This window comes from Streptomyces sp. NPDC048392 (assembly GCF_043200575.1).
Lineage (GTDB): Bacteria > Actinomycetota > Actinomycetes > Streptomycetales > Streptomycetaceae > Streptomyces.
Genome location: NZ_JBICYB010000017.1, coordinates 52,632 through 157,393, shown reverse-complemented (window position 1 = coordinate 157,393; position 104,762 = coordinate 52,632). Strand labels below are relative to the sequence as shown.

Below are 104,762 nucleotides of genomic sequence, written 5' to 3'. Positions count from 1 at the left end.
CGGCGCCCGCTTCAAGAACGGTCACCTCGTCGAACGCCCCGAAGTCACCGCAGCCTGAACAACCCCACTGATCCACAACTCTTGACAATTACTCGTCGCCCGACTTCGCCGCCCCTGTGGAACGGGTGTGGCAGATGTGGTCCGACCCCCGGCAGCTGGAGCGCTGGTGGGGACCGCCGTCCTACCCCGCGACGGTCGAGGAGCACGACCTGACACCGGGCGGGGACGTCACGTACTTCATGACCGGCTCGGAAGGCGAGAAGTTCCGCGGCTGGTGGCGGGTCGCCACGGTCGACGCGCCGCGGTCACTGGAGTTCACCGACGGGTTCGCCGACGAGGACGGGGTGCCGAACGCCGCCATGCCGACGACCGCGAACCGGGTGACGCTCACCGGGCGCGACGGCGGCACCCGCATGGAGCTGCGGTCGGTCTTCGACACCCGGGAGCAGATGGAGCAGCTCATGACGATGGGCATGGAGGAGGGCATGCGCCAGGCGGCCGGCCAGATCGACGGTCTGCTCGCCGCAGGCTGAGCCGTCCTCCCGGCCTCCTCAGCGCCGCGTCCGGGCCCTCGCGAGGCCGCCCGGACGCGGCGCGGGCCCGGCCTGGCAGGTCGGGCACCAGTACGTGGGGCGCTCGCGGGAGCCGTCGCCCTGGTCGGCCACCCGGACCGGCGTGCCGCAGCGCAGGCAGGGGCGGGGCGCCCGGCCGTACACGAACAGGTCCGGGCCGCGCAGGCCCGTCGTACGGCGGACCGGGCGGTCGCGGTTCGCCTCCAGGAGCCTCTTCGCGAGCGCGGGCAGGTGCGCGGCCCGGTCGGCGGGCAGCTCACCGACCGGGAGCCAGGGGGTGACGCCGAGCAGGAAGCAGATCTCGCTCTTGTAGACGTTGCCGACACCGGCGAGATTGCGCTGGTCCAGGAGAGCCTCGCCGAGGGGGCGCGCCGGGGCCGCGCGCAGGTTGTCGAGGGCCCGCCCCGGGTCCCAGTCGGAGGCGAGCAGGTCGGGGCCGAGATGACCGACGGCTCGCTGCTCGTCGGCGGTGCGCAGGATCTCCAGCACGGGGAGGCGGTAGCCGACGGCCGTGCGGTCGGCGGTGCCGAGGATGACCCTGATCTGGTGCGCGGGGCCGCCGCTCCAGCGCTGACCGGAAGCGAAGATCTTCCAGGAGCCGTCCATCCGCAGGTGCGAGTGGACCGTCAGGCCGCCCTCCACGCGCGTGAGGAGGTGCTTGCCGCGCGGGGTGACGTCCAGGACCGTGCGTCCGGTGAGATCGGCCGTGGCGTACCGGGGGACGCGGAAGTCGCTGCGGGTCAGCACCTTGCCCGCGAGGGCGTCGTGCAGCCGTCGCGCCGCCTGCCAGACCGTGTCACCTTCGGGCATGGCTCAAGGGTGACAGGGTCACGCCCTGATGCGCAGACCGCGCGGGGTGGCGATGAACCCCGCCTCCTCCAGGAGGGGGCCATGGGGGGAGGTCAGGGCCGCCGCGCCGTTGATCCGCTCCACCGTGACCGTGCCGAGGGAACCGGCCCGGGCGGCCTCCGCGAGTGCCTGCGTGGCGGCTCGCAGTCGCGGGTCGTCGGCGGGCGGAGTGCCGGGGTCGGAGGGCCAGACCAGGAGTGTCTTGCCGCCGCGTTCCATGTAGAGCGCCGGTTCGCCCTCGACGAGCACCACCAGGGAGCCCGCCTTGCGGCCGGGTTTGTGCGTGGCCCCGGTCGGCGGCTCGGGCCAGCCGAGGGCCGCGCCGTACGCGTTCGCGGGATCGGCGGCTGCCAGGACGACGGCCCGCGGTCCGACGGCCGCGCGGCCGCGACGGCCGGGGAATCCGGTGTCGTACGGGCCGCGCGGGCCCCCGAAGCCGCTGTGCGCGCCGCCCCCGCGCGGACCGCCGGCGCCCGGTTCGGCATGGTCGCGTGGGGAGATGTAGTCGCCCCGGGAGAGGGAACGGCCCAGGCGGTCGGGATCGGCGAAGACGTCGTCGAAGGGCGCCGGGCCGCCGGGGCCTCCGGGGTCGTGGGGGAAATCGCCGAAGGGGTCGGGGGCGATGGGCCCCCCTGGGCCGCTGGACGCGAAGTCGTCGAAGGGAGCCCAGGTGGCCGGTCCGGCGCCGCCAGGCGCGGGGCGGGCCTGCGAGCCGCCGCCGGTGAACTCCTCCTGCCCCGGCGGGCCCTCACCGCGCTCACGGGCGTTCGCCACCGCGCGCAACCGGTCCACGGCCCCCTCCATGGCGAACTGCGCCGCGCCCAGCCCCTCCACGACATAGCCGCGCCGGGCCTGACCGCTCTCCTCGAACGCGGCCAGGATCCGGTACACCGCCGAGAAGCCGCCCTCGACGCCCTCCGCCGCGACGGCGCCGCGCGTCACCACGCCGTGCCGGTCGAGGAGCGTGCGGGCCAGGGTGTGGGCGCGCACCGTGCCGTCCGTCTCGCGGCCCGGGAGCAGCGACCAGCGGCCCGCGACCGTCGGCGGGCCGGTGCGGGACGCCGGCCGGGCGGCGGCCGTCAGCGAGCCGTACCGCCCGCGGGGTACCGCGCGCTTGGCCCGGTGGGCGGTGGAACCCGCGGTACGCCCGGAGCCCAGCAGGGAGCGCAGGGGCGCCAGCGTGTCGTTCGTCAGCCGTCCCGACCAGGCCAGGTCCCACAGGGCGTCGGCCAGCTGCGGATCGGTGGCCTCCGGGTGCGTGGTGGCGCGGACCCGGTCGGCGATCTGCCGGAAGAACAGGCCGTAGCCGCCCGAAAGCGTGCCCAGGACGGACTCGTGCAGGGCGGTCGTCTCCAGAGGATGCGGGGGCGGCAGAAGCAGCGGGGCCGCGTCCGCCGGATAGAGGGAGACCCAGCCGTCCTTGCCGGGAAGCGAACCCGCTCCGGCCCACACCACCTCACCGGCGGCCGTCAGCTCGTCCAGCATCGCGGGGGTGTAGTTCGCCACCCGGGAGGGCAGGACCAGCTTCTCCAGGGCGGACGCCGGCACGGAGGCGCCCTGCAGCTGCTCGACCGCGCGGGCCAGCCCGTCGACGCCGCGCACGGTGTGCCCCTTGCCGATGTGCTGCCACTGGGGGAGGAACTGACCGAGCGCGGCCGGTGCCACCGGCTCCAGCTCGTGCCGCAGCGCGGCCAGGGAACGGCGGCGCAGCCTGCGCAGCACGGTCGCGTCGCACCACTCCTGGCCGATGCCGGCCGGATGGAACTCGCCCTGCACGACCCGCCCCGTACCGGCGAGCCGCCGCAGGGCGCCCTCGGTGACCGCGACACCCAGACCGAAGCGGGCAGCCGCGGTGACCGACGTGAAGGGGCCGTGGGTGCGGGCGTGGCGGGCGAGGAGGTCGCCGAGCGGGTCCTTGACCGGCTCGGTGAAGGCCTCGGGCACACCGACGGGCAGCGCCGTGCCCAGCGCGTCACGCAGCCGGCCCGCGTCCTCGATGGCCGCCCAGTGGTCGGCGCCGGCGATGCGCACCCCGATCGCGCGGCGGGCGGCGGACAGCTCCTGGGCCCACTGCGGCTCGGCGCCCCGCTCGGCCAGCTCCGCCTCCGTCAGGGGACCGAGCATCCGCAGCAGGTCCGCGACGCCCTCCGGATCCTTGACGCGGCGGTCCTCGGTGAGCCACTGCAGCTCGCGCTCCAGCTCGGTGAGCACCTCGGCGTCGAGCAGCTCGCGCAGCTCCGCCTGGCCGAGCAGCTCGGCCAGCAGTCGCGAGTCCAGCGACAGGGCGGCGGCCCGGCGCTCGGCGAGCGGCGAGTCGCCCTCGTAGAGGAACTGGGCGACGTATCCGAAGAGCAGCGAGCGGGCGAACGGGGACGGCTCCGGGGTGGTGACCTCGACCAGGCGCACCTTGCGGGCCTCCAGGTCGCCTATCAGCTCGACCAGGCCCGGCACGTCGAAGACGTCCTGGAGGCACTCGCGGACCGCCTCCAGGACGATCGGGAACGAGCCGTACTCGCTCGCCACCTCCAGCAGCTGGGCGGCGCGCTGGCGCTGCTGCCACAGAGGGGTGCGCTTTCCCGGGCTGCGGCGCGGCAGCAGCAGCGCGCGGGCGGCGCACTCGCGGAAGCGGGAGGCGAACAGGGCGGAGCCGCCCACCTGCTCGGTGACGACCCGGTCGACCTCGCCCTTGTCGAAAACGACGTCGGCCGCGCCGACGGGCGCCTGCTCGGCGTCGTACTCGAGGCCCGGCTTCGCGGGGTCCTGGTCGAGGAAGTCCGCGCCCATCAGGTCGGCGTCCGGCAGGCGCAGCACGATGCCGTCGTCGGCGTGCATGACCTGGGCGTCCATGCCGTAGCGCTCGGACAGGCGGGCGCCGAGGGCCAGGGCCCAGGGGGCGTGGACCTGTGCCCCGAAGGGGGAGTGGACGACGACCCGCCAGTCGCCCAGCTCGTCCCGGAAGCGCTCGACGACGATGGTGCGGTCGTCGGGGACGTGGCCGCAGGCCTCGCGCTGCTCGTCGAGGTATGCCATGACGTTGTCCGCGGCCCAGGCGTCCAGGCCCGCGGTGACCAGGCGCAGCCGGGCGTCCTCCTTGGAGAGGGACCCGACCTCGCGCAGGAAGGCGCCCAGCGCGCGGCCCAGCTCCAGCGGGCGGCCCAGCTGGTCGCCCTTCCAGAACGGCAGCCTCCCCGGCACCCCCGGCGCGGGGGAGACCAGGACCCGGTCGCGCGTGATGTCCTCGATCCGCCAGGAGCTGGTGCCGAGCGTGAAGACGTCACCCACCCGGGACTCGTACACCATCTCCTCGTCCAGCTCGCCGACCCGGCCGCCACCCTTCTTCGGATCGGCGCCGGCGAGGAACACCCCGAAGAGCCCGCGGTCGGGAATCGTCCCCCCGGACGTGACGGCGAGCCGCTGCGCGCCAGGGCGGCCGGTGACGGTGCCGGCGACGCGGTCCCACACCACGCGCGGGCGCAGCTCGGCGAAGGCGTCGGAGGGGTAGCGGCCCGCGAGCATGTCCAGGACGGCGGTGAAGGCCGACTCCGGCAGCGAGGCGAAGGGCGCGGCGCGGCGGACGGTGGCCAGGAGGTCGTCGACCTGCCAGGTGTCCAGCGCGGTCATCGCCACGAGCTGCTGGGCCAGCACGTCCAGTGGGTTGGCGGGGATCCTGAGGGCCTCGATGGCGCCGCTGCGCATCCGCTCGGTGACCACGGCCGACTGCACCAGGTCGCCGCGGTACTTGGGGAAGATTACGCCCGTGGAGACCGCGCCGACCTGATGGCCCGCGCGGCCGACGCGCTGGAGGCCGGAAGCGACGGAGGGCGGGGACTCGACCTGGACGACCAGGTCGACGGCGCCCATGTCGATGCCCAGCTCCAGGCTGGAGGTGGCCACCACGGCGGGCAGCCGGCCCGCCTTGAGGTCCTCCTCGACGAGGGCGCGCTGCTCCTTGGAGACCGATCCGTGATGGGCGCGGGCGATCACGGGCGGAGCGCCCTGGGCGGCTCCCGAGCCGCCCATCAGCTCGGCGGGGGAGTGGTGCTCGTCCAGGGGCTCTCCGGTGGCGCGTTCGTACGCGATCTCGTTGAGCCGGTTGCACAGGCGCTCGGCAAGCCGCCGGGAGTTCGCGAAGACGATCGTGGAGCGGTGCGACTGGACCAGGTCGGTGATCCGCTCCTCGACGTGCGGCCAGATCGACGGGCGCTCCGCGCCCTCGTTGCCGTCCGCGACCGGGGAGCCGCCCAGCTCGCCGAGGTCCTCCACCGGGACGACGACGGACAGGTCGAACTCCTTGCCCGACTCCGGCTGGACGATCTCCACCCTGCCGCGCGGCGCGAGGAACCGGGCGACCTCGTCCACCGGGCGGACCGTCGCCGACAGTCCGATGCGGCGGGCCGGCTTCGGCAGCAGCTCGTCCAGCCGCTCCAGGGTGAGCGCGAGATGCGCGCCGCGCTTGGTGCCCGCGACCGCGTGCACCTCGTCCAGGATCACCGTCTCGATGCCGGTCAGCGCGTCGCGCGTGGCCGACGTCAGCATCAGGAAGAGGGACTCCGGGGTGGTGATCAGGATGTCCGGCGGGCGGGTGGACAGAGCGCGGCGCTCGGCGGCCGGGGTGTCGCCCGAGCGGATGCCGACCTTGACCTCGGGCTCGGGCAGGCCGAGACGTACGGATTCCTGGCGGATGCCGGTCAGCGGACTGCGGAGATTGCGCTCGACGTCGACGGCCAGGGCCTTGAGCGGGGAGACGTACAGGACGCGGCAGCGCTTCCTGGGGTCCGCCGGCGGGGGTGCCGAGGCCAGCTGGTCCAGTGCGGCGAGGAAGGCGGCCAGCGTCTTGCCGGAGCCGGTGGGGGCGACCACCAGCACGTCCGAGCCCTGCTTGATGGCCTGCCAGGCGCCCGCCTGGGCGGAGGTGGGCGCGGAGAAGGCCCCCGTGAACCAGCCGCGGGTCGCGGGGGAGAAGCCGTCCAGGGCTCGGGGTGCGGAGCTGACCATGGATCCATCGTGCACCCGGCCACTGACAATCGGCGCCCGAGCCGGACGCGGCTGCCGGGTGTGCCGGGTGGCTGGGCGGTCGGGCGAGGGACGGCCGGGCGAGGGGACGGCCGGGCGACGGGGCGACGGGTCGTGCTCGGCCGGACGAGGCGGACCGGTCCGGGCCGTCGCCGGAGGCGGGGTGCGGGTGACGGAGAATGGGGGCATGGCGGGATCGGGCGAGCGGGCACGGCACTGGCGGTTCGAGGAGCTGCCCGACGTGGACCTGCTGCGCGCCCAGTACATACGGAAGACCTTCGTACGCCACACGCACGAGCACTTCGTCATCGCCGCCATCGCCGACGGCGTGGAGGTCTTCCACCACGGCGGGAGCGACCAGTACGCCGGGGCGGGCTCGCTCGCCCTGGTCAACCCGGACACCCCGCACACGGGACGGGCCGGAGTGCCCGAGGGGTGGCGGTACGGAGCCGTCTACCCGGCGCCCGAGCTGGTGGCGGGGATCGCGGCGGAGACGACGAGGCTGCGCGGGACGGCGGGGTTCGTCCGGCCCGTGCTCGACGATCCGTACACCGTCGAGCTGGTGCACCGCGTGCTGCGCGCCGCCGACGACGGGAACGCGCTCGCCGCCGACACCCTGCTGCGTGTGGCCGTGACCCGGCTGCTGCGGCTGAACGGCGGCCCCCTGCCTCGGCGCCAGGTGCGGACGGCCGGAGCACGGACGGCGGCACGCGCGCGTGCCGTGCTGGAGGAGCGGATGGCCGACCCGCCGAGCCTGGAGCGGCTCGCCGGGGAGTTCGGAAGCAGTCCTTTCGCGCTGCTGCGGGCGTTCCGGGACGCCTACGGGATGCCGCCCCACACCTGGCTGACGGACGCCCGGGTGCGCCGGGCGCGGCGGCTGCTGGACACCGGGACGCCCCCCGCCGAGGCCGCCGTCGCCGTGGGGTTCACCGACCAGCCCCACCTGAACCGGCACTTCGCACGGATCGTGGGTGTGCCGCCCGGTGCCTACCAGCGGGAGCGCAAGAACGTACAAGACACGCGGCGGAGGCTGCTCCTACCGTTCGAGGCGTGACAGAACAGACAGCCCTTCCCGATGCTCCCGACGTGGACATCGCCGAGGGCAAGCCGGACGCCGCCGTCGTACGGGACGCCCTCGGGGTCGGAGTCGCCGTCGGACTGTCCGGGTTCGCCTTCGGGGTGACCTCGGCCGGCAGCGGTCTCACACTGGCCCAGACCTGCGCGCTCAGCCTCCTGGTGTTCACCGGGGCGTCCCAGTTCGCGCTCGTCGGTGCGCTCGCGGCCGGCGGCAACCCGCTCACCGCGGCGGCGGGGGCCTTCTTCCTGGGCGTACGCAACGCCTTCTACGGGCTGCGGCTGTCGCAGTTGCTGGCCCTCCCGCGCGCGGTGCGGCCGTTCGCCGCGCAGTGGGTCATCGACGAGACCACGGCCGTGGCCCTCGCGCAGCCCACCCGGCGTGCCGTCCGGATCGGCTTCACCGTCACCGGACTCACTCTGTATCTCCTGTGGAACCTCACCACACTGCTCGGCGCGCTGGGCGCGGAAGCCATCGGGGACACCGACGCCTGGGGTCTCGACGCGGCGGGTCCCGCGGTCTTCCTCGCGCTGCTCGCACCGATGCTGAAGACCACCACCGAGCGGGCGGCGGGCGCCCTGGCCGTCCTCCTGGGGCTCGGTCTCCTGCCCGTACTGCCCGCCGGCGTGCCCGTCCTGGTGGCCGCGCTGGCGGCACCCCTCGTCCTGTGGGCGCGCGGACACCGCGCGGGCGGTGCCGAGGACGGCGCGGGCCGTGGGGCCGCCGAGGGGGAGGAAGGGCGATGAGCGTATGGATCGCGATCGGCGTGACCGCGGTGGGCTGCTACGCGGTCAAGCTCCTCGGGCTGCTGGTGCCCGCGGGCGCCCTGGAAACGCTTCTGGTCCGGCGGCTCGCCGCCCTGCTCCCCGTCGCCCTCCTCGCGGCGCTCACCGCACAGCAGACCTTCGCCGACGGACAGGCGCTCGTGCTGGACGCGCGGGCCGCGGGCGTCGCCGCGGCCGCCGTCGCGCTGCTGCTGCGCGCGCCGTTCCTGCTCGTCGTCGCGGCGGCCGTGGTGGTCACCGCGGGCGTACGGGCCCTGGGCGGCTGAGCCGGGTCAGCCCAGGCAGTGGCCGTACGCCCGAAGCGTGCGCAGGGCCTCGATGGTCACCCGGGGGCGAACCTCCAGTACCGGGGCGGGTGCCCAGCGACGCCGGTGAACGGGCCAGCCGCCGTCGTCCTCCTGCTCCGCCGCGAGGAAGTCGAGGGAGCGGGCCATCTCGTCGTCCGTGAACCACGCGCGCGCGAGCGAGCGCGGGTTCCTCGCGTACTGGTGCGGGAAGTGGTGCTCGCCCGGGGCGTAGCCGGGGGAGACCGGGTACGCGTCGGCATCGTCCGGGTCCAGCACGGCGAGGCGCTGCTCGCGCACCAGGCGGCCCAGCCGGTCGGCGGCGGCCCGCGCGCGCGGGCGGTCGGGAGCGGCGTCCAGGAAGGCCACGGCGGCCTCGACCTCGTAGGGGTGCGAGGTGCCCAGCGACTCGGCCGCCTGCCAGCAGAAGTCCGTGGCGCGGAACAGCCAGGCGTGCCAGACCTCGTTGCGGTGCAGCAGGCCGACCACCGGACCGGTGGCGAGCAGCTCGCCCGGAGGGTCGTCCACGACCGGCACGAAGGGCGCGGCCGGATACCCGCGCCGGCTCGGACGGATCGCCGGCAGGGCACCGTCCCGGGTGGACACGGAGGTCAGGTAGCGGCACACCCGCTCGATTCGCTGTCCGCCGCAGCGCCCGACGGCGTCCAGGACGCGCAGGGCACGCGCGGTGTGCAGCGGCTGACTGACCGGGCCGCGCAGATCGGGCTCCAGCGCGTGGCCGTACCCGCCGTCCTCGTTGCGGTAGGCGTCCAGCGCGGTCTCCACCGGGCCGGGGTCCCCGCCGCGGAAGTGGTAGGCGAAGAGACGCTGCTCCAGAACGCGCGCGGTGAGCCAGACGAAGTGCTCCGCGCGCGCGAGCGGTGAGCCCGGCGCGGGCGTGCGCGGGGGCGGGGGCTGGGGCGGGGGGAGTGCGGAAGCTCCGGTTTCGGCCATGGCACAGACCGTAGGCCGGAATGCGCTCCCCGTACGCCGAGCGGCTCAGGGCCCACTCTCAGGGGCGGGATACTGGTGACATGCGGTTGACGGTCTTCTGGGAGCGGATGACGGATCACTTCGGTCCGGGCTATGCCGACACCTTCGCGCGCGATCACGTGATGACGGAGCTGGGCGGGCGTACGGTGCACGAGGCGCTGGACGCCGGCTGGGACGCCAAGGACGTGTGGCGGGTGGTCTGCACCGTCATGAACGTGCCGCGGGAACAGCGGTGACGGTTCACGAAGACCGCGGGACGGGATTTTCCTGTCGGTGGCGTGCGCGAGACTTGGTCCGTGGCATCCACTGACGAGACCGGGCAGGCCGCCCGGCACGCATCCCCGGCCGGCACCCCGCCGCCCGCCGGCCCCCCGGCCGACGGCGCCGCCGGTCCCGGCGCCCGCATGCCGAGGTGGCTGCCGCGCGCCATGGTGCTGGCCCTCGCGCTCGTCGCCGCCTTCCAGCTGGGCAGCTGGGCCTTCCACCAGCTCACCGGGCTGCTGATCAACGTCCTCATCGCGTTCTTCCTGGCCCTGGCCATCGAACCCGCGGTGAGCTGGATGGCCGGGCGCGGCCTGCGCCGGGGGTTCGCCACCTTCCTCGTCTTCCTCGCCGTGCTGATCGCCGCCGCGGGGTTCGTCACGCTGCTCGGTTCCATGCTCGCGGGTCAGATCGTCAAGATGGTCGAGGACTTCCCGGACTATCTCGACTCCGTCATCAACTGGGTCAACGGCCACTTCCACACCGAGCTGAGGCGGGTCGACATCCAGGAGGGCCTGCTCCGCTCCGACTGGCTGCGCACTTACGTGCAGAACAGCGCGACGGGTGTCCTGGACGTGTCGGCCCAGGTCCTCGGCGGCCTCTTCCAACTGCTGACGGTCCTGCTGTTCTCGTTCTACTTCGCCGCCGACGGCCCCCGGCTGCGGCGCGGACTCTGCTCCGTCCTGCCGCCCACCCGCCAGGCCGAGGTCCTGCGCGCGTGGGAGATCGCCGTGGACAAGACCGGCGGTTACCTGTACTCACGCGGGTTGATGGCGCTGGCCTCCGGCATCGCGCACTACGTCCTCCTGGAGATCCTGGAGGTGCCCTACGCCCCCGCGCTCGCCGTGTGGGTGGGCCTGGTGTCGCAGTTCATCCCCACCATCGGCACCTATCTCGCGGGCGCCCTGCCCATGCTGATCGCCTTCACGGTCAACCCCTGGTACGCGCTGTGGGTGCTGATCTTCGTGGTGATCTACCAGCAGTTCGAGAACTACGTGCTGCAGCCCAAGCTGACGTCCAAGACCGTGGACATCCATCCCGCGGTCGCCTTCGGCTCCGTCGTCGCGGGCACCGCCCTGCTGGGGGCCGTCGGCGCGCTGATCGCCATCCCGGCGATCGCCACGCTGCAGGCGTTCCTCGGGGCGTATGTCAAGCGTTACGACGTCACGGACGATCCGCGCGTCCACGGCCGCCGGACCCCCCGGGCAGGACCCGGGACATCCACGCGTCTGCGCAGACTGTGGGCCCACCGTCCGGAGCAGGGACGCCCGGGGACGCAGGGGGCCGGGGACAGCGGCTCCTGAAGGGGTGAGCGGCGCGGCGCGCCGCAGCGGCCGGACATCCGGGTGGGCCGGACGCCCAGGCACGAGGGGGAGCAGGGTCAGCCCTGCGGCTCCTGCGGCGTGGCGTCGGCCTCCCGCAGGTTGCGGTCCTTGAACTCGGTGCGGGTCTCCGTGCGGTGACCGTGGGCGACGTAGTCCCGCACCACCGCCTCGACCGCGTCCTGGGGCGAGCCGATACCGGCCAGCACCATCACCTCCACCACCAGTTCGGCGTCGAGACTGATACTGATCTTGGCCACGGTGCCCCTCTCCTCGCGTCGCACCCGCATCCAACCACCTGACCGCCGGCCCGGCGGACGTACTCTCGGAAGTGCCGCGTGGTGCGCTTGACACAAAAATCGAACATCCGTTCTTATGGAGGCTCCGGCGGGGCTCGTGGCGGGTGATTCGAGTGGGTCTGGGTGGAGAAGTGCCCGAGTTATCCACAGGCCGGACCCGCAGCAGGGCCCATTGTCAGTGGCAGGCATTAGCGTCTTTGACGTGAAGCGATCGAATCAAGCAAACCGGGTGGAACCCATGGCAGGAACCGACCGCGAGAAGGCCCTCGACGCCGCGCTCGCACAGATTGAACGGCAGTTCGGCAAGGGCGCGGTCATGCGCATGGGTGACCGGACCAACGAGCCCATCGAGGTCATCCCGACCGGGTCGACCGCGCTCGACGTGGCCCTTGGCGTCGGAGGCATCCCGCGTGGCCGTGTCGTGGAGGTCTACGGCCCCGAGTCCTCGGGCAAGACGACCCTGACCCTGCACGCCGTGGCGAACGCGCAGAAGGCGGGCGGCCAGGTCGCGTTCGTGGACGCCGAGCACGCCCTCGACCCCGAGTACGCGAAGAAGCTCGGGGTCGACATCGACAACCTGATCCTGTCCCAGCCGGACAACGGCGAGCAGGCTCTGGAGATCGTGGACATGCTGGTCCGCTCCGGCGCCCTCGACCTCATCGTCATCGACTCCGTCGCCGCGCTCGTTCCCCGCGCGGAGATCGAGGGCGAGATGGGCGACAGCCACGTCGGCCTCCAGGCCCGCCTGATGAGCCAGGCCCTGCGAAAGATCACCAGCGCGCTGAACCAGTCCAAGACCACCGCGATCTTCATCAACCAGCTCCGCGAGAAGATCGGCGTGATGTTCGGCTCCCCGGAGACCACGACCGGTGGCCGTGCGCTGAAGTTCTACGCCTCGGTGCGGCTCGACATCCGGCGCATCGAGACGCTGAAGGACGGCACGGACGCGGTCGGCAACCGCACCCGCGTCAAGGTCGTCAAGAACAAGGTCGCGCCGCCCTTCAAGCAGGCCGAGTTCGACATTCTCTACGGCCATGGCATCAGCCGCGAGGGCGGCCTGATCGACATGGGCGTGGAGAACGGCTTCGTCCGCAAGGCCGGCGCCTGGTACACGTACGAGGGCGACCAGCTCGGCCAGGGCAAGGAGAACGCGCGCAACTTCCTGAAGGACAACCCCGACCTGGCCAACGAGATCGAGAAGAAGATCAAGGAGAAGCTGGGCGTCGGCGTGCGTCCCGAGGAGCCGGCCGCCGAGCCGGCTGCGGAGACCTCCGACGCCACGGCCGGCGCCGTACCGGCGGTGCCCGCTCCCACGACCGCCAAGGCCGCCAAGTCCAAGGCCGCGGCAGCCAAGAGCTGACCCGTGACACGACGAACCGACTGGGCCGAGTACACGGGCGGCCCCACCGGGACGGGCGACGACGACGCGTACGGGGCGGCTGCGGCCCCGTACGAGACGGCCCCGTACGGGACGGATCCCTACGGGACGGACTCGTCCGGCATGGGTTTCCGCGACGGCGACGAGGCGCGCCGAGGTGACGGCGAGGCGCGCCGCCGAGGGGGACGGGGCCGTGGAGCGGGGGGCCCGCGCGGGCGCCGTCGGCGCGAGCGGACGGAGCCGTCCGCCGAGGACGGAGGTGCCACTTCCTCGTCGAGGGCCGAGAAGGGGGAGCCTCCGCGGGACCCGGTCGAGCAGGCACGGGCGATCTGCCTGCGTCTGCTCACCGGGACCCCGCGCACCCGCAGACAGCTGGCCGACGCCCTGCGCAAGCGGGAGATCCCCGACGAGGCCGCCGAGGAGGTGCTGTCCAGGTTCGAGGAGGTCGGCCTGATCAACGACAGCGCCTTCGCCGAGGCCTGGGTGGACTCCCGGCACCACGGCCGCGGGCTGGCGAAGCGCGCCCTCGCCAGAGAGCTGCGGACCAAGGGCGTCGACGCCACGCTCATCGACGCGGCGGTGTCCCGACTGGACTCCGAGCAGGAGGAGGAGACCGCACGCGATCTGGTCGCCCGGAAGCTGCGCGCCACCCGGGGCCTCGACCGCGACAAGAGGCTGCGCCGCCTCGCGGGCATGCTGGCCCGCAAGGGCTATCCCGAGGGCATGGCCCTGCGGGTGGTCCGCCAGGCGCTGGAGGAAGAGGGCGAGGAGACGGAGTACCTCGGCGACGAGGGCTTCTGAACCCACGTCCGACCCGGCACGATCCGGAGCCGCGCCCATATGACTGAGGGACGGCGCCCCGACCGGCGCACAGGCGCGACACCGCGCCCTCCCGGGCAGGCGGAGACCGCGCGGGATCACCTTGCCTCCGGAAGGACGAACGCCCTCCGTACTCGGCGTTACCGCCTGCGCCGCCACTTCACCGCACGCCGCGACCGCGTGCGTACGCCGCCCGCGGGGATGTCGGCGCGATCGACCGCCGACCAGTTCAGGACCGTGACGGTCAACGGCCCCGATGAGGCCTCGCCGCACTGAAGGACGGATGCTTCTCCGCGACGGTGTCCGACTCGGCCGGAAACACCGGCGGACTGGCCGTCCGCTACACATCGCCCCGCCGCTCCGGCGGAAAGGCGCAGGAGATCGACCACACGCCGATCCGCCTGCCACCAAAGGCAACGCGGACACGGCACCGCCGTACTGCCCCTGTGCTGCCCCGCCGACTACCGGGCCCGGCCGGCCACCGGCAGACCCGCCGCCCGCCAGGCCTGGAAGCCACCGATCAGATCGGTGGCCCGGCGCAGCCCCAGACGGTGCAGGGACTCCGCCGCCAGGCTGGAGGCGTAGCCCTCGTCGCACACCACCACGACCCGGACGTCATGGCCCGTGGCCTCGGGGAGACGGTGGCTGCCCTGCGGATCCAGGCGCCATTCCAACTCGTTGCGCTCGACGACCAGGGCGCCGGGGATCACGCCGTCCCGCTCACGCAGGGCGGCGTACCGGATGTCGACCAGCAGCGCCGTGCCGGCCTCGGCAGCGTCGTACGCCTCGTCCGGCGCGACCCGCCGGTATCCGCCCCGTACCCGTTCCAGCAGGGCGTCGATTCCGGTCGGTTCGCTCACTGCCAGTCCCGCGGGCGCTCGACCTGCTCCAGGCACGAGGTCTGTCCGCTGCGGCTGTAGCGGCGGATCTGCGGCAGCGGCGGGTAGTAGGCGTGCACGGACACGGCGTGGTGGTCGGGCGACTCGTTGAGGACCTCATGCACGTGGTGCCGGCCGAAGGCGCGTCCCTTTCCGGCGGTGAGCCGGTGTTCCCGGTCCACGCCGTCGCTGAGTTCCAGGGTCTTCCAGCCGTCGGTGGGCAGACGGGCGGCGAGCGCGTTCTCCTTGAGTTCGCCCGCGGCGGTCACGAAGGCGCCCACGGAGCCGGCGTGGTCGTGCCAGCCGGTACCCGTGCCGGGCGGCCAGCCGATCAGCCAGGCCTCGCTGCCGCCCGGTCCGGCCAGGCGCACCCAGGTGCGGCCCTCGGGGTCGAGCGGCAGGGAGGCGATCAGTTCGGCGTCGGCCGACGCACGCCGTACGAAGTCGAGGAGTTCGGCCTGCGTCGGAGCGGCCGGGGAAACAGGAGCGGGGGAAAGGGAGGGAAAGGACACCGGTACCGTCCTGGTGGGTTTCGCGGAAGCGCGCGGAGCACGTCGAGAACGGCGCGCGGGGGGAGGCGAATTCAGCAGGACGGACGACACACGCAGCCCGCATAGCGGACGAGGTCCATATGGGCCCTCCGCCACAGGCGCACACAGGTGTCGGTCATGGTCCGGAGCAGACCACGAGGGTGCGGGCCGGTCAACTCGGCGTCACCTTGCGGACGGTGAGCACCGACGTGAGCCGCCGGCGGCCCGGAGCCACGGGCGGCCGTGCGGTCGCGGAGCCCCGCTCAACGGGATCCGGCTGTCGCTCCCGCCTCCTGCTCGGCCTTCTTCGCCGCAGCCGCAGCCGCAGCCGCAGCCGCCCCGCCCAGCACCGCATCGGCGGCCGCGTACAGGTCGGCCGGGCGGACCCCGTTCAGCGCCGTGACCAGGTGGCCGTCGGGCCGCACGAGCAGAACCGTGTGCGCCGCGGCGCCCGGATAGCTCTCGGCGACCAGCAGCTCGGCGTGGTGGGGCAGCGCCGTCACCGCCGCCGCCAGCCGGGGCATGATCCCGGCCGTGACCCAGTGCTTGCGGTCCCACACCCCCGTACCGGGCGCGATCAGCACCACCAGCAGCGCCCCGCGCCCGAGCCGGTCGCGCAGCCGCACGAAGGTGCCGTCCTCCGCCGTGACCCGCACGTCGGTGACGGGTGACCCGGGCGGTGTGGCGACGGGCACTTCACCGGCGAGGTTCTCGGGCGCGAGGGGGGAGCCGGCGTACGTCCCCGGCGCGCCCAGGGTCCCGCGCCCCAGGTGGCCGTCCGCCAGCAGCGCGTCGCTGCCCCGGGCCGCGCCGGGGACGTAGGAACGCAGCCCGCCGCCACCGCGCAGCAACGGGAGCAGCTGGTCGGCGGCGCGCAACCGTGCGGCGATCGCCGTCCGCCGCTCCTCCTGGTAGCTGTCGAGCAACGCCTCCCGGGGCCCGTGGTGCCAGGCCAGGGCCAGTTTCCAGGCGAGGTTGTCGGCGTCGAGCAGTCCCTCTTCCAGTCCCTGGGTGCCCAGCGCACCCAGCAGGTGCGCGGCGTCCCCGGCGAGGAGCACGCGTCCCACCCGCCAGCGGCGGGCGAGGCGGTGGTGGACCGTGTGGACGCCGGTGTCGAGCAGTTCGTACGTCGGGGTCGCGCCGCCGGCCCACCCGGTGAGGGTCTCGCGGACCCGGTTCACCAGCAGTTCGGGCGTGACCAGGTCCTTGCCGGGCGGCAGCAGCCAGTCCAGTCGCCACACGCCGTCCGGCAGCGGGCGGCCGACGATCTCGCCGCCCGACGGCCCGGTCGTCCGCCACGGCGGCATCCGGTGGAGCAACGCCGCCTCCTCCCAGGGGAGTTCGGTGCGCAGCGTGGCGACGGCGTATCGTTCCACCGCCGTACGGCCGGGGAAGCGGATGTCCTGGAGCTTGCGGACCGTGGAGCGGGGGCCGTCGCAGCCGACCAGGTAACTGCCGCGCCACCAGGTGCCGGCGGGGCCGCGGGTGTGAGCCGTGACGCCCGACCTCTCCTGCTCGATGCCGTCCAGACGGCTGTCCACCGCCACCTTGACGAGCCGCTCACCGGCGAGGGCACCGCGCAGGGCACCGGTCAGCTCGTGCTGGGCGAGGTGCAGGGGCGCCGGGTCGGCCTCGCCGAATTCGACCTCGCGCATCACCTGCCTGCGCCGCATCGACCGCCATCCGGCCCAACGCGTACCCAGCTCGGCGAGCGGTGCGCCGGTCAGCCGATCAAGAAGCGCTACGGCGTTCTCGCGCAGAACGACGGTGCGCGCGGGACGCGGTTCGTCCTTGCCCGGCCCCTCGTCGAGGACGACGCAGGGCACCTCCTGCCGTGCCAGCGCCAGGGCGAGCGTGAGCCCGACGGGCCCCGCTCCGGCGATGATCACCGGGTCCACGGTGCGGCGCCCCCTGCCCGTGGCGGTGTCCCGGGGGACGCAGGTGAACAGGACGTTTGAGCAGGGTGCACGGTCACAGAACGTATGCAACCTATTGCCGCTGCTTGCGTCAAGCGACGGAGGCCGTGGCGATCATGTCACGGCCTCCGTTGATGGTCATACGAGGTGACCGAGTGTCAGGCGTTACCGCCACCGGCGCCGGTGGCCGCCGTTCCGGCCATGTTGGCGTCGTCCGCGTCGAGCACCGTACCGGTCGACTTCTTGGCGCGCCGCAGCCGGCGTTCCAGCCAGCCGGCGAAGCTCGTCAGGCTGAAGTTGAGCGCGATGAAGATGACGGCCACCACCGTGAAGCTGGCGATGGTGTTGGCACCGTAGTACGCGCTCATCGTGTTGGCGGAGGCGAGCAGCTCCGGGAAGGTGAGGACCGCTCCGCCGAGGGCGGTGTCCTTCACGATGACCACGAGCTGGCTGACGATCGCCGGCAGCATCGTGGTGACCGCCTGCGGCAGCAGGATCAGCCGCATGACCTGGCCCTTGCGCAGCCCGACCGCCATCGCGCCCTCGGCCTGGCCCCTGGGCAGCGCCAGGATGCCGGCCCGGACGATCTCCGCGAGGACAGAGGCGTTGTACAGGACCAGGCCGGTGACAACCGCGTACAGCGGCCGGTCGTCCGAGCTGACGTCGGTGTACTGGGAGAAGAGGGCGAGACCGAAGATCATCAGGACCAGCACGGGGATGGACCGGAAGAACTCGACCACGATCGCGGCCGGGACCCGGACCCAGGTGTGGTCCGACAGCCGGGCGATCCCGAGCGCGGCGCCGAGCGGCAGCGCGATGACCACCGCGAGGACAGCGGCCTTCAGGGTGTTCTGCAGGCCCGGCCAGATGTACGTCGACCAGGGCTCGCTGCTGGTGAAGAACATCTCCCACTTGAGCCACTCGAGCTGGCCCTTGTCGGAGAGTGTGCTGACGACCCACCACAGCAGAGCCGCGAGGGCGACGAAGAAGACGATGGTGAACAGGACGTTGCGCCGTTTGGCTCGGGGGCCCTGGGCGTCGTAGAGAAGGGAACTCATCGCTTCACCGCCACCTTCTTGCCCACCCAGCCGAGGAACAGCCCCGTCGGCAAGGTGAGCACCACGAACACGAGAGCGATGATCGCGGAGATCAGCAGGAGCTGGGCCTCGTTCTCGATCATCTCCTTCATCAGCAGTGCCGTCTCGGTGACACCGATGGCGGCCGCCACCGTGGTGTTCTTGATGAGTGCGATGAGCACGTTCGCGAGGGGCACCACCGAGGAACGGAACGCCTGGGGCAGCACCACGTGTCGCAGCACCTGGCCGAAACTGAGGCCGATGGCCCTGGCCGCCTCCGCCTGACCGACCGGGACGGTGTTGATGCCGGACCGCAGCGCTTCGCACACGAAGGCCGAGGTGTAGAGGATCAGGGCGAGGACGGCGAGCCGGAAGTTGATCGTCTCGAAGTCGCCTTCGGCGCCGAGCGTGATCCGCAGGGTCTGGAACAGACCCAGCGACGCGAACAGGATGATCACGGTCAGCGGGATGTTCCGCACGATGTTCACGTACGCGGTTCCGAAACCGCGCATCAACGGCACCGGGCCGACCCGCATGGCGGCCAGTATGGTGCCCCAGATCAGGGAGCCGACGGCCGAGAGCACAGCGAGCTGCACTGTCGTCCAGAAGGCTCCCAGCAGGTCGTACTTGTCAAGAAAGTCGAACACGATCTCCCGCGCTTCCGCGTGTAGGAACGCCCGCCCCGGTGCGCCGCCCCTGCCGGACGGCGGCGCACCCTGTCAGGCCCGGCCTCAGCTCTTGACGTCGCCGATCTTCGGCGCCGGCTCGTTCTTGTACTCGGCCGGGCCGAAGTTGTCCTTCACGGCCTTGTCCCAGGCGCCGTCGGCGACCATGGCCTCGAGCGCGTCGTTGATCTTGGCCTTGAGGTCGCTGCCCTTCTTGACCCCGATGCCGTAGTTCTCGTTGGTCATCTTGAAGCCGCCGAGCTTGAACTTGCCCTTGAACTGCGACTGGGAGGCGTAACCGGCGAGGATCGAGTCGTCCGTGGTCAGCGCGTCGATGGCGCCGTTCTGCAGACCGGTGAGGCAGGCCGAGTACGTCGGGTAGTTCTGGAGCTGGGCCTTGGGGGCCAGCTTCTTCTTGACGTTCTGGGCCGAGGTCGAACCCGTGACCGAGCAGAGCTTCGCGTCGTTCAGGTCGTCCGGCGACTTGATCTTGTCGTCGTCGGAGCGCAGCAGCACGTCCTGGTGGGCGAGCAGGTAGGGGCCGGCGAAGTCGACCTTCTCCGAGCGCTCGGGGGTGATCGAGTATGTGGCGGCGATGAAGTCGACGTCACCGCGCTGCAGCATGGTCTCGCGGTCGGCGCTCTTCGACTCCTTCCACTCGATCTGGTCCTCGGTGTAGCCGAGCTTCTTGGCGACGTACGTGGCGACGTCCACGTCGAAGCCCTCGTAGCCGTCCGGGGTCTTCTGGCCGAGGCCGGGCTGGTCGAACTTGATGCCGACGGTGACCTTCTTGTCGTCACCGGAGGAGCCGCCGTCCTTGTCGTCGCCGCCGCACGCGGTGGCGGCCAGGGCGAGGGCGAGCACGGTGGCCGAGGCGGCGGAAACCTTGCGAAGCTTCATGGTGGACATCCTTTGGCTGTGATCGGACGATCAGATGCGGGAGACGGGCGGGCCGGGGCGCCGACGCGGGACGTCGGAGGAGCTCCGGCGGAGTCTCAGTGGTGCAGGATCTTCGACAGGAAGTCCTTGGCGCGGTCACTGCGCGGATTGCTGAAGAACTGGTCCGGCGTGGCCTCTTCGACGATGCGGCCGTCCGCCATGAACACCACGCGGTTGGCCGCCGACCGGGCGAAGCCCATCTCGTGCGTGACGACGACCATGGTCATGCCCTCGCGGGCGAGCTGCTTCATGACCTCCAGCACCTCGTTGATCATCTCGGGGTCGAGCGCCGACGTCGGCTCGTCGAAGAGCATGACCTTCGGGTCCATGGCCAGCGCCCGCGCGATGGCGACGCGCTGCTGCTGACCACCGGAGAGCTGTGCGGGGTACTTGTCCGCCTGGGCGCTCACGCCGACGCGGTCGAGCAGGGCGCGGGCCTTCTCCTCGGCCTTCCTGGCGTCGGCCTTGCGGACCTTCACCTGGCCCAGGGTCACGTTCTCGAGCACCGTCTTGTGCGCGAAGAGGTTGAAGGACTGGAAGACCATGCCGACGTCGGCCCGCAGCTTGGCCAGTTCCCTGCCCTCGGCGGGGAGCGGCCTGCCGTCGATCGTGATGGAGCCGTCGTCGATGGTCTCCAGGCGGTTGATGGTGCGGCACAGGGTGGACTTGCCGGACCCGGAGGGTCCGATGACCACGACGACCTCGCCGCGGGTGATCGTCAGGTCGATGTCCTGGAGCACGTGCAACGCGCCGAAGTGCTTGTTGACACTCTTCAGGACGACCAGTTCGCCGGTCGCAGCCTTGTCTTCCTTGGCCACCGATACTTCGGTCATCGCTCTCGGGCTCCGTCCTCCTGGGTTTCGGAGGACAGTAGTGACCCTTGACGACGTGCGTCTCTACATCTGAGGGGAATCTGAGCATCACGATCCGATAGCAATCGGACACGAGTCGTAGCACTGGTGAGCAGGGCGCATATCGGCCGGATAACTTCGAGCGGCCGCGACCGGAAGCCTCTTGACGCCGTCCCCCTCCATCGGCGTCACTGCACAGGACGCACGCGCGCGTGCCCGACTTTCCACCCGTACCGACTTCTACCCGTCCCGAGCGTACGGCCGATGAACCGAAGGGAGCCCGGATGAGACTGCTGCTCGTCGAGGACGACAACCACGTGGCCGCCGCCCTGTCCGCGATCCTGGCACGGCACGGCTTCGACGTCACCCACGCGCGCAGCGGCGAGGAGGCGCTCCAGGCGCTCGTCCCCGAGGTCGACGGCTTCGGCGTCGTCCTGCTCGACCTGGGCCTGCCCGACCAGGACGGCTACGAGGTCTGCGGCAAGATCCGCAAGCGCACCGGCACCCCGGTCATCATGGTCACCGCGCGCTCCGACGTCCGCTCCCGCATCCACGGCCTGAACCTCGGCGCCGACGACTACGTGGTCAAGCCGTACGACACCGGGGAACTGCTCGCCCGGATCCACGCCGTCAGCCGGCGCACGGCGCACGAGGACGCCACCGGGAGCACCGAGACCGTGGTGCGCCTCGGCGCGGTGCGCATCGAGCTGCCGACACGCCAGGTGAGCGTGGACGGTTCGGTCGTCCAGCTGACACGCAAGGAGTTCGATCTGCTCGCCCTGCTCGCCCAGCGCCCCGGCGTGGTCTTCCGCCGCGAGCAGATCATCAGCGAGGTCTGGCGGACCAGCTGGGAGGGGACCGGGCGCACCCTGGAGGTGCACGTCGCCTCCCTGCGCTCCAAGCTGCACATGCCCGCGCTGATCGAGACCGTCCGCGGCGTCGGCTACCGCCTCGTCGCGCCCACCGCCTAGCGGGGCCGGGTGAGCACACGCCTGCTCCCGCTGCTCATCGTCCTGATGGCGGCCGTACTCCTCGCGCTCGGCGTGCCCCTCGGCATCAGCGTCGCCCGGGCGGAACAGCAGAAGGTCGTCATCGACCGCATAGACGACACGGCGCGCTTCGCCGCGCTCGCCCAGTTCGTCACCGAGGACGTGCCGGGCGGCTCACGGCAGACGGACACGGACGAGCGCCTGAAGACGCTGCAGACCGAGCTGACCAGCTACTACGAGGTCTACGGCATCAAGGCGGGCGTCTTCTACCGCAATCACATCCCGATGGCCAACGCGCCGACCACCTGGTTCCTGCCGCAGACCGGCGAGGTCCGCGACTCCTTCGACGAGGCGCTGCTCAGCCGCCGCAGCCACGACCCGCGGCAGGTGTGGCCCTGGCAGGACGGCCGCCTCGTGGTGGCCTCGCCGGTCATCCGGGACGGTGACGTGGTCGCGGTCGTGGTCACGGAGTCGCCCACCGATTCGATGAGATCGAACACCGTGCGCGGCTGGCTGCTCATCGGCGCCGGGGAGTTCGCCGCCATGCTGCTCGCCGTCGGTGCCGCGCTGCGGCTGACCGGCTGGGTGCTCAAGCCGGTGCGGGTGCTCGACGCGACCACCCACGACATCGCCACCGGGCGGCTCAAGTCCCGGGTCGCGCCGTCCGGCGGGCCGCCGGAGCTCAGACGCCTGGCCCGGTCGTTCAACGAGATGGCGGACCACGTGGAGGACGTGCTGGAGCAGCAGCGGGCCTTCGTCGCCGACGCCTCGCACCAGCTGCGCAACCCGCTCGCCGCGCTTCTGCTGCGCATCGAGCTGCTCGCCCTGGAGCTGCCCGAGGGCAACGAGGAGATCGCCTCCGTCCAGACCGAGGGAAAACGCCTGGCCCGGGTCCTGGACGACCTGCTCGACCTGGCTCTGGCCGAACACAGCCAGGCCGACCTGGAGGTCACCGACATCGGCGCGCTGACCGCCGAGCGGGTGGCGGCCTGGTCTCCGACGGCCGACGCCAAGGGCGTACGCCTGCTGGGGGAGTGCCCGCCGACCACGGGCTGGGCCGACCCGGTGGCCCTGTCGAGCGCCCTGGACGCGGTCATCGACAACGCGGTGAAGTTCACGCCGCGCGGCGAGACGGTCCGCGTCGAGGTCGCCTCCACCGGAAACGTCACCACCGTCGTCGTCACGGACAACGGTCCAGGGCTGACCGACGGGGAACTCGCACGCGTGGGCGACCGTTTCTGGCGCAGCGGCCGGCACCAGAACATCAAGGGCTCCGGCCTGGGCCTGTCCATCTGCCGGGCGCTGCTCGCGGCGGGCGACGGCTCGATCTCCTTCGGCCGTCACGAGCCGCACGGGCTGGAGGTGACGGTCACGGTGCCCAGGACCGCCCCGGCGCGCAAGGAGCCGGAGCGGTCCTACGGCTTGACCGACCGGTAGTAGCGCCGGGCGCCCTCGTGCAGCTCCAACGGGTCGGTGTAGATCGCGGTGCGCAGATCGACCAGCTGTGCGGAGTGCACGTGCGCGCCGATGCCGTCGCGGCTGTCGAGCACGGTCCGGGTCAGCCACTCGGTGAGCCGCGGATCGACGTCCGCGCGGGTCACCAGCAGGTTGGACACCGCCATGGTGGGCACCACCGCGCCGTTCTGGACCGTGGGGTAGGCCGACTCCGGCATGTTGGTGGTGCGGTAGTAGCGGGTCGCGCCGCCGGACTCGTGCAGCTTGGTGACGAGGTCGTCGCCGATCGGCACGAACCGGAAGGCGGAGCTCTCCGCGATCTGCTTGAGGCCGTCCGTGGGCACCCCGCCCGACCAGAAGAACGCGTCGAGTTCGTCGCCCAGCCGCCCGGGACCGGTGTCGATCCCGTCGGCCCGGGGGGTGATGTCCGTCTCCGGGTCGATGCCCACGGCCCTCAGCAGCCGGGTGGCGATCAGCCGGACACCCGAGTTGGGCAGCCCTATGGCCACCCGCTTGCCCCGCAGGTCGGCGACCGACTGGATGTCCGAGTCGCTGGGCACGACGAGCTGCACGTAGTCGTCGTAGAGGCGGGTGACTCCGCGCAGCCCCTCGGCCCCCGGGCTGCCCGCCAGCTTGTACGTCTCGACCGCGTCGGCCGCGGCGATCGTGAAGTCGGCCTTGCCGGACGCCACCCGCTCGACGTTCTCCTGCGAGCCCGCGCTGGTCATCAGCCGCACGTTCAGCCCCGGCATGTCCTTGCGCAGCTCGGTGCGCAGCAGCTCGCCGTACTTCTGGTAGACCCCCGCACGGGTGCCCGTGCTGAACGTGACGGTCCCGCTCGGCGGCTTCTCGCCCAGCGGCAGCAGCCACCACAGCAGCAGCCCGAGCGCGACGGCGGCGGCGACCGAGCCCTGGACGGCCCGGCGCCCGCCGATACGGGAGAGCAGCGTGGACATGTGGCCGATCCTGCCAGCCCGCACCCGCACTGACCAGGGCCGGGCTCACACGACGACGCACGGCGCGAAGGCGTGGACGTGAGTGGGCCGACCCGGCCCGAGCGCGGTCCCGCTGTCAGTGGCGCTCGCCGGAGTCGTCGGCATGAGCCACACCTCGCCCGCCCGGAGCGGGACGCCGCCCGCCCGGGGCAGCACCTCGCCCGCCGACCTGGCCCGAGCCTTCCACCCCGGGCTGGACGCCCGCGGCACTCCCGCCGAGTTCGCGCCGCCCCGGCTTGCGGACAGCGGCCGGATGCTCGCCGCTGATGCCGCTGATGCCGCTGATGCCGCTGATGCCGCTGACGCCGCTGACGCCGCCGACGCCGCCGACGCCGCCGAGGTGGCGGTGGTGGCGGGCCCGTTCGACGGGCTCGCGCACGCACTGGCCGACGTGGACTACGTCACGTACGGCACGGGCCCCGTGCACGGCATCGGCCCGGACGCGGTGATCGCCGAGGGCGACCGCTCCCACACGACCGAGCTGAGGCCCCCACGGCCGCGTCAGCCGCGGCGCCGGCGGCAAGGTCCTCGAGGGCGACCACCACGAGGCACCGGACGTGTACGGCGTACTGCGCCGGCCGGGGTGGACGCCGGAGGCCCGCGAGGTGCCGGACGTGCCGGGGGCCCGCGCGAGGTGCCGGACGTGCCGGGGGCCCGCGCGAGGTGCCGGACGTGCCGGAGGCCCGCGCGAGGTGCCGGACGTGTCGGAGGCGCCGGGCACCTGACCCGTCGTACGACGACCCCGGCACCCGCGCACCGGGGTCGTGCCGGCCGCCGGTAGCACCTTTCCGGCCCGCGAGGGTCAGTCGCCCACCGACGCCTCCGCCCCTCTCGTCGTCCGGAGCGCCTCCTCCGGGGGCCCGCCGGGGCGGTCGGGGTTGCCGCGGCGCCGGAGAAGGCGCATTGCCAGCGGCTCGGTGAAGCGGGCGGTGAGGGGGCCGAGGACGACCAGGATGAGGACGTACGCCGTGGCCAGCGGGCCGAGGGACGGCTCGATGCCGGCCGAGACCGCGAGGCCCGCGATGACGATCGAGAACTCGCCGCGTGCCACCAGCGCGCCCCCCGCCCGCCAGCGGCCCTTGACGGAGATCCCGGCCCGCCGCGCCGCCCAGTACCCGGTGGCGATCTTCGTCACGGCGGTCAGCAGGGCCAGTGCAAGAGCGGGCAGCAGGACCGGCGGAATGCTGGCCGGATCCGTGTGCAGTCCGAAGAAGACGAAGAAGACCGCCGCGAACAGGTCGCGCAGCGGGCTCAGCAGCGTGTGCGCGCCCTCCGCGACCTCCCCGGACAACGCGATGCCCACCAGGAAGGCGCCCACCGCGGCCGACACCTGGAGCTGCTGCGCGACACCCGCGACCAGGATCGTCAGGCCCAGCACCACGAGCAGCAGCTTCTCCGGATCGTCGCTGGAGACGAACCGCGAGATGACCCGGCCGTAGCGCAACGCGACGAACAGCACCAGGCCCGCCGCGGCCAGCGCGACCGCCAGCGTGATGCTCCCCGTCAGCAGGCCGGCGCCGGCGACCAGAGCCGTGACGATCGGCAGGTACACCGCCATCGCCAGGTCCTCCAGGACCAGCACGCTCAGGATCACCGGTGTCTCGCGATTGCCGACCCGGCCCAGATCGCCGAGCACCTTGGCGATGACACCGGACGACGAGATCCACGTCACGCCGGCGAGGACCACGGCGGCCACCGGACCCCAGCCCATCAGCAGCGCGGCCACCGCGCCCGGCACGGCGTTGAGCGCGCAGTCGACGAGACCGGCCGGGTAGTGGGACTTGAGGTTGGTGACCAGGTCGCTGGCCGTGTACTCCAGACCCAGCATGAGCAGCAGGAGGATGACACCGATCTCGGCGCCGATCGCGACGAACTCCTCGCTCGCGCCGAGCGGGAGCAGTCCGCCCTCGCCGAAGGCCAGACCGGCCAGCAGGTACAGCGGGATGGGGGACAGCCGGTACCGTCCGGCGAACCGCCCGAGCAGCCCGAGCCCCAGGATGATGGAACCGAACTCGATCAGCAGAACCGCGGAGTGCACCGGCTCACTCCTGCCCGAGTATCGCCGCGGCGGCGTCGACGCCCTCACGGGTGCCGATGACGATCAAGGTGTCACCACCCACGAGCCGGAAGTCCGGCGCCGGCGACGGAATCGCCTCGGCACGCCGCAGCACGGCCACGATCGAGGCGCCGGTGTCGGTCCGCAGCCGGGTGTCGCCCAGCAGCCGCCCGTTCCAGCGGGAGGCGGCGGCGACCTCCACCCGCTCGGCGACCAGCCCGAGATCGGTGGTGTAGAGCAGGCTCGCGCTGTGGTGGGAAGGCTTCAGCGCGTCGATCAGCGCGCCCGCCTCGGGGCCGGTCAGCCGCAGCGAGTGGGCACAGGAGTCGGGGTCGTCGGACCGGTACACGTTCACCGTGCGGGCGCCGTCGCGGTGTGCCACCACCGACAGGTGGCGGTGTTCGCGGCTCACCAGGTCGTACTGGACCCCGATACCCGGGAGCGGCGTCGCCCTCAGGCGTGGAGCTGACACGAGCTCTCCCCTCATTCGTCCTGCGTCTCTCGCCACGCTTCCCGCACGTCAGTGACGTGCTCGCGGCCTCCCCATGCTGCCATCCGCACGTACGGTGGCGATATGGGTGTCGTGACGGACACACGCGGCCGGCGGCGGGCGGCGAAGCCGGCCGCGGGGTCGAGCGCGCGGGCCGGAAGGAGCGGAACGGGCAACGTGTCGCTGTTCTGGCGGATCTTCTCGCTCAACGCCGCCGGTCTGGTCGTCGCCACCGCACTGCTGCTGGGACCGGTCACCGTGTCGTCGACGCCCGTCCTGGCCGGGGAGGCGCTGGTTCCGCTCGCCGGTACAGGGCGCCCCGAGCCCATGGTCCGACGGTGCGTGTGCCGCCGGGCCCCGATGCGTGCGGCACCGCCCGAGTGGCCGGATGGCGGGCGCGGCGGCCGGGCCGCCCGCGCGCCGAGGCCGCACCGCCCGCACTGCCCGCACTGCCCGCACCGCCGGTAGCCGGGCGGTCCGGGCGCCGCGGGGAAGGCGACCGGAGCGGGCCGAGCGGGCCGAGCGGGCAGCCGGGCGGCGAGAACAGCGGGGCAGGGCGGCCAGGGGAGCGCAGCCACGGGTCCCGGGCGCGCAGCACCCGCGTAGGGCCCCGGGACAGGGCGCAGGACACTTGTCGCCTGCGGGGGAGCGTTCCCGTACACGACGTTGAGCCTGACGGCGCACCGTCAATGTGCGGGCGGCGTTCGCAGCGATCGTGACCGCCTACCCTTGTTGCCATGAGCAGCATCGACCGGAGCCAGTCAGCGGGCGGCACGCGCACCTATGAAGTACGCACCTACGGGTGCCAGATGAACGTCCACGACTCCGAGCGATTGTCCGGCCTGCTGGAGGACGCGGGTTACGTCCGCGCTCCCGAGGGTGCCGACGACGACGCGGACGTCGTCGTCCTCAACACCTGCGCCGTACGGGAGAACGCCGACAACAAGCTGTACGGCAACCTCGGCCACCTCGCCCCGAAGAAGGCGAGCCGGCCCGGGATGCAGATCGCCGTCGGCGGCTGCCTGGCGCAGAAGGACCGCGACACCATCGTCAAGCGGGCACCCTGGGTGGACGTCGTCTTCGGCACGCACAACATCGGCAAGCTCCCGGTGCTGCTGGAGCGCGCCCGCGTGCAGGAGGAGGCGCAGGTCGAGATCGCCGAGTCCCTGGAGGCGTTCCCGTCCACGCTGCCGACCCGGCGCGAGAGCGCGTACGCGGCCTGGGTCTCCATCTCCGTCGGCTGCAACAACACGTGCACCTTCTGCATCGTCCCCGCGCTGCGCGGCAAGGAGAAGGACCGCCGCCCCGGCGACATCCTCGCCGAGGTCGAGGCCCTGGTCGCCGAGGGCGTCAGTGAGATCACCCTCCTCGGCCAGAACGTCAACGCGTACGGCTCCGACATCGGCGACCGCGAGGCGTTCAGCAAGCTGCTGCGTGCATGCGGGAGCATCGAGGGTCTGGAGCGCGTCCGTTTCACCTCCCCCCACCCGCGCGACTTCACCGACGACGTCATCGCCGCCATGGCCGAGACGCCGAACGCCATGCCGCAGCTGCACATGCCGCTTCAGTCCGGCTCCGACCCGGTGCTCAAGGCGATGCGGCGTTCGTACCGCCAGGAGCGCTACCTCGGGATCATCGAGAAGGTGCGGGCCGCCATCCCGCACGCGGCGATCACCACCGACATCATCGTGGGCTTCCCCGGCGAGACCGAGGAGGACTTCGAGCAGACCCTGCACGTGGTCCGCGAGGCCCGGTTCGCCCAGGCCTTCACCTTCCAGTACTCCAAGCGGCCCGGCACCCCGGCCGCCGAGATGGAGGACCAGATCCCCAAGGCGGTCGTCCAGGAGCGCTACGAGCGGCTCGTCGCCCTCCAGGAGGAGATCTCCTGGGAGGAGAACAAGAAGCAGGTCGGCCGCACCCTGGAGCTGATGGTCGCCGAGGGCGAGGGCCGCAAGGACGGCGCCACCCACCGCCTCTCCGGCCGTGCCCCCGACAACCGCCTCGTGCACTTCACCAAGCCCGACGAGGAGGTCCGCCCCGGCGACGTGGTGACGGTCGGGATCACCTATGCCGCGCCGCACCACCTCCTCGCCGAGGGCGATGTGCTCGGAGTGCGCCGCACGCGCGCGGGCGACGCCTGGGAGAAGCGCAACACGGCCGAGCAGGCCAAGCCGGCGGGCGTGCTGCTGGGGCTGCCGAAGATCGGCGTTCCCGAGCCCCGGCCGGCCGTGGCGAGCGGCTGCGGCTGCGACTGACCCCGAAGGTGCCGCCGCGGGCGGTGGTGCGGGGCTACGCTGCCGATCATGCTTGTCGCCGCCGCCGTCTGCCCCTGCCCGCCGCTCCTCGTGCCGGAGGTCGCCGCGGGAGCCGCGCCCGAGCTCGACGCGGCGCGCACCGCGTGCGCGGACGCGCTGGGTGTGCTCGCCGCGTCCCGGCCCGACCGGCTGGTGGTCGTCGGACCCGCGGACTCCGCCGGTCCCGAGGCGTACGCCCAGGGTGCGCGGGGCTCCTTTCGCGGCTTCGGCGTCGACCTGGACGTGCGCCTGGGCGACGACAGCGGCGCGGCGGGCGGAGCCGGTCTGCCGTACGGGCTCGCCGTGGGCGCCTGGCTGCTCGACCGGACCGGGTGGGCCGATGCTCCCGTCGACGGCGTCGGTGTGGGCGAGGCGCTGCCCGCGGAGAGCTGTGCCGCCGTCGGCCGGGGCATCGCCGCGCGGGCCGGGCGGACGGCGCTGCTGGTGCTGGGCGACGCCAGCGCGTGCCGCACGCTCAAGGCGCCGGGTTACCTCGACGAGCGGGCGGCGCCCTTCGACGCGGCGGCGGGACGTGCCCTGGGCGCGGCGGACGTGGCCGCCCTGGCCGCGCTGGACGTCGCACTGGCCCGGGAGCTCAAGGTGTCGGGCCGGGCACCGTGGCAGGTCCTGGGGGGCGCGGCCGAGGGCACGGGCCTCGCCGGGGCGCTGCTGTACGAGGGCGCGCCCTACGGGGTGGGATACGTCGCGGCCACCTGGTCGTAGCCGCTCGGACGGATGCCGTCGCGCCCCCGGCGGTCACGGAGCCGATCGACCGATCCGGCTCCGTGACCGTCCACGGGCGCGCCCCCGACCCGGGCGCCCGGGCGCGAGCGCCGGGCGCCGAGGCGGCGGTGCGGGGTTCAGGAGGCAGGCGGCGGTCCGGCCGGAGGGGGGCCGCCCGGCGTGCTGCCCGGAGCGCCCCCCGGCGTGCCACCGCCTCCGTCCTTTCCGCCGTCGTCCTGGTGAGCCAGGCGGTCCATGGCGCCCTTGGCCTTGCCCGTACCCGTCTGGATCCGGTCGCTGTACTTGCCCTTGGTCCTCTCGTCGACGGTCCGCGCCACCTTGTCGAGACCGCGATCGACCTTGTCACCGTGCTGCTGCGCGAGGTCGGAGACCTTGCCCTTCGCCGGTTCGAGTCTGGCCTTCAAGTTGTCCAGGAGACCCATGGTTCGCCTTCCCTCGCGGGGCAGTCAGGTGCGGGCGCCCTTGTCGGCCTCGTCGTCGACGGCCTCCCCGGCGGACTGCTGCTTGGGGATGTCGACGCTCTCCGAGTCGCCGGCTTTGCCGGCCCCGGTGGCTTCGTCGGCCTCCGCCGTGTTCCGAGGACCGGTGTCAGCCGCCTCCGCGGCCTCGGCGGTGTCCGTCTCCGCCGCTGGCAAGGTGTCCGGGGTGTCGGCCCGCGTCTCGGCGGCCGACGTTTCCTCGGTGTTCCTCGACCTCCGAAAGAGCCGTGCAAAAACGCCCATATCAACTCCATACGTTACTCGTGCGGGCGAAATCCCGCGGCGTCCGGTGCGTCCGTTTGCGTGGCCGGGGCCATGACCCGGTGGTCCGGGGGAGCGGGAACCTCGCAACGGGCAACGACCCTGGCGGCGGACCGTCACTTAACTCGTTCGAGGGCGAGGTGAGAGGTTTGCGAGACTGGTGCGGTGAGCAGCACACCCCCCGCCCCCCGTGTCATCGCCGTAGTCGGACCCACCGCGGCCGGAAAGTCCGATCTGGGCGTTTTCCTGGCCGAGCGGCTCGGCGGCGAGGTCGTCAACGCCGACTCCATGCAGCTCTACCGTGGGATGGACATCGGCACCGCGAAGCTGACGTCCGAGGAACGCGGTGGCGTTCCGCACCATCTTCTGGACATCTGGGACGTGACGGTCACGGCGTCCGTCGCCGAGTACCAGCGGCTGGCGCGGAGACGGATCGACGCGCTGCTCGCCGGGGGACGCTGGCCGGTCCTCGTCGGCGGTTCCGGCCTCTACGTCCGTGGGGCCGTCGACAACCTGGAGTTCCCCGGCACCGACCCCGAGGTCAGGGCCCGGCTGGAGGAGGAGCTCGAACTGCGCGGCTCGGGCGCGCTGCACGCCCGCCTGTCCGCCGCCGACCCGGAGGCGGGGCGGGCCATTCTGCCCGGCAACGGGCGCCGGATCGTCCGGGCCCTCGAAGTGATCGAGATCACCGGCAGGCCCTTCACCGCCAACCTCCCCGGCCACGACTCCGTCTACGACACCGTGCAGATCGGTGTGGACGTGGCGCGCCCCGAGCTGGACGAGCGCATCGCCCTGCGCGTCGACCGGATGTGGGAGGCCGGGCTGGTCGACGAGGTGCGGGCACTGGAGGCGCGGGGGTTGCGCGAGGGGCGTACGGCTTCGCGTGCGCTCGGCTACCAGCAGGTCCTCGCGGCGCTCGCCGGCGAGTGCACGCTGGACGAGGCGCGCGCCGAGACCGTCCGTGCCACCAAGCGCTTCGCGCGCCGTCAGGATTCATGGTTCAGGCGCGACCCGCGGGTGCACTGGTTGAGTGGGGGTGCGGCGGATCGCACGGAACTTCCCCCGCTCGCCCTGTCGTTGGTCGAACGACCGGTTACAGCCTGATCACGTGATGGCATCGGGACGCCCCGGCCGTCATCCGGGGCTTCGGCGGCGTGCCATCATCGAGCTTCGATCGACCGAGTGAGTCCTAGTTGGGAGGGCGCGTGGCGATGGAGGCCGGCCCTCGCGACACCGCACCGAGCACCGAGCACGGCACCGCCGACCACGGCGGACCCGAGCCGGACGGAGCCGCCCTGAGCCCCGACGGCCCCGACGAGACGCCCCGGGGTGTCGCCGCCGACGGTCCCGAGCCCGACGAGATGTACGGGGACGAGGTCGAGGTCGAGCTGCGCCCCCAGCGCCGGCTGCGGATCTGGCAGCTCGCACCCATCGTGTGCCTGGCCGCGCTCGGTTCCCTGATGTTCGCCTTCCCGCTCGCTTTCGACTTCGGCGACAGCGGCGCCGTGATCGCGATGCTGGGACTGCTGATCTGCTCCTGTGCGGCAGGCTGGGGCATGACGGCCGCCCGGCGGGTCGGTTACACGTGGCCTGGCCTGCCGCAGCGCGGGTCGGGGCGCCGTGCCGACTGGCGGATGATCCTCGTGTACGTCCTGGCGGTCGCCGCGATCGTCGCCCTGGCCGTGTGGCGTGTCGCCCGCCTGCGGGGGTGACGCGGGCTCCGCCCCGGGCCCGGTGTCCCCGCCTCCGCTTCCTCGTCGCACGTCCCGCTGATCCTGGCCCCTCGGCAACACGCCGGGCCCACCCCGTACGATCGAGGAATGAGCACGCGGATCGCCTTCCTCAAGGGCCACGGCACCGAGAACGATTTCGTGATCGTTCCGGACCCGGAGAACGCCCTCGACCTGGCCCCCGCCGCCGTCGCCGCCCTGTGTGACCGCCGCGCGGGCGTCGGCGGTGACGGACTGCTGCACGTGGTGCGGTCCGCGGCTCACCCCGAGGCCGGGGACATGGCCGGCGAGGCGGAGTGGTTCATGGACTACCGCAACGGCGACGGCTCGGTCGCGGAGATGTGCGGCAACGGCGTGCGGGTCTTCGCGCGCTACCTTCAGCGCGCGGGGCACGCCGCCGAGGGTGATCTCGCCATCGCCACGCGCGGGGGCGTGAAGCGCGTCCACATCGCCAAGGCCGTGTCCGACAGCGGCTCCGCCGCGGGCGACGTCACCGTCGGCATGGGCCGCGCACGGCTCCCGGAGGGCGACGTCGTGGTGAGTGTGGGTGCGCGCAGCTGGCCCGCGCGGAACGTGAACATGGGAAATCCGCACGCGGTCGCCTTCGTCGCCGACCTCGCCCACGCCGGTGACCTGTACGCTCCGCCGCCCTTCGAGCCCGCCGACGCCTATCCGGACGGGGTCAACGTCGAGTTCGTGGTCGACCGGGGCCCGCGCCACGTCGCGATGCGCGTCCACGAACGCGGCTCCGGGGAGACCCGCTCCTGCGGCACCGGCGCGTGTGCCGTCGCCGTCGCCACCGCCCGCCGGGACGGCACCGACCCTGCGCTCACCGGCACCCCGGCGACGTACACCGTCGACGTGCCCGGCGGCACCCTGGTGATCACCGAGCATCCCGACGGCGAGATCGGGATGACGGGACCCGCCGTGATCGTCGCGGAGGGCGAGTTCGACTCCGCGTGGCTGGAGGGGGTACTCGCCTGAACCACGACCCGGTGACCACGATCGCGGTGAACCACAGCCCGGTCCATGACACTCAGTGCGAAAACGTAAACCCTCGGACCATCGCTCGAATGGGTGATCCGTTTCACGCTCGGCGAGAGGCGGTCGGCCGCACGTGATGGGCTCGATAGCATCAAGCACCGGCCCGGACGGGGGACCGACACCATCCCCTGAGCCGTGTCCGCCCTGGGATTCCCCGTCCGCCGGTCCGCGCAGCCGGAGGTGCCCATGAATGCGGAGGCCGTGAACCCAGCGAGCCCGGGCCCCGTGCCGCCCGCGGCCACCGGCGCCGTCACGCCGGCGCCCCGCAGGAAGGCCCGCCCCCGGATCGACCTGCGCCGGCTGGGCCGCGCCGCCCTGCTCGGCTCCGCCACCCGCAGCCGGGGCCTGCCCGACGCCATCGGCCATGTCGTGGAGGCCCACCGCGCCCACCACCCCGACGCCGACCTCGACCCGCTGCGCCGCGCCTATGTCCTGGCCGAGTCCTCGCACCGCGGCCAGATGCGCAAAAGCGGCGAGCCGTACATCACCCACCCCCTCGCCGTCACCCTGATCCTCGCCGAACTCGGCGCGGAGACCACCACCCTGACCGCCTCGCTCCTCCACGACACCGTCGAGGACACCGAGGTGACGCTCGACCAGGTCGGCGAGCAGTTCGGTGCCGAGGTCCGCTACCTCGTCGACGGCGTCACCAAGCTGGAGAAGGTCGACTACGGCGCCGCCGCCGAGCCCGAGACCTTCCGCAAGATGCTTCTCGCCACCGGCAACGACGTCCGCGTGATGTCGATCAAACTCGCCGACCGGCTCCACAACATGCGCACCCTCGGCGTCATGCGCCGCGAGAAACAGGAACGCATCGCCAAGGTCACCCGGGACGTACTCATCCCGCTCGCCGAGCGGCTGGGCGTCCAGGCGCTCAAGTCCGAGCTGGAGGACCTCGTCTTCCAGGTCACGCACCCCGAGGAGTACGAGCACACGCGGGAGCTGGTCAACGAGAACGCCGCCCGCGCGGACGACCCGCTCGCCGCGGTCGCCGACGAGGTGCGCGGGGTGCTGCGCGAGGCCGACATCCAGGCCGAGGTCCTCATCCGGCCCCGCCACTTCGTCTCCGTGCACCGCGTCTCCCGCAAGCGCGGCGCGCTCCGCGGCGCGGACTTCGGCCGCCTCCTGGTGCTCGTGCAGGAGGACGCCGACTGCTACGCGGTCCTCGGTGAACTGCACACCTGCATGACGCCCGTCGTCTCGGAGTTCAAGGACTTCATCGCCGTCCCCAAGTTCAACCTGTACCAGTCACTGCACACCGCGGTGGCCCGCGCGGAGGACGGCCAGGTCGTCGAGGTCCTCATCCGCACCCACCAGATGCACGAGGTCGCCGAGGCCGGCGTGGTCGCGCTCGGCAACCCCTACGCCCCGCCGTCGGAGGAGCAGAGCGCGGGCGACGGCGAGCGCGCCGACCCGACCAGGCCCGGCTGGCTCTCCCGGCTGCTCGACTGGCAGCGCGGCGCACCCGACCCCGACACCTTCTGGTCCACCCTCCGCGAGGACCTCGCCCAGGACCGCGAGATCACCGTCTTCCGCCCCGACGGCGGCACCCTCGGCCTCCCCGAGGGCGCCACCTGCGTCGACGCCGCGTACGCACAGTACGGCGAGGACGCGCGCGCGACGATCGGCGCCCGGGTCAACGGCCGCCTGGCGACCATGAGCACGGTGCTGCGGGACGGCGACACCGTCCAGCTCCTGATGGGCCAGGACCCGGCTTCCGAGCCCTCCAGGGAGTGGCTGGAGCACGCCCGCACGCCCGTCGCGCGGATCGCCATTCAGCGGCGGCTCGCCGCCCAGCCCGAGCCGGTGCCCGAAGCGGCGGAGACGGCTCGCGGGCCCGCCGCGCCCGGCTCCCCCTCCCGGCCCCACGCCCCGCGTCCGGCCACCGGCGCTCCCGCCGCCCGTCCCGCCTCCGCCGACGTCCTCGCCGACGCACCGGACGCGACCGTGCGGCTGGCGGGCTGCTGCACCCCCGTGCCCCCGGACGAGATCACCGGCTTCGCCGTGCGCGGGGGAGTGGTGACCGTCCACCGCGCGGAGTGCCCGGTGGTGGGCCGCATGAAGGGCGCCGGACGCGCGGCGGTCGGTGTGCGCTGGGGGGAGAGCACCGAATGCCGGGTGACCCTGCTCGCCGAATCGTTCGGCCGCCCACATCTCCTGGCCGATCTCACCGAGGCCATGGCCCTCGAAGGCGCCGAAATCGTCTCCGCGACCGTCGACCCTCCGGACCGGCAGCGGGTCCGGCACAGCTACACCGTCGTCCTCCCGGACGCCGCCCGGCTGCCCGCCCTCATGCGCGCCATGCGCGACGTGGCCGGCGTGTACGACGTCAGCCGGGCACAGGCGCAGCCGACCGGCGCCTGACCCGGGAGGCCGTACCCCGCACCGCACGGCACAGCCGTCCGGGAGGGCTGCCCGCAGCGCCGTGCGGAAAGAGCCGCGCCGCGGAGACGGGGCAGGGCCCGGCAGAGGTACCCGTTCGGGTGCTCCGGGCGCGCGCCGTCGCCGTCACGCACGCACGCGCTGATAGCCGTGGGGGATGTCGCACACCCCTCACCCCCCGACTCCGCGGTCCCGCGCACGCTCCCGGCGCCGGCTCAGGGCCGCGGCGCTGCTCGCCTCGGCCGTCTCCGTCTGCCTGGTCGCCGCGAGCGCCCCGCCGGCCCCACTGGGTGTCGGCGACCGGCTCTTCCCGCACCTGGGCAATCCCGGCTACGACGTGGCGGCGTACCACCTCTCCTTCACCTACTCCGGCAGCAACAGCGAGCCGCTGAAGGCCGTCACCACCATCGACGCCCGGACGACGGCCGACCTGGACCGGATCAACCTCGACTTCGCCCACGGACAGGTCGACTCCGTCGAGGTCGACGGCGACCCCGCCGACTTCGCCACAGCCGGCGAGGACCTCGTCGTCACGCCCGAGGACGCGCTCGACGAGGGCGAGTGGACCCGGATCACCGTGCGGCACAGCAGCGACCCCGTGTATCCCGAGGACCGCCAGGGCGGCTGGGTGCGCACCGCCGACGGCCTCGCCATGGCCAACCAGGCCGACGTCGCCCACCTGGTGTTCCCCTGCAACGACCACCCCTCCGACAAGGCGCGGTTCACCTTCCGCGTCACCGCCCCCGACGGGCTCACCGCCGTCGCGAACGGTCTCCCGGCGGGCGTGGACCGGACCGGCGGGTCGACCACCTGGACCTACCGGACCCGGCATCCCATGGCCACCGAGCTGGCCCAGGTGTCCATCGGCCGCTCCACGGTGCTGCACCGCGCCGGTCCGCACGGGCTGCCCGTCCGGGACGTCGTGCCGACGAAGCACCGGGCGGCGCTCGAACCGTGGCTGCGCAAGACGCCCGACCAGATCGCGTGGCTGGAGCGGAAGGTCGGGCGCTACCCCTTCGAGACGTACGGCCTACTCATGGCCGACGCGACCACCGGCTTCGAACTCGAGACCCAGACGCTCTCCCTCTTCGAGCGGGAGCTGTTCACCGAGCCCGCCTACCCCGAGTGGTACGTCGAGTCGATCATGGTCCACGAACTGGCCCACCAGTGGTTCGGCGACAGCGTCAGCCCGGGCACCTGGTCCGACCTGTGGCTCAACGAGGGCCACGCCACGTGGTACGAGGCGCTGTACGCGGAGGAGACCGCGGACAAGCCCATGGCGGCGCGTATGAAGGCCGCCTACGGCGCCTCCGACCGCTGGCGCACGGCGGGCGGACCGCCCGCCGCCCCCAAGCCGCCGAAGAACGGCAGCAAGACCGGGATCTTCCGCGCCAACGTCTACGACGGCGCCGCGCTCGTGCTCTACGCCCTGCGCCAGGAGATCGGCGGCCCCGCCTTCGACAGCGTCGAGCGTGCCTGGGTCGCCCGGCACCAGGACGGCACGGCGACGACGGCCGACTTCGTCCGGCTCGCCTCCGAGGTCTCCGGCCGTGACCTGGGCGACTTCTTCCAGGCCTGGCTGTACGGCGCGAAGACCCCGCCGATGCCCGGCCGTCCGGACTGGAAACCGACCGCCGCAGACAAGGCGCCCGCCAAGGCGTTGCGGAAGGCCCACGGGGAATAAGCCCATGACGAGACGGCTCGTGCCGTGCGACCATCTTCGGGACGGCGCGGTACGGGCCGGGGGAATCTCCCCGGCGGCTCGCACGTTGTACACCATGTCGCGGCGGTGCGCCGTGTCGACCTTTCCCCACTGCGTAAGGATCCAATGACCTCCTCTTCTTCCCCCTCCCAGGACACCAAGCGTCTCGCGCAGACCTATCCCGAGGGCCTCCGGGCCGATGCCCTGATGGAAGAGGACGTCGCCTGGAGCCAAGAGACCGGCCGCCAGTGGGACGGCGAGCAGTTCGACCGCTCCGACCGCGCGGCCCTGCGCCGGGTGGCGGGCCTCTCCACCGAACTCGAGGACGTCACCGAGGTCGAGTACCGCCAGCTCCGTCTGGAGCGGGTCGTCCTCGTCGGGGTGTGGACCTCGGGCACCGTGCAGGACGCGGAGAACTCCCTCGCCGAGCTGGCAGCCCTCGCGGAGACCGCGGGCGCGCTCGTGCTCGACGGCGTCGTCCAGCGCCGCGACAAGCCCGACGCAGCCACCTACATCGGCTCCGGCAAGGCCGAGGAACTGCGGGAGGTCGTCCTCGACACGGGCGCGGACACCGTCATCTGCGACGGGGAGCTCAGCCCGGGTCAGCTGATCCACCTCGAGGACGTCGTCAAGGTCAAGGTCATCGACCGCACGGCCCTGATCCTGGACATCTTCGCCCAGCACGCCAAGTCCCGGGAGGGCAAGGCACAGGTCGCGCTCGCGCAGATGCAGTACATGCTGCCGAGGCTGCGCGGCTGGGGCCAGTCGCTGTCCCGGCAGATGGGCGGCGGCAAGGGCGGCGGCCTCGCCACCCGCGGTCCCGGTGAGACCAAGATCGAGACGGACCGGCGCCGGATCCGCGAGAAGATGGCGAAGATGCGCCGGGAGATCGCGGAGATGAAGACCGGCCGCGAGATCAAGCGCCAGGAGCGCAAGCGCCACAAGGTGCCCTCCGTCGCCATCGCGGGTTACACCAACGCCGGAAAGTCCTCGCTGCTCAACCGCCTCACCGGCGCGGGCGTACTGGTGGAGAACGCGCTGTTCGCCACCCTCGACCCGACCGTGCGCCGGGCGGAGACGCCGAGCGGCCGTCTGTACACCCTGGCGGACACCGTCGGCTTTGTCCGGCACCTGCCGCACCACCTGGTCGAGGCGTTCCGCTCCACGATGGAGGAGGTCGGCGAGTCCGACCTGATCCTGCACGTGGTCGACGGATCGCACCCCGTCCCGGAGGAGCAGCTGGCCGCCGTGCGCGAGGTGATCAGGGACGTCGGCGCCACCGGCGTACCCGAGATCGTCGTGATCAACAAGGCCGACATGGCCGATCCGCTGGTGCTCCAGCGGCTGCTGCGGGTCGAGAAGCGGTCCATCGCTGTCTCGGCGCGCACCGGCCGGAACATCGACCAGCTGCTCGCGCTGATCGACGACGAGCTGCCGCGCCCCTCGGTCGAGATCGAGGCGCTCGTGCCGTACACCCACGGCAAGCTGGTCGCCCGCGCCCATGACGAGGGCGAGGTGATCTCCGAGGAGCACACCCCGGAGGGCACCCTGATCAAGGTGCGGGTGCACGAGGAACTGGCGGCGGAACTCACGCCGTACGTACCTGCGCCGCTCGCCTGAGGCACGCGCAGCCGCACGACGACGACCGAGGGCCCGCCCCGCAGGCATGGGGCCCCGGCCCCCGTCGCAACGTGTGAACGTCATGGAACGAGCGGTGGGGTGTGCCGGCCTCGGCCCGGCGCACCCCACCGTCCTGCTGGTCCGCGCCGCGGGCTCAGCCCCGTCGCTTCGGCCCTGTTGTTGTCCCGGTGGCCGTCGCCCCAGTGCGGAGCCCGGCGCGCGCTCACTGGCCGGTGAACTTGCCGCTCACCGCGTCGAACACGCCCTTGGCCTCCTCGCCGAGGCGCGGACCGGCCAGCCAGCCCGCCGTCACCGGACCGATCGAGGTGTTGGACACCAGCGCGGGCTTGCCGTCGGAACCGGCGGCGATCCAGCCACCGCCGGACGAACCGCCGGTCATGGTGCAGCCGACGCGGTACATCGTCGGGTCGGAGGCGTTGATCGACAGCCGTCCGGGCTTGTCCTGGCACTGATACAGCTTCTGACCGTCGTACGGCGGCGCGGCCGGGTAGCCGATCGCCTTCATGCTTCCGACCTCCGGCACGGCCGGCGCGTCGAAGTCGACCGGCAGGGCCGAGCCGACCGTCTCCTCCAGCGACTTGCCGCCGCTGCCCTTCTCCGGCGTCACATGGATCACGGCGAAGTCGTACGAGGCGCCGTCACCGCCGGTCGCACCGCCCTGCTCGATCCACTGGTCCGAGGTCTGAGCCCAGTCGCCCCACCACACACCGTAGGGAGCGAGCTCCTCCTTGGTGGCGTTCTGCAGTTCCTCGGCCGACATGTCCGCGTCGTTGTACGAGGGGACGAAGGCGATGTTGCGGTACCAGCCGCCGCTCCTGCCCGCGTGCACGCAGTGTCCGGCCGTCCACACGAGGTTGGACTCGCCGGGGTGGGCCGGGTCCTTCACGACCGTCGCCGAGCAGACCATGGAGCCCTTGGGGGAGTCGAAGAGGAGCTTGCCCGCCGTGGCGGCGTTGTCGTGGTACTTGGCCGCGACGGCCGCTGCCTCGACGGGGGCGGGTTCCGGGTCGGTGACGCCCTGGTCACCGGAGATGTCGTTGTCGTCGACCTCCTGGTCCGGTTCCTCGGCGTCCCGCATCCGGTCCGGGTCCCACAGGCCCTCGATGATCGGGTTGACGAAGTCCTGCGCCTCGCGCAGCCAGTCGTCCTTGTCCCAGTTCTTCCAGGCGCCGTTCTTCCAGTCGTCGACGTCGATCCCGCGTTCCCTGAGCTTCTCCTTGATGTGGTCCGGGATCCGGATCCCGCCGTTGCCGTCGTCGACGGCGGACGCGGAGGCGTCGGCGGCCGCCTCGGGGTCGCCGTCCTCGCACGCCGTGGCGGTGAGCGCGAGCGCCGAGACGAGCGCCACGGCGGCGGCCGCGGAGGAGGTTCCGCGCCGCCCGCGCCGGTACCCGCGCGTGGTGAACGACGGCCGTATGGATCGCATGGTGTTGACTCCCCCTGCTGTGAAAGTACGTGGTGCCGAGGCCGAGCCGTCGAGCGGCGGTGACCTGGAACGGCATCACACACTATTCGTTGGCTGTGGGGGACTCCCGACGGAACGGCAACGGTTCGGACACAGCCCTCTGACCTGGCCCGCTTCCTCTGACGGTCCGTGAACCCGGGCCGCGGTGCCGGCTCGGACCGAGAAGTCCCCGTCCCGACGCGGATCTTCGGGCAGGCCGTAACTCCGTGAACGGTCCGCGGTTGGTAGCGGTGGGGGGCCTGCTGTCCGGACGCGGTCCCCCGTGCCGGGAGCGACCCGACACGTCACGTCCCGTCCGGACAGCGGGAGGTCGACAAGCCGTGGCGGAAACCGCGTACGGGGGACGTGCGTCCGGAGGCGGGAACGCCGGGCCGGTGGGGGCGAGGGGACCCGCGGGCGGGGCGTCCACGCCGGCGTGCGCCGCGAAGGAGGGCGCTTCGAGGTTCCAGCCGGCGCGTGAACCGGCGGCACGCACCTATGCGCGCGCCCTCCCGGTCGTACCGGTCCGGGCCAGAGGGCTCACCATCGAGGGCGCCGACGGCCGCCGCTACCTGGACTGCGTCTCCGGCTCGGGCACCCTGGTTCTGGGACACAACCATCCCGTGGTGCTGGAGGCGATCCGCAGGGTCCTCGACTCGGGCGCCCCCTTGCATGTCACGGACCTCACGACGCCGGTCGAGGACGCCTTCGTCACCGAACTGCTGCGCACCCTGCCGCCCGGACTCGCCCACCACGCGCGCGTGCGGTTCTGCGGCCCGACCGGCACGGACCCGGTCGACACCGCCGTCGCGCTGGTCCGCGCCGCCACCGGACGGACCCGGGTGATCGCCGCCGCCGACGCCCACCCGTCGGTACTCGACGACCGCGAGCCGGGACAGGCGCCGCCCGCCGGGCTGATCCTGGAAGCGGTCCGGAGCGCGGCCGGCGTGCTGCCGACGCCGGACGCCCGGGTACGGCGACTGCGTGCCCTCACGACCGAGCGGGCCGTCCTCCTCGTCGCCGACGAGACCGAGACGGGCGTCGGACGGACCGGTGCCTACTGGGCGTTCGAGCACAGCGGAGTCACGCCCGACGTCCTGGTGCTCTCCAAGGCGATCGGCGGCAGCCTGCCGCTGGCCGCGGTGGTCCACCGCGACGGCCTGGACGGCCTGGACGATCCGCACGCCGGGGAGCCCGGGGCCGGCGCCTTCCGCGGCAACCAGCTCGCCCTGGCCGCGGGCGCGGCCACCCTCGCCCACGTGCGCGAACACCGCCTCGCCGCACACGCCGCCGCACTGGGTCACCGGATGCTGACCCGACTGCGCTCCCTGGCCGAGGAGTTCGCGTGCGTCGGCGAGGTACGCGGGCGGGGCTTGATGGCCGGCATCGAACTGGTGGCACCGGACGGCACGTCCGACACACCTGCCCGCGGTGCCCGCCCCGGCACCTCCGCCGGACTCGCCGCGGCCGTCCGGCGGGAGTGTCTGCGCCGCGGGCTGATCGTGGACACCACGGGCCCGCGCGCCAACGTCGTACGCCTGCTGCCGCCGCTGATCGTCACCGAGGAGCAGATGTCGGCGGTCCTTGACCGGCTCGCCGACGCCGTGCAGGCGGTGGACCGCCGACCCGCCGACCCGGCCGCGTCACCGGGGGAGCGCATCCCGCGTTGAGACCCACCGCCCGGACACAGCACACGTCAGGAGGACCCGCGTTGCACACCGGCACCGCACCCGAACCGGCACCCGCGACCGTTTCCGCACCCGGAGCACCGGCCGTTCCGGCGCCTGCCGTGCCCGGGGCGCCGGCCGTTCCGGCGCCTGCCGCGGCCCCCGCCTCCTCGCAGGTGCCCGCCGTCGCGTCGACTGCCGCGCGCCCGGCTGCGCCGGGGGCTGTCCCCTCCGCGGATGCCGCGCACGTCCGGGCCACGGCGTCCCACGCCGTCCCGGATCCCCCGCGCCACCTCGATCCGTACGCCGCCGCCCAGGCCGCGGCCACGGAGAACCTGATCCGCTGCTGGGTCCGCGAGACCGACGTGCCCGCCCCCGACGACGGCGTTCTCCACATGCCGCTCCCGGCCGGGGGTACGGCCTTGATCGTTCCCGTGCGCTACTGGTCCCCGACCGGTCGGCACGGCTTCGGGCCCCCGCGCCTGGCCGGCGCGCCCACCGGCGCACCGCCCGTGGACGCGGTCACGCTCGCCGCGCTGCTCGCGCGGGAGACGGCCGCCTCCCCGGGACCCGACGGCCCCGACCTCGTCGCGCGCGTCGCCGACTCCGTCCGCCGCACAGCCGTATTCCTCCGGGAGCGCGGGGAACGTCCCGAGGACGCGTCCGGCGGTTGCCGCGAGGTCACCGGAGCCCGCGGCGGGCCCGACCTGTTTCTCGCCGCCGAACAGGCGCTTCTCCTCGGGCACCCGCTGCATCCCACCCCGAAGAGCCGTGAGGGCCTCACCGAGGCGGAGGCACGCCGGTACTCACCTGAACTGCGCGGCTCCTTCCCCTTGCACTGGATGGCAGTCGACCCCTCCGTGCTCGCCACCGACTCGGCCTGGACCGAGCGCGGCCGCCCGGTCACCGCACCCCGGCTCGCCGCACGTCTGGCCGGAGACGGGCCCGTACCGCCGGACGGGTTCGCGCTCCTGCCCCTGCACCCCTGGCAGTTCCGCGCCGTAGTGCACCGCCCGCGGACCGCGGCACTGCTGGACGCGGGGCTGCTCAGGGACCTCGGTGCCCGGGGCACGCCCTGGCATGCCACGTCCTCCCTGCGGACCGTCCACCGCACCGGCGCCCCCGCCATGCTCAAGCTCTCGCTCGCCCTGCACATCACCAACTCCCGACGGGAGAACCTCCGCAAGGAACTCCACCGCGGAGTCGAGGTCCACCGTCTGCTGCGCCGCGGACTGTCCCGTCAGTGGCAGGCCGCCCACCCGGACTTCGACATCGTCCGCGACCCGGCCTGGCTCGCCGTCGACGGACCGGACGGCAGGCCGGTACGCGGGCTCGACGTCGTCATCCGCCACAACCCCTTCCGGCCCTCGGACGACGTCTCCTGCGTGGCAGGTCTCGTCGCGCCGTGGCCGCGGGCCCGGCAGTCCGCGCGCCGGTACACGCGGGCGGACGGCTGTGACGCGCACGCCGCCGCCGGCCGCGGCCCGCGGTCCCGGCTGGCCGAGGTCGTCGCACGACTCGCCCGGCGGACCGGCCGCCCGGGCGGAGCCGTCGCCGCCGAGTGGTTCCTGCGCTACCTGCACCACGTCGTACGCCCCGTCCTGTGGCTGGACGCCCACGCGGGGATCGCCCTGGAGGCACACCAGCAGAACACCCTCGTACTCCTGGACACCGACGGCTGGCCCGCCGGCGGCCGCTACCGCGACAACCAGGGCTACTACTTCCGGGAGTCCCGGCGTGCCGAACTCGACGCGCGGCTGCCCGGGGTCGGCGAACACAGTGACACGTTCGTGGCCGACGAGGTCACCGACGAGCGCTTCGCCTACTACCTCGCCGTCAACAACGTGTTCGGCCTCATCGGTGCCTTCGGCTCCCAGCGTCTCGCCGACGAACGCCTGCTGCTCGCCGCCTTCCGCCGTTTCCTCGGCGAGCTCGCCTCGGGCCCCGCCCCGATGGGCGGGCCGCTGCCGGCGCACCTCCTCGACTCGCCCGTACTGCGTTGCAAGGCCAACCTGCTGACCCGGCTGCACGGTCTCGACGAACTCGCCGGCCCGGTGGACACCCAGTCCGTCTACGTCACCATCGACAACCCGCTGCGCGCCTGAGCGGGCCGCCGCAGTCCTCCTCACCCCCCTCCGCCCTGCCGAAAGAGCGACACCTTGTCTTCCACCGACGCGAGCGCCGACGACACCCTGGACCTGCATCTGCCCGAGGAGTTCGTCGCCCTCTTCCGAAGCGCGGGGAAGGACCCCGCGGAGACGGGGGCGACACGTGCGGGCGAGGACCTCCTCGACCACGTCGCCGACTGGGGGCCGCGCCACACACCCGCAGGCGTGTTCCACCTGGTGCCCGTCGAAGTCGAACGGGACGTTCCACTCGTCGCGCGCTGGATGAACGACCCCGCCGTCGCCGCGTACTGGGAGCTGACCGGACCGCGGAGCGTGACCGAGGACCACGTACGGGCCCAGCTCACGGGCGACGGCCGCAGCGTCCCGTGCGTCGGGGTGCTGGACGGGGTACCGATGAGCTACTGGGAGATCTACCGGGCCGACCTCGACCCGTTGGCCCGGTACTGTCCCGTCCGGCCGCACGACACCGGCATCCACCTGCTGATCGGCGACGACGCCGATCGCGGCCAGGGCATCGGGACCACGCTGATCAGGACGGTCACCGACCTCGTCCTCGCCGGACGGCCCGCCTGCACACGGGTGCTCGCCGAACCGGACGTCCGCAACACCCCCTGCGTCGCCGCGTTCCTCGGCGCCGGATTCCGGTTCACTGCCGAGGTCGACCTGCCCGCCAAGCGCGCCGCCCTCCTGATCCGCGAACGGACGGCGCCCGGTTCGCCGTGACCCGGGCCGCTCGGTGCCCCTGCCGCCGCCTTCGCCCGTGGTCGCCCTTCGCTCGCTGTCCCCAGTTCGTGGGCTTCGCCGGCCATTCCCCTTGCCTCTCTTCGCCTCTCTTCGCCGACCTGCCCCGCCCAGGAGGCATCCTTGCCCCGCCCGTCCCCACGGCCTCTCCGGTCACGTGTGCCGGCGTCCGTCCCGATGCCTCCGCCGTCCCTCGCACCCGCCTGGCCGACCCGTTTGTCAGTCCCGGGCCGTAGGGTGGTCGCGCTATGACGAAGCCCTCACTCCCCGAACTCCTGCACGCCGCCGTCACCGCCGTCGGCGGCACGGAGCGTCCCGGCCAGGTGGCCATGGCCGAAGCCGTCGAGGAAGCCATCGACGGCGGCTCCCATCTGCTGGTCCAGGCCGGCACCGGCACCGGAAAGTCGCTGGGCTACCTGGTGCCCGCCCTGGCGCACGGGGAGCGGGTCGTCGTGGCCACGGCGACCCTGGCCCTGCAGCGCCAGCTGGTCGAGCGGGACCTGCCCCGCACGGTCGACGCGCTCCAACCCCAGCTGCGCCGCCGCCCGGAATTCGCGATGCTCAAGGGCAGGTCGAACTACCTGTGCCTGCACCGACTGCACGAGGGAGTCCCGCAGGACGAGGAGGAGGGGCTCTTCGACCAGTTCGAGGCCGCCGCCCCCACCAGCAGGCTGGGCCAGGACCTGCTGCGGATGCGCGACTGGGCGGACGAGACCGAGACCGGCGACCGCGACGACCTCACGCCGGGCGTCTCCGACCGCGCCTGGTCGCAGGTGTCGGTGTCCTCCAGGGAGTGCCTGGGAGCCTCGAAGTGCGCCTACGGCGCCGAGTGCTTCGCGGAGATGGCCCGCGAGCGGGCCAAGCTCTCCGAGGTCGTCGTCACCAACCACGCGCTGCTCGCGATCGACGCCATCGAGGGCGCACCCGTGCTGCCGCAGCACGAGGTGCTGATCGTCGACGAGGCGCATGAGCTGGTCTCCCGCGTCACCGGGGTCGCCACCGGCGAGCTCACTCCAGGCCAGGTCAACCGTGCGGTGCGCCGCGCGGCCAAGCTGGCCAACGAGAAGGCCGCCGACCAGCTGCAGACCGCCGCCGAGGGCTTCGAGCGGCTGATGGAGCTCGCGCTGCCGGGCCGGCTCGAGGAGATCCCGGAGGACCTCGGCTACGCCCTGATGGCGCTGCGGGACGCCTGCCGTACGGTCATCTCGGCCATCGGGGCCACCCGCGACAAGTCCGTGCAGGACGAGGACGCCGTCCGCAAGCAGGCGCTGGCCTCCGTCGAGTCCGTGCACGACGTGGCGGAACGGATCACGAACGGCTCGGAGTGGGACGTCGTCTGGTACGAGCGGCACGACCGGTTCGGTGCCTCCCTGCGGGTCGCGCCCATGTCCGTCGCGGGCCTGCTGCGCGAGAAACTCTTCACCGACCGCTCGGTGGTCCTGACCTCCGCGACCCTGAAGCTGGGCGGCGACTTCAACGGCGTCGGGGCCTCGCTCGGACTCGCCCCCGAGGGCACCGAGGGCGACGACGTGCCCCAGTGGAAGGGCGTCGACGTGGGTTCCCCCTTCGACTACCGCAAGCAGGGCATCCTCTACGTCGCCAAGCACCTGGCGCGTCCCGCCCGGGACGGCGACCGCGGCGACATGCTCGACGAGCTCACCGAGCTGATCCAGGCGGCGGGCGGCCGCACCCTGGGGCTGTTCTCCTCGATGCGCGCCGCCCAGCTGGCCGCCGAGGAGCTGCGTTCCCGCATCCCCGAGTACCCGATCCTCCTCCAGGGCGAGGAGACCCTCGGTGAACTGATCAAGAACTTCGCCGCCGACCCGGAGACCTGCCTCTTCGGCACCCTGTCGCTGTGGCAGGGCGTCGATGTGCCCGGGTCGAGCTGCCAGCTGGTGGTCATGGACAAGATCCCGTTCCCGCGCCCGGACGACCCCCTGATGAGCGCCCGCCAGAAGGCTGTGGAGGAGGCCGGGGGCAACGGATTCATGGCGGTGGCCGCCACGCACGCCGCGCTGCTGATGGCCCAGGGCGCGGGCCGGCTCGTCCGGGCGTCGGGTGACCGAGGGGTGGTGGCCGTACTGGACCAGCGGCTGGCGACGGCCCGGTACGGGAGCTATCTGAAGGCGTCGCTGCCCGACTTCTGGTTCACCACGGATCGAGATCAGGTCCGCAAGTCGCTCGCCGCCATCGACGCGAAAGCACGGAAGGCCGAGGCGGCAGCTCGAACGGAGGACGCGTCTCAGGCGGAAGGCGCGGGGCAGACGGAGGGCGACTGAGGGCCCGGCCCGCGGGGCCGGGCCACCGGTCCCCGCACGGCCTGACCCGCGGTACGGCCCCGGCTCCGCACAGCGCGGGGCCCCGGAACCGGCGCAGAGGTTCCGGGGCCCGGTCGGGTCGGCGGGGCGCTGTCGCGCGTACCCGCCCGCCGTGGCGCTCAGACGCGACGCAGTACGGCCACCACCTTGCCGAGGATGGTCGCGTCGTCACCCGGGATCGGCTCGTACGCCGAGTTGTGCGGGAGGAGCCAGACGTGGCCGTCCTCGCGCTTGAAGCGCTTGACGGTGGCTTCGCCGTCCAGCATCGCGGCCACGATGTCACCGTTCTCGGCGACCGGCTGGCGGCGCACCGTGACCCAGTCGCCGTCGCAGATCGCGGCCTCGATCATCGAGTCGCCGACGACCTTCAGGACGAACAGCTCGCCGTCGCCGACCAGCTGCCGGGGGAGCGGGAAGACGTCCTCGACGGATTCCTCGGCGAGGATCGGACCACCGGCGGCGATGCGCCCGACGAGCGGGACGTACGACGCGGCCGGCTTTCCGGCGGTGTCCGTGGGCTGCACCGAGGCGGCCTGGTCGGAGCCGCGCACCTCGTAGGCGCGCGGGCGGTGCGGATCGCGGCGCAGGAAGCCCTTGCGCTCCAGCGCCATCAGCTGGTGCGCCACGGACGAGGTGCTGGAGAGGCCCACGGCCTGGCCGATCTCCCGCATCGACGGCGGGTACCCGCGTCGCTGCACCGAGTCGCGGATGACCTCGATCACCCGGCGCTGGCGGTCGGTGAGTCCCGAGCTGTCCGCCCGGATGCCGGGAGGTCGTCCCGGCAGGGAGCGCTTGTGCCCCTCGGGATTCGCGGCGTCGCTCGTCGCGTGCACCGGCTCAGGCCGGCCCTGGGGGCGGTCCTGGGCAGTGATGGTGGCACTGTCGGCGGTGGTGGTCACGTCGGCCCCTCTCGATGGTCTCCCTGCTGCACAACGGTAGTAGCTTTCGAAAGGTTGCGCCAAACACACGTTCGAGTGAAAAAACATGAATCACTCGCCCGTATTCCATGTCTGGGTGTATGGCTACCGTGGTGCCTGGCGGACAAAAGGGCTCATTGCTGTACTCTTCACCGCCGTGGCGACAAGCTCGGGGACGCCGCTCCAGTCTGCCATCCGGCATCCCGTTCGACGGGCCGGGTCTCCCGTCCGTCGCGGTAGTCCCACGTCCCCTCCCCGCGGTGCCCACGGTATCTCCGCATGCCTCCGGGCGACACGGCCGTGCGCGTGCGCGTCGCGGCCACGCGCGCGTGGCCGTGCGGCACCTCCGCGGCCCGGCTGGGCGGGTACGCACAGGCGCGACACGCGTGCAGGGCGTGTATGTATGAGCCAATCCCCACATCTAGTGGTTGGATTGCATCAGCAGCCCACAAGTTGTGGTCCCCCGGGTCTTGGAGCCCGCCGCGATCGCCTATGCTGGGGTTGCTTCGAGGGGCTTGAAGGGCCTGTCGAGGCTGTTGAGTCTGCTGTGAGGAGGGTTCGGAGTTCATGCACTGCCCCTTCTGCAGGCACCCCGACAGCCGTGTCGTCGACAGCCGTACGACGGACGACGGCACGTCGATCCGCAGGCGCCGCCAGTGCCCTGACTGCTCCCGTCGGTTCACGACCGTGGAGACGTGCTCGCTCATGGTGGTGAAGCGGTCCGGGGTCACCGAACCGTTCAGCCGCACCAAGGTCATCAACGGTGTGCGCAAGGCCTGCCAGGGCCGGCCCGTCACCGAGGACGCGCTCGCCCAGCTCGGCCAGCGGGTCGAGGAGGCGGTGCGGGCCACCGGAAGTGCCGAGCTGACCACCCACGACGTGGGGCTGGCCATCCTCGGCCCGTTGCAGGAGCTCGACCTCGTCGCCTATCTGCGATTCGCCTCCGTCTACCGGGCATTCGGCTCGCTGGAGGACTTCGAGGCCGCGATCGCGGAACTGAGGGAGACGACGGGGCACCCCGGCGGAGACGACGACACCGGCGCGGGGAGCCGGAAGAACGACCGCGGGCCCACAGGGACGGGACAGGTCCCCGAGCCCGCAGGCGCCGCCGACTGACCGGCGGGCCGGACCCGGACTTCGGTGCCGGGGCCCGGCCGGACGGCGGCGAGTGAGAAAGACCTGTTGCGGGCGGTACGGGAAACGGCCCGCAACACCAGACAGAACACCGTGCCCACGGGAACAATCGGGGCACTTCAGGGCGTTTTCGCCCGTACAGGGAGGCGGCATGACAGAGACGGCGAGTGGTCCGGCACGGAGTTCCCGCGCCAAGGGCACCAAGGCGGGCAAGGGACTCCGCGTCGAGCGCGTCCACACCACTCCCGGCGTCCACCCCTACGACGAGGTGGCCTGGGAGCGTCGTGACGTCGTCATGACCAACTGGCGCGACGGCTCGGTCAACTTCGAGCAGCGTGGCGTGGAGTTCCCCGAGTTCTGGTCGGTGAACGCGGTCAACATCGTCACCAGCAAGTACTTCCGGGGCGCGGTGGGCACGCCACAGCGAGAGGTGAGCCTCAAGCAGCTCATCGACCGCATCGTGAAGACGTACCGGAAGGCCGGTGAGGACAACAGGTACTTCGCCTCGCCCGCGGACGCCGAGATCTTCGAGCACGAGCTGGCCTACGCCCTCCTGCACCAGATCTTCAGCTTCAACAGCCCCGTGTGGTTCAACGTGGGCACGCCGCAGCCGCAGCAGGTCTCCGCGTGCTTCATCCTGTCCGTCGACGACTCCATGGAGTCGATCCTCGACTGGTACAAGGAAGAGGGCATGATCTTCAAGGGCGGCTCGGGCGCCGGCCTGAACCTCTCCCGGATCCGCTCCTCCAAGGAACTGCTCTCCTCGGGCGGCAACGCCTCGGGCCCGGTCTCCTTCATGCGTGGCGCCGACGCCTCCGCAGGCACGATCAAGTCGGGTGGCGCCACCCGCCGTGCGGCCAAGATGGTCATCCTCGACGTCGACCACCCCGACATCGAGGACTTCATCCAGACCAAGGTCTCGGAGGAGGAGAAGATCCGCGCCCTGCGCGACGCGGGCTTCGACATGGACCTGGGTGGCGACGACATCACGTCCGTCCAGTACCAGAACGCCAACAACTCGGTCCGCGTGAACGACACGTTCATGAAGGCCGTCCAGGACGGCGGCAAGTTCGGCCTGACGTCCCGGATGACCGGCGAGGTCATCGAGGAGGTCGACGCCAAGGCGCTCTTCCGCAAGATGGCCGAGGCCGCCTGGGCCTGTGCCGACCCGGGCATCCAGTACGACGACACCATCAACCAGTGGCACACCTGCCCGGAGTCCGGCCGCATCAACGGCTCGAACCCCTGCAGCGAGTACATGCACCTGGACAACACGTCCTGCAACCTCGCCTCGCTGAACCTGATGAAGTTCCTGAAGGACGACGGCAAGGGCAACCAGTCCTTCGACGCCGAGCGCTTCGCGAAGGTCGTCGAGCTCGTCATCACCGCGATGGACATCTCCATCTGCTTCGCGGACTTCCCGACCCAGAAGATCGGTGAGAACACCCGCGCCTTCCGCCAGCTCGGCATCGGCTACGCCAATCTCGGCGCCCTGCTGATGGCGACCGGTCACGCCTACGACTCCGACGGCGGACGCTCCCTGGCCGGCGCCATCACCTCCCTGATGACCGGTACCTCGTACCGGCGTTCCGCCGAGCTCGCCGCGATCGTCGGCCCCTACGACGGCTACGCCCGCAACGCGAAGCCGCACCTCAAGGTCATGAAGCAGCACTCGGACGAGAACGCCGGGGCCGTCCGCATGGACGACCTGGACACGCCGATCTGGGCGGCCGCCACCGAGGCCTGGCAGGACGTGCTGCGCCTCGGCGAGAAGAACGGCTTCCGCAACGCCCAGGCGTCCGTCATCGCCCCGACCGGCACCATCGGTCTCGCCATGTCCTGCGACACCACCGGCCTCGAGCCCGACCTCGCCCTGGTCAAGTTCAAGAAGCTGGTCGGCGGCGGCTCGATGCAGATCGTCAACGGCACCGTCCCGCAGGCCCTGCGCCGCCTGGGCTACCAGGAGGAGCAGATCGAGGCGATCGTCGCCCACATCGCCGAGAACGGCAACGTGATCGACGCTCCCGGCCTCGCGCACGAGCACTACGAGGTGTTCGACTGCGCCATGGGTGAGCGCTCCATCTCCGCGATGGGCCACGTCCGCATGATGGCCGCCATCCAGCCGTGGATCTCCGGTGCCCTCTCCAAGACGGTCAACCTGCCGGAGTCGGCGACCGTCGAGGACGTCGAGGAGGTCTACTTCGAGGCCTGGAAGATGGGCGTCAAGGCGCTCGCCATCTACCGCGACAACTGCAAGGTCGGCCAGCCCCTCTCCGCCAAGACCAAGGAGAAGGAGAAGGCGGAGGTCACCGAGAAGGCCGAGGCGGCCATCCGCGAGACGGTCGAGAAGGTCGTGGAGTACCGCCCGGTGCGCAAGCGCCTGCCGAAGGGTCGTCCCGGCATCACCACGTCCTTCACGGTCGGCGGCGCCGAGGGCTACATGACCGCCAACTCCTACCCGGACGACGGTCTCGGCGAGGTCTTCCTCAAGATGTCCAAGCAGGGTTCGACCCTCGCGGGCATGATGGACGCCTTCTCCATCGCGGTGTCCGTCGGCCTCCAGTACGGCGTGCCGCTGGAGACGTACGTCTCCAAGTTCACCAACATGCGTTTCGAGCCGGCCGGTATGACGGACGACCCGGACGTGCGGATGGCGCAGTCGATCGTCGACTACATCTTCCGCCGCCTGGCGCTGGACTTCCTGCCCTTCGAGACGCGCTCCGCGCTCGGCATCCACTCCGCCGAGGAGCGTCAGCGCCACCTGGAGACCGGTTCGTACGAGTCGTCCGACGACGAGGTCGACGTCGAGGGCCTGGCCCAGTCGGCGCCGCGCGCCCAGGAGCTGAAGGCCGTCGCCACGCCGAAGGCCGAGGCCGAGGCCGCCAAGCCCGCTCCGCAGCAGGCGCACACCAGCGCCGAGCTGGTGGAGATGCAGCTGGGCATCCAGGCCGACGCCCCGCTGTGCTTCTCCTGCGGCACGAAGATGCAGCGCGCCGGGTCCTGCTACATCTGCGAGGGCTGCGGCTCGACCAGCGGTTGCAGCTGACGCGTGGCTGTTCGTAGTCACTCGTAGTCGCTCATGAGTAAGGGGCACCCGCCCTGGCGGGTGCCCCTTACTCATGCCCCTGTGTCTCAGGACCGGCGTGCCGCGCCCATCACACGGGTGAACGCCGCCGGGTCCCCCTGGTAGCCGTGCACGCCGGCCCGGAACTCCCACGCCCCCGACTCGTCCCGGACGAACTCCGCGACCGTCGCCGCGATCGCGGACGGGACGCCGGCGAAGTCCTCCGTGGCCAGGTCCGTGTAGCCCTCGCGGACGCGCAGGCCCGGGTTGGCCACGTGGCCGAACGTCCGCTCCTCGGCGCGCTGCTGTATGGCGACGCCCACCACCACGCGCGCGTACCGGGCGTCGAGCCGATCCAGCTCCAGCGTCATGACCTCGTCGAAACCGAAGCCCTTGCCGTCCTTGCTGTCCCGGTCGAGGTAGATGGTGCCGTCGGGTGAGCGGCTGTCGAAGTGCACCAGGTAGGAGGGTGCACCGTACGGATCATCTGCCGGATAGGTCCCGGCGACGAGGTCCAGGTCGGTGGGCGGCTGCCCCGCCGGACTCGGGTCCCACCGCAGCGCGACCTCGACCTTGCGCAGTCCCTTGCTGAGGCCGTTCACAGACTTCCCCTTCCAGGTACCCCGCCCTGCCCGGCCACCTGAACTGCCGAGCGGTGACGGCCGGTTGTCCATCCTGCCACGCACAGGGACGAAGGCGCGGACAAGCGGTCCTCCGGAGAGTGACCGGTGCCACGTTCCCTGGCCTACCATGGCGCGGTGCTGGTCAAGTGGATTCGCTGCACCGTGGTGGACCGCCGCGGTTTCGAGCGGGGGCAGCGGAAGTGGGCGGGGCTTCCGGGGGAGCCGGGTTTTCGGGGACAGGGGGGTGGCTGGAGCCGGGGGCGGCCGGACGTGGCGCACGTCTTCGCCTTCTGGGAGAGCCGTGCCTTCTACGACTCCTTCATGGCCCGCTCCCACGACAGGCTGGCCTCGGCCCAGCTGGGCACCTTCAAGGATGCCCAGGTCAGGCTCTTCGACTACCGGTTCGACGTGAAGACCGGGTTCGAGCCGCGCTTCACCGACGCCGACCTGCTGCGGGTGGCGCTGTGCCGGGTCCACGAGGAGCGCGCCGAACACTACGTCCTCATGCAGGAGAAGGTATGGAACCCCGCGATGGCCGGCTCGCCCGGAATGATCCGCGGCCTGTTCGGCGAGGCTCCGGGGAACGGGTACAACGAGTACCTGGTGCTGTCCATGTGGCTGTCGGCCGCCGAGCACGGAAAGTACCGCGCCGAGAGGGTGGAGCGGCTCGCCCTGCGCGCACAGACGGAGGCCGACATCGCGGCGCTGACGGGGGACATCGTCCAGCTGGAACCCGCCTGGACCGTGTGACCTCCGGACCCGCCTGCCCCCGCCCGGACATGGGATTCCGTGTGACGTACGCCGTACGGGGCCCGTCCGGGTGCTTGGTTCCGCTCGTCTCGATCTAGGGTTCTGGCATGGCACGACCACGGCGCATCGTTCTTGTCCGGCACGGCGAGTCGACCGGCAACGTCGATGACACCGTGTACGAGCGCGAACCCGACCACGCGCTCGCTCTGACCGAGCGGGGCTGGACGGAGGCCGAGGGGACGGGCAGGAGGCTGCGCGAGGTGTTCGGCCGCGAGCGCGTCAGCGTGTACGTCTCCCCGTACCGCCGCACCCATGAGACGCTGCGCGCCTTCCACCTCGATCCGGAGCTCATACGGATCCGGGAGGAGCCCCGGCTGCGCGAGCAGGACTGGGGGAACTGGCAGGACCACGACGAGGTGCGCCTGCAGAAGGCCTACCGCGACGCCTACGGGCACTTCTTCTACCGTTTCGTCCAGGGCGAGTCCGGTGCCGACGTGTACGACCGGGTCGGCGGCTTCCTGGAGAGCCTGTTCCGCAGCTTCGAGGACCCCGGCCATCCGCCGAACGTGCTGCTGGTGACGCACGGGCTTGCCATGAGGCTGTTCTGCATGAGGTGGTTCCACTGGACGGTCGCGGAGTTCGAGTCGCTGTCCAACCCCGGGAACGCCGAGATGCGGATGCTCGTTCTCGGTGAGGACGGCAAGTACTCACTTGACCGGCCCTTCGAACGCTGGCGAGATCCGGAACCGTACGGGATCACCGGATAGAGTGGCAGGGCGATGTCCCCTCATTCTTCTCCTGACGGGCGCCTGGACCGGGCCCTGTCCAGCCTGCGCGGACTGTCGGTGGGGGACGCGCTGGGCTCACAGTTCTTCGTTCCCGCGAACTATCCGCTGCTCAAGCGTCGCGCGCTGCCGCCCGGCACCTGGCAGTGGACGGACGACACGGAGATGGCCTGCTCCGTTGTCTCCGTCCTGGCCGCCCACCACCGCATCGACCAGGACGCGCTGGCGCTCTCCTTCGCCCGGCACCACGACTTCGACCGTGGCTACGGCCCCGCGGTCAACCGGCTGCTGCGGCTGGTCCGGGAAGGCGGCGACTGGCGCGAGCTGGCCGCGGCGCTGTTCAACGGGCAGGGCTCCTGGGGCAACGGCGCCGCCATGCGCATCGCGCCGCTCGGCGCCTGGTACGCGGACGACCCGGAACAGGCGACCCACCAGGCGGAGATCTCGGCCTACCCGACGCATCAGCACCGTGAAGCCGTGGTCGGTGCCATGGCCGTCGCGGCGGCCACGTCACTGGCAGCCGATCCGGCCGGCCCGCCCAGTGCGCACGCGCTCCTCGACGGGGTGATCGCACTGGTGCCGAAGAGCGCGGTCGGCGCCGGACTGCGACGCGCCCGGGACATGCTCGACTACGGTGACGCGGCCACGGTCGCCGCGGTGCTCGGCTGTGGTCGGCGTACGACCGCGCACGACACGGTTCCCTTCGCCCTCTGGTCCGCTGCCCGCGCCCTCGGGGAGTACGAGACCGCGTTCTGGACGACCGCCCAGGCCGGCGGTGACGTCGACACGACCTGTGCCATCGTCGGCGGAGTGGTCGCGGCCGGCAATGCGGGGGCGCCCCCGGCGGAGTGGACGGAGCGGGTCGAGGCGCTGCCCGACTGGACGGCGGCGTCGGCCTGACAGGCCCGCAGGAGGCTCCGACCATGCGAGAGAACTCTCCGTGTGCGCCGGGAACTCTCTGTGACCGCTTGTCCGTTGTCATCACAACCGCTGTGCGGACCATCGGCTCCGTACAGGCCCGGGAAGGTCATGAGGGGGTGGGACGTGGACGGGCTGTCGGTGTTCGTCGCGCTGTCGTCCGTTGCCGTGTCCGCCGTCCTGCCCGGTCGGCGGAGCACGGTGCCGACCGCGAGCCGGCGGGGCGGGCCCCGGCGAGCGTGCGGGACGCCCGCCGGTGATCCCCGCCCGGCCCGTGGTGTCGGAGGGGCGGCCCACCCCGGGTCAGCCCACCTCGGGTCGGCCCACCCCGGGTCAGCCCATCCCGGGTCCGGCCGAGCCGGACAGGGCCTCCAGGTCGCTCTTGCGTACCCGAATCACCAGCCACGCCGTGGCCAGGGCGAGTACGGCCATGGCGGCGGCCGGGACGAAGGCGGCCGAGATCCCCTGCGCCAGCACGTCGTGTGCCCAGGGCGCCGGCAGCTCATGGGTCCGGGCGAATTCCGCCTTCTGTTCCGGCGAACCGTGGGCGAGGAAGTCCGGCACCTGCTTCTCCGCCTCGTCCTTGCCGGCGGTGCCGAAGACCGTCGTCAGGATGGCCAGACCGATCGAACCCCCCACCTGCTGCATCGCGTTGAGCAGACCCGATGCCGCGCCCGCCTCGTGCTGGCCGACTCCGGAGACCGCGGTCAGCGTCAGCGTCACGAAGTTGAGCCCCATGCCGAAGCCGAAGATCAGCATCGGTCCCAGGACCCCGCCGACGTAGGAGCTGTCGGAGCTGATGAGGGCCTGCCAGCCCAGCCCGAGCGCGGCGAGCGCCGAACCGACGATCATGAACGGCTTCGGGCCGAAGACGGGCAGGAACCGCTGCGACAGACCCGCACCGAGCGCGATCACCACCGTGACCGGCAGGAAGGCCAGGCCGGCCTCGATGGGCGTGTAGCCGAGGACGTTCTGGACGAACAGCACGATGTAGAAGAACATGCCGAACATCGCGGCGGCCAGGCTCAGCATGATCACGTACGTGCCGGAGCGGTTGCGGTCGGCGAACATCTTCAGCGGGGTGATCGGCTCCTTGGCCCGCGACTCGATGAAGACGAAGGTCAGCAGCAGGACCGCGGCGGCAGCGAAGGACCCGATGGTCAGGTTGTCCCGCCAGCCCTCGTCCGCGGCCCGGATGAAGCCGTAGACGAGAGACGCCATACCCGCTGTCGAGGCGACCGCCCCGGCGATGTCGAAGCGGCCGGAGTGCCGTTCGGACTCGCTGATGTAGAGAGGTGCGAGCACGGCGATCAGCACACCGATCGGCACATTGACGAAAAGCACCCAGCGCCAGTCGAGCCACTCGGTGAGCATGCCGCCCGCCAGCAGTCCGATGGCTCCGCCGCCCGCGGAGACGGCGGCGAAGACGCCGAAGGCCCGGTTGCGTTCCGGCCCCTCGGGGAAGGTGGTGGTAATGAGGGCGAGCGACGTGGGCGACGCGATCGCGCCCCCCACGCCTTGCAGGACGCGCGCCGCCAGCAGCTGCCAGGGTTCCTGGGCGAAGCCGCCGAGCAGCGAGGCGAAGGTGAACAGCAGGATGCCGGTCATGAAGACCCGGCGCCTGCCGAGGATGTCACCGGCTCGGCCGCCCAGCAGGAGCAGGCCGCCGAAGGTGAGTGTGTACGCGCTGACGACCCAGGTGAGGTCGGTGGTGCTGAATGCGAGCGCGTTCTGGATGTGCGGGAGCGCGATGTTCACAATCGTCGCGTCGAGTACCACCATGAGTTGGCAGGCCGCGATGACGGCGAGCGCGATGCCGGGATGCCCCTCCCGGCGGGCCGCTCCCGGCTTCTGGTCCTTGAGCAGAGAAGAGGTTGTCACTATGCGTCCCCCACGAATCACTTAGTGAACGCCCGCGTTCACTGTTGCTTCGACGCTAGCGGCTCGGTGACAGTGAACGCAACCGTTCACTTGTTGTGTCATCGCGCGTCCGGTCTCCCGCTGCGGTCGCGTGATGCCTACTTCGTCCCCCAATGCCCGGTTCAACCGTTTTCTGGAGACCTTCGACATGGTTGCATCGCACTGGGCGGCCGCCTCCGCCCAGACCCCCTCCCGCCGGCGCGGCGCCGTCCTGGAGCGCGCGATCCTCGATGCCGCGCTGGACCAGCTCGGCACCGTCGGCTGGAACGGCCTGACGATGGAGGGGGTGGCCGCGGGCGCGCAGACCGGCAAGGCGGCCGTCTACCGGCGCTGGCCTTCCAAGGAGGACCTCGTCGCGGATGCGCTGCGGTCCGGACTGCCGGACTTCGACACGGTCCCCGACCTCGGAAGCGTGCGCGAGGATCTGCTCGAGCTGTGCCGCAGGGCGCGCGACGCGATGTTCTCCCGGCCCGGATCCGCTCTGCGTTCGGTGATTCACGAATGCGACACCATGCAGGCGGAACGCTTCCATGCAGTGATCATCGAGGGTGTGGTGGAGCCGACCCTCAAGATGCTTTGTGAGGTCATCAACCGCGGAATAGAGCGGGGAGAGGTCCGACGTGACGCGGCCAACGGTTTCGTCTTCGACGCCATCCCGGCGATGATGATGTATCGCACCAAGATTTGTGCCAGTGAATGGACGGAGCCGGAGCTCGAGGAAATGATCGACCACTTGATGGTTCCTCTGCTGCGGCCCGACGCCACCTGATCCCGCCCGGCGAGGAGGCCCGTCCCGTTCGGGGGCCGGGGTGTCGCCCGAGGACCGCAGCGGCGTAGGCTAGGGGCGCCATGCCGTACGAACCGCCTACTCACACCGTCGAGCGCTCTCTTCGCGCCACGACCGGAGCGAAGGTCATTGCCGGTGTCGACGAGGTGGGGCGCGGCGCGTGGGCCGGCCCGGTCACCGTCTGCGCCGCGATCACCGGACTGCGTCGGCCCCCGGCCGGCCTGACCGACTCCAAGCTGCTCACCGTCAAGCGACGCACCGAACTCGCCGTGGAGTTGCGGACCTGGGTCACCTCCTACGCCCTGGGGCACGCCTCTCCGGAGGAGATCGACGCGCTGGGGATGACCGCCGCGCTGCGACTGGCGGCGGTGCGGGCCCTGGAGACCCTGCCGGTCCGCCCCGAAGCCGTCATCCTCGACGGCAAGCACGACTATCTCGGGGCCCCTTGGCGGGTTCGTACGGTGATCAAGGGTGACCAGTCCTGCGTGGCCGTCGCGGCGGCCTCGGTGCTCGCCAAGGTCCAGCGCGACAAAATGATGGCCGAACTGGGTGTCGACCATGCAGACTTCGGTTTCGCGGCCAACGCCGGGTATCCGTCGCCCGTGCACAAGGCCGCACTGGAGGAGCGGGGCCCCACCCCGCACCACCGGTTGTCGTGGGCGTATCTTGATGCGCTGCCCCAGTGGCGGCACCTCAAGAAGGTCCGCAGTTGGGTGGACGGACGCGTTCCGGAAATCGAGGGCCAGCTCGGATTCGATTTCTGACCGTTCCGCTCGCAGGCAGGTGCCACCCGCCGACGCGAGCCGCGCCACCGTTTGATAGAAGTCAGCTCATGCCTCTCATTCCCGAGGAGCCTCAGATTCACGAGAAGGCCCAGGGTCCCCGCGCCACTCCGGCCAGTGGCCGCACCGCGCCGACCCCCCGCCCCGTACCCGGCCCCCGTCCCGCGGCTCCGCCGCGCCCCGGCCGTCCCGGCCCGGTGCGGCCGGCGCCGCCGGTGCAACGCGCCCCGCGCGACACGGCCACACCCGGACCCTCGGGTCCGGCTGCTCCGGCCACTCCGGCAGCCGCCCCGGCCGCCCCGCAGATCCAGCTGGTTCCGGCCACGCCCGACGGCGCTCTCGACGCCGCCGAAGAGGCCGTGGACCTGCTGCTGGACTCGGGTCGTAGCCCCGGCGACGTACTGGTGATCACCACTGGTGACGCCCACCCGTGGGCGGCCCACGAACTGTCCTTCGGCGATGCCGCCTACTGGGCGCAGCACGACGCGGGCGACGACGTCTTCTACGCCGACGCCGCCGTGGCGGACCGTGCCGCGTCTCGAGCCGTGGTCGTGGTCGCGCTCAACGGCGGCCCGGAAGCCGCCGCTGTCACCGCTCTGACCGCGGCCCGTTCCCGGGCCGGCACCCTGCTGATCGTCTGCGGCGACCCGCAGCGGATCAACTCGGTGCTGGGCGTGGGCGTCTGAGCCCGTTCCGCCGCGTGCGGCGGACGCTGGTGTGACACAGGGGGCGCCGGCTCGGAGCCCCAGCACGGTGGTGGCTCAGGCGTACCTCGGTATGCCTGGACGCCGGCGTCCACCCCGGCGCCACACCGGCTCCCGTACGGCACGGGAACCGGTGGCCGTGCCGACCGCCATGACGTGGGCGGCGTGCGGGAGTTGCGGTCTGTCACGGCTCGGACCGACCGACCGGTCGCACGCCGGTCGGGTCGCAGGCCGCTCGGGTCAGAGGCGAGTCGTGCCACCGGGCGGGTCACCGGTCGCGGTTCCTGGACCGAGGCCCGGCACCGTTCAGCGGGCCGCCGCGCGGCGCAGCACGTCCGAGGCGACGCCGCCGGTGCGTGGCGGCGGGGGTGGCGCCTCCGACGTGGCGAAGGGCTCCGGCGCCGATGACGCGTTGGGCCGCCGCCCGCCACGACCCTCGCCGAGGACCTGCCAGCCGTCCCGGGTCAGCGTGATGTAGGCGCCGCAGCGCAGCCCGTGCAACGTGCACGCGTCCCGCAGCCCCCACATCCACGCGCCGTCCTCCTGCGTCCAACGCGCGTCGCCCTCACGGCAGTAGAGCAGCACGGCCGTGCGCACCGGTGTGCGGCGCCGCAGATCGTGCGGGATGACGCGGCGCAGTTGGGAGAGCAGCACGTTGCGGAACATCCATCCGTCGGCGGGCGAGCGGCGGCTGGTGAACGAGGCGCTGGCGCGCAGTCGTTCGTCCGGATCGAGTACGGCGACGACCGCCGTCGCCGGTTCGGGACGGTGCCGGGAGTGCAGTCCGCTGACGACCTCCCGAGGATTGCGCAGCAGCGGGATTCCGGCGGCGGCCCACTCCGCCGGTTCGAGCATGCGAGTGGCGGAAGCGGCGGACGACGAAAACGAGGCCGCCGAGGACGGAGCGAATCCGAAGGTCACGTTCCTCCCTTCGGCTACGCGCCCACACTGCGGGCAGGGTCGGATTCGGGGAGCGCGCACCGCAGTGAAGCCCTGCCGGATCACGGCGGGGCCGTGCGGGGAGCGGACTTCAATTCTTCCTGTCGAACTTGAATGCGGCAACGAGCAATCGAGACCGACGGCCGTTATCAGCTGATGTGCGTTCTATATCCCTACCCGGAGTGCCGTCGGGCGACGCATGGGACACGGCACGCGCTACGCCCCCGCGGCGGGCAGCGCCGGACGGTGGTGCCCGCCGGCGGCTCCGCGGGAAGGGGGTGACTCGACTGATGTCTGCTGACTGATGTCCGGCGACGGGTGGCTGCTGGCTGGTGACTGCCGGCTTCTGTTTTCTGGATTCGCCGATTGTCAGTGCCATCGGGTTGCATGGGGGTATGGACCATCTGGAGCTCCGCACCGAAGCCGACGCCGTCCTCGCCGAGCTGGTCGGTGATCGCGAGGGTTCGGCAAGGCTGCGGGAGGATCAGTGGCAGGCGGTGGCAGCCCTCGTGGAGGAGCACCGGCGTGCCCTGGTGGTGCAGCGCACCGGCTGGGGCAAGTCGGCCGTGTACTTCGTCGCCACCGCTCTGCTGCGCCGGCGCGGCTCCGGACCCACGGTGATCATCTCTCCGCTGCTGGCGCTGATGCGCAACCAGGTCGAGGCGGCGGCACGGGCGGGGATCCGGGCGCGCACGATCAACTCTGCCAACCCGGAGGACTGGGAAACGATCTACGGGGAGGTTGAGCGGGGCGAGACCGACGTCCTCCTCGTGAGCCCCGAACGCCTCAATTCCGTGGATTTCCGCGACCAAGTACTGCCGAAGCTCGCGGCTACGACCGGTCTGCTCGTGGTGGACGAGGCGCACTGCATCTCCGACTGGGGCCACGACTTCCGCCCCGACTACCGTCGACTGCGCACGATGCTGGCCGAGCTGCCGGCCGGAGTCCCGGTGCTGGCCACCACCGCGACCGCCAATGCGCGGGTCACGGCCGATGTGGCGGAGCAGCTGGGCACGGGGGGAGGAGATGCCCTGGTGCTGCGCGGACCGCTCGACCGGGAGAGCCTCCGACTGGGTGTGCTCGAGTTGCCGGACGCGGCCCACCGGCTGGCCTGGCTGGGGGAGCGGCTGGGCGGCCTGCCCGGTTCCGGGATCATCTACACGCTGACGGTCGCGGCGGCGGAGGAGGTCGCGGCGTTCCTGCGGCAGTGCGGATATCCGGTGGCCTCCTACACGGGGAAGACGGAGAACGCCGACCGGTTGCAGGCGGAAGAGGACCTGCTGGCGAACCGGGTGAAGGCGCTGGTGGCGACCTCGGCGCTGGGCATGGGGTTCGACAAGCCCGACCTGGGCTTCGTCGTGCACCTGGGATCGCCCTCCTCCCCGATCGCCTACTACCAGCAGGTGGGGCGGGCCGGGCGTGGTGTGGACCACGCGGACGTGCTGTTGCTGCCGGGTCGGGAGGACGAGGCGATCTGGGCCTACTTCGCCTCGGTGGGTTTCCCGCCGGAGGACCAGGTGCGGCGCACACTGGCGGTACTGGAGGAGGCCGGTCGTCCTTTGTCGCTGCCGGCGCTTGAACCCTTGGTCGATCTTCGCCGTTCGCGCCTGGAGACGATGCTCAAGGTCCTGGACGTGGACGGGGCGGTCAAGCGTGTGAAGGGCGGCTGGACCGCCACGGGACGGGCGTGGGCGTACGACGCGGAACGCTACGCGTGGGTGGCACAGCAGCGGCAGGCGGAGCAGCAGGCCATGCGGGACTACGTGGCGACCACGGGGTGCCGGATGGAGTTCCTGCAGCGACAGCTCGATGACGAGAAGGCCGGTCCGTGCGGTCGCTGCGACACCTGCGCCGGGCCATGGCTCGATCCCGCCGTCTCCTCAGCGGCCCTCACGGCGGCGATGGGCGAGCTGGACCGCCCGGGCGTGGAGGTGGAGCCCCGCAAGATGTGGCCGACCGGACTCGCCGCGGTGGGCTTGGACCTCAAGGGCCGCATCCCCGCGGGTCAGCTGGCGGCCACCGGCCGTGCTCTGGGAAGGCTGTCGGACATCGGCTGGGGCAACCGCCTGCGGCCGCTTCTGTCGGCGCAGGCGGCGGACGGCCCGGTCCCGGACGACGTGCTCGCCGCCGTCGTGACGGTGCTGGCCGACTGGGCCCGCTCGCCGGGCGGCTGGGCCGACGGCTCTCCTGGCGCCCTGGCTAGGCCCGTGGGCATCGTCGCCATGCCCTCCCGCACCCGCCCCCGACTGGTCGCCTCGCTGGCCGAGGGCGTGGCGCGGGTCGGCAGACTCCCGCTGCTGGGCAGCCTCGCCCACACTCCTCACGCCGACGAGTACGCCGCCCACCGCAGCAACTCCGCCCAGCGGCTGCGCGCCCTCGCAGAGTCGTTCACCGTGCCCCGCGAAGTCGCCGCGGCCTTGTCCACCACCCCAGGCCCGGTGCTGCTCGTCGACGACTGCACCGACTCCGGCTGGACCCTGGCCGTGGGCGCACGCCTCCTGCGCCAGGCCGGCGCCGACGAGGTGCTTCCCCTCGTCCTCGCCCTGGCCGGATAGGCGAACCCTCCGGGACACCGGCCCGACGGCGTCGCGGGCGAAGAGGTTGTACCGGAAGTCACGGAATTCCGTGTGGGATTACGCACGCGTCGAAACCGTGATGCCGCCGATGGGAGATCCGCTTGGACACGTGGAGGGCCGAAGGGCGTCCCTCTGAGCCAGGCGGAGAGGGAGCAGTCCCATGGGCGGTGTGGGTGGACGCCTGCCATGCGCGGGGGGATGCGGTGCAACGCCGCGGCTTTCGTCGGACGCGTCACCGTCCGGAGCAGGCTGCCGTTGGACTACTCCGTGGCCAGCCTTCGAGTCGTCGACTTCCTCGTCGACGGGCTGCGCAAGGACGGAGTGGAGGCGGCCCGGGTGAGCGGCGCGCTGTTCGGCCTCGGCGCGTACGCCGGAGAGGTGCTCGTTCGCCGTGCGGACGCGACGTGGATCGACTTCGACACCGACCAGCGGGCCCGCTTCGGGCAGCCCGTAGGGGTGCGGATGCCGGACGGGCGGGTCTGGAACCCCCTCGGCAGGGTGCGTAACTGCTTCGAGGCCGGCAGTACGCAGGAGTCGCTGCGCACCTTCTGCCTGCCCTGCACGGCAGGACTCCGCGGCCTGTCGCCCGGCAATCGCTCCGAACCGGGGGAGCCGGCAAGGCCGACGCGGGTTTCCGAGGAGGGAGTCCCCCGGTGTCGTGTCCCTGATGGGAGTTATCCACAGGGCGAAGCGGAGTTCCCGGATTCGCGAGATCGTCGGGGCATGACGAACCACAGCGAAACGACTGGATCCTCCGAGAACGGTGACATCTCGGGAGCCGCGGAGCCGGGACAGGCGGACCGGGCCTCGTACGGGGGCCCCGTCGCCGGGGACGAACACCAGGTCACTCTGCGCACCCCCGCCGAACTGGCGGACGCCCTGCCCTACCTGCTCGGGTACCGCCCCGAGGACAGCATCGTCCTGGCCGCCCTGCGTGACAGGGACGGGCGGGGCCGTTTCGGCGGCCGCGCGCGGCTCGGCATCCCGGCGAGCGCGGACGACTGGGCGGGTGCGGCCGGGCAACTGGTCCACGGCCTGGTGACCGGAAGCGAGCGGCGAGGGGTGCGGCCCGAGCAGATGGTCGCCTATCTCTGCCAGGAGCCGGGCCCGGGCGAGACCGGCCGGGACGTCGTGGAGCGACTGCGGCCACTGGCCCAGCGGCTGCGCGTCGAGTGCGGCGCCCTAGACGTCCCCGTGGTCGAGGCGCTGTGCATCTCGGCCGGGCGCTTCTGGTCGTACTGCTGCGACGCAGAGACCTGCTGCCCGGCCGAGGGCATTCCCATGGGGCTGCCGGGCACGTCGGTGCTGGCCGCGGCGGCCACCTATGCCGGTATCCAGGTGCGTGGCTCGCTTCGTGACCTGCGGGCCAGGATGCTCCCGTGGGATCACGCGGCGGCGGTCGAGCAGATTGCTGCCCTGGACTCGGCCGCCACGACACTGGTCTCCCGGATCCTCGACGCCACCGGCCGCTCGGACGTGGCCGAGGAGACACTGGAGACGGCGGACCGGATCATGCGACGCCTCACCGAAGCGCCGCCGGTGTCCGGCGTACCGGCCCAGGATCTGCGTGACGACCAACTGCTCGGACACGAAGAGGCGGCGGCGTTGATCCTCGGACTCCAGGACCGGACGACACGCGACCGCGCGGCCGCGTGGATGGAGGGCGACGAGGCGGCACCCGCGCTGCGCCTCTGGCGTGCCCTGGCACGCCGCTGCGTCGGGCCGTACGGCGAACACGCGGCCGCGCCCCTCACCCTCGCGGGATGGGTCGCCTGGTCCACCGGTGACGAACTGGAGGCGCGGGAGGCACTGGCCATGGCCCTAGGCGCGGATCCCGACTATCTCTTCGCCCGGCTCCTGCACCAGGCGTGCAACGAGGGCCTCGATCCGGAGTCCGTCCGCCGCTGCCTGCGCGAGGGCAGGGAAGGCGGCGGAGGCACGGAAGACGGCATGCCGGACGGCGGCGGGTACAGCGGCGCGCCCGCGCAACGAGAGGCCGGCGAGCCCCCGCGCGGCAAGCTCAGCGGGGCCCAGCCGCCCGGCCGTCGGCGCCGCCCGGGCTCCCTCGCCCCGGCCGACGGCGTCCGTCGTCGTGCGAGGGCGCAGGGTCACAAGCCGGGCGCGAAGACCGTGCGTCCCCGCACTCCGTCCGGCGCCGACCGCCCCGGGGCCACACGGAGGGGCCAGGGCCGTTCTCGGGCTTCGGGGACGCAGGCCGCGGGCCGGAAGGGCGCCTGCCCTGACGGGATGCGTACGGGCGAGCACGGGACGGAAGGGGACAGCGAGCGAGCCTGACCGGGCACGCGAGACGAGCCGGGCCCGCCGCTGCACGACGACGTCGCCGCGGCAGGGGGCGCTCCCGCCGACCACGCTCGCGAGCATCCGCCCCGGCACACCGGCCGCGGCCGCCACTCTGCGTCCCGTACACCGCGCACCCCGGGAGAGCTGCCCCAGCGGGAGCCGGTGCCGCCGGAAGCCCTTCTCCGCGCCGCTCGGCCGGCTGGACCCTGCCATGGTCGACGAAGCGGCCGACGGACTGCCACGAGGAGCCCGACCTGGTACGAGGTGCCCTCGCCCGGTCCCCCGGAACGGGCGGTGAAGCGCGCGTCGGGTGGAAGCGGTTCGGTGCCCGAAGCGGTGGGTGAAGGGCGTGTTTATCGTCAGGCAGACGACTATGATCGCGGCATGCCCTACGACCCGTCAGCCTTTCCGCCCTTCGCCGTCACTGTGGACCTGGTCGTGCTGACCGTGCGTCGCCACTCCCTGTGTGCGCTGGCGGTGCGCAGGGGCGAGCCGCCGTTCCAGGGCCGCTGGGCCCTGCCCGGCGGGTTCGTGCGGGCCGACGAGGACCTGGCGCAGGCGGCGGCGCGTGAGCTGGCCGAGGAGACCGGACTGTGCGTCCACGACCCGGCGGCGCCCACCCAGGACAACGGTGCCCATCTGGAGCAGCTGGCGACGTACGGTGACCCCGGACGCGATCCCCGGATGCGGGTGGTCAGCGTCGCCCACCTCGCGCTCGCCCCCGACCTGCCCGCACCGCGGGCGGGCGGTGACGCCAGCAACGCCCGCTGGGCACCGGTCGAGGAACTGCTGGAACAGAGCGGATACGGTCGCGCCGGCGAGGCGGTGACGCCGCTCGCCTTCGACCACGCGCACATTCTGGCGGACGGGGTGGAGCGAGCTCGTTCCAAGATCGAGTACTCGTCGCTGGCCACCGCGTTCTGCCCGCCCGAGTTCACCGTCGGTGAGCTGCGCCGCGTCTACGAGGCGGTGTGGAGCGTGGTGCTCGACCCCCGCAACTTCCATCGCAAGGTGACCGGCACTCCGGGCTTCCTCGTCCCCACCGGCGGGACGACCACCCGCCAGGGCGGCCGTCCCGCGCAACTCTTCCGCGCGGGCGGCGCGACCCTCCTCAATCCGCCCATGCTGCGTCCCGAGGTGTGACGCCCAGACCGTACGGGCCCCGGAGCGAGCCGTGGACAGGCGGCTGGCGGTGCGGTCCTCCCCGTGCCCGGTAGGCTGTGCGGGCCGCGCGATGACCGAAAAATCGGATATGGCACGCTATCTTGCTACGGGTGATCCAGGCCTTCGGACTGACCAGCAACCCCCGCAAGGAGCTTCCGCCCGCCGTCGACGACGTCTCCTTCGAGGCACGCGCGGGCCACGTCACCGCATTGCTCGGAGCATCGGGCGCCGGCAAGACGACGGCACTCAGACTCATGCTCGAACTCCAACACGGCCGTGGTCTCACCTACTTCAGAGGCCGTCCCCTGCACCGCATCGCCCATCCCTCACGCGAGGTCGGCGTGCTGCTGGGAGATGTCCCGGGGCACCCGGCACGTACGGTGCGCGGCCATCTGCGGATGCTGTGCGCGGCCGCCGGTGTTCCCGTGCGCAGGGCAGACGAAGTCCTGGAGTCGGTCGGTCTCCTAAACCTGCGCGACGAACGCCTCGGCACCCTCTCCCGCGGCATGGACCGACGCCTCGGACTGGCCTGCGCACTGGTTCCCGACCCGCACACCCTGGTCCTCGACGACCCCGCGGGCGCACTCTCCGCCGGCGACGCCCGAGGCCTGCACGCAGCACTGCGTGCCCATGCCGCGCAGGGGGGCACGGTCCTGTTCGCCACGGCGGACCCCAAGGAGGCCGCACGCAGCGCCGACCACGTCGTCACGTTGGAACGGGGCAGAGTCGTCGCCGACCAGGAGGCGGCGGAGTTCTCCCGCACCCGGCTGCGTCCCCGCGTCGCCGTCCGCAGCCCGCATGCCGCCCGCCTGGCCGCCGTCCTGACCAGTGAGGCACGGGCGGCACGCCGTTCCGTCGAGGTCGTGCGCGAGGGCGGCAACCGGCTCGCGGTGTACGGCAGTACGTGCGCCGACATCGGCGACGCCGCCTTCCGGCACGGCATCCTCGTCCACCAACTGGCCGACGAGGTGGGCGACATGGGCCCCGGGGCCGGTACGGTCCCCGCAGCCCGGCAACAGCGGACGGACGGTGATCGGAGGCAGGGCGCCGGGCCATCGAGCGCCCTCCGCACGTCAACACCCGGACCACCTTTTCCGGTCGCCACCGACTCGGTGGCGACCGCCTCACCCAGGCCCCCCGGCACCGGTCCGCGGCCCGCCGGCCCCTCGTCGCCTCCCACCGACGTCCCGCGACGCTCCCCCGACGACGGTCGCCTCCTCGAGGGGCCGCGCCAGACGCGCTCCGTCACGGATGGAGACACGGGCGGCTCCTCCTCCGGGGCCGCCCTCCACAGAGCCCCCGGGCCCCGCAACGCGCTCGTTCCCGGAAACCACCCCGAGCCCCACCGGCCCCCCGAACCCGAGGACACCCCCCACCACGCACGGCGCCCGTCGAGCGCCGTAGCCCCCGACACGGCGAGTGCACGTGGAACGGCCTCCACGCTTCCGCCACCCGTCTCCGTCCGTTCCGCTCCCAGCCCCCTGCGCCCGCTGCGCTACGAACTCCGTCGTGCGGCGGGCGTCGGTACCGGGTTCGTCACCGGCGCGGTCGTGCTCGTCGTGTCGGCCGCCACCGCCCTGGTCCTGGCCCGGGTCGGGCACACCCCGCAGGCGCGGCTCCTGGCCGCGTGGCCGCGGGAGCTCCCGCTGCCGCCCGCGGCGCTCGGCGCGGGGCTGCTCGGCGCGCTCGCCTTCGGTGACGAGTTCCGCCACCCCGCCCTGGCGGCGGACCGCGGCACCGTGCCCAGGCGAATGGGGCTGCTGGCCGCCAAACTCCTCGTCTCCGCGGGCGTCGCGCTCCTGCTGGCCGCCCTGACGGTGGGCTGCGACGCCGGAGTGCTCCGTCTCTTCTACGGGCAGGAGCTCGCCAGGGTTCCCGCCGACTGGCCCGCACTGAGCGCCGGTTGGCTCGGACTCGTCGTCGGGTGCGCCTGGTCCGGTGTGCTCGCCGCGGGTGTCTTCCGGTCCACCACCGCTGGGCTGGCGGCCGTCCTCGCCGTTCCGGTCCTCGTCGTGCCGCTCGTACAGAAGGCCTGGGAGGGTCCGTCCGTGCGGACGGCCGCTGGCTTCCCGATGCGGGTGCGCGAGGTCCTTCTGACGCAGTGGCCGTTCGGAGGCGAGCGGTATGTGGCGGAGGTGCTGCGTCTGATCGGCCAACCGGTGGGCGGCGCAATGACGTTGTCACTGACCACTCTGCTCTGCGTCTATCTGCTGATGACCTTGCGCAGCAGGGTTTGAGAACGGCTCTCCCACCCTTCCTTTCCGACCGTGCGCGCAACTCCCCGGGGAAAGCCCATTTCTTTCCGATAAGGCGTCAATTGCGACGGGGTGAGCGATCACCCTTTCGTGTGCTTTTCACCAAAGACCTCAAGGGAGTTGGGAACGACGCCGACAAAGGATGCGTGAGTACCCTTGCGCACACCATGATGACCGCCGCCCGCTCCGCCGACTCCGGCCTCGCGAACCCGGGCGAACTCGACCGCTATCCGTACGCCGAGACGCCCGCCGTCGACCGTGTCGGGGTGCCCTCCTGGGAAGGGATGGAGCCCGAGCTGGGCCGCGTGGGCCGGCGCACCGCGGGCAACCGTGGCCGCGGACTGCACGGGCAACTCGTCCAGCAGCTGGGCCAGATGATCGTTTCGGGCGACCTGGGCGCCGACCGCCCGCTGGTGCCCGAGGAGATCGGCCAGCGTTTCGAGGTCTCCCGCACCGTGGTCCGGGAGTCCCTTCGCGTACTGGAGGCGAAGGGACTGGTCAGTGCCCGCCCGAACGTCGGCACGCGCGTGCGCCCCGTCAGTGACTGGAACCTGCTCGACCCGGACATCATCGAGTGGCGTGCCTTCGGGCCACAGCGGGACGACCAGCGCCGGGAGCTGAGCGAGCTGCGCTGGATGATCGAGCCGCTCGCCGCCCGCCTGGCCGCGGGGCACGGGCGCGAGGACATCCAGCAGCGGCTGTCCGACATGGTCGGGATCATGGGGCATGCCATGGCGCAGGGTGACGCGCTCACCTTCTCGCGCGCCGACGCCGAGTTCCACAGTCTGCTCATCCAGGTCGCGGGCAACCGTATGCTGGACCACCTCTCCGGCATCGTGTCCGCTGCCCTCCACGTCTCCGGCGGCCCGGGCACGGGCTGTGACCGGCCGAACGACGTGTCGATCGCGCACCACGGCAGGATCGTCGACGCCCTCGCCACCGGCGACGGCGCGGCGGCCGAGTCGGCCATGCGCCAGCTTCTGACTGTCCACCCCGAGGTGGAACGCGTGGTGCCCGCCCCCCGCGAGCACTGACCGCCTTCCGCCGGAACGGCGCGGGCCGGGCACGCCAAACCCCTCCTGTGGCAGTGGCCGGCCGCCGCCGTCGCCGTCGGACCCCGCGGAGCTGCTCGTGGCTCCGCGGGGTCCGACGGTGTGATGAGAGACTGAGCCTTCCCGGTGCGGCTGGAACGCACGGGACAATGACCTTGTTCATCAGTATTTGACCGGTTTTGATCGTTTACGGGGTGTGACTCGGGCCACGCGGATTGGGCGTAACGCTCTTGGGAACAACACGATGACCTAAGAGGTGACAGCCGCGGAGGGAATACGGACGCCGTTCACGGCGCTGTGCATCTCCCCGGCCCGCCCGCACCGTCGGCCCATCCCCAAGCCGGTGGTCGGCTCCTGTCCTCCGTGGACGGGGCCGGAAGCCGTTTTTCAACGTTCCGAGAGGTTGTTCGTGTCGGCCAGCACATCCCGTACGCTCCCGCCGGAGATCGCCGAGTCCGTCTCTGTCATGGCGCTCATCGAGCGGGGAAAGGCTGAGGGGCAGATCGCCGGCGATGACGTGCGTCGGGCCTTCGAAGCTGACCAGATTCCGGCCACTCAGTGGAAGAACGTACTGCGCAGCCTCAACCAGATCCTCGAGGAAGAGGGTGTGACGCTGATGGTCAGTGCCGCAGAGCCCAAGCGCACCCGAAAGAGCGTCGCAGCGAAGAGTCCCGCCAAGCGCACCGCCACGAAGACGGTCGCGGCGAAGACGGTGACCAGCAGGAAGGCCGCCGCGCCTGCCGCCCCGGCGGAGACCGCCTCCGAGGCCGTCTCCGAGACGGCCGTCGAGGAAGAGGCGCCCGCCAAGAAGACGGCGGCGAAGAAGGCGACCGCCAAGAAGACGGCGGCGAAGAAGGCGACCGCCAAGAAGGCGGCGGCGAAGAAGACGACCGCCAAGAAGGAAGACGGCGAGCTTCTAGAGGACGAGGCGGCCGAGGAGCCGAAGGCCGCGACGGAGGAGCCCGAGGGCACCGAGAACGCGGGCTTCGTGCTGTCCGACGACGACGAGGACGACGCTCCGGCCCAGCAGGTCGCCGCGGCCGGTGCCACCGCCGACCCGGTCAAGGACTACCTCAAGCAGATCGGCAAGGTCCCCCTGCTCAACGCCGAGCAGGAGGTCGAACTCGCCAAGCGCATCGAGGCCGGTCTGTTCGCCGAGGACAAGCTGGCGAACTCCGACAAGCTGGCGCCCAAGCTCAAGCGCGAGCTGGAGATCATCGCCGAGGACGGCCGCCGGGCCAAGAACCACCTGCTGGAGGCCAACCTCCGTCTGGTGGTCTCCCTGGCCAAGCGCTACACCGGCCGCGGCATGCTCTTCCTGGACCTCATCCAGGAGGGCAACCTCGGTCTGATCCGCGCGGTGGAGAAGTTCGACTACACCAAGGGCTACAAGTTCTCCACGTACGCCACCTGGTGGATCCGCCAGGCGATCACCCGCGCGATGGCCGACCAGGCCCGCACCATCCGTATCCCGGTGCACATGGTCGAGGTCATCAACAAGCTCGCGCGCGTGCAGCGTCAGATGCTCCAGGACCTGGGCCGCGAGCCCACCCCGGAGGAACTGGCCAAGGAACTCGACATGACCCCGGAGAAGGTCATCGAGGTCCAGAAGTACGGCCGCGAGCCCATCTCGCTGCACACCCCGCTGGGCGAGGACGGCGACAGCGAGTTCGGTGACCTCATCGAGGACTCCGAGGCGGTCGTCCCGGCCGACGCTGTCAGCTTCACACTCCTGCAGGAGCAGTTGCACTCCGTTCTGGACACCCTGTCCGAGCGTGAGGCGGGCGTCGTCTCCATGCGCTTCGGTCTTACCGACGGTCAGCCGAAGACCCTCGACGAGATCGGCAAGGTCTACGGCGTCACGCGTGAGCGCATCCGCCAGATCGAGTCGAAGACCATGTCGAAGCTGCGTCACCCGTCGCGCTCCCAGGTGCTGCGGGACTACCTCGACTAGGTCGGGCAGTAGGGGCGACGAGGCCCGGTTCCGCCAGGTGCGGACCGGGCCTTCGCGCTGAGCAGCGGGTGCGCGTGGCGGCGTACTGGATCACTCTGGGTTTCTCATGACCACCTATGAGTGAGGAGCCCGCATGCGTCGTCTCTTTGCCCGGGCACTGGCCCGGCCGCTGGTGCTGGCGGCCGCCGCGACCGCGATACCGCTGGGGTCCGCCACCCCCGCGGCCGCCGACAGCATCGTCGTCGGAGGCTTTCCGGTCGAGGTGTCCGACAGCCCGTGGACCGTCGCCCTGTCCAGCCGTGACCGGTTCGGAGGTACGCGGGCGGGACAGTTCTGCGGGGGCGTGGCCGTCGGCCGGACCACCGTGCTCACGGCGGCCCACTGTCTGGGGGAGGAGGTGCTGGGGTCACCGCCGGAGCAGGTCGACGACCTGAGGATCATTGCCGGCCGGACCGATCTGCTGTCGGACCGGGGCCAGGAGATCCCCGTCCGTGCCGTCTGGGTGAACCCGGAGCACGACGACGCCAGCAACGCCGGGGACTTCGCGGTACTCACCCTCTCCGAGTCCCTGCCCGAGGGCTCGGTCATAGGGATGGCCGCCGAGGGTGACCCCGCGTACACGCCGGGCACGGGAGCGCTCGTCTACGGCTGGGGGGACGCCTCGGGGGCTGGCGACTACGCCAACGGCCTGCGGGCGGCTCGGGTGCGTGTGCTTCCCGACGCGTCCTGCGAGCGGGCGTATCCGGGGAGCGACGACGGGCGGTACCTCTCCAGCACCATGCTCTGTGCCGGGGAGGAGGCCGGTGGCCGCGATGCCTGTCAGGGGGACAGCGGAGGACCGCTGGTCGGCCAGGGAAGGCTCATCGGTCTCGTGTCCTGGGGGAGTGGCTGCGGGCGCCCGGGCAGCCCCGGGGTGTACACGCGCGTCTCCTCGCTACTGCGGACGCTGGGCTGGGCCGGCGCTGCCGCGGGGCGGCGCGGGGGTCTCTGACGGCGCTTGAGAGCCCGCCGGGCACGAGCACGGGCGGCCGCCTCCGGGGTCCGGAGGCGGCCGCCCGTGCATCGGCCTGTGCCGATTCGGCTCGTCGTCGGGCGCGTTGTCTCAGCGCTCTTCCTCGGCAGAAGATTCCGGAACGGCCGTCAGCCGCTCCGTCTCGTCCTGTATCTCAGCGGCGATCTTCTTGAGTTCCGGCTCGAACTTGCGACCGTGGTGGGCGCAGAAGAGCAGTTCTCCGCCGGTCAGCAGGACGACGCGCAGGTATGCCTGGGCGCCGCAGCGGTCGCAGCGATCAGCGGCCGTCAGCGGGCTTGCGGAAGTCAGAACAGTAGTCACGTCGCCTCTTCTCTAGCTCGACGAGCTGTCGTACCAGGGTCAACATCCAACCAGCCCCAAAACGTTCCCGCTCGTGGCTTTTCCTCGAAAAAACTTTCCGAGGGGCCGGCTGTTGCCGATTGGCGGCGAATGTGCCGTATTGCGTGTCTCTGTGTCGTACGGGTTCGCGCAGTCGGTCAGGGTCGGTCCCGCCGGCTGGGTTGCCGGTTTGTTCATGAGGACGTGCCCGGAGCCTAAATGGTTCATGCCTCGAAGGGAACGTGATGTGTACTTCACCCCATCGAGGGATCGAACAGGCATGCGACCCTGGACTAGGGTGAGTCCGCGACGAGGGTGGCGTTACAACGGCTCTACCAGGGCTCGGTACCCTCTGACCGGTGAACCGAGCCGCGCCCTTACCCAGCGGGGCCCCATCTGAAATTCAGCGAGGAGCGAACCGCGTGACCGCCGAGACATCCGTGCCGTCCACTGCGCTGCTGGCAGGAGCAGACCGGGACGGGTCCAATTACACCGCGCGGCACCTGCTCGTCCTCGAGGGGCTCGAGGCCGTACGCAAGCGTCCGGGCATGTACATCGGATCCACCGACAGCCGTGGTCTGATGCACTGCCTGTGGGAGATCATCGACAACTCCGTAGACGAGGCCCTGGGCGGCTACGGCGACCACATCGAGGTGATCCTCCACGACGACGCCTCGGTGGAGGTCCGGGACAACGGCCGGGGCATCCCGGTCGACGTCGAGCCCAAGACCGGACTGTCCGGTGTCGAGGTCGTCATGACCAAGCTGCACGCCGGCGGCAAGTTCGGCGGTGGCTCCTACGCCGCCTCCGGCGGTCTGCACGGCGTCGGCGCTTCCGTGGTGAACGCCCTGTCCGCCCGCCTCGACATCGAGGTGGACCGCAGCGGGCACACCCACGCCATCAGTTTCCGGCGCGGAGTCCCGGGCGCGTTCGCGGGAACGGGCCCGGACGCGAGATTCGAGCCGGGGAACGGGCTGCGCAAGGCCAAGAAGATCCCCAAGAGCCGCAGCGGTACGCGCGTGCGGTACTGGGCCGACCGCCAGATCTTCCTCAAGGACGCCAAGCTCTCCCTGGACACCCTGCACCAGCGTGCGCGCCAGACCGCCTTCCTGGTACCCGGACTGACCATCGTCGTCCGCGACGAGTTCGGTCTCGGTGACGGCGGGAGCAAGGGCGAGGAGTCCTTCCGCTTCGACGGCGGTATCAGCGAGTTCTGCGAGTTCCTGGCCGGCGACAGGCCCGTCTGCGACGTCCTGCGCTTCACCGGGCAGGGCAGCTTCAAGGAGACGGTCCCGGTCCTGGACGAGGACGGCCAGATGACGCCCACCGAGGTCACCCGCGACCTCGGCGTCGACGTCGCGATGCGCTGGGGCACCGGCTACGACACCACCCTCAGGTCCTTCGTCAACATCATCGCCACCCCGAAGGGCGGCACCCACGTGGCCGGCTTCGAGCAGGCAGTGGCGAAGACGATGAACGAGGTGCTGCGGACGAAGAAGATGCTGCGCGTCGCCGAGGACGACATCGTCAAGGACGACGCTCTGGAGGGGCTCACGGCGGTCGTGACGGTGCGCCTCGCCGAACCGCAGTTCGAGGGTCAGACCAAGGAGGTCCTCGGCACCTCGGCGGCCCGCCGTATCGTGAACAACGTCATCGCCAAGGAACTCAAGGCGTTCCTGACCTCCACCAGGCGCGACGCGGCCCAGCAGGCCAGGGTGGTCATGGAGAAGGCCGTCGCCGCGGCCCGCACCCGCATCGCCGCCCGCCAGCACAAGGACGCCCAGCGCCGCAAGACGGCCCTGGAATCCTCCTCGCTGCCCGCGAAGCTCGCCGACTGCCGCAGTGACGACGTCGACCGCAGCGAGTTGTTCATCGTCGAGGGAGACTCCGCACTGGGTACGGCGAAACTCGCCCGCAACTCCGAGTTCCAGGCGCTGCTGCCGATTCGCGGCAAGATCCTCAACGTTCAGAAGTCGTCCGTGACCGACATGCTGAAGAACGCCGAGTGCGGGGCGATCATCCAGGTCATAGGAGCCGGGTCCGGCCGCACCTTCGACATCGACACGGCCCGCTACGGCAAGATCATCATGATGACCGACGCCGATGTGGACGGCTCCCACATCCGCACCCTGCTCCTGACCCTGTTCCACCGCTACATGCGGCCCATGGTGGAGGCCGGCCGGGTCTTCGCGGCGGTGCCGCCACTGCATCGCGTCGAGCTCGTCCAGCCGAAGAAGGGCCAGGACAAGTACGTCTACACGTACTCGGACCGCGAGCTGCGCGACAAGCTCATGGAGCTGCAGAGCAAGAACATCCGCTACAAGGACTCCATCCAGCGGTACAAGGGCCTGGGCGAAATGGACGCCGACCAGCTGGCGGAGACCACGATGGACCCCCGCCACCGCACCCTGCGCCGGATCAACCTCACCGATCTCGAGTCCGCGGAGCAGGTCTTCGACCTGCTGATGGGCAATGACGTCGCGCCACGCAAGGAGTTCATCTCCAACTCGGCGGCGACACTGGACCGGTCGCGCATCGACGCCTGACCGCGCTCAGCCGTCCCACCGGGCCCGGGAGCATGAACCGGGCCCGGCCCGGCGCACGCGCCCGCGCACGCGCTGACGTCCCGGACCCCCGCCCTCTCCACCCCCGGGTGGAGTGCTGTGCCGGGCAGGGATCCACCCCTGATCCACCCCTGATCCACCCGTGCTCCGATCCCGTGACCTCCTCGTTTCCGTAACGTCGAAGGCGTCGGCGGCCCCCCGTCGGCATCCTCCTTCTCCGCCCACGGAGGCACGATGTCCGGGCTCGTCGACGCCTTGGTGATCACGGCGGTGGCCGGTCTGGTGATCACCCGGCAGTTCCGCGCGAGCCGGATCGACACCGACCGGCACTGGCGGGTGCTGCCCGCGGTGCCGGGCACCGTCGCGCTGCGTGAACCGCGCATGATCGACTCTCGTCACCACACGGCTGCCGTACTGCTGCTCGCCGCCGAGGTACTCGTCGGCCCGGCCACCGGAGCCGGCTGGGCCCGGACCACCCGTATCCGGGTCGAGACCGACGGTGCCGTGTGGAGCAGGGGCAGCCGGGCGGGCGTCGCCGTGTGGGCCGTCGGCGTCGCGCTGCGCGCCGGTCTCCACGGCGTCGGTGACGCCCCGGGAGTGCGCCAGGGCAGCTCCGCCCTGCTGCTCGCCCTCGCGGTGACCCTGCTGGTCCGGTCCGGCGTCCTGGCGTGGCGCGTTCAGGCCCCGCGCCCGGCCGGAGCGCCCGGGCCCGCGTACCGTGACGCCGTGGCCCGGCCCGCCTGGAGGGAGCCCGCGTGACGGAGAACGTCTGGACGAGGTGGCCTTCCAGGGAGGCCCTCCTGCACGAGGGGGTCTCCCGCCCCCGGCGCCTGCTCGCCCGGGCCGTGCGGCTGCTGGTGCTTGGAACACTGCTGTGGGGCGCGTTCACGAGCAGCCCACTGCACGGGTGGGGCACGGCCGCGGCGGTCGCCGGTCTGCTGGCCGCCGTGTGGGCGGCGTGGGCCTTCTTCCGGGCCACGCTCGCGCACCGGTTGTGGCCGTCCCTGGCACTCATCGCCGCGCTCCTCGCGATCGCCGCCGTGGTCCAGCCCGTCGGCTTCCGTGTCCCCGCACTGGTCATCTGGTGCGGGTGCGCGGTCGTGGCCCTGGAACGGCTGCCCATCGCGGCCGCGCTGCCCGTGAGCTCGGTGGCCCTGGCCGCCTACGCCGAGGTCAGCGACGACGCATGGCTCACCGCGATGGCGACGGCGGCCGGACTGACTCTTGCCGGATACGTCCTGCGCCTCGACGCCGAGGCACGGGGCAACGCGCAGCGGTTGCTGGCACAGGAGCGGGCCGCCCGGGCGGCCGAGACGGAGTCCGCGGCGCTCGCGGAACGGGCCCGCATCGCACGGGAGATCCACGACGTGCTGGCGCACAGCCTCTCGGCACAGCTGGTGCACCTGGAGGCGGCCCGGTTGCTGATCGAGCGGGACGCCGACCGGCGGCAGATCCTGGACCGGGTGGCCGCGGCCCGGGGCATGGCCCGCGACGGACTCGCCGAGACCCGGCAGGCGCTGTCCGCGCTGCGCGGGGACCTGACGCCGCTGGAGGACTTCCTGGCGCAGCTCGTCGACACGGCCGAGGGCGCGGCGGAGGTCACCGTTACGGGGGATCGCAGACCGCTGCCCGCCGAGGCGTCACAGGCCGTGCGCAGAGTGGCCCAGGAGGCCCTGACGAACGTCCGCAGACACGCCACCGGCGCCAGGGTGCGGGTGCGGCTGGACTACGGCGCCCACGAGGTGATGCTGGACGTGCGGGACTCGGGAGGCCCGCCCGGCGAACTCACCGGCACCGGAGGTGGATACGGTCTGCTGGGCATGCGGGAGCGTGCCGAACTGCTGGGCGGCTCGCTGCGTGCAGGTCCGGGTGAGGAGGGGTTCGTGGTGACGTTGAAGGTGCCGGTATGACGGAGAAGGCCGGGGAGCGGCCCGCGCGGGTGGTGGTCGTGGACGATCAGACGGTTGTCCGCGAGGGCATCGTGATGCTGCTCGGACTGCTGCCAGGAGTCGAGGTCGTGGGCGCCGCCGGTGACGGCGAGGAGGCGGTGCGGCTCGTCGCCGAAGTCGCCCCCGACGTCGTGCTGATGGATCTGCGCATGCCCAGGTGCGACGGCGTGGAGGCCACCCGCCGGATCCGGGCCGAACACCCCGCGACCCAGGTCGTCGTGCTCACGACGTACGCGGACGACGCGTCGCTGTTCCCCGCGCTGAGAGCGGGGGCACGCGGCTATCTCACCAAGGACGCGGGCGGGGACGAGATCGTCAGGGCGGTGCACAGCGTCCTGTGCGGAGACGCGGGACTCGCTCCGAGCATCCAGCGACGCCTGCTGGAGCGCCTGTCCGAATCCGAGCCGAGGCGTGCGGGACCGCCCGAGCCGCCGGACGGGCTCACCACCCGGGAGACCGAGGTGCTGGTTCTCATCGCCGAGGGGCTCGACAACCACCAGATCGCGAGCAGACTGCACGTCTCCACAGCGACGGTGAAGACCCACATCAACAACCTGTTCGCCAAGTCAGGAATCAAGGACCGTGCCCAGGCGGTGCGTTACGCCTACGGGAAGGGGTTGGCGGGGCCGCCAGGGGGATGCATCACCTGATGGGGTGAAGTGCGGGGGGAAGAAGAGTCGGGGATCTTCCCGTTCTGTCCATCCTTGGGCATGCAGTCAAGCAACGATCGGCCCCGCGGCGCCGGGGGCGGTCCCGAAAGCGCGGTCGACCACCGTGCCGTGCCGGGCAGGGCCTACGTCGAGGCGGCCCCGGGCCCGGGCTACGACGATCCGCGGTACGACGACCCGTGGTACGACGCACTTGCCTCCGGCTGGGGCGAGCCGGCGGGTCCCGGGGCCCCGGAGCCGGCGCTGCCGCCGATGCGCCACGACCCTGCGGAGGAGCCGCCACGGGCCGCCGCCGACGTGTACCTGGAGGTTCAGCGCAGCGCGGCCTTCCAGGAGGTCCGCAGCCGGTACCGGAGGTTCGTGGTGCCGGCGGTCGCCGCTTTCTTCCTCTGGTATGTCGCCTACGTGGTGACCGCCACGACGGCGCCCGCCCTGATGGCCCGGCCGGTGGCCGGCGCGGTGAACGTGGCGATGGTCGCGGGGCTCGGGCAGTTCCTCACCACGTTCCTGCTCACCTGGGCATATGCGCGGCACGCGCGGCTGCGCAGGGACCGGGCCGCGCTCGAACTGCGCTGGGACACCCAGGAACTGACGCGCGGGGCGCGGGGTGGGGTGTCGTGACGGGGGACCATCAGACACTGGCCCTGCTGCTGTTCAGCACGTTCGTCGCCGTCACACTCGGGATCACCACATGGGTGGGCCGCCACCGGCACGGATCCGCGGAGGAGTTCTACGCGGGCGGCCGTCTCTTCTCGCCGATGGAGAACGGGTTCGCCATCGCCGGCGACTACATGTCGGCCGCCTCCTTCCTCGGCATCTCGGGGCTCATCGCGCTCTACGGCTACGACGGCATGCTGTACTCGGTGGGCTTCCTGGTGGCCTGGCTCGTGGTCCTGTTCCTCGTCGCCGAACTGGTCCGCAACTGCGGGCGCTTCACCCTCGCCGACGTCGTGGCCGCCCGGATGCGGGAGCGGCCGGTACGGATCGCGGCGGGGACCTCCTCGGTGACCGTCTCCGTCCTGTACCTGGTGGCGCAGATGGTGGGCGCGGGCAGTCTGGTCGCGCTGCTGCTCGGCGGCACCACGGAGGCGGCGCGCACATGGACCGTCATCGGCGTCGGCGCCCTCATGGTGATCTACGTGTCGCTGGGCGGGATGCGCGCCACGACCTGGATCCAGATCGTGAAGGCGGTACTGCTGCTCGGTGGCACCGTGGCGCTGACCACCCTGGTCCTGGTGCGCTTCCACGGCGACGTCGACCGGTTGCTGCGCACGGCGGCCGAGCGCAGTGGCCACGGCGAGGCGTTCCTGGCGCCCGGGCTGGCGTACGGCGGAGACTGGGTATCCCGCTTCGACTTCATCAGTCTGGGGCTCGCCCTGGTGCTGGGCACCGCCGGGCTGCCGCACATCCTGTCCCGCTTCTACACCGTGCCCACCGCTCGGGCGGCGCGACGGTCCGTCATCTGGTCGATCGGTCTCATCGGCGGTTTCTACCTCATGACGATCGTGCTCGGGTTCGGTGCCGCCGCCCTCGTCGGGCCGGACGCCGTGCGCGCGTCGAACTCCGCCGGGAACACGGCGGTGCCGCTGCTCGCCCTGGGCCTGGGCGGCGGCGCGCAGTCCACCGGCGGGACGGTCCTGTTCGCGGTCGTCGCCGCCGTGGCGTTCGCCACCATCCTCGCGGTGGTCGCCGGCATCACTCTGGCCTCCTCGGCGTCCGTGGCCCACGACCTGTACGCGTCCTTGCGGCGTCGCGGCTCCAAGCCGCGCAGCGAGGTCGCCGTGGCGCGGGTCGCCGCCGTCGGTATCGGCGCCGTCGCGATCGGGCTCGGGCTGCTCGCCCGCGACCTCAACGTCGCGTTCCTGGTGGGCCTCGCCTTCGCCGTGGCAGCCTCCGCCAATCTGCCGGTGCTGCTCTACTCGCTGTTCTGGCGCGGCTTCACCACGCGTGGTGCGGTGTGGGCGGTCTACGGCGGTCTGGTTCCGTCCGTGGTGCTCGTGCTGCTGTCCCCGGTGGTCTCCGGCGGCCCGCAGTCGCTCTTCCCGGGCCTCGACTTCCAGTACTTCCCGCTGCAGAACCCCGGCCTCGTGTCCATCCCGCTGGGCTTCGTGATGGGCTGGCTGGGCACGGTCACCTCGCCGGAGGCCCCGGACGAGGCCAAGCACGCCGAGACCGAGGTGCGCTCGCTGACCGGGGCGGGCGCCGTGTAGAAGCGGGAGCGGCGGCGTTCGGTCGTCCTGGTCCGGCGATTCGCTCAGGCGCGGGCCGCCCACTCGTAACGGTGCTCGGGGCGGCCCGCCTCGCCGTACTTGAGCGTCAGCCTGGCGCGTCCGGTGCGTTCCAGGAGCTTCAGGTAGCGCTGCGCGGTCTGGCGGCTCACGCCGGTCCGTTCGGCGATCTCCTGGGCGGAGAGCGGTCCGTCGGCCTTCAGCAGGCACTGGCGTGCCGATTCGGCGGTGGCGGGCGAGTGCCCCTTGGGCAGCCCGGGCTCCGACGGAGCGGACAGGGCGCCGAAGATCCGGTCGACCTCGGCCTGTTCCGCCTCACCGCCCCCGTCGAGCGTGCGGCGCAGCTGTGCGTACGCCTCCAGCTTGGCACGCAGACCGGCGAAGGCGAACGGTTTCACCAGGTACTGGAGTGCCCCCTGGCGCATCGCCGCCTGCACGGTCGACACGTCCCGAGCGGCCGTCACCATGATCACGTCGGCCTGGAGTCCTCGGCGCCGCATCTCCCGGACGACCTCCAGACCGGTCCGGTCGGGCAGGTAGTGGTCCAGCAGGACCAGGTCCGGACGGGGCGGACTCTCCACGGCGCGCAGCGCCTCCAGCGCACTGTGCGCCTCACCGACGACATGGAAGCCCGGCACTTTCCCGACATACGCGGCGTTGACGCGCGCGACCCGCGTGTCGTCGTCCACGACCAGGACCTCGATCATCGGGACTCCTTCTTGGCAGCGGTGGTCACCGGGAGGGCGCGGGCGGTTTCCGGGTCCGGTCGGGTCAGTGCCTCCGGCAGGACGACGACGAACTCCGCGCCCCCGCCGTACGCCTCGCCGACGGCGGCCCTGCCGCCTTGCCGCTCGGCGAGGCGGCGCACCAGCGACAGCCCGATGCCGCGCCCGCGGTGCGCAGGCGGCTCCTTGGTGGACCAGCCCGCCGTGAACACCAGCTCCCGGTGTTCCGGCCGAATCCCGGACCCCGTGTCGCGCACGGTGAGCGTGGCGGCGCGCCCCTGCGCACGCAGTTCGACCTCCACGCGCGCGTGCGGTGTCCCCGCGGTGGCGTCCAGGGCGTTGCCGACCAGGTTGCCGACGATCGTGACGATCCCCCCGGGGTCGACCAGACGGTCCGGCAGCCGCGTCCGGTCCGAGACCCGCAGCGCCACCCCGCGTTCGGCCGCGACGGCCGCCTTGCCGACGAGCAGGGCGGCGAGAAGGGGGTCCTGGATCCGCTCGGTGATCTGCTCCGCGGTGACCCGGTGGTCTCCGACCACCTCGCCGACGAACTCCACGGCGTCGTCGTACATCTCCAGTTCGAGCAGCCCCAGCAGGGTGTGCATACGGTTGGCGTGCTCGTGGTCCTGTGCGCGCAGCGCGTCGATCAGGCCGCGCGTGGAGTCCAGCTCCCGGCCGAGCTGCTCCAGCTCCGTGCGGTCGCGCAGCGTGGCGACGGCCCCGCCGTCGTCGGTGGGCATCCGGTTGGCGACCAGGACCCGCCGGCCGCGCACGGTCAGCAGGTCGGTGCCGGTCACCCGCCCGGCGAGGACGTCGGCCGTGCGTCCTGCGCCGAGCGCCTCGTCGGGGCGGCGGCCGACGGCCTCGTCACCGACGCCCAGCAGGCGCTGCGCCTCGTCGTTGAGCGGCCGCACCCTGCCGCCGCGGTCGAGGGCCACGACGCCCTCGCGGAGGCCGTGCAGCATGGCCTCACGCTCCGCTAGCAGCCCCGCGATGTCCGAGAAGGCCAGGTCCCGGGTCTGCCGCTGGACCCGGCGCGAGATGATCCAGGACGCCAGGGCGCCGACGGCGAGCGCGCCGCCGGCGTACGCGAACAGGCCGGGAACCGCGTGGACGAGCCGCGCGCGGACACTGTCGTACGCGATGCCCACCGAGACCGCCCCGACGATCCGGCCGTCGCTGTCGCGCAGGGGCACCTTCCCGCGGGCGGAGCGGCCCAGGGTGCCGTTGTCGATCTCCATGACCTCGCGTCCGGCCAGAGCCTGCCCGGGGTCGGTCGAGACGACCTGGCCGATCCGCTCCGGGCCGGTGTGCGACCAGCGCACGCCCCGCCGGTTCATCACGACGACGTACTCCGCCTTGGTGGCCCTGCGTACCCGCTCGGCTTCCTGCTGCGCCGGGCCGTTCGCCGTCGGCCGGGTGGTCCGCAGGTCTCGCACGACCTGCGGCTGCTGCGCGGTGGTCTGCGCGATCGCCAGCGCACGGCGCATCGCCTGGTCGTCCAGCTGGTCGCTGAGCGGTGCCAGGAACAGCCCCGTCGCGAGCACCGCGACGCCCGCGGCGATCGCCAGCTGCATCAGCAGCACCTGTGAGAACACCCGCCGCGGCAGGCCCAGGCGCACTCGGCGTACGGAGGGAGTGGAGCTCATGGCCATGACGGTACGTGGGGGTGGTGGCGAGCCGCGCAGGCGTGTGGCGCGGATCTCCCGTCGGCCACTTCGCGTGGGTCTCCCGTCGGAGGCGCGCGGATCACCCGTCCGTTTCCGAACGGGGCGGAGCGTCAGCCCGCCATGGCCGGGCTCACCGACAGTTCGCGCACCGCGGTGACCTCCATCCGCGCCGGCGAGCCCAGCACCGACGCTCCGCAGCTCTCCGGTCGCGGCGGCGCCGACGCGCCCTGCGCGACGGTGACCCGCCAGTGCCGGCCGTCGCAGTGGGCCAGGGTCACCTCCCAGCGCGGTGCGGCGCCCTCCGTGCGTACGACGGTCAGTGCCTGGGCCGCGTCCTCCCCGACGGCCGACCGCACGGCCAGCTCGGCCGCCTGGCCGGGGCGCTCCCACGCGGAGTTCCCGCGGCAGCCCTCGACGACGACCCGGCCCTCCCGCGCACCCCGCAGGATCTCCTTGACGGCGTGGGACTCGACCCGGCCGTAGACGTATCCGTGAGGCAGTACGAGCACGGTCGGCGAGAAGCGGTGCCCACCCAGGTGGGTGACTTCCCAGACGCCGTCGGCTCCGGAGGCGGCGAGCCCGGCCGCCAGAGGCCTGCCGAGGAGCGCGCAGCACCGGTCGCGCTTGCCGTTGGTGCAGACGAGGGCGAGCGGATCACCCTGGTGGGGAGCGCCGTCCAGCGCCCAGTCGAAGGTACGCCGATCGCCCCGGCCGAGCGCCGCGAAATCGAGGTCCAGCAGCCGGTGTGGGTCCTCGACCGTGGTGCCGTGCAGCCACACGCCTCCCGGAACGGTGTGGGCCGCGTACACCCTGCGCTCGGTGGGCACGCCTCGGTCCGCGTGGCGCCCGGGACGGCGGATGAGCGCGATGCGTACGCCCGTTCCCCTCACCGCCGCGTCGAGGGCGCGCCCCAGCGCTGGGTCCAGGTGGCTCGAGGTGAGCGCCTTGGCACCCCACGGGCCGGGCTGTTCGAGCAGCAGCCAGGTCCTCGCGACGGGTGCGGTGCCCGGAACGGGCTCGTCGAGGTCCCAGGAGACGGTTGAGCACGTACTCACAGAGGTGAGCCTAACCTGACTTCCGTCGCGAGGGCTTCCAGCCGCGCCCGAACGCTACTCCGGCAGTGGTCGCGGCGGCTTCGGACCCGAGTACAGCCCACTCGGCCGCATCCGCAGCGGGCGCTCCCCGTACTCCTCCAGCGCGTGTGCGATCCAGCCCGCCGTACGGGCCACGGCGAAGATCGTCTCGGCTGCGGTGGGCGCCATGCCCGAGGACGCGGTGAGCACGGCGAGCGCCAGGTCGACGTTGGCGTGCAGCGGGGTGTGGCGGGCGGCGGTGGCCTGGATGTCCCGGGCCGCCGCGAGCGCGGGCGCCGCACGGGGGATGTCCTCCAAAAGCGTGAACAGGGCGCGCGCGCGTGGATCCTCGCCCGGGTAGAGCCGGTGGCCGAGTCCCGGGATGCGCCGGCCGGCCCGCAGTTCCTCGGCGACCACCGGCGCCGCGCTGCCCACGTCGAGCACCTCCAGGAGCATCCGGTGGGCGAGCCCCCCGGCGGCGCCGTGCAGCGGTCCCTCGATGACGCCGAGCCCCGCGGACACGGCCGCGTAGGCGTGCGCCCGCGCCGACGCGGCGACGCGAACGGCGAGCGTGGAGGCCGCCAGATCGTGATCGGCGAGCAGGCAGAGCGCCGTGTCGAGGGCGTGCAGTGCCGGTTCGTCGGCGTCCTGTCCGCTGAGCCGCGTCCACAGGCGGTGGGCGATCGGGTCCTGGTCGTGTCCGTCACGCAGTACGGGGGGCAGCGCGGCGACGAGGGTGGGGATGAGGATGCGCGCCGTACCCAGCACCTCGTCCTCGGACAGGTCGAAGCGGAGCGGGTCCGCGACCGCCGCGGCGATCGCCGCGACGCGCAGCCGGTCGGTGGGACCGGCGTGTTCGGGCAGGGCGTCGACGGCCCGGCGGGCGACGGCCACGGAGTGCTCGGGGGCGGAGAAGGCGGTACCGGGACGCAGCCGCCCGGTCCAGAGCCACTCGGCCACCTCCTCGTAGGTGTGGCGTCCGGAGAGTTCCACCGCGTCGACGCCCCGGTAGTAGTACCGGTCGCTCTCGATGAGCGTGAGGCGGGTGCGCACGGTCAGCTCCTGGCCGGCGGCCGAGGCCGCGGGAGCGCCGCTGTCGCGCCGGTTGCGTCGGGCGAGGGTCCGCACCTCGTCGGCGTCGAACGTGCTGCCCCGGCCGCCGGGGGTGCGTCGGCTGCCGAGCTGGCCGCGGCTGACGTACGCGTACACGGTCTCGGGTTTCACCCCGAGCAGTTCGGCCGCCTCCCTGGTGGTCAGGCGCCGCTCGTGGTCGGCGGGACGGCCGGGCTCTTGATCGCGCATGAGGTCACCGTATCGATCGCAGGGGTCCGTCTTGGGCCAATATATTGATTCAATCAATATTGACAGACTTGTAGTCAAGTATGGACAGTTGAGTCAAGTTCGAGGAGGTAATCATGTCCGTCAACAGAACCGCAGCTGCCGCGACCACAGTCGAGGTGCCTCGCGGGCTCGCCGGTGTCGTCGTGGCCGACACCGAGGTCGGCGACGTGCGAGGGCTCGAGGGCTTCTACCACTACCGCCAGTACTCGGCCGTCGACCTCGCCCGGAGCCGCGGCTTCGAGGACGTCTGGCATCTCCTGGTGCACGGAGAACTCCCCGACGCGCGGCGCGGAGCCGCTTTCGCCGCCGAGACCGCGGCGCTGCGGCGGCTCCCCGACACGGTGCGCGCGGCGCTGCCCGCCATCGCGGCGGCCGGCGGACGCTCCGGCCCGCTCGCCGGGATGCGCACGGGTCTGTCGCTGCTGGGTGCGGCCCGGGGCTTCGGGCCCGTGTACGACCTCTCGGACTCCCGGCGCCGACGGGACACCCTGGAGGCCGCCGCGGCCGTACCCACATTGCTGACCGCGCTCCACCGGCTGGGCCGGGGGCTCGAGCCCGTGGAGCCCCGCGAGGACCTGTCGTACGCCGCGAACTACCTCTACATGCTGACCGGTGAGGAGCCGGACGGGGAGCGCACGCGGGCGATCGAGCAGTACCTGATCTCCACCATCGATCACGGGTTCAACGCGTCCACCTTCACCGCACGGGTCATCGCCTCGACGGGCGCGGATGTCGCGGCCTGCCTGGCCGGTGCGGTGTCGGCATTGTCCGGCCCGCTGCACGGCGGGGCGCCCAGCCGGGCGCTGGACACCCTGGACGCGATCGGCACGCCCGAACGTATCGACGCGTGGATTCGCGAGCGGGTGCTCGCCGGTGACCGCATCATGGGCTTCGGTCACGCGGTCTACCGCACGGAGGACCCGCGTTCCCGGATGCTCCGTGCGGTGGCACAGCGGTTCGGCGGCCCCCGCGTGGAGTTCGCCGTCGAGGTGGAGCGGCAGGTCGAGGCGATCCTCGCCGAGCTGAAGCCGGGCCGCGAGCTGCACACCAACGTCGAGTTCTACGCGGGCGTGGTCATGGAACTGTGCGGCCTGCCCCGCGAGATGTTCACGCCCACGTTCGCGGCGGCGCGCGTGGTGGGCTGGAGCGCGAACATCCTGGAGCAGGCCCGTGATTCGAAGATCATCCGGCCGGCCGCACGGTACGTGGGGCCGGGAGCGCCGGTCGGGGTGCCGGCGGTGGCCTGAGCGAAACGAGCGGCCTGGTGCCGTTCGGGCGCCAGGCCTGGTCGGGAAGCGTCGAGCAAGGACGGGGTACCGGGTTGCTCGCCGGTGGCGGGGTCCGGGCGCGGACTGCGGTGGGCGCGACCGGAAACACGGGGTGCCGTCAGGCGTCCGGGATGTCCGCCTTTGCGCGGATGAGGGTCTCCCGGCTGACGATCACGATGCGTTCGTAGTCCGCACGGGAGGCATCGGCGGGAAGTTCACCCTCCAGGGTCTCGGTCGCTTCGGTGCCGATGACGGCGAAATTGCCGTCGCTCAGCTCGAAGAGGTCCGGACAGCTGGCTCCCGAGGTACTGCCGCGCGAGCTTGGAGGCACACCGATGCGGCGCACGATTTTCAAGGGGTACCGGTCCTTACAGATTGGCCATTGTGCTGGGAGCACGTTACTGGGATCTGCGGGGCCGGCGTGCCTCACAGCCGCAAGACACTCCCGGGGAACCTGGCCGGTGCGAAGCGCCTCAGTCGGACGGAGGGGTGCCCACCACCCACCATTCGTCCGTGTCGGCTTCGTCCAGGTCCTTGAGAAGCCCGTCCACCATGGTGCCGACACGTGACTCGACGGATGTGGCCCTGAGTGACGCCCGCTGTTCCCTCGATGCCTCCCAGTACTCCCGCATCAGGGGACTCTGGAAGAGTTCGCGCAACCGCCCGAACAACTCCTCCTGATCCAGGATCCCCGCCTGGTGGAGGTGGTAGAGGCTGACGTACCACGCGTTCGCGTAGAAGAACTGACGCCGCTTCTGCGCCGGGATGCTCTTGTCGTACGTGTCGATGACCTCCGCCAGCGAAGGGTCGTCGATCGCCCTGGTCAGCAACTCCCAATGCACGCGCTGCTGGTGCCGCAGTGCCTCGCGCCGGATCGCCAGCTCCTCCAGCCGCAGCTGCCGCTCGTGCAGACGGGCCTTGTCCAGCCGCCGCTGCCGCGCGGCCAGCAGCTTGCCGGTCGCGGCGGAACCGAACCTCCCCGCGGCGTTCTTCCGTGTGACCATGTCAACCCCCGAATCAGGCGACCGCCCGCCGGTCGTCGAGTGCGGGTCGGCTGACGGGGACCGGCGAGCGATGGGTGGTGCTGCCGCCTCCAGGGTGCCGAGCGGCGCTGACCGGCGGGGAGGCGGAGAGGAGGCGCACGGAGGGAAGCAGGGTCGCACGGTCCGGCACCTTGCCAGACGTCTGCCCATCAAGTGCTGCTAACAGTCGTTCACTTCGCGGGTACCCCGCCGGCTCGTATCCTGAGCAGGCAGTTCCGTACTGGGCGTACGCCTTGCCGCGGGCCGGCGTACGCGAGGGTGAGAGAGAGGTCGCACGGTGGGGCAGCGCTCGACTCCGCAGCAGATTCCGGTCGTCGTACTCGCCGGATTCCTCGGCTCCGGAAAGACCACACTCCTCAACCACCTCCTCCACCGCAGCGGAGGCAGCCGTATCGGCGCCATCGTCAACGACTTCGGCTCGATCGAGATCGACGCGATGGCCGTCGCCGGTGCCCTCGGCGACTCCACGGTGTCACTCGGCAACGGATGCCTGTGCTGTGCCGTCGACGCGAGCGAACTCGACGGGTACCTGGAGCGGCTCGCCCGGCCCGAGGCCGGCATCGACGTCATCGTCATCGAGGCCAGTGGTCTCGCCGAACCGCAGGAACTGGTGCGCATGCTGCTCGCCAGCGAGGAGCCGGGGGTCGTCTACGGCGGGCTCGTCGAGGTCGTCGATGCCGTCGAGTTCGACGACACCCGCGCCAGACACCCGGAGATCGACCGGCACCTGGCACTCGCCGACCTGATCGTGGTCAACAAGACCGACCGGGCACCCGACGCCGGGCGCGTGCTCGCCCTCGTCCACTCGCTGGGCGACGGCGCCGCCGTCGTGCCCGCGGCCTTTGGCCGGATCGACCCCGAGTTCCTCTACGACTGCCGGCCGGGCGAGGAGCGGGTGGGGCAGCTGTCCTTCGACGACCTGCACGACCACTCCGAGGGCGGCGCACACGCCGGGCACCTGCACGCCGCCTACGACACCCTCTCGTTCGTCTCCGACCTCCCGCTCGATCCGCGCCGGCTCATGCGCTTCCTCGACAGCCGGCCCGAGGGCCTGTACCGGATCAAGGGGTACGTCGACTTCGGCCCGTACGACACGCGGAACCGGTACGCCGTGCACGCCGTCGGGCGCTTTCTGCGTTTCTTCCCGGAGCCCTGGCCGCCTTCCGACGCCCGCCGCACCCGGCTCGTCCTCATCGGCTCCGGCATCGACGCGGCGGCCCTCCGCGAGGAACTCGACGCCTGTCGCCGCGACGCCGACGCCCCGCACGCCGACGAGCACGGCATGTGGGGCGTCCTGCGCTACGTACCCGGCGGCGAGGACCCCGGCGGCGAGGAGCCCGGCCGCGAGGAGCCCGGCGGCGAGAAGCCGCCGCACGCCTTCTAGGCCGGACCCGCGACCACCGCCACCGTCCCCGGCAGGGACACGCCCGAGCCGTCTCGGCGCGGGTCGATCTCCGGGAGCTGGGCCGGCGTGCCGTTCCTCTGCGCGGCGAGGGCCGGAGTGGCGCCCGCCCAGGCGAAGGCGAGGCAGTCCTCGCCCTTCAGGAACCGCTGGCAGCGCACACCACCCGTGGCGCGGCCCTTGCGCGGGTACTGGTCGAAGGGTGTCAGCTTGGCCGTGGTCTGCACGGAGTCGTCCAGCGTGCCGCGCGAACCGGCGACCGTGAAGACCACCGCCTCCGCGGCCGGGTCCACCGCCGTGAAGGAGATGACCTTGGCACCGTCGGTGAGCTTGACGCCCGCCACGCCGCCCGCAGGCCGGCCCTGCGGACGGACCTGCGAGGCCTGGTAGCGAAGGAGCTGGGCGTCGTCCGTGACGAAGACCAGGTCCTCGTCACCGGTGCGCAACTCGGCCCCGCCGACGATGCGGTCGCCCTCCCTGAGGGAGATGACCTCCAACTCGTCCTTGTTGGAGGGATAGTCGGGCACCACACGCTTGACGACGCCCTGTTCCGTGCCGAGCGCCAGCCCGGGCGAGGACTCGTCCAGGGTGGTCAGGCAGACGACCCCCTCGTCGTCCTCCAGGGACACGAACTCCGCCAGCGGTGCGCCGCCCGCGAGATTCGGCGTCGGCATGGTCTCAGGGAGCTGGGGCAGGTCCACGACGCTCACCCGCAGCAGCCGTCCGGCGGACGTCACCACGCCCACCTCGCCGCGTGCCGTGGCGGGCACCGCCGAGACGATCAGGTCGTGCTTGACCCGCTTGGCGCCCGCCTCCGTGACGAGCGGCTCGTCGTTCGCCGTACGGGCCAGCAGGCCCGTCGAGGACAGCAGCACCCGGCACGGGGCGTCCGCCACCTGGAGCGGAACGGCGGCGACCGGGGTGCCGCCCGACTCCAGCAGCGTCGTACGGCGGTCGGTGCCGAACTTCTTGGCGACCGCGGCCAGTTCGGTGGAGACCAGCTTGCGCAGTTCCGCGTCCGAGTCGAGGATCCGGGTCAGCTCCTCGATCTCCGCGTTCAGCCGGTCCTTCTCGGACTCCAGCTCGATGCGGTCGAACTTGGTGAGCCGGCGCAGCGGCGTGTCGAGGATGTACTGCGTCTGGACGTCGCTCAGCGAGAAGCGCTCCATCAGGCGCTGCTTGGCCTGCGCCGAATTCTCGCTGGAGCGGATGAGGCGGATGACCTCGTCGATGTCGACCAGGGCGGTGAGCAGGCCCTCCACCAGGTGCAGCCGGTTCCGCTTCTTGCTCCGGCGGAACTCGCTGCGGCGTCGTACGACGTTGAAGCGGTGGTCGAGATAGACCTCCAGCAGCTCCTTGAGACCCAGGGTCAGGGGCTGGCCGTCCACCAGGGCGACGTTGTTGATGCCGAAGGACTCCTCCATGGCCGTCAGCTTGTAGAGCTGCTCCAGGACCGCCTCCGGTACGAAGCCGTTCTTGATCTCGATGACCAGGCGCAGTCCGTGCTCGCGGTCGGTGAGGTCCTTGACGTCCGCGATGCCCTGGAGCTTCTTCGAGCCGACCAGGTCCTTGATCTTCGAGATGACCTTCTCGGGGCCGACCGCGAAGGGAAGCTCGGTGACGACGAGGCCCTTGCGGCGGGCCGTCACCGTCTCCACGGACACCGTCGCGCGGATCTTGAACGTGCCGCGGCCCGTCTCGTACGCGTCCCGGATGCCGGGCAGGCCGACGATCCGGCCTCCGGTGGGCAGGTCGGGGCCCGGGATGTGCTTCATCAGCGCGTCGAGGTCGGCGTTCGGGTACCGGATGAGGTGCCGGGCGGCCGCGATCACCTCGCGCAGGTTGTGCGGCGGCATGTTCGTGGCCATGCCGACCGCGATGCCTGAGGCGCCGTTGACCAGCAGGTTCGGGAAAGCGGCGGGCAGGGCGACCGGCTCCTGCTCCTGGCCGTCGTAGTTGGGCCCGAAGTCGACGGTGTCCTCGTCGATGGACTCCGTCATCAGGCCGGCCGCCTCGGCCATCCGGCACTCGGTGTACCGCATGGCGGCCGGCGGGTCGTCGTTGCCCAGCGAGCCGAAGTTGCCGTGGCCGTCCACCAGGGGCACGCGCATGGAGAACGGCTGGGCCATGCGCACCAGCGCGTCGTAGATCGACGCGTCGCCGTGCGGGTGCAGCTTGCCCATGACCTCGCCGACGACGCGGGCGCACTTCACGTAGCTGCGCTCGGGCCGCAGGCCCATCTCGTTCATCTGGTAGACGATGCGGCGGTGCACCGGCTTGAGGCCGTCGCGGGCATCCGGCAGTGCACGGGAGTAGATGACCGAGTACGCGTACTCGAGGAAGGAGCCCTGCATCTCGTCGACGACGTCGATGTCGAGGATCTTCTCCTCGTACGAGTCGTCGGGCGGCGGGGTCTTCGTACTACGGCGGGCCATCGCTGCCGGCTCCTTGCTGAAGCGTGAACGGTGATCTGACGCCGTCCATTGTGGACCGCGGCACTGACAGCCACCGACCAGGACCCGTCACGGGCCGCCCGGCCCGGCGCTGTCCGCAGGGTACGCCCTCGGGCCCGGCCGCCCGCCAACCGCGTTCTCGCTCTCGGCGTACGAGCTCCGGGAACCCCACCGGTGGCCCGCACGCTTGCATACAGTGGCAGGATCGGCGGAATTCCGCAGTTCCACCCAATGATTCAGCAAGTGATTCCACCAAGTGATTCCACCAAGGATTTCGCGATCGAAGGGACGTACATGCCCATGGGTCACACGGCCACAGCCCAGGCAGACTCCGGCGGCCTGACAGCGACCGAGCACCGCCTGGCCAACGGCCTGCGCGTGGTGCTCTCCGAGGACCACCTGACCCCGGTCGCGGCGGTGTGCCTCTGGTACGACGTCGGCTCCCGCCACGAGGTCAAGGGACGTACCGGCCTGGCTCACCTTTTCGAGCACCTCATGTTCCAGGGCTCCGCCCAGGTCAAGGGCAACGGCCACTTCGAACTGGTGCAGGGAGCCGGCGGCTCGCTCAACGGCACCACCAGTTTCGAGCGGACCAACTACTTCGAGACCATGCCCGCCCACCAGCTGGAGCTCGCCCTCTGGCTGGAGGCCGACCGCATGGGCTCCCTGCTGGCCGCCCTTGACGAGGAGTCCATGGAGAACCAGCGGGACGTCGTCAAGAACGAACGCCGCCAGCGCTACGACAACGTCCCCTACGGCACGGCGTTCGAGAAGCTGACCGCCCTCGCGTACCCGGAGGGCCACCCCTACCACCACACGCCGATCGGCTCGATGGCGGACCTGGACGCGGCGACCCTGGAGGACGCGCGCGCGTTCTTCCGCACCTACTACGCACCGAACAACGCGGTGCTGTCGGTCGTCGGCGACGTCGACCCCGAGCAGACGCTCGCCTGGATCGAGAAGTACTTCGGCTCCATCGCCTCGCACGACGGCAAGCAGCCGCCGCGGGACGGGTCGCTGCCCGACGTGATGGGCGAGCAGCTGCGCGAGATCGTCGAGGAGGAGGTCCCGGCCCGCGCCCTGATGGCCGCCTACCGCTTGCCGGAGGACGGCACGCGCGCGTGCGACGCGGCCGACCTGGCCCTCACCGTCCTGGGCGGCGGCGAGTCGTCCCGCCTGTACAACCGGCTCGTACGCCGCGACCGCACGGCCGTCGCCGCCGGATTCGGCCTGCTGCGGCTCGCCGGGGCGCCCTCCCTGGGCTGGCTGGACGTGAAGACGTCCGGTGACGTCGAGGTGCCGGTGATCGAGACCGCCATCGACGAGGAGCTGGCCCGGTTCGCCGAGGAGGGTCCCACGGCCGAGGAGATGGAGCGCGCCCAGGCTCAGCTCGAGCGCGAGTGGCTGGACCGCCTGGGTACGGTCGCGGGCCGCGCCGACGAACTGTGCCGGTACGCCGTCCTGTTCGGCGACCCGCAGCTCGCCCTCACCGCCGTACAGCGGGTGCTCGAGGTGACCGCGGACGAGGTCCGGGAGGTCGCCAAGGCCCGCCTGCGGCCCGACAACCGCGCCGTGCTCGTCTACGAACCCACCGCCCCCGGCGACACGCACGACGCCGACACGCACGACTCCACCGACGAGAACGAGGAGGCGGCCAAGTGACCGAGCTCGCCACCATGGAATTCCACGCACAGCCGCAGGCCGGCGAGCCCAGGCCGTGGGCGTTCCCGGCCCCCGAACGCGGCAGCCTCGACAACGGCCTCACCGTGCTGCGCTGCCACCGCCCCGGTCAGCAGGTCGTCGCCGTCGAGGTGCTCCTCGACGCGCCCCTGGACGCCGAGCCGGCCGGTCTCGACGGCGTCGCCACGATCATGGCGCGCGCATTCTCCGAGGGCACCGACAAGCACTCCGCCGAGGAGTTCGCCGCCGAGCTGGAGCGCTGCGGCGCCACCCTTGACGCGCACGCCGACCACCCCGGCGTCCGGCTGAGCCTGGAGGTGCCCGCCTCGCGCCTCGCCAAGGCCCTTGGTCTGGCCGCCGACGCGCTGAGGGCACCCGCCTTCGCGGACAGCGAGGTCGAACGGCTGGTGCGCAACCGGCTCGACGAGATCCCGCACGAGCTGGCCAACCCCTCCCGCCGTGCGGCCAAGGAGCTCTCCAAGGAGCTGTTCCCGGCCGCCTCGCGCATGTCGCGCCCCCGTCAGGGCACCGAGGAGACGGTCGCGGCCATCGACTCGGCGGCCGTGCGCGCTTTCTACGAGAGGCACGTCCGCCCCGCCACGGCCACCGCCGTGGTCGTCGGCGACCTCACCGGGGTCGACCTCGACACGCTGCTCGGCGACACCCTGGGCGCGTGGACCGGCTCGGCCGCCGAGCCGCGCTCCGTGCCCCCGGTGACCGCCGACGACCGGGGCAGGGTCGTCATCGTCGACCGCCCCGGCGCCGTCCAGACGCAGCTGCTGATCGGCCGCACCGGCTCCGACCGGCACGACCGCGTGTGGCCCGCGCAGGTGCTCGGCACCTACTGCCTCGGCGGCACCCTCACCTCCCGACTGGACCGCGTCCTGCGCGAGGAGAAGGGCTACACCTACGGCGTGCGGGCGTTCGGGCAGGTGCTGCGTTCCGCGCCGGACGGTTCGGGCGCCGCGATGCTCGCCATCAGCGGCTCCGTCGACACACCCCACACCGGTCCCGCCCTCGACGACCTGTGGACGGTGCTGCGCAAGCTGGCCGCGGAGGGGCTCACCGACGCCGAGCGTGACGTGGCCGTGCAGAACCTGGTGGGCGTGGCGCCGTTGAAGTACGAGACGGCGGCGGCCGTGGCGAGCACCCTGGCCGACCAGGTCGAACAGCACCTCGCCGACGACTTCCAGGCGACGCTCTACCGTCGACTCGCCTCCACGGGCACCGTGGAGGCCACGGCGGCGGTCGTGAACGCCTTCCCGGTGGACCGTCTCGTGACGGTCCTCGTCGGTGACGCGACGCAGATCAAGGCGCCGGTGGAGGCCCTCGGCATCGGTGAAGTCACCGTGGTGGCGGCCGAGTAGCGGCACACGCGGACGGCGGCCCCGGTGACCGGAGTGTCATCAGGGCCGCCGTTTGTCCGAATTGGGGGAGTGGCTGCCCTTCTGCCCTGTGGTGTGCGCTACAAAAACCCTGTTGCGTTTGAGGATTGAAGACAGCCGCGTTTAGCGTCGTCCAGGCTGTTCGTCAGGCAGTGCGCCGCACCCGCGGCACCGGACAGTCATCGCCGAGTCCCCGTACGGCGCGAGCCAGGGGAGCCGGGGACCCATCGCAGTCCCTGGGGTGAATCGGACGCCCGCGCGCACCGTGAGGGGGTCCGTAGGAGACCTTCCTGCTCCGAACCCGTCAGCTAACCCGGTAGGCGAGAGGGAAGGAAAGGACCAGCCTCTACATGGCGTTCACGCGCGCCACCGGGAAGCACCGCCGTACCGGCCGGGTGCACCGCACCACCGCCCGCGCGGCGGGAGTCGCGGCCCTCGCGACCACCGGCGTCGTCGGCACCCTCGCCGCTCCGGCGCTCGCCGCCGAGGCCGAGGTGGAGCAGAGCGGACTCACCCCGGTCGTCACCATCGGCGACTCCATAGCCGACGAGATCGACGCCCAGGCCGTCGCACAGAAGCAGGCGGCCGTGGACGCCGCCGCCCGTCAGGCGGCCCAGGAGGCGGCCCGCGAGCGGGCGGCCGAGGCGGCCAAGGAGGCACGCGAGTCGAAGGAGCGCGCCGCGCGGGAGGCGGAGCGCAAGCGCCTCAACACCTTCGTCGCGCCGATCACCGCCTCCTACGTGTCCACCGCGTACCGGGCCGGCAGCTCCCTGTGGTCCTCCGGCAGCCACACCGGCATCGACTTCCACGCCGCCGGCGGCACCACCGTGCACGCGGTCGGCGTCGGCACCGTCGTCGAGGCCGGCTGGGGCGGGGCGTACGGCAACCAGGTCGTGATCAAGATGCACGACGGCACGTACACGCAGTACGGGCACCTGTCGTCCATCGGCGTCTCCGTCGGTCAGTCGGTCGGGCCGGGCCTGCGGATCGGTCTCTCCGGCGCCACCGGCAACGTCACCGGGCCGCACCTCCACTTCGAGGCCCGAACGAGCCCCGAGTACGGCTCGGACATGGACCCCGTCGCCTACCTCCGCGCCCACGGCGTGAACGTCTGACGACGGACAAAACGGCGGGGGAGGTACGGAACGGCCGTCACGGCACCCGAAAGCCCCGACTGGGCGAGCCGGGGCTTTCGCATTCCGTTCCTCCCCGGCGGACGCCCGCAGGCCAAAAGATATCCACGAAATCCGTCCCGCCGTCGGAATACCCGCCTGATTGGCCTAGAGTCGCTGAGTACGCGTCAGTCGTCGACGTTCCACGGGGATTAAGACGGAGGTCGGTCATGCGAATTCCGGCGCATTCGGTGTGCACGGCGATCAGGGACGACATCGTCGCCGGGGTGCACGGACGCGGGGGCCGGCTCACCGAGGAGCTCCTCGCCCGCCGTTACGGCGTCTCCCGCGTCCCCGTCCGCGAGGCCCTGCGCACGCTGGAGGCCGAGGGCTTCGTGGTGACCAGGCGGCACGCGGGCGCGTGCGTGGCGGAGCCCACCGAGCGGGAGGCCGCCGACCTGCTGGAGACCCGCACCCTCCTGGAGCCGCTCGGCGCCTCCCGGGCGGCCCGGCGCCGCACCGATGCCCACCTCAAGGTACTGCGCGGCCTGGTAAGGCTGGGCAGGGAGCGCTCCCGGCACGGGCACGGCGAGGACCTGCGCGCGCTGGAGGGCTGGTTCCACGAGACCCTCGTGCAGGCCGCCGGCAGTCCCTCCCTGACGGCGATACTGACCCAGCTGCGCCGGAAGATCACCTGGATGTACGTCGTGGACGCGCCGGCCGGTGCGGTGGACCACTGGGTGGAGCGCGGCGCGGTCGTCGACGCGGTGGCGCGGGGTGACGGGGACCGCGCGCGGGCGCTCATGGCGCTGCACGTCGAACGGTCGACGGCGGCGCACCGGCTGCGCTTCACCTCCGGCGGCGGCCGCCCGGACGGTGTGAGGAACGCGCAACGTTCCGTAAACATCCCGAGCCTGCGGCATTAACGCGAGCGCCGTATACAAAAGAGGGCCAATTCCCGGGGTTGTTTTCTGCTGCCCGGAAAAGGGGCGGGGAAAAGGCCCGCCCGGTGGTCCGGGCGGGCCTTTTCGTGTGCCGTCACATCAGACGGTCTCGGGAAGCTCCTCGAGCCCCTCGGCGACCAGCTTCGCCAGCCGGTCCAGGGCCGCCTCCGCGCCCTCGGCGTCGGAGGCGAGGACGATCTCCTCGCCGCCCTGGGCGCCGAGGCCGAGGACGGCCAGCATGGAGGCCGCGTTGACGGGGGACCCGTCGGCCTTGGCGATCGTCACCGGGACGCCTGTGGCCGTGGCGGCTCGGACGAAGATGGAGGCGGGGCGGGCGTGGAGACCCTCCGCCCAGCCGACGTTGACGCGGCGCTCAGCCATGTGATGCTGCCCTTCAGGTGTTCGGAGGGGTTAGGTTGTCTAGACCAGTGTTGTCTAGACCAGTTTCCCACATCGTGAAGCAGGCCGGGACGACCGCGTGCCGTCCCGGACGGTCCTCGGACCGCGGCCTCGGTCCGAGCTTCCGTCCTCCACAGACTGCCCCGCGCCGTTGTCGTACGCGAGCCGTACTCTGGGGCCCATGCAGACCCCGTCGGACCGGCACGAGTATCCCGCTCACTGGGAAGCCGACGTGGTGCTGCGCGACGGCGGCACCGCGCGCGTCCGCCCCATCACCGTCGACGACGCCGAGCGCCTGGTCAGCTTCTACGAGCAGGTTTCCGACGAGTCGAAGTACTACCGCTTCTTCGCGCCGTACCCTCGCCTGTCCGCCAAGGACGTCCACCGCTTCACGCACCACGACTTTGTGGACCGGGTGGGACTCGCGGCCACCGTCGGCGGCGAGTTCATCGCCACCGTACGCTACGACCGGATCGGCGCCGGCGGAACGCCCGCCCCGGCTCCGGCCGACGAGGCCGAGGTCGCCTTCCTCGTCCAGGACGTCCACCAGGGGCGCGGCGTCGCCTCCGCGCTCCTGGAACACATCGCCGCCGTCGCCCGCGAGCGCGGGATCCGCCGCTTCGCCGCCGAGGTGCTGCCCGCCAACAACAAGATGATCAAAGTCTTCATGGACGCCGGGTACACGCAGAAGCGGAGCTTCGAGGACGGTGTGGTCCGCCTGGAGTTCGATCTCGAACCCACCGAACGTTCGCTGGCCGTGCAGTACGCGCGCGAGCACCGTGCGGAGGCCCGTTCCGTCCAGCGGCTGCTGCAGCCCGGTTCGGTCGCGGTCATCGGCGCCGGCCGTACCCCGGGCGGCGTCGGCCGCAGCATCCTCGGCAACGTCCGGGACGCGGGCTACACGGGCCGGCTGTACGCCGTGAACAGGGCCTTTCCCGAGGATCAGAAGGAACTCGACGGTGTCCCGGCGTGCCGTTCCGTGCGCGACATCGCCGGGCCCGTCGACCTGGCCGTCGTCACCGTGCCCGCCGAGCACGCCCCCGCCGTCGTCACCGAGTGCGGGGAGCACGGCGTCCAGGGACTGGTGGTGATCTCCGCCGGATACGCCGACAGCGGCCCGGAGGGACGCGAACGCCAGCGCGCCCTCGTACGGCAGGCGCGCACGTACGGCATGCGCATCATCGGGCCCAACGCCTTCGGGATCATCAACACCTCCCCGGACGTGCGGCTCAACGCCTCTCTCGCCCCCGAGATGCCGCGACCCGGCCGGATCGGCCTGTTCGCCCAGTCCGGCGCCATCGGCATCGCCCTGCTGTCCCGGCTGCACCGCCGCGGCGGCGGGGTCACCGGGGTCACCGGCGTGTCCACCTTCGTCTCCTCCGGCAACCGTGCCGACGTCTCCGGCAACGACGTCCTCCAGTACTGGTACGACGACCCGGAGACCGACGTCGCGCTGATGTACCTGGAGTCCATCGGCAACCCGCGCAAGTTCACCCGCCTGGCCCGGCGGACCGCGGCGGCCAAGCCCCTGGTCGTGGTGCAGGGAGCCCGGCACGGCGGCGTGGCACCGCAGGGGCACGCCGTCCGGGCGACACGGCTGCCGCACGCGACGGTCTCCGCGCTGCTGCGGCAGGCCGGCGTGATCCGCGTCGACACGATCACCGACCTGGTCGACGCGGGGCTGCTGCTCGCCCGCCAGCCGCTGCCCGCCGGACCGAGGGTGTCCGTCCTGGGCAACTCGGAGTCACTGGGCCTGCTGACCTACGACGCGTGCCTTTCCGAGGGACTGCGACCGCACCCCCCGCTGGACCTGACCACCGCCGCGTCGGCCGACGACTTCCACGCGGCCCTGTCCCGGGCCCTGGCCGACGACACCTGCGACGCGGTCGTGGTGACCGCCATCCCGGCGGTGGGGGAGGGGCCGGCCGGGGACGCCGCGCTGGCGGAGGCCCTGCGATCGGCGGCGGCCGCGGTCCCCACCAAGCCGGTCCTCGTGGTCCACGTGGAGCTGGGCGGCCTGGCGCAGGCCCTGTCCGCGGCGGCGAGCACCGCTCCCCAGGCCGCTCCCAGTACTGCCCCCCGGGCCGCCTTCAGCCCTCCCGAGGAGGCTCCGCCCGCGGCCCCGGCCCAGCCGCCGCCCCCCGTCCGGGCCCCGGAGGGGACCCACCTCATCCCCGCCTACCCCGCCGCCGAGCGTGCCGTCCGCGCCCTCGCCCGGGCCGTCGCCTACGCACAGTGGCGACGCGACGCCGCCGACCCGGGCAAGGTGCCCGAGTACGAGGACATCGACGAGAAGGGCGCCGCCGCGCGGATAGCGGGGCACCTCGCGCGCGGCCAGGGGCTCACCCTCGGCGCCCAGGAGACCTGCGACCTGCTCGGCGGGTACGGCGTCCACGTCCACCGCGCCCTGCCCGCCCCCACTCCCGACGACGCCGCGGCCGCCGCGCGGACCCTCGGCTACCCCGTCGCCCTCAAGGCCACCGCCCCCCACCTGCGCCACCGCGCCGACCTGGGGGGCGTACGCCTCGACCTGGCGGACGAGGAACAACTGCGACGGGCCTACGGCGAACTGACCGGGCTGTTCGGCACGCCCGCGGAGCTGCGCCCGGTGGTGCAGGGCATGGCACCGCGCGGTGTCGACACGGTCGTACGGGCCGTCATCGACCCGGCGGCCGGCGCGGTGCTCTCCTTCGGCCTCGCCGGCGCAGCCACGCAGCTGCTCGGCGACATGGCGCACCGGCTGATTCCGGTCACCGACCGGGACGCCACGTCGCTCATCCGCTCGATCCGCACGGCGCCCCTCCTCTTCGGCTGGCGCGGCTCGGCGCCCGTAGACGCCGCCGCCCTTGAGGAGCTGCTGCTGCGGGTCTCCCGGCTGGTCGACGACCACCCGGAAGTCGTCGCGGTCACCCTGGAACCGGTCGTGGTCGCCCCGCGCGGCCTGAGCGTCCTCGGCGCCTCCGTCCGCCTCGCACCCCCTCCCGCCAGGGACGACCTGGGCCCGCGGACCCTGCCGGCCTACTGATCCGCCACGGCCCGGGCACGGCCCACCACGGGTACCGCGGGAGCGTCCCTCGCAGTCAGCGGGTCCCCGTAGGATGGACGGCATGGCCAAGACCAGTACGACGACCCAGGGGCTGCGAGCGGCGATCGAGCGCAGCGGCTACTACCCGGCCCTCGTGGCCGAGGCGGTGGAGGCCGCCGTGGGCGGTGAGCCCGTGCGGTCGTACCTGGTGCATCAGGAGACGACGTTCGACCAGAACGAGGTACGCCGGCACGTGACCGTGCTGGTGCTCACCGGCAACCGCTTCATCGTGAGCCACACCGACGAGCAGGCCGCCGACGACACCTCGCCGACGCCGTACACCACGACGTCCACGGAGTCCGTCAAGCTCGGCCGGATCTCGTCCATCGTCGTCAGCCGCGTCGTCGCCAACCCGGAGCAGTACAAGCCGGGCACCCTGCCCCGCGAGATCGTGCTGACCATCGGCTGGGGCGCCGTCTCCCGCCTCGACCTGGAACCGGCCGCCTGCGGCGACCCCAACTGCGAGGCCGACCACGGCTACACGGGCAGCTCGACGGCCGACGACCTCAGCCTCCGCGTCAGCGAGGCCGGAGACGGCCCCGAAACGGTGCGCCAGGCGCTCAGCTTCGCGCAGGCCCTCTCCGAGGCGACCGCGGACTCCGCCCGCTGATGGTGCAGCACACCGCCTGGGACACCCACCCGGAACCGCTCCCCGTCGAGTCCGCCCCCGTACCCGAGTACGGCACGGGCTCCCTCGCCGACCTGCTGCCCACCCTGGCCGCCGGCCTCGGCGTCCCCGGCATGACCGCGGGCATCACCGAACTGACCCCCGCCGACCGCAACTGCGTGTTCCTGATCGACGGCCTCGGCTGGGAGCAGCTGCGCGCCCACCCGGACGACGCCCCCTTCCTCAGCTCGCTCGTGGGCAGTTCCCGCGGCGGCACCGGGCGCCCGATCACCGCCGGTTACCCGGCGACCACGGCGACCTCCCTCGCCTCCGTCGGCACCGGTCTGCCGCCGGGCGCCCACGGCCTGCCCGGCTACACCGTGCGCAATCCGGACTCCGGCGCGCTGATGAACCAGCTGCGCTGGCTGCCGTGGACCGCGCCCGCCCCCTGGCAGCCGTACCCCACGGTCTTCGGCCTCGCCCACGAGGCGGGCGTGCACGCCGCCCAGGTCTCCTCGCCGACCTTCGCGAACACCCCGCTGACCAAGGTCGCGCTCAGTGGCGGCGAGTTCCACGGACGCCTGTCCGGCGAGGACCGGATGGACTGCGCAGCCGAGCAGCTGGCCGCCGCCGACCGCGCCCTCGTCTACACCTACTACGCCGAGGTCGACGGCGCGGGCCACCGCTTCGGCGTCGACTCCGACACCTGGCGCGGCCAACTCGGGCACGTCGACCGGCTCGTCCAGCGCCTCGCCGAACAGCTGCCGTCGCGCAGCGCCCTGTACGTCACCGCCGACCACGGCATGGTCGACGTGCCTTTCGACGAGGAGCACCGCATCGACTTCGACGAGGACTGGGAGCTGAAGGCGGGCGTCGCCCTGCTCGGCGGCGAGGGCCGCGCCCGGCACGTGTACGCCGTCCCCGGTGCCCGGAGCGACGTGCTGACCTGCTGGCGCGAGGTTCTCGGCGAGCAGTTCTGGGTGGCGTCCCGGGACGAGGCGATCGCGGCGGGCTGGTTCGGCCCACGCGTCGACGACCGGGTGTACGACCGCATCGGCGACGTGGTCGCCGCCGCGCGCGACGACGTCCTGCTCATCGCTTCCGAGCGCGAACCCAAGGAGTCGGCGATGGTCGGGAACCACGGCTCGATGACCCCTGCCGAGCAGCTCCTCCCGCTGCTCGAAGTACGCTCCTGACGCCCACCGACGCCGCCACTCCTCCTTCGCCGAAAGGTGCCCGACCCCTCATGCCCGAGCTGGTCTTCTTCTCCGGAACGATGGACTGCGGGAAGTCGACCCTGGCTCTGCAGATCGAGCACAACCGCTCGGCGCGCGGCCTGGCCGGCATGATCTTCACCCGCGACGACCGCGCGGGCGAGGGCAAGCTCTCCTCGCGCCTCGGTCTCGTCACCGACGCGGTGGAGGTCGGGGACGGCCAGGATCTGTACGCCCACGTCGTCGACCACCTCTCGCAGGGCGGCCGCGTGGACTACGTCATCGCGGACGAGGCGCAGTTCCTCGCGCCCGACCAGATCGACCAGCTCGCGCGCGTGGTCGACGACCTCGACGTCGACGTGTACGCCTTCGGCATCACCACCGACTTCCGCTCCAAGCTCTTCCCCGGCTCCCAGCGGCTGGTGGAGCTGGCCGACCGTGTCGAGGTGCTCCAGGTCGAAGCCCTGTGCTGGTGCGGCGCCCGCGCCACGCACAACGCCCGCACCATCGGCGGCGTCATGGTCGTCGAGGGCGCCCAGGTGGTCGTCGGCGATGTGGCCCAGTCCCCCGACGAGGTCGGCTACGAGGTGCTGTGCCGACGCCACCACCGGCGCCGTACGACCGCCGCGACGGCCCGGGCGGCAGCGCTCTCGCCGGACGTGCTGCCGGTGTCGCCTGCTTGACGCCATGGCGGGCGTGTCCCCGCGGAAGGGGTTACCGCCCTCAGCGCCTCCCGGACCTCGCCGACGGTCGCCGTGGCCCGGACCCCGTGGCCGGGAGGAGGGCGGGGCGAGCACCACGAGGAGCGGCCGGTCTCCTGTACGCCGAAGCCGGCGAATGACCGAGCGGGGGTGCACCGGCTCTCCAGGAGGACCGTCGGCAGTCACCGCTCGCTGTGCAGCAGCGCGAACCGCGCCCCCTCCGGATCCGCCACCATCGCCACCCGGCCGTAGGGCGTGTCCTGCGCGGGCCTGAGGACATGCCCGCCCAGCCCGACGAGACGCCCCAGGGACTCGTCCGCGTCGGCCACCTCGAAGTACGTCACCCAGTGCGGCCCCCGGTCGCGGGGCAGGGCGGTGCCGACGCCGTGAAGACCGGCGACGGGGCGGCCGTCGAGGCACAGGGTCACGTAGTCGACGTCGGCTGAGACCCCAGGGCCCAGTTCGAAGCCGAACACCGTCTCGTAGAACTTGGCGACGCCCGCCGCCTCGTAGGTCGTCAGTTCGTTCCACGCGGGGGCGCCGGGTACGCCCGTGACGGCGGTGCCGAGGTGCGCCGCGGCCTCCCAGATGCCGAAGACGGCGCCCGACGGATCGGAGCCGAGGGCCAGGCGACCGGCCTCACCGGCGTCCAGCGGGCCGACGCCGATCGTGCCACCGCACAGGCGCACCGTCTCGGCCGTCCGATCGACGTCGTCGGAGGCGAAGTAGGGCGTCCAGGCGATGGGCAGCTGCCGGTCCGGGGGCAGTTGGCCGATTCCCGCCACCCCTTGCCCGTCGAGCAGGGCCCGTGCGTAGGGGCCCAGTTGCTGCGGTCCTGGTCGGAACTCCCAGCCGAACAGGGCCCCGTAGAAGTCGTGGGTCGCGGCCGGCCCGTGCACCATCAGACTCACCCAGCAGGGTGTGCCGGGTGCGCGCCGGGCGTTCGTCTCGCCGCTTCGGCCGGCCGACCCCCGTGCGTAGGTCATCGTCACTCTCTTCTCGGCCCTGCGCGGGCCGTGCGTCCGCTTCCGTCTGACGGATTCCGCTCCGACGGACCTCCGCGCCGGTGCCGGCACCGGATCCGGTGCCGCGCACTTCGGGCGCGCTCGTGGGCAGCCCGGCTGCCCGCCGGTACAGCATGTGCCCGAACCCGTACGCCTCGTGATCGGTGCTGTCCGGCGGGCAGAGTAGCCCGACATCGACGTCTCGGCCACTCGGTACGCCAGGATGGGGCCATGAACGCCATCATCTCCGCATCCGAACTCGTCGACGAACTGGCCGGCGCCGGCCCTCCCGTCCTGCTCGACGTCCGCTGGCAGCTGAGCACGGCTAAGGCGGCCGGCGCCCCGCCGTTCGACGGCCGGGCCGAGTACGCGGCCGGGCACCTTCCCGGTGCCGTCTACGTCGACCTGGACAGGGAACTCGCCTCCGCGCCCGGCGCGGGCGGTCGGCACCCGCTGCCCGACGTGGCGGAGTTCGGCGCGACGATGCGCCGGGCGGGCGTGTCGTCCGGGCGGCCGGTCGTCGCCTATGACGGAGGCCAGGGGTGGGCCGCGTCCCGCGCCTGGTGGCTGCTGCGCTGGACGGGTCACCCGAACGTGCGGGTCCTGGACGGCGGGTTGGCGGCCTGGGAGGCGCCGCTGTCGACGGACGTCCCGACGCCCGTGGAGGGCGACTTCACGCCGGCGCCGGGTACGGCGGGCCTGCTGGACGCGGACGGGGCCGCCGCGCTGGCCCGCTCCGGGGTGCTGTTCGACGCCCGCGCGGGGGAGCGTTACCGAGGCGACGCCGAGCCGGTCGACCGGGTCGGCGGCCACATCCCGGGCGCCGTGTCCGCGCCCACGTCCGACAACGTGGCGTCGGACGGCCGCTTCCTGCCCGCGGAGGAACTCCGGGCGCGTTTCGAAGCCCTGGGCGCCAAGGAGGAGGGAGAGGTCGGCGTGTACTGCGGCTCGGGCGTGTCGGGTGCTCACGAGGTGCTCGCGCTGGCGGTGGCGGGCATCCCCGCGGCGCTGTACGTGGGCTCGTGGTCCCAGTGGTCGTCGGACCCGGACCGGCCGGTCGCGGTGGGGCCCGACCCGCAGTAGGCCCGTGCACGCGGGGGGGGGCGCCCCCCCCCCGGGGGGGCCCCCCCCCCGGGGGCGGCAGGGTGGTGGGCGCCCGGCGCAAAACCCGGCGCCCGGCGGAGTCGCGGGGGACTCCACCGGCT

General features: G+C 72.1%; 87 protein-coding genes, 2 pseudogenes and 1 riboswitch. Of the genes and pseudogenes, 56 read left to right on the top strand and 33 right to left on the bottom strand.

What is annotated here, in order from left to right:
* Nucleotides 1-101: 101 nt before the first annotated feature.
* Nucleotides 102-533 (top strand): annotated as a pseudogene (locus tag ACGFYH_RS22980) (SRPBCC domain-containing protein); the annotation flags it as partial.
* A gap of 18 nt (nucleotides 534-551) precedes the next feature.
* Here the strand turns inward: ACGFYH_RS22980 and ACGFYH_RS22975 are convergent.
* Nucleotides 552-1,382, bottom strand: a complete 831-nt coding sequence (locus ACGFYH_RS22975; protein WP_393805023.1) for an Fpg/Nei family DNA glycosylase — start codon at nucleotides 1,380-1,382, stop codon at nucleotides 552-554.
* A gap of 18 nt (nucleotides 1,383-1,400) precedes the next feature.
* Nucleotides 1,401-6,416, bottom strand: coding sequence for an ATP-dependent helicase (locus tag ACGFYH_RS22970; RefSeq protein WP_393805022.1), 5,016 nt, complete (start codon nucleotides 6,414-6,416; stop codon nucleotides 1,401-1,403).
* Between the two features lie 205 nt (nucleotides 6,417-6,621).
* On the opposite strand from ACGFYH_RS22970, the gene ACGFYH_RS22965 reads away from it, so the two are divergent.
* The 3 genes from ACGFYH_RS22965 to ACGFYH_RS22955 are packed head-to-tail and all read left to right on the top strand — an operon-like array spanning nucleotide 6,622 to nucleotide 8,560.
* The gene (locus ACGFYH_RS22965; RefSeq protein WP_393805021.1) at nucleotides 6,622-7,488 is read left to right on the top strand and encodes an AraC family transcriptional regulator; all 867 of its coding nucleotides are present in this window, start codon (nucleotides 6,622-6,624) and stop codon (nucleotides 7,486-7,488) included.
* Nucleotides 7,485-8,255 (top strand): AzlC family ABC transporter permease, encoded by a 771-nt coding sequence (locus tag ACGFYH_RS22960; RefSeq protein WP_393805020.1) that lies wholly within the window; start codon nucleotides 7,485-7,487, stop codon nucleotides 8,253-8,255. The genes ACGFYH_RS22965 and ACGFYH_RS22960 overlap by 4 nt, the downstream gene beginning before the upstream one ends.
* Complete coding sequence (locus ACGFYH_RS22955) at nucleotides 8,252-8,560, top strand: AzlD domain-containing protein (protein ID WP_393805019.1); 309 nt, start codon at nucleotides 8,252-8,254, stop codon at nucleotides 8,558-8,560. Before ACGFYH_RS22960 ends, ACGFYH_RS22955 begins: the two co-directional genes overlap by 4 nt.
* A 6-nt stretch (nucleotides 8,561-8,566) precedes the next feature.
* Here the strand turns inward: ACGFYH_RS22955 and ACGFYH_RS22950 are convergent, their stop codons facing one another.
* The gene (locus tag ACGFYH_RS22950) at nucleotides 8,567-9,532 is read right to left on the bottom strand and encodes a hypothetical protein (RefSeq protein ID WP_393805018.1); all 966 of its coding nucleotides are present in this window, start codon (nucleotides 9,530-9,532) and stop codon (nucleotides 8,567-8,569) included.
* An 80-nt stretch (nucleotides 9,533-9,612) separates the two neighbouring features.
* Between ACGFYH_RS22950 and ACGFYH_RS22945 the strand changes: the two genes are divergently transcribed.
* Together ACGFYH_RS22945 and ACGFYH_RS22940 are read left to right on the top strand one after the other, a co-directional pair.
* Nucleotides 9,613-9,807 carry a DUF3046 domain-containing protein gene (locus tag ACGFYH_RS22945; RefSeq protein ID WP_003973258.1) on the top strand — a complete coding sequence of 65 codons (195 nt, stop codon included), beginning with the start codon at nucleotides 9,613-9,615 and terminating at the stop codon, nucleotides 9,805-9,807.
* A gap of 168 nt (nucleotides 9,808-9,975) precedes the next feature.
* Nucleotides 9,976-11,136 carry an AI-2E family transporter gene (locus ACGFYH_RS22940; RefSeq protein ID WP_393805027.1) on the top strand — a complete coding sequence of 387 codons (1,161 nt, stop codon included), beginning with the start codon at nucleotides 9,976-9,978 and terminating at the stop codon, nucleotides 11,134-11,136.
* A 77-nt stretch (nucleotides 11,137-11,213) separates the two neighbouring features.
* Here ACGFYH_RS22940 and ACGFYH_RS22935 read toward each other — a convergent pair whose 3' ends face one another.
* On the bottom strand, nucleotides 11,214-11,414 hold the full coding sequence (locus ACGFYH_RS22935) for a DUF2191 domain-containing protein (protein WP_393805017.1): 201 nt from the start codon (nucleotides 11,412-11,414) through the stop codon (nucleotides 11,214-11,216).
* 277 nt (nucleotides 11,415-11,691) lie between these two features.
* Between ACGFYH_RS22935 and recA the strand changes: the two genes are divergently transcribed.
* Both recA and recX read left to right on the top strand, forming a co-directional pair.
* Nucleotides 11,692-12,813: a recombinase RecA gene (recA, locus tag ACGFYH_RS22930; protein ID WP_393805016.1), complete on the top strand. Its 1,122-nt coding sequence runs from the start codon at nucleotides 11,692-11,694 to the stop codon at nucleotides 12,811-12,813.
* Between the two features lie 3 nt (nucleotides 12,814-12,816).
* Entirely contained in the window at nucleotides 12,817-13,632 is an 816-nt protein-coding gene (gene recX, locus ACGFYH_RS22925) for a recombination regulator RecX (protein WP_393805015.1), read from the top strand.
* A gap of 479 nt (nucleotides 13,633-14,111) precedes the next feature.
* On the opposite strand, the gene ACGFYH_RS22920 is transcribed toward recX, so the two are convergent.
* From ACGFYH_RS22920 to ACGFYH_RS22885, 8 genes are all read right to left on the bottom strand, one after another.
* Nucleotides 14,112-14,510, bottom strand: coding sequence for a rhodanese-like domain-containing protein (locus tag ACGFYH_RS22920; protein ID WP_393805014.1), 399 nt, complete (start codon nucleotides 14,508-14,510; stop codon nucleotides 14,112-14,114).
* On the bottom strand, nucleotides 14,507-15,040 hold the full coding sequence (locus tag ACGFYH_RS22915; protein ID WP_393805013.1) for a cysteine dioxygenase: 534 nt from the start codon (nucleotides 15,038-15,040) through the stop codon (nucleotides 14,507-14,509). Before ACGFYH_RS22915 ends, ACGFYH_RS22920 begins: the two co-directional genes overlap by 4 nt.
* A gap of 71 nt (nucleotides 15,041-15,111) precedes the next feature.
* A complete protein-coding gene (locus ACGFYH_RS22910) occupies nucleotides 15,112-15,159 on the bottom strand; it encodes a hypothetical protein (RefSeq protein ID WP_309506048.1) in 48 nt (15 codons plus the stop codon).
* Nucleotides 15,160-15,321: 162 nt separating this feature from the next.
* Entirely contained in the window at nucleotides 15,322-16,956 is a 1,635-nt protein-coding gene (locus tag ACGFYH_RS22905) for an FAD-dependent monooxygenase (RefSeq protein ID WP_393805012.1), read from the bottom strand.
* Between the two features lie 176 nt (nucleotides 16,957-17,132).
* On the bottom strand, nucleotides 17,133-18,032 hold the full coding sequence (locus tag ACGFYH_RS22900) for an amino acid ABC transporter permease (RefSeq protein ID WP_393805011.1): 900 nt from the start codon (nucleotides 18,030-18,032) through the stop codon (nucleotides 17,133-17,135).
* Nucleotides 18,029-18,697: an amino acid ABC transporter permease gene (locus ACGFYH_RS22895; RefSeq protein WP_393805010.1), complete on the bottom strand. Its 669-nt coding sequence runs from the start codon at nucleotides 18,695-18,697 to the stop codon at nucleotides 18,029-18,031. Before ACGFYH_RS22895 ends, ACGFYH_RS22900 begins: the two co-directional genes overlap by 4 nt.
* Before the next feature lie 84 nt (nucleotides 18,698-18,781).
* Nucleotides 18,782-19,615, bottom strand: a complete 834-nt coding sequence (locus ACGFYH_RS22890; protein WP_393805009.1) for a glutamate ABC transporter substrate-binding protein — start codon at nucleotides 19,613-19,615, stop codon at nucleotides 18,782-18,784.
* Between the two features lie 95 nt (nucleotides 19,616-19,710).
* The gene (locus ACGFYH_RS22885; protein ID WP_393805008.1) at nucleotides 19,711-20,487 is read right to left on the bottom strand and encodes an amino acid ABC transporter ATP-binding protein; all 777 of its coding nucleotides are present in this window, start codon (nucleotides 20,485-20,487) and stop codon (nucleotides 19,711-19,713) included.
* Nucleotides 20,488-20,789: 302 nt separating this feature from the next.
* Between ACGFYH_RS22885 and ACGFYH_RS22880 the strand changes: the two genes are divergently transcribed.
* Both ACGFYH_RS22880 and ACGFYH_RS22875 read left to right on the top strand, forming a co-directional pair.
* A complete protein-coding gene (locus ACGFYH_RS22880) occupies nucleotides 20,790-21,476 on the top strand; it encodes a response regulator transcription factor (RefSeq protein WP_393805007.1) in 687 nt (228 codons plus the stop codon).
* Nucleotides 21,477-21,485: 9 nt separating this feature from the next.
* Nucleotides 21,486-22,931 carry an ATP-binding protein gene (locus tag ACGFYH_RS22875; RefSeq protein WP_393805006.1) on the top strand — a complete coding sequence of 482 codons (1,446 nt, stop codon included), beginning with the start codon at nucleotides 21,486-21,488 and terminating at the stop codon, nucleotides 22,929-22,931.
* Here the strand turns inward: ACGFYH_RS22875 and ACGFYH_RS22870 are convergent.
* Both ACGFYH_RS22870 and ACGFYH_RS22865 read right to left on the bottom strand, forming a co-directional pair.
* Nucleotides 22,910-23,905 carry a TAXI family TRAP transporter solute-binding subunit gene (locus ACGFYH_RS22870; protein WP_393805005.1) on the bottom strand — a complete coding sequence of 332 codons (996 nt, stop codon included), beginning with the start codon at nucleotides 23,903-23,905 and terminating at the stop codon, nucleotides 22,910-22,912. The genes ACGFYH_RS22875 and ACGFYH_RS22870 overlap by 22 nt on opposite strands.
* Nucleotides 23,906-24,020: 115 nt before the next feature.
* Nucleotides 24,021-24,416 carry a hypothetical protein gene (locus ACGFYH_RS22865; protein ID WP_393805028.1) on the bottom strand — a complete coding sequence of 132 codons (396 nt, stop codon included), beginning with the start codon at nucleotides 24,414-24,416 and terminating at the stop codon, nucleotides 24,021-24,023.
* Here ACGFYH_RS22865 and ACGFYH_RS22860 point away from each other — a divergent pair.
* A complete protein-coding gene (locus ACGFYH_RS22860) occupies nucleotides 24,336-24,725 on the top strand; it encodes a hypothetical protein (protein WP_393805026.1) in 390 nt (129 codons plus the stop codon). The genes ACGFYH_RS22865 and ACGFYH_RS22860 overlap by 81 nt on opposite strands.
* 21 nt (nucleotides 24,726-24,746) lie before the next feature.
* Here the strand turns inward: ACGFYH_RS22860 and ACGFYH_RS22855 are convergent, their stop codons facing one another.
* Nucleotides 24,747-25,982 (bottom strand): cation:proton antiporter, encoded by a 1,236-nt coding sequence (locus ACGFYH_RS22855; protein ID WP_393805004.1) that lies wholly within the window; start codon nucleotides 25,980-25,982, stop codon nucleotides 24,747-24,749.
* A gap of 4 nt (nucleotides 25,983-25,986) precedes the next feature.
* The gene (locus tag ACGFYH_RS22850) at nucleotides 25,987-26,472 is read right to left on the bottom strand and encodes a cation:proton antiporter regulatory subunit (RefSeq protein WP_393805003.1); all 486 of its coding nucleotides are present in this window, start codon (nucleotides 26,470-26,472) and stop codon (nucleotides 25,987-25,989) included.
* Between the two features lie 102 nt (nucleotides 26,473-26,574).
* Between ACGFYH_RS22850 and ACGFYH_RS22845 the strand changes: the two are divergent.
* The 3 genes and pseudogenes from ACGFYH_RS22845 to ACGFYH_RS22835 form a co-directional block, all read left to right on the top strand.
* A pseudogene (locus ACGFYH_RS22845) lies at nucleotides 26,575-26,799 on the top strand (sensor histidine kinase); the annotation flags it as partial.
* A 428-nt stretch (nucleotides 26,800-27,227) separates the two neighbouring features.
* Nucleotides 27,228-28,745, top strand: coding sequence for a tRNA (N6-isopentenyl adenosine(37)-C2)-methylthiotransferase MiaB (miaB, locus tag ACGFYH_RS22840; RefSeq protein ID WP_393805002.1), 1,518 nt, complete (start codon nucleotides 27,228-27,230; stop codon nucleotides 28,743-28,745).
* A gap of 48 nt (nucleotides 28,746-28,793) precedes the next feature.
* Complete coding sequence (locus tag ACGFYH_RS22835) at nucleotides 28,794-29,507, top strand: class III extradiol dioxygenase subunit B-like domain-containing protein (protein WP_393805001.1); 714 nt, start codon at nucleotides 28,794-28,796, stop codon at nucleotides 29,505-29,507.
* Between the two features lie 137 nt (nucleotides 29,508-29,644).
* Here ACGFYH_RS22835 and ACGFYH_RS22830 read toward each other — a convergent pair whose 3' ends face one another.
* Complete coding sequence (locus ACGFYH_RS22830; RefSeq protein ID WP_393805000.1) at nucleotides 29,645-29,950, bottom strand: antitoxin; 306 nt, start codon at nucleotides 29,948-29,950, stop codon at nucleotides 29,645-29,647.
* A 24-nt stretch (nucleotides 29,951-29,974) separates the two neighbouring features.
* Entirely contained in the window at nucleotides 29,975-30,250 is a 276-nt protein-coding gene (locus tag ACGFYH_RS22825; protein WP_393804999.1) for a hypothetical protein, read from the bottom strand.
* A 183-nt stretch (nucleotides 30,251-30,433) separates the two neighbouring features.
* Here ACGFYH_RS22825 and miaA point away from each other — a divergent pair, with 183 nt between their 5' ends.
* From miaA to hflX, 6 genes are all read left to right on the top strand, one after another.
* Nucleotides 30,434-31,372 carry a tRNA (adenosine(37)-N6)-dimethylallyltransferase MiaA gene (gene miaA, locus ACGFYH_RS22820; RefSeq protein ID WP_393804998.1) on the top strand — a complete coding sequence of 313 codons (939 nt, stop codon included), beginning with the start codon at nucleotides 30,434-30,436 and terminating at the stop codon, nucleotides 31,370-31,372.
* A 107-nt stretch (nucleotides 31,373-31,479) separates the two neighbouring features.
* The gene (locus ACGFYH_RS22815) at nucleotides 31,480-31,980 is read left to right on the top strand and encodes a hypothetical protein (protein ID WP_393804997.1); all 501 of its coding nucleotides are present in this window, start codon (nucleotides 31,480-31,482) and stop codon (nucleotides 31,978-31,980) included.
* Between the two features lie 108 nt (nucleotides 31,981-32,088).
* Nucleotides 32,089-32,982 carry a diaminopimelate epimerase gene (dapF, locus tag ACGFYH_RS22810; RefSeq protein WP_393804996.1) on the top strand — a complete coding sequence of 298 codons (894 nt, stop codon included), beginning with the start codon at nucleotides 32,089-32,091 and terminating at the stop codon, nucleotides 32,980-32,982.
* A 246-nt stretch (nucleotides 32,983-33,228) separates the two neighbouring features.
* Nucleotides 33,229-35,406, top strand: coding sequence for a RelA/SpoT family protein (locus ACGFYH_RS22805; protein WP_393804995.1), 2,178 nt, complete (start codon nucleotides 33,229-33,231; stop codon nucleotides 35,404-35,406).
* A 175-nt stretch (nucleotides 35,407-35,581) separates the two neighbouring features.
* Nucleotides 35,582-37,108: a M1 family metallopeptidase gene (locus ACGFYH_RS22800; protein WP_393804994.1), complete on the top strand. Its 1,527-nt coding sequence runs from the start codon at nucleotides 35,582-35,584 to the stop codon at nucleotides 37,106-37,108.
* A 144-nt stretch (nucleotides 37,109-37,252) separates the two neighbouring features.
* The gene (gene hflX / locus ACGFYH_RS22795; RefSeq protein ID WP_393804993.1) at nucleotides 37,253-38,746 is read left to right on the top strand and encodes a GTPase HflX; all 1,494 of its coding nucleotides are present in this window, start codon (nucleotides 37,253-37,255) and stop codon (nucleotides 38,744-38,746) included.
* A gap of 223 nt (nucleotides 38,747-38,969) precedes the next feature.
* On the opposite strand, the gene ACGFYH_RS22790 is transcribed toward hflX, so the two are convergent.
* Nucleotides 38,970-40,193 (bottom strand): trypsin-like serine peptidase, encoded by a 1,224-nt coding sequence (locus ACGFYH_RS22790; RefSeq protein WP_393804992.1) that lies wholly within the window; start codon nucleotides 40,191-40,193, stop codon nucleotides 38,970-38,972.
* A gap of 413 nt (nucleotides 40,194-40,606) precedes the next feature.
* Between ACGFYH_RS22790 and ACGFYH_RS22785 the strand changes: the two genes are divergently transcribed.
* The 4 genes from ACGFYH_RS22785 (at nucleotide 40,607) to ACGFYH_RS22770 (ending at nucleotide 47,027) form a co-directional block, all read left to right on the top strand.
* A complete protein-coding gene (locus ACGFYH_RS22785; RefSeq protein WP_393804991.1) occupies nucleotides 40,607-41,881 on the top strand; it encodes an aminotransferase class III-fold pyridoxal phosphate-dependent enzyme in 1,275 nt (424 codons plus the stop codon).
* 41 nt (nucleotides 41,882-41,922) lie between these two features.
* Nucleotides 41,923-43,983 (top strand): IucA/IucC family protein, encoded by a 2,061-nt coding sequence (locus ACGFYH_RS22780; protein WP_393804990.1) that lies wholly within the window; start codon nucleotides 41,923-41,925, stop codon nucleotides 43,981-43,983.
* Nucleotides 43,984-44,037: 54 nt separating this feature from the next.
* Nucleotides 44,038-44,730, top strand: a complete 693-nt coding sequence (locus ACGFYH_RS22775) for a GNAT family N-acetyltransferase (protein ID WP_393804989.1) — start codon at nucleotides 44,038-44,040, stop codon at nucleotides 44,728-44,730.
* Nucleotides 44,731-44,996: 266 nt separating this feature from the next.
* Nucleotides 44,997-47,027 carry an ATP-dependent DNA helicase gene (locus tag ACGFYH_RS22770; protein ID WP_393804988.1) on the top strand — a complete coding sequence of 677 codons (2,031 nt, stop codon included), beginning with the start codon at nucleotides 44,997-44,999 and terminating at the stop codon, nucleotides 47,025-47,027.
* Between the two features lie 158 nt (nucleotides 47,028-47,185).
* On the opposite strand, the gene lexA is transcribed toward ACGFYH_RS22770, so the two are convergent.
* Nucleotides 47,186-47,965, bottom strand: coding sequence for a transcriptional repressor LexA (lexA, locus tag ACGFYH_RS22765; protein WP_104631071.1), 780 nt, complete (start codon nucleotides 47,963-47,965; stop codon nucleotides 47,186-47,188).
* A 585-nt stretch (nucleotides 47,966-48,550) separates the two neighbouring features.
* Between lexA and nrdR the strand changes: the two genes are divergently transcribed.
* Together nrdR and ACGFYH_RS22755 are read left to right on the top strand one after the other, a co-directional pair.
* Entirely contained in the window at nucleotides 48,551-49,099 is a 549-nt protein-coding gene (gene nrdR, locus ACGFYH_RS22760; RefSeq protein ID WP_393804987.1) for a transcriptional regulator NrdR, read from the top strand.
* 169 nt (nucleotides 49,100-49,268) lie between these two features.
* The gene (locus ACGFYH_RS22755; protein ID WP_393804986.1) at nucleotides 49,269-52,163 is read left to right on the top strand and encodes a vitamin B12-dependent ribonucleotide reductase; all 2,895 of its coding nucleotides are present in this window, start codon (nucleotides 49,269-49,271) and stop codon (nucleotides 52,161-52,163) included.
* A gap of 86 nt (nucleotides 52,164-52,249) precedes the next feature.
* Here the strand turns inward: ACGFYH_RS22755 and ACGFYH_RS22750 are convergent, their stop codons facing one another.
* Entirely contained in the window at nucleotides 52,250-52,783 is a 534-nt protein-coding gene (locus tag ACGFYH_RS22750; protein ID WP_393804985.1) for a TerD family protein, read from the bottom strand.
* A 156-nt stretch (nucleotides 52,784-52,939) separates the two neighbouring features.
* On the opposite strand from ACGFYH_RS22750, the gene ACGFYH_RS22745 reads away from it, so the two are divergent.
* The 3 genes from ACGFYH_RS22745 to ACGFYH_RS22735 all read left to right on the top strand — a co-directional run bounded on the left by ACGFYH_RS22745 (nucleotide 52,940) and on the right by ACGFYH_RS22735 (nucleotide 55,239).
* Nucleotides 52,940-53,554 carry a YdbC family protein gene (locus ACGFYH_RS22745; protein WP_393804984.1) on the top strand — a complete coding sequence of 205 codons (615 nt, stop codon included), beginning with the start codon at nucleotides 52,940-52,942 and terminating at the stop codon, nucleotides 53,552-53,554.
* Nucleotides 53,555-53,661: 107 nt separating this feature from the next.
* Nucleotides 53,662-54,321, top strand: coding sequence for a histidine phosphatase family protein (locus ACGFYH_RS22740; protein WP_393804983.1), 660 nt, complete (start codon nucleotides 53,662-53,664; stop codon nucleotides 54,319-54,321).
* Nucleotides 54,322-54,333: 12 nt separating this feature from the next.
* Nucleotides 54,334-55,239, top strand: a complete 906-nt coding sequence (locus ACGFYH_RS22735; protein ID WP_393804982.1) for an ADP-ribosylglycohydrolase family protein — start codon at nucleotides 54,334-54,336, stop codon at nucleotides 55,237-55,239.
* A gap of 351 nt (nucleotides 55,240-55,590) precedes the next feature.
* Here ACGFYH_RS22735 and ACGFYH_RS22730 read toward each other — a convergent pair whose 3' ends face one another.
* Entirely contained in the window at nucleotides 55,591-57,138 is a 1,548-nt protein-coding gene (locus ACGFYH_RS22730; protein ID WP_393804981.1) for an MFS transporter, read from the bottom strand.
* Nucleotides 57,139-57,325: 187 nt separating this feature from the next.
* On the opposite strand from ACGFYH_RS22730, the gene ACGFYH_RS22725 reads away from it, so the two are divergent.
* From ACGFYH_RS22725 to ACGFYH_RS22715, 3 genes are all read left to right on the top strand, one after another.
* The gene (locus ACGFYH_RS22725; protein ID WP_393805025.1) at nucleotides 57,326-57,946 is read left to right on the top strand and encodes a TetR/AcrR family transcriptional regulator; all 621 of its coding nucleotides are present in this window, start codon (nucleotides 57,326-57,328) and stop codon (nucleotides 57,944-57,946) included.
* A gap of 80 nt (nucleotides 57,947-58,026) precedes the next feature.
* Nucleotides 58,027-58,728: a ribonuclease HII gene (locus ACGFYH_RS22720; RefSeq protein ID WP_393804980.1), complete on the top strand. Its 702-nt coding sequence runs from the start codon at nucleotides 58,027-58,029 to the stop codon at nucleotides 58,726-58,728.
* Between the two features lie 68 nt (nucleotides 58,729-58,796).
* Nucleotides 58,797-59,432: a hypothetical protein gene (locus tag ACGFYH_RS22715; RefSeq protein WP_393804979.1), complete on the top strand. Its 636-nt coding sequence runs from the start codon at nucleotides 58,797-58,799 to the stop codon at nucleotides 59,430-59,432.
* A 324-nt stretch (nucleotides 59,433-59,756) separates the two neighbouring features.
* Here ACGFYH_RS22715 and ACGFYH_RS22710 read toward each other — a convergent pair whose 3' ends face one another.
* A complete protein-coding gene (locus tag ACGFYH_RS22710; protein ID WP_393804978.1) occupies nucleotides 59,757-60,371 on the bottom strand; it encodes a hypothetical protein in 615 nt (204 codons plus the stop codon).
* Nucleotides 60,372-60,784: 413 nt separating this feature from the next.
* Between ACGFYH_RS22710 and ACGFYH_RS22705 the strand changes: the two genes are divergently transcribed.
* The 7 genes from ACGFYH_RS22705 to ACGFYH_RS22675 all read left to right on the top strand — a co-directional run bounded on the left by ACGFYH_RS22705 (nucleotide 60,785) and on the right by ACGFYH_RS22675 (nucleotide 72,682).
* Nucleotides 60,785-62,944, top strand: a complete 2,160-nt coding sequence (locus ACGFYH_RS22705) for a DEAD/DEAH box helicase (protein ID WP_393804977.1) — start codon at nucleotides 60,785-60,787, stop codon at nucleotides 62,942-62,944.
* Between the two features lie 744 nt (nucleotides 62,945-63,688).
* Nucleotides 63,689-65,260 carry a DUF4192 family protein gene (locus tag ACGFYH_RS22700; RefSeq protein WP_393805024.1) on the top strand — a complete coding sequence of 524 codons (1,572 nt, stop codon included), beginning with the start codon at nucleotides 63,689-63,691 and terminating at the stop codon, nucleotides 65,258-65,260.
* 390 nt (nucleotides 65,261-65,650) lie between these two features.
* On the top strand, nucleotides 65,651-66,409 hold the full coding sequence (locus ACGFYH_RS22695) for an NUDIX domain-containing protein (RefSeq protein ID WP_393804976.1): 759 nt from the start codon (nucleotides 65,651-65,653) through the stop codon (nucleotides 66,407-66,409).
* Between the two features lie 131 nt (nucleotides 66,410-66,540).
* Nucleotides 66,541-68,667: an ATP-binding cassette domain-containing protein gene (locus ACGFYH_RS22690; protein ID WP_393804975.1), complete on the top strand. Its 2,127-nt coding sequence runs from the start codon at nucleotides 66,541-66,543 to the stop codon at nucleotides 68,665-68,667.
* 164 nt (nucleotides 68,668-68,831) lie between these two features.
* Entirely contained in the window at nucleotides 68,832-69,719 is an 888-nt protein-coding gene (gene whiH / locus ACGFYH_RS22685) for a sporulation transcriptional regulator WhiH (protein ID WP_393804974.1), read from the top strand.
* Nucleotides 69,720-70,146: 427 nt separating this feature from the next.
* The gene (locus tag ACGFYH_RS22680; protein ID WP_393804973.1) at nucleotides 70,147-71,691 is read left to right on the top strand and encodes an RNA polymerase sigma factor; all 1,545 of its coding nucleotides are present in this window, start codon (nucleotides 70,147-70,149) and stop codon (nucleotides 71,689-71,691) included.
* A 133-nt stretch (nucleotides 71,692-71,824) separates the two neighbouring features.
* A complete protein-coding gene (locus tag ACGFYH_RS22675) occupies nucleotides 71,825-72,682 on the top strand; it encodes a S1 family peptidase (protein WP_393804972.1) in 858 nt (285 codons plus the stop codon).
* Between the two features lie 111 nt (nucleotides 72,683-72,793).
* On the opposite strand, the gene ACGFYH_RS22670 is transcribed toward ACGFYH_RS22675, so the two are convergent.
* Nucleotides 72,794-73,024, bottom strand: coding sequence for a hypothetical protein (locus ACGFYH_RS22670; protein WP_217165797.1), 231 nt, complete (start codon nucleotides 73,022-73,024; stop codon nucleotides 72,794-72,796).
* Nucleotides 73,025-73,464: 440 nt separating this feature from the next.
* Between ACGFYH_RS22670 and ACGFYH_RS22665 the strand changes: the two genes are divergently transcribed.
* From ACGFYH_RS22665 to ACGFYH_RS22640, 6 genes are all read left to right on the top strand, one after another.
* The gene (locus ACGFYH_RS22665) at nucleotides 73,465-75,588 is read left to right on the top strand and encodes a type IIA DNA topoisomerase subunit B (protein ID WP_393804971.1); all 2,124 of its coding nucleotides are present in this window, start codon (nucleotides 73,465-73,467) and stop codon (nucleotides 75,586-75,588) included.
* A 252-nt stretch (nucleotides 75,589-75,840) separates the two neighbouring features.
* Complete coding sequence (locus ACGFYH_RS22660) at nucleotides 75,841-76,365, top strand: DUF1453 domain-containing protein (protein ID WP_393804970.1); 525 nt, start codon at nucleotides 75,841-75,843, stop codon at nucleotides 76,363-76,365.
* Nucleotides 76,362-77,516 carry a sensor histidine kinase gene (locus ACGFYH_RS22655; RefSeq protein ID WP_393804969.1) on the top strand — a complete coding sequence of 385 codons (1,155 nt, stop codon included), beginning with the start codon at nucleotides 76,362-76,364 and terminating at the stop codon, nucleotides 77,514-77,516. Before ACGFYH_RS22660 ends, ACGFYH_RS22655 begins: the two co-directional genes overlap by 4 nt.
* Nucleotides 77,513-78,205, top strand: coding sequence for a response regulator (locus ACGFYH_RS22650; RefSeq protein ID WP_393804968.1), 693 nt, complete (start codon nucleotides 77,513-77,515; stop codon nucleotides 78,203-78,205). The genes ACGFYH_RS22655 and ACGFYH_RS22650 overlap by 4 nt, the downstream gene beginning before the upstream one ends.
* A 60-nt stretch (nucleotides 78,206-78,265) precedes the next feature.
* The gene (locus tag ACGFYH_RS22645; protein ID WP_393804967.1) at nucleotides 78,266-78,844 is read left to right on the top strand and encodes a DUF485 domain-containing protein; all 579 of its coding nucleotides are present in this window, start codon (nucleotides 78,266-78,268) and stop codon (nucleotides 78,842-78,844) included.
* The gene (locus ACGFYH_RS22640; RefSeq protein ID WP_393804966.1) at nucleotides 78,841-80,433 is read left to right on the top strand and encodes a cation acetate symporter; all 1,593 of its coding nucleotides are present in this window, start codon (nucleotides 78,841-78,843) and stop codon (nucleotides 80,431-80,433) included. Before ACGFYH_RS22645 ends, ACGFYH_RS22640 begins: the two co-directional genes overlap by 4 nt.
* 44 nt (nucleotides 80,434-80,477) lie before the next feature.
* Here the strand turns inward: ACGFYH_RS22640 and ACGFYH_RS22635 are convergent, their stop codons facing one another.
* The 4 genes from ACGFYH_RS22635 to ACGFYH_RS22620 form a co-directional block, all read right to left on the bottom strand.
* Complete coding sequence (locus tag ACGFYH_RS22635) at nucleotides 80,478-81,158, bottom strand: response regulator (RefSeq protein WP_393804965.1); 681 nt, start codon at nucleotides 81,156-81,158, stop codon at nucleotides 80,478-80,480.
* Nucleotides 81,155-82,825 carry an ATP-binding protein gene (locus tag ACGFYH_RS22630; RefSeq protein ID WP_393804964.1) on the bottom strand — a complete coding sequence of 557 codons (1,671 nt, stop codon included), beginning with the start codon at nucleotides 82,823-82,825 and terminating at the stop codon, nucleotides 81,155-81,157. The genes ACGFYH_RS22635 and ACGFYH_RS22630 overlap by 4 nt, the downstream gene beginning before the upstream one ends.
* 131 nt (nucleotides 82,826-82,956) lie before the next feature.
* Entirely contained in the window at nucleotides 82,957-83,901 is a 945-nt protein-coding gene (locus ACGFYH_RS22625; RefSeq protein ID WP_393804963.1) for a sucrase ferredoxin, read from the bottom strand.
* A 54-nt stretch (nucleotides 83,902-83,955) separates the two neighbouring features.
* Nucleotides 83,956-85,221, bottom strand: coding sequence for a citrate/2-methylcitrate synthase (locus ACGFYH_RS22620; protein ID WP_393804962.1), 1,266 nt, complete (start codon nucleotides 85,219-85,221; stop codon nucleotides 83,956-83,958).
* A 113-nt stretch (nucleotides 85,222-85,334) separates the two neighbouring features.
* On the opposite strand from ACGFYH_RS22620, the gene ACGFYH_RS22615 reads away from it, so the two are divergent.
* Nucleotides 85,335-86,507 (top strand): citrate synthase/methylcitrate synthase, encoded by a 1,173-nt coding sequence (locus ACGFYH_RS22615; RefSeq protein WP_393804961.1) that lies wholly within the window; start codon nucleotides 85,335-85,337, stop codon nucleotides 86,505-86,507.
* A gap of 139 nt (nucleotides 86,508-86,646) precedes the next feature.
* Here ACGFYH_RS22615 and ACGFYH_RS22610 read toward each other — a convergent pair whose 3' ends face one another.
* On the bottom strand, nucleotides 86,647-86,883 hold the full coding sequence (locus tag ACGFYH_RS22610) for a hypothetical protein (protein ID WP_393804960.1): 237 nt from the start codon (nucleotides 86,881-86,883) through the stop codon (nucleotides 86,647-86,649).
* 118 nt (nucleotides 86,884-87,001) lie between these two features.
* Complete coding sequence (locus ACGFYH_RS22605) at nucleotides 87,002-87,532, bottom strand: DUF6082 family protein (protein ID WP_393804959.1); 531 nt, start codon at nucleotides 87,530-87,532, stop codon at nucleotides 87,002-87,004.
* Nucleotides 87,533-87,848: 316 nt separating this feature from the next.
* On the opposite strand from ACGFYH_RS22605, the gene ACGFYH_RS22600 reads away from it, so the two are divergent.
* Nucleotides 87,849-88,955, top strand: a complete 1,107-nt coding sequence (locus ACGFYH_RS22600) for a CobW family GTP-binding protein (protein ID WP_393804958.1) — start codon at nucleotides 87,849-87,851, stop codon at nucleotides 88,953-88,955.
* Here the strand turns inward: ACGFYH_RS22600 and ACGFYH_RS22595 are convergent.
* A complete protein-coding gene (locus tag ACGFYH_RS22595; RefSeq protein ID WP_393804957.1) occupies nucleotides 88,952-91,408 on the bottom strand; it encodes a DNA topoisomerase (ATP-hydrolyzing) subunit A in 2,457 nt (818 codons plus the stop codon). The two genes, ACGFYH_RS22600 and ACGFYH_RS22595, sit on opposite strands and share 4 nt — an antisense overlap.
* 312 nt (nucleotides 91,409-91,720) lie before the next feature.
* On the opposite strand from ACGFYH_RS22595, the gene ACGFYH_RS22590 reads away from it, so the two are divergent.
* The 4 genes from ACGFYH_RS22590 to ACGFYH_RS22575 all read left to right on the top strand — a co-directional run bounded on the left by ACGFYH_RS22590 (nucleotide 91,721) and on the right by ACGFYH_RS22575 (nucleotide 96,529).
* Entirely contained in the window at nucleotides 91,721-93,088 is a 1,368-nt protein-coding gene (locus tag ACGFYH_RS22590; protein WP_393804956.1) for a M16 family metallopeptidase, read from the top strand.
* Nucleotides 93,085-94,473 (top strand): M16 family metallopeptidase, encoded by a 1,389-nt coding sequence (locus ACGFYH_RS22585; RefSeq protein ID WP_393804955.1) that lies wholly within the window; start codon nucleotides 93,085-93,087, stop codon nucleotides 94,471-94,473. The genes ACGFYH_RS22590 and ACGFYH_RS22585 overlap by 4 nt, the downstream gene beginning before the upstream one ends.
* Before the next feature lie 191 nt (nucleotides 94,474-94,664).
* A riboswitch (cyclic di-AMP (ydaO/yuaA leader) is annotated at nucleotides 94,665-94,829 on the top strand.
* 12 nt (nucleotides 94,830-94,841) lie between these two features.
* Nucleotides 94,842-95,606 carry a M23 family metallopeptidase gene (locus ACGFYH_RS22580; protein WP_393804954.1) on the top strand — a complete coding sequence of 255 codons (765 nt, stop codon included), beginning with the start codon at nucleotides 94,842-94,844 and terminating at the stop codon, nucleotides 95,604-95,606.
* Nucleotides 95,607-95,833: 227 nt separating this feature from the next.
* A complete protein-coding gene (locus ACGFYH_RS22575; RefSeq protein ID WP_393804953.1) occupies nucleotides 95,834-96,529 on the top strand; it encodes a GntR family transcriptional regulator in 696 nt (231 codons plus the stop codon).
* A 117-nt stretch (nucleotides 96,530-96,646) separates the two neighbouring features.
* On the opposite strand, the gene ACGFYH_RS22570 is transcribed toward ACGFYH_RS22575, so the two are convergent.
* Entirely contained in the window at nucleotides 96,647-96,928 is a 282-nt protein-coding gene (locus ACGFYH_RS22570; RefSeq protein WP_007445064.1) for an HPr family phosphocarrier protein, read from the bottom strand.
* A gap of 199 nt (nucleotides 96,929-97,127) precedes the next feature.
* Between ACGFYH_RS22570 and ACGFYH_RS22565 the strand changes: the two genes are divergently transcribed.
* The 4 genes from ACGFYH_RS22565 (at nucleotide 97,128) to ACGFYH_RS22550 (ending at nucleotide 102,535) form a co-directional block, all read left to right on the top strand.
* Nucleotides 97,128-99,971, top strand: a complete 2,844-nt coding sequence (locus ACGFYH_RS22565) for a GNAT family N-acetyltransferase (protein ID WP_393804952.1) — start codon at nucleotides 97,128-97,130, stop codon at nucleotides 99,969-99,971.
* Nucleotides 99,972-100,044: 73 nt separating this feature from the next.
* Nucleotides 100,045-100,641 (top strand): DUF5998 family protein, encoded by a 597-nt coding sequence (locus tag ACGFYH_RS22560; protein ID WP_393804951.1) that lies wholly within the window; start codon nucleotides 100,045-100,047, stop codon nucleotides 100,639-100,641.
* The gene (locus ACGFYH_RS22555) at nucleotides 100,641-101,834 is read left to right on the top strand and encodes an alkaline phosphatase family protein (RefSeq protein ID WP_393804950.1); all 1,194 of its coding nucleotides are present in this window, start codon (nucleotides 100,641-100,643) and stop codon (nucleotides 101,832-101,834) included. Before ACGFYH_RS22560 ends, ACGFYH_RS22555 begins: the two co-directional genes overlap by 1 nt.
* Before the next feature lie 50 nt (nucleotides 101,835-101,884).
* A complete protein-coding gene (locus ACGFYH_RS22550; protein WP_393804949.1) occupies nucleotides 101,885-102,535 on the top strand; it encodes a thymidine kinase in 651 nt (216 codons plus the stop codon).
* Nucleotides 102,536-102,735: 200 nt separating this feature from the next.
* Here ACGFYH_RS22550 and ACGFYH_RS22545 read toward each other — a convergent pair whose 3' ends face one another.
* Nucleotides 102,736-103,539 (bottom strand): VOC family protein, encoded by an 804-nt coding sequence (locus tag ACGFYH_RS22545; RefSeq protein ID WP_393804948.1) that lies wholly within the window; start codon nucleotides 103,537-103,539, stop codon nucleotides 102,736-102,738.
* Nucleotides 103,540-103,788: 249 nt separating this feature from the next.
* Here ACGFYH_RS22545 and ACGFYH_RS22540 point away from each other — a divergent pair, with 249 nt between their 5' ends.
* Nucleotides 103,789-104,640, top strand: a complete 852-nt coding sequence (locus ACGFYH_RS22540) for a sulfurtransferase (protein WP_393804947.1) — start codon at nucleotides 103,789-103,791, stop codon at nucleotides 104,638-104,640.
* Nucleotides 104,641-104,762: the final 122 nt, after the last annotated feature.

Coding starts and splice junctions, on each gene's coding strand:
- ACGFYH_RS22590 (WP_393804956.1), top strand. CDS start 91,721: ATGCCCATGGGTCACACGGCCACAGCCCAGGCAGACTCCGGCGGCCTG.
- ACGFYH_RS22555 (WP_393804950.1), top strand. CDS start 100,641: ATGGTGCAGCACACCGCCTGGGACACCCACCCGGAACCGCTCCCCGTC.
- ACGFYH_RS22880 (WP_393805007.1), top strand. CDS start 20,790: ATGAGACTGCTGCTCGTCGAGGACGACAACCACGTGGCCGCCGCCCTG.
- ACGFYH_RS22950 (WP_393805018.1), bottom strand. CDS start 9,532: ATGGCCGAAACCGGAGCTTCCGCACTCCCCCCGCCCCAGCCCCCGCCC.
- ACGFYH_RS22890 (WP_393805009.1), bottom strand. CDS start 19,615: ATGAAGCTTCGCAAGGTTTCCGCCGCCTCGGCCACCGTGCTCGCCCTC.
- ACGFYH_RS22660 (WP_393804970.1), top strand. CDS start 75,841: ATGTCCGGGCTCGTCGACGCCTTGGTGATCACGGCGGTGGCCGGTCTG.
- ACGFYH_RS22645 (WP_393804967.1), top strand. CDS start 78,266: ATGCAGTCAAGCAACGATCGGCCCCGCGGCGCCGGGGGCGGTCCCGAA.
- miaB (WP_393805002.1), top strand. CDS start 27,228: ATGAGCAGCATCGACCGGAGCCAGTCAGCGGGCGGCACGCGCACCTAT.
- ACGFYH_RS22755 (WP_393804986.1), top strand. CDS start 49,269: ATGACAGAGACGGCGAGTGGTCCGGCACGGAGTTCCCGCGCCAAGGGC.
- ACGFYH_RS22945 (WP_003973258.1), top strand. CDS start 9,613: ATGCGGTTGACGGTCTTCTGGGAGCGGATGACGGATCACTTCGGTCCG.
- dapF (WP_393804996.1), top strand. CDS start 32,089: ATGAGCACGCGGATCGCCTTCCTCAAGGGCCACGGCACCGAGAACGAT.
- ACGFYH_RS22965 (WP_393805021.1), top strand. CDS start 6,622: ATGGCGGGATCGGGCGAGCGGGCACGGCACTGGCGGTTCGAGGAGCTG.
- ACGFYH_RS22800 (WP_393804994.1), top strand. CDS start 35,582: ATGTCGCACACCCCTCACCCCCCGACTCCGCGGTCCCGCGCACGCTCC.
- ACGFYH_RS22675 (WP_393804972.1), top strand. CDS start 71,825: ATGCGTCGTCTCTTTGCCCGGGCACTGGCCCGGCCGCTGGTGCTGGCG.
- ACGFYH_RS22565 (WP_393804952.1), top strand. CDS start 97,128: ATGCAGACCCCGTCGGACCGGCACGAGTATCCCGCTCACTGGGAAGCC.
- ACGFYH_RS22815 (WP_393804997.1), top strand. CDS start 31,480: ATGGAGGCCGGCCCTCGCGACACCGCACCGAGCACCGAGCACGGCACC.
- ACGFYH_RS22630 (WP_393804964.1), bottom strand. CDS start 82,825: ATGAGCTCCACTCCCTCCGTACGCCGAGTGCGCCTGGGCCTGCCGCGG.
- nrdR (WP_393804987.1), top strand. CDS start 48,551: ATGCACTGCCCCTTCTGCAGGCACCCCGACAGCCGTGTCGTCGACAGC.
- ACGFYH_RS22705 (WP_393804977.1), top strand. CDS start 60,785: ATGGACCATCTGGAGCTCCGCACCGAAGCCGACGCCGTCCTCGCCGAG.
- ACGFYH_RS22605 (WP_393804959.1), bottom strand. CDS start 87,532: ATGGTCACACGGAAGAACGCCGCGGGGAGGTTCGGTTCCGCCGCGACC.
- ACGFYH_RS22885 (WP_393805008.1), bottom strand. CDS start 20,487: ATGACCGAAGTATCGGTGGCCAAGGAAGACAAGGCTGCGACCGGCGAA.
- ACGFYH_RS22580 (WP_393804954.1), top strand. CDS start 94,842: ATGGCGTTCACGCGCGCCACCGGGAAGCACCGCCGTACCGGCCGGGTG.
- ACGFYH_RS22835 (WP_393805001.1), top strand. CDS start 28,794: ATGCTTGTCGCCGCCGCCGTCTGCCCCTGCCCGCCGCTCCTCGTGCCG.
- ACGFYH_RS22615 (WP_393804961.1), top strand. CDS start 85,335: ATGTCCGTCAACAGAACCGCAGCTGCCGCGACCACAGTCGAGGTGCCT.
- ACGFYH_RS22805 (WP_393804995.1), top strand. CDS start 33,229: ATGAATGCGGAGGCCGTGAACCCAGCGAGCCCGGGCCCCGTGCCGCCC.
- ACGFYH_RS22540 (WP_393804947.1), top strand. CDS start 103,789: ATGAACGCCATCATCTCCGCATCCGAACTCGTCGACGAACTGGCCGGC.
- ACGFYH_RS22545 (WP_393804948.1), bottom strand. CDS start 103,539: ATGACCTACGCACGGGGGTCGGCCGGCCGAAGCGGCGAGACGAACGCC.
- ACGFYH_RS22595 (WP_393804957.1), bottom strand. CDS start 91,408: ATGGCCCGCCGTAGTACGAAGACCCCGCCGCCCGACGACTCGTACGAG.
- ACGFYH_RS22620 (WP_393804962.1), bottom strand. CDS start 85,221: ATGCGCGATCAAGAGCCCGGCCGTCCCGCCGACCACGAGCGGCGCCTG.
- ACGFYH_RS22715 (WP_393804979.1), top strand. CDS start 58,797: ATGCCTCTCATTCCCGAGGAGCCTCAGATTCACGAGAAGGCCCAGGGT.
- ACGFYH_RS22830 (WP_393805000.1), bottom strand. CDS start 29,950: ATGGGTCTCCTGGACAACTTGAAGGCCAGACTCGAACCGGCGAAGGGC.
- ACGFYH_RS22900 (WP_393805011.1), bottom strand. CDS start 18,032: ATGAGTTCCCTTCTCTACGACGCCCAGGGCCCCCGAGCCAAACGGCGC.
- ACGFYH_RS22570 (WP_007445064.1), bottom strand. CDS start 96,928: ATGGCTGAGCGCCGCGTCAACGTCGGCTGGGCGGAGGGTCTCCACGCC.
- ACGFYH_RS22550 (WP_393804949.1), top strand. CDS start 101,885: ATGCCCGAGCTGGTCTTCTTCTCCGGAACGATGGACTGCGGGAAGTCG.
- recA (WP_393805016.1), top strand. CDS start 11,692: ATGGCAGGAACCGACCGCGAGAAGGCCCTCGACGCCGCGCTCGCACAG.
- ACGFYH_RS22770 (WP_393804988.1), top strand. CDS start 44,997: ATGACGAAGCCCTCACTCCCCGAACTCCTGCACGCCGCCGTCACCGCC.
- ACGFYH_RS22970 (WP_393805022.1), bottom strand. CDS start 6,416: ATGGTCAGCTCCGCACCCCGAGCCCTGGACGGCTTCTCCCCCGCGACC.
- ACGFYH_RS22560 (WP_393804951.1), top strand. CDS start 100,045: ATGGACGGCATGGCCAAGACCAGTACGACGACCCAGGGGCTGCGAGCG.
- ACGFYH_RS22955 (WP_393805019.1), top strand. CDS start 8,252: ATGAGCGTATGGATCGCGATCGGCGTGACCGCGGTGGGCTGCTACGCG.
- ACGFYH_RS22695 (WP_393804976.1), top strand. CDS start 65,651: ATGCCCTACGACCCGTCAGCCTTTCCGCCCTTCGCCGTCACTGTGGAC.
- ACGFYH_RS22790 (WP_393804992.1), bottom strand. CDS start 40,193: ATGCGATCCATACGGCCGTCGTTCACCACGCGCGGGTACCGGCGCGGG.
- ACGFYH_RS22700 (WP_393805024.1), top strand. CDS start 63,689: ATGACGAACCACAGCGAAACGACTGGATCCTCCGAGAACGGTGACATC.
- ACGFYH_RS22740 (WP_393804983.1), top strand. CDS start 53,662: ATGGCACGACCACGGCGCATCGTTCTTGTCCGGCACGGCGAGTCGACC.
- ACGFYH_RS22940 (WP_393805027.1), top strand. CDS start 9,976: ATGCCGAGGTGGCTGCCGCGCGCCATGGTGCTGGCCCTCGCGCTCGTC.
- ACGFYH_RS22650 (WP_393804968.1), top strand. CDS start 77,513: ATGACGGAGAAGGCCGGGGAGCGGCCCGCGCGGGTGGTGGTCGTGGAC.
- hflX (WP_393804993.1), top strand. CDS start 37,253: ATGACCTCCTCTTCTTCCCCCTCCCAGGACACCAAGCGTCTCGCGCAG.
- ACGFYH_RS22635 (WP_393804965.1), bottom strand. CDS start 81,158: ATGATCGAGGTCCTGGTCGTGGACGACGACACGCGGGTCGCGCGCGTC.
- ACGFYH_RS22720 (WP_393804980.1), top strand. CDS start 58,027: ATGCCGTACGAACCGCCTACTCACACCGTCGAGCGCTCTCTTCGCGCC.
- ACGFYH_RS22575 (WP_393804953.1), top strand. CDS start 95,834: ATGCGAATTCCGGCGCATTCGGTGTGCACGGCGATCAGGGACGACATC.
- ACGFYH_RS22975 (WP_393805023.1), bottom strand. CDS start 1,382: ATGCCCGAAGGTGACACGGTCTGGCAGGCGGCGCGACGGCTGCACGAC.
- ACGFYH_RS22825 (WP_393804999.1), bottom strand. CDS start 30,250: ATGGGCGTTTTTGCACGGCTCTTTCGGAGGTCGAGGAACACCGAGGAA.
- ACGFYH_RS22725 (WP_393805025.1), top strand. CDS start 57,326: ATGGTTGCATCGCACTGGGCGGCCGCCTCCGCCCAGACCCCCTCCCGC.
- ACGFYH_RS22870 (WP_393805005.1), bottom strand. CDS start 23,905: ATGTCCACGCTGCTCTCCCGTATCGGCGGGCGCCGGGCCGTCCAGGGC.
- ACGFYH_RS22735 (WP_393804982.1), top strand. CDS start 54,334: ATGTCCCCTCATTCTTCTCCTGACGGGCGCCTGGACCGGGCCCTGTCC.